This is a genomic window from Mycoplasma sp. E35C, from assembly GCF_019873825.1.
GTDB lineage: Bacteria > Bacillota_I > Bacilli_A > Mycoplasmatales > Mycoplasmoidaceae > Mycoplasmoides.
In genome coordinates, this window is the sequence record NZ_CP068418.1 from 634,387 (window position 1) to 749,729 (window position 115,343).

Sequence of the window (115,343 nt, forward strand, 5' to 3'; positions counted from 1 at the left end):
CTTTTTTAGAAACCTGTTTTTTATTACTTCCACCTAATGATATAGAAGCTGGTTCATTTTTAGAAGTTTTAGTTTTCGCACTAGCAGATTTAAGATCTACTTTTTTCTTTTCAGCCATATTTAAATATATTTAATTAATTATTATAGCTTGTGTATATACACGGCAAAAAACCGTGAAAACACAGTTCATATATATTTTATGATAAAAAACTTTAATTTTAATTTATTTTATTGGATTTTTCTTAGCATTTTTTCTTTTGTAACCTTCAACTAAGCGTTGCTTGACTTTTTGTTCAATTGCTTGACGTTTAGCTTTAGCTTTAACTTTGTTAATTTGACGCTTAACTTTTTTCTTATATCCAGGTTGAACTTTTTTAGGTGCTTTGATTAAGATTTTCTTAATTTCTTCTTGTAAGGCAACGTCTGCTGGTTTTTTAGTTTGTTTTTTAATTAGTTCATATCTGGTTAAGCTTAAATCACGATTAATTTTTAAGGGAATAAAAACAATTTTCTTTTGTTCTAGACGATGAATAATTGCATCATCATTGGGATCATATAATACGTAAGATTCACCCTGATAAATTGATCGTGATGTTCGTCCTGATCTGTGGATGTATCAAATGTCGTCTTTTGGTAAATTTCACGAAACAACATGAGAAACGCCATCAAAGTCCATTCCACGAGATGATAAATCTGAAACGATTGCGTATTTCACTTTTTGGTTTTTGATTAAAGTGTATTGTTGCTTACGTTCTCTTTTATCAAGTTTTCCATGTAATACTGCGAAAGGGATTGTATTGGTTTCAAATCAGTTTTTAATTTCAGCAATATCACTAATTCTGTTTACAAAAATCAAACAAAGGTATGGATCAATATTTTTAATAATTGCTTCTAGTGAATCTAATTTATTTAAGCTCTTGTTTTTAATCAGATAATGTTTGATATTTTCATGAACTCAAATTGATTCTGAAACATTAACAGGTTTGACATTTTTAATAATTCGTTTGATCTTGTTAACTAAATCATCATGTAAAGTTGCACTAAATGCTGAAATACATAATTTGTTATTAGCATTTGTTAAATAGGTTTGGGCATTAATTAAATCATCAATAAAACCTTGATCAATTAACATATCAATTTCATCATAAACAAGATAACTAGTTGATGTTAAGTTTCAATTAACTTTATGATTAATTGCTTCATTAAAACGTTTTGGTGTTGAAATCAAAATATGTGGTGGATTGTTTTTGATGCTTATTAATTGTTTTTCAAATTCCACACCACCAACAAAAGAACGAACTTTGATTTGCTTATTGTGCTTGATAAATTGATCTAAAACATTTTTAATTTGATTTCCCAATTCTCTGGTTGGCACGATAATTACTGCTTGAATTAAGTTCAAATCAGTTTTTAAATTTTGCAAAATTGGTAATAAAAAAGCTAATGTTTTACCTGTTCCTGTTGGAGCAACTCCAATAATATTTTTTTTATTAATTAACGGTAAAATCGCTTCTTTTTGAATTTTAGTAGGTTCATTAATTTTTAAATCTACTAAGGTCTTTTTAATGAAGTCTTGTCAATGATAAATTTTATTCATATCTTTATTTTAACGATAAAAAATAAGAAGTTTCAAACTTCTTATTTTTTGTGTTTATCAATTAGATTTTAAAACTATTTCTTTGATGATTTTTTAGCAGCTTTTTTAGCAGGAGCTTTTTTAGCTGGTGCTTTTGGAGTTGCTACTGGATTTAGGTTGTAGAAAGTTTTTTCACCTAAGTATTTAGCTTTTTTATCTAATTCGATTTCGATTGCTAATAATCTGTTGTATTTAGCAATTCTTTCAGATCTAGACATTGAACCAGTTTTGATTTGTCCAGTGCTTAATGCAGTAGCTAAATCAGAAATAAATGAGTCTTCAGTTTCACCAGATCTGTGAGAAACAACTGCTGTTCAGTTAGCTTTTTTAGCAATGTTAATTGTGCTGATTGTTTCAGTTAATGTTCCGATTTGGTTAAGTTTGATTAATACTGAGTTTGTAGCATTTAATGCAACACCCTTAGCAGCAATTTCAGGGTTTGTGCAGTATGTATCATCACCAACGATTTGAACTTTTTTACCAATTCTTTGAGTTAGTAATTTCATACCTTCTCAGTCATTTTCATCTAATCCGTCTTCGATTGAAATGATTGGGTATTTCTTAGTTAATTGTTCTAAGTAATTTACTAATTCAGCAGTTGTTTTAGTTCCTTCTTTTTCAGAAAGAATTCCAGCTTTAACAGCTTTTTTGAAAACATAAGCTTTCTTGTCAGCGTTGTAGAATTCACTAGCAGCACAGTCAAGAGCAAACGCAACATCTTTACCTAGTTTGTAACCAGCATCAGTTACAGCTTGACTCATTAAGTCTAATGCTTCTTCTGCTGATTTTAAGTTAGGTGCAAAACCACCTTCATCACCTTTGTTAGTGTTTAGTTTTTTAGATTTAAGAATTTTTTGTAATGAGTGGAAACATTCACTAGCAATTTGTAATGCTTTAGCCATTGTTTTAGCACCAACTGGCATAAACATAAATTCTTGGAAGTCAATTGTATTATCAGCGTGAGCACCACCGTTAATTACGTTTAACATTGGAACTGGTAAGATGTAATCAGCTGATTTAACCTTAGCAACTTTTTTAGCAATGTATTGGTATAATGGTTGTTTTAATGAAGCAGCAGCAGCTTTACATACAGCCATTGAAACAGCTAAAATTGCGTTAGCACCTAATTTAGATTTAGTTTTAGTTCCATCTAATTCAATCATGTGATTGTCGATGTCTTTTTGTAATGAAGCATCAACACCTAAGATTGATGGAGCAATTTTTTTGTTAATGTTATTAACAGCTTTCATTACGCCTTTTCCGAAGTATTTATCTCCGCCATCACGTAATTCTAAAGCTTCTTTTTCACCAGTTGAAGCACCAGATGGAACCATAGCCAATCCTTTAGATCCATCTTTAAGAGTTACTTCACAAGCAACAGTTGGAAATCCTCTTGAGTCAAAAACTTGGTAAGCAAAAACTTTGCTAATTTCTAAATTGTTTTTTGCCATTTTATTTTTCTTTTGTATTATATGAAATTTATTTGCTATTATTTTATAAAAATAAAGTAAAAAATAAAGTTAAAAAATTCAAAATGATTTTAAAAAGAAATAAATCTTACTGATTTAATTAACTTTTGATAAAAATCATTTTGCTTTAATAAAATTGGTTTTTGTCTCGAAATTTTTATTTTTAAAAATAAAAATAACGGTTTAGTTTTTGATAAAAATTTCATCTAATTCTCAATGAATAATTAGATGAAGATTTTAATGATTACTTTGCTCTTTTTTATCTAATAAAAACAAACTTAATTAGTTGTTTTCATTATCAGATTCATTATTATCTTTTGATTTAAATGGTGATTTAAATTTAAAGATATTCTTATAAATATCAGCAGGGTTTGAATTAACGTTAGTTGTTGGTTCTTGCTGTTGTTTTGTTAAATCTTCTGTTGGATTTTTTTGCTTATTAAAGCGTTTTAAAATATCTTTTAAATCATCATTTGCTTTAGTTGAATTTGATGAACTTTCTGTTTGTTGATTATTATTAGTTTCGCTATGTGATTGGGTTTGATTATTAACTTCTTGAGTTTGGTTGTTAACTTCTTTTGTTTTAGCTGACTTATTAATTTTTTCAAAAATTGTTTTTAATTCTTCTGATTGTTTATTTGCATCAACTTTTGGTTCATCATTCTTGGTTGGTTGTTCATTAACAGTTTGAGTTTGTTGATAGCTTTGTTGTTGATCTTGTTGGTTGTGTTGTTGTTTAGCTTGATGTGTATAATCAAATCCATCATCAGCTTTTTGTTTCATATCTTCTCTGATTAAATCTTCATCATACTTATAAGATTTTTGGTTATACATCTTTTTAAAGATTGAATCATAATTAACTTTGGTTTGGGTTGGTTCTGAATTATTGTTATTAGCTTGATTATTTTGATCTTGATTTAATGTTTGATCTTCTTTTTTATTTTTCTTAAATCATGATCGTTTTTGTTTTTTATCTGATGCTAATTCTTCTTCATTAAGATCATTATCTTTGTATAGTTTTTTTAGCATCTTAGTCATCTTATTAAATGAAGAAAACACACGGTATTCAAAACTAAATACAATAGATGCAAATAAACATCCAAATAATAAGAACGGCCCACTAACAAAGAATAATGATAGCAAGATGCTAAAAATCGTTTTTAGTTTAACCACACCAGAATTGTTGATGTATTTAGCAAACATTTGGCTAGCAGCATTTTTTTCATAATTAGCCATAATGTTGTCATACATAATTCAACCAACAATAATGAAAATAATTGTGATACTAGTTGCAATTAATGTAATTGTTGATAAGAAATTAAAATTACGTTTAACATTATTAGTTGGATCAGCAACTTTTTTATTAATCGTTATTAAAAACGGAATTAAAAGAATTGTCGTGATTATTAAAAACAACAAGGTTATGATGAAGAAGATTAAATTCATCAACCTTTCTCATGCAAAATAATCAATTATTGATTTAACATTATTAGCACTCTTTAATCTTGATAAATCAGCATACTGATTAAAGATCAATCAAGTGCTATATAAGCTGTTAATTGCTAATACTAATGCCAAGATAGCACTCAAACTAACAAAAATAACACTGCTAAAAAATAAAATCTTTTTGATTTTGATTAATTTGTAATGTTTTTCTATTCCGTCTTGTTTTACATACAAGCCGTATTTAGTTAAGGTATCAAATATTAGTTTTTTGCTATCATTAACCATATAATTAATATTATATTTATATTAATATTTGTTTATAAGAGAAAATTTAAAATATGAGACAAGCAGATTGTATTTTTTGTAAGATTGTCAACAAAGAAGTTGAAGCTAATATTATTGCAGAAAACGAACACGCACTAGCATTCTTAGATGCTTTTCCAGTTTCTAATGGCCACACATTAGTTATTCCCAAAGATCATCACCCAGATTTTTCAAGCACACCAGCCAACTTAATGCATTATGTTACTGATTTAGCTCAAGAAGTTGTTGGTATTTTAAACAAATCACGTCTAGATCCTTTTGGTTATAACTATGTATCAAATGAAAAATCAATTTCAGGTCAAGAGGTTTTTCACTTCCACTTACATGTAATTCCTAAATATGCAGCTAAGGAAGGTTTTGGTTTTAAAACCAATAAGGTTAATATCTTAGACTTAAAAGAAGTAATGGATAAGATTAAACATTAAAGTTCATTCATTCCACTCGAAGCCACTTGAGTTGGTTTTGGTGGATTAGTTTCAGAAGGTGGATTGCCACCTTCTTTTTTATTTTTCTTATTGTCGTTATGATCATCAAAATGAAGAATTACAGATTTATCATCACTATTAACAGGTTTATCACTAGCTTGGGTTTGGTTTTTTCTTAATTCTAGCGCTAATTCAATTTTAAAGCGAGCTAGTCGAATAATGGTCATCGACATGATACAAATGATCCCAACAACAGCCACAGAAGCATAAACAATGTTTTTTTGATAATTGTAATACTTAATTGCTTCATTAATTTTATCTGGTTGGTTATCAACTACATTTTGTCTTAATTCAACGATATTTTGCTTAAATAAAAAAGCTACTAAGATAAAAATAATACCAATTAATAAATTAAATAAGAAAATTGATAATCCAATTACATAAATCTTATTAAACTTCTTGTCATAATGGAATTTCTTGTAAGGAAAATCCTTTAAGAAATAACGAATATCAACATAAAGCATAATTGAACCTAAAACAATCCCAACGATTGCTGGTGCAAATAAGATTTCTGCTTGTGAATTATACGGATTGTTTTGCGTGTTTGGATTAATAAATCTTACTAAATAAGCATTAAAAGCAAAACCAATAAATACTAAAGCATTAGCAATAACTGTGATGTAATGATTTCTTCATTTTCTTAGTTTCATCTATAACACCTTATTTAAAACTGCTGTTACTAATTTAATTGCTTTATCATCACCATAGGATTCTAAAAGCTTGATTGCTTGTGATATTAATATTGGTTTATCAGTTTTATAATATTTAGCTTCTGTCAGGATTAAATGGAATAATGCCTTAACTAAATAATCAAGTCGTTGTCAACTTCACCCTTGTTTAATATGAGCTGATACTAATGACGGAATACTATTAATATAACCAGTTCAGTTTGTTAAAAATTCACGATCATTTTCATCATTTAATTTTGTTATCTGATCATTAATTTCTTCCAAACTAAAATCTAGTAATAAAGCTTGATAAATAAAACTAAGACGTTCATATCTTAGTTCTAATTGTGATTTTTTCTTTTGTTCTGTCATTAGAATCTTTGAATAAAGTTAATCGAAGTTAGACTTAAACTTAATTCGACATTAATATCATTAAGAATCGCATTAGAAATATTCTTAATGAAGTTATTATCATAACGCTTTTTATTTAGATATTTAACATACACATTGATTTGCGCATTAACATCATCATAAAAGTGATATAAATCCACATTAACTAGTTGGATGTATTTATTGTTATCAAGGTATTGGTTAATTTTAGCTTTAACATATTTCAAAAAGGCTTTATCAGTAATTCTGATGCTGCCATAATTGGTATATGTAATGCTTCTTGTGTTAGTTAGCTCTTGAGACATATTTACCATCAACAGTTGAAACAATTACTTTTTCTTTAGATTTAATAAATTGCGGAACTTCAATCACATAACCAGTTGTTAGTGTTGCTTTTTTTAATGCATTAGTAACACTATTACCTTGAACTGCGTCTTCTGCATATTCAATTTCAACCACAACTTGATCGGGTAATGTTACTCCTAGAATTTCATCTTCATAGCGCATGATTGAAACTTCAGTTCCTTCTGTAATAAAGTTCTTTTCGTATTCTAATAATTTATTAGGAACTTCGATTTGTTCATAAGTTTCGTTGTTCATGAATACAAAGTGATTTTGGTCTTGATAAACAAAAGACATCTTTTGTTTTTCAATTGTTGCTTGTTCTAGCTTTTGACCAGTTAATACTTCGGTCGTAATCGCACCTGTGCGTAGGTTTTTAACTTTACATTTAACAATACCTTCGCGCATTGCGGTTTTATTAAATGAGTTTTCGATTACTAAATAAATTTGGCCATTTAAAAAGATTGTATGACCACTTCTTAAGTCTTTTGCGTGAATAATTGATGCCATAATTTGCTTTATGAAATTTTAATATATTGAAATTAGAACAAAATTAATTTGTTTGGTATATAAATTTTTATGAAGGAGGAAAATAAGAAATCATGTTATTCAAAAATGAATGCGATTGTCAATGTGAAACAACTAACAAATGCACATGTGATAAATGTGAATGTGAAAATTGTTCATGTGCTTGCTAATTAAAAATCAACATCGCAAAACCAAACAATAATTAATTAAATAAAAAAAATAATTTTAAAAACCAAAGGATACTTACTAACAATGATCTTTAAAAATAAATGTGAATGTAATTGTGAATGCACTAGCGCAAAAGATTGCACTTGTTCAACTAACTGTGAATGCGCAAACTGCTCATGTGCTTGCTAAACAGCTTAATTATAATAAATATAAATTAATAAAACAACTACTTTTTTTATAAATAAATAACTAACTAATTAAGGATACATACTAACAATGATTTACTACAAAGACAACTGTGATTGTGAATGCACTAGCGCAAAAGATTGCACATGTTCAACTAACTGTGAATGTGATAACTGCGCTTGTGCTTGCTAATCAATAACCTACCTAAAATTTAAATTTCAATAATATATAAAAAAATAATTTTAAAAACCATAAAGGAAAACCAAAATGATCTTTAAAAATAAATGTGAATGTAACTGTGAATGCACTAGCCAAAAAGATTGCACATGTTCAACTAACTGTGAATGTAAAAACTGTGCTTGTTCTTGCTAGTCGTCTTAATTATAATAAATATAAATTAATTTAAGATAAGAAATTACAAAAAAAGTAGCCCGCAATGATGCGAGCTACTTTTTTATAATAGATTTTGTTATTTAATGGCGGAAGCAGTGGGATTCGAACCCACGCACCATTGCTGATCTAACACCTTAGCAGGGTGTCCTCTTAACCACTTGAGTATGCTCCCGTTAGTTTATCTTAGAAATTATAACATTTTTTAAGATAAACTGAAGGTAACTATAATAGCTATTAAGAATAAAATTCCATAAACTAAAAAACTGATGTAAAAAACTTTAAATGTTGCTTGGTTTTTATTCTTACTATAAGTTAGATAATCTTCATATGATTTAATATAGTTTTCAGCATTATCAGGATCATATAAAAAGTTACGTTTTTCTCGTAGTTTTCTCATCGATAACCACAATCATAACTTTCGCATTTTATATTTAAGCATCATGAAGATGCTTTGACGGTGCACAAAACCAATGAAGTGATAAAAAAACCCGATTCCAGTTGAAATATCAACTGCATCTAGAATTTGGGTTTTTTTAGTAATAATATTTGGTCTTTGGATGAAAATTCCAAGAAACAAAGCAATGATCACAATGATTAAACAAAAACAAAAATTAATTCAACCTTTTGAATATTTCAATTCTTGTTGATTAATTTTGTTAATGTTTTTATCATCAGTTAAATCATTCTTATTAAGTTTATCTAGATAACTTTTTGAGTAATGATTATAACCAGTTTTTAGTGGGTTTGATTTAGCCATAAATCAAATTGTTCTTTGGTGCAAAATACTTCGTGGTTATCTGAAATTTTAAAGAATGAAGGTTTATTGATTACTGAATAATCTTGATCATAATTAAACCCTTCATCAAATGAAGCTAAATCTAAATGAATGTTTGAAAGTTTTGGTGAAGCTTTCATTAATGATTTAGTGTATGGATGGATTGGATTGTTGAAAATCTTATCAACACTACCACGTTCTAAGATTTTGCCACGGTGCATGATGATTACGTTGTTACATGCATAATTTACCATTGATAAGTCGTGAGCAATAAATAAGAAAGTTACACCTTTTTTATCAACCAATTCTTTCATGATGTTTACAATCTGAGCTTGGATTGATACGTCAAGTGCTGAAATTGGTTCATCAGCAATTACGATCTTAGGTTCAGTAATTAATGCTCTGGCAATAACAATTCTTTGGCGTTGACCACCTGAGAATTCGTGTGGATATCTGTATGCGTGTTCTGGTTTTAAACCAACTTGTGTTAATGCGTCAAATACCTTGTCACGAATTAAGATTGAACGTAATGGGAATAAGTAAATTCAACTTAATCAAGGTGGTAATTTGATGAATAGATTTTGATAAACATTTTTATCACTTAATGTGATTTTGTATTCAAAATCATTGATTGCCATTGATTTTAGACGTAATTTTGTTGCACTTCATAACAACTTAGCATCTTTATTAGTTCATGAGTATTGGTTTGATAGTGCAGCAATTTTATCTTTTAATACATGAACAAAACGATTTTTTAACTTCTTGTATTCTTGGTGTAATTTGTTAATTTCTTCAGTTAAAACAGCTTGTTTAGCATAGATTTGTGGCAATGTTTGTTCGTATTCAAAAATTGTTTTGTCACGTTTTTGGCGTTTTTGTTCAGTGACATTAATTGCTTCTTGTAAGTTTTTTTCTAAAGCAGTTTTATCACTTAATAAATGAACTTCGTATGCTTTTTGAATTTCTTGATTTAGATTGTAGATTTCTTTTTTAGCACGATAAACTTCGATGTTGTGTTCGTTGTAAATCTTTTGTGATTCTTCGATGTGGTTTTTGATCTCGTTACGAATGAAATCATATTGTTGTTGAATTGTATTTTTTCAACCATCATAGTCTTGTTCTAAGTATTGGTTTTGTTTGACAAAACTATAAGCATAAGCATCAGATTCTAATTCAGCAAAGAAGAATCTTAATCTTTCATCAGTTAGTTCATGTTTGAATGCTAAATATAATTTTTTAGCCAATCTTAAATATGAATCTGCTTGTTGATTGAATTCAGAAGTAAATAAAATATTATCTTTTAATCGTGCTGATAAATTAATAACAATTGTTACGATTGGCTCAAAAATTAAATTGAATGCATGATTGATTTTTTCAATCAAAGCATCTAAACGTTCTTTTTCAAAATAACGGTCTTTTTTAATAATTTTAATAACAGATAGTAATGCTTTTTTTCATCAATAATTAATGCCAGCATAACTATAATCTAATGGTTTATTTGAAAAACGCATTTTTTGTTTGAAGCTTTTAGCTTCAGATTCAATTGTCGTTTTTCAACTTAATAATTCTGAGTAGTTTCTGAATAAATAAATGTCGCTAAACTCTTTTTTGATATTAGCTAATTCTTCTTGTTTTTTAGCTTTATCTGATTTTAGATCAATTACTGCTTGCGAATATTTTAATTGTTTAGCACGTTTTTGTTGTTCTAATTTAGCTTGATCAAATTCTAAATCAACGATGTCATATTGCTTATTGTCATAAGCTTTCATGAAATCAGTCAGAATATTCTTATAATCAACCAAGTATGTTTTGGTTAATTGAATACGTTCTTGAACTCTTTCTGAAATATCATCAAGAACAAATAAGAATTCTTTATAACCTGTATTGTAATCAGAACTTGATGGTTTTAGTGCATCAATTGCTTTAATTGCATCTAGATAATCTTGGTTTAATGTTTTGAAATAATTTGATTGGTATTTGTAATTTAAATCAAATTCTTTAGCCTTAAATGAATATCTAAAATACGGTCTGATGTAAGTTAATTTTTTATAAAATTCTCTGGCTTGTTTATGAACAGTTTTACTGATCATAATTGGTTCAGATACCAATTTTAAAACCGTTTTGATTGGGTTTAATGAACTCATTGGATCTTGGAAGATCATCTGAGCATTTTGGTGTAACCACGCCTTGTCACTTCTTGATATATATTTGTTACCAATCAAACGACCATCAAGATTAATTAAACCACCACTTGGTTTATTTAAACGAACTAAGGTCTTACCGATTGTTGATTTACCAGAACCAGATTCACCAATAATCCCGAAGAAATCACCCTTATTAACCTTAAATGAAACGTTATCAACAGCACTAAAATATGATCCTCGTGCGTTGAAAACAACAGATAAATCAGCAACTTCTAATAAAGTGTTTTGTTCTTTAGTTTGATTCTTATGACTCATCGTTTTTTATCTTTCTTGTATCAAATACATTAAAATCTTGGACAGTTGATTGACTAGTTGGTTCTGATTGAATTTTTTCTAATGATTTTTTGTAAATCTCAATCTTTTGTCTGACTAAATCTGGAACTTCAATTTTTGGTGCTGATGGGTGTAATAATCAAGTTGCAGCCTTATGTGTTCTTGTGATTTCAAACAATGGCGGTTGAGCGTTGAAATCCAATTTAATTGCATATTCATTTCTTGGAGCAAACGCATCACCCTTAGGTGGTGAAATTAAGTTTGGTGCAGATCCTGGAATTGATTTTAATTTACCTTCAATTCCTTCATCAGGAATTGAAGAAATCAACGCTCATGTATATGGATGGCGTGGATCTAAAAAGATGTCATCAATTGTTCCTTGTTCAACAATTTTTCCAGCATACATTACATAGATATATTCACAGAAATTAGCTACTAATGCAATGTTGTGCGAAATGAAAATAACTGTAACTTTATAGACTTGATTAATCTTTTTAATCAAGTCTAATACCTTAGCTTGGATTGTTACGTCAAGTGCAGTGGTTGGTTCGTCAGCAATAATTAATTTAGGACGTGAAGCAATGGCAATCCCGATAACAATTCTTTGACGCATCCCACCTGAGAATTCATGCGGGTAAGCATTAACTTTTTGTTTGATGTTATTAATGCCGATGAATTCTAGAATGTTATAGATTTTTTCTTTGATTGCTTTGTGTGAACTTTCAGCTTTGTAATGATTTTTAGCAATTGATTTTTTCTTATTATACTCAGCAGTTAGTTGTTGTAGTTGATTGCTAGCATCATTATATTCTTGATCATTAGAAGGATTTTTTAAAATTGCTTTTAATTTCTTAGCATTTTGTTGGTATCCTTCTTTTAGTTCTTGAATTGTTTCACGATATTTTCTTTTTTCAGCAATAACTAGTGCTTCTTTAATTTGAGCACCAATTTTTTTAGTTGGATTTAGTGATAATAACGGATCTTGGGGAATATAAGTAACATATTCACCTCTTAATGAAGATCAGTCATTTTTCTTAATTTTTAAAAGATCAATATCAGCTAAATTTAAGTTTTGAGCAACCGTTTTTGAACCGTCATTAAAATCAATTAATGATTTTACACACACTGATTTACCAGAACCAGATTCACCAATAATCCCGATGATTTGTCCTTGTCTGGCTGAGATATTAACACCTCTAACAGCTTGTAACATCCCATCTTTGGTCTTGAATGAAACATTTAAGTCCCTGATGTCAAGCACAAAGTTTTCTTTCAGTTTTTTAGTTTCTTCGGTAACTAAATAACGTTTTTTTAAATTCATTATTTTCTACCTACAATTCTCGGGTCAACTGCGTCATTAATTGCATTCGCAATGATTTGTAATGAAATCGTGAATAGTGAGAATACAATGATTGGTGGTAATGAAATATGCAGTTGGCTCGCTGTAATATTTTGATAAGTTGTTGATAAGATTGTTCCTAATGATAAATCTAATGAAGATTTTAATCCTAAGAATACTAGTGAAGAATCGATAAAGATCGCAGCTGGAATAAAGTGCACGAACATCACGGCTAATCTTCCTGAAATGTTTGGTATCAAGTGCGAGAAGATAATACGTCACTGACTACCACCTAATGTTCTTACGGCTTGAACGTATTCTGCGTCTTTTGATTTAACAATATAAATCCGTGTTGTTGTCGCTGGTCCTGTTCAGTATAAAGCAATTAGTGCAAAGTTTAATGCTGTGATGTTAATACCGTTTGATGGTGAAAAGATTGTTGCTAAAACAATAATTAATACGATTGTTGGTAATCCACCAATGATTTCAACAAAACGCATCATTACAGTATCAATTCATTTTCCAGCAAAACTTCCAGCAATCGCACCATAAATCACCCCGATTAAGGTTGCAAAAATTGATACTAATAACGCTGAACCTAATGAAGTTCTAATCGCACCTCATAAGTTAGTTCAAACATCCACACCAGAGTTAGTTGTTCCTAGAATTGGATAAATGTTTTTTAGTTCAGGGATCATGTATGGGTGATAATCTAGTTTGTATAAAAAACCACCTACTTGTTCTTTGCTAACAATCACTCCCTCCATTTCATATGAAGATAATTCATATGTCGGAATTACGGTTGAACTAATTGGGTTTGATCCAAAAATTCGTGGAGGTAAGTTGAAATAAATCGGTAATGAATCAATTGGATCAGCACTTGGATAAGGAGATACAGCAGGTGCAATTAGTGCTAATAAAATTAATAAAATTAAAAAAACACTAAATCCAGCTGCTCATGGGTTTTTGAAAAACCGTTTAATAATATCAACAATGTAATTGGTAGGTTTACCAATTACTTGAGCTTGTTTGTTAAGTTGATCAGTACCAACTCGTTCAAACATACTTTGATCAAATTGAAATTGTGAGCTGATTTCTTCGATTTTCATAACTTATTAATTGACACCTCCTTTCTTGTTATTAATTCTGTAGATTTTTTGATTGATGACTAGATATTCAATGTTATCTGGCAGTTTGTATTGATCTTCAATTGTGATGTGTGATTTTGTTAAATCGTTGTTGTCTTTAATTGAATCTAATAGCAATTTATCAGTTTCAAAGTTTAATACATAAGCATTGTTGGTATTGATCATTGCTCATGTTTTTTTGTTTTTATGACGTTCATAAGCATTTTCAATTCATTTGATAAAGATCAACGAATTACCTTCGGCCAAGCGAATTCTTGGATCGATTAAAGTATAGATTACATCTAATAAGATCTGTAATAAGAATGCTAATGATGAGAAGAATAAAACTTGGAATGCTAATAAGTTTACTTCGTTTTTCTGAATCGCTTCAACTAAGATCTTCGCAGTCCCTGGAACATTAAAGAAGGTTTCAACCACAATTGATGATGAAATCAGACCTAATAATGAAGGAACGATGATTGATAACACAGGAATACTTGCATTTCTAAATGCGTGTTTAAAGATAATTTGTGTATTGGTTAAACCTTTTGATTTGGCTGTTTTAATGTAATCTTGTTGTAAGACTTCAACCATTTCATTACGCATATAATAAGTCATGCTTGAAAACCCACCAAGCGTTAATGATAAGATTGGTAAGATTAATGAAGCAAAGAACTCAGCATAATGCGTTCCGTCTTTGGTTACTGGTGCAATAAATTGCGTTGGCACATCGGTGTTTTTAAAGATAATTAGCAAGATGATTGCAATCACAAAACTTGGCACCGAAATAAAGATGACAGCAATTACGTTTAAAATCGCATCAGGGAATTTTCCACGATATACGGCTGAAATGATCCCAAAACTAATTCCTAAAACGATTGATATTACAAAAGCAATTGCTGAAATCAATAAGGTATATGGCACAAAACTAAAGAAGTATTGTCCAATATCATTCCCAGGGTTTTGGTAATATGTTCCTAATGAATGGTTAAGGAATAATCCTTTTAAATACTCACCATATCTAACAATAATTGGTTTGTCTAAACCTAATGATTTTAGTTGTTCAGCAAACTGCTCTGGTGACTGACGTGGTGTTGGTTGGATTGGTAAAAACGGTAACAACCCCATTAATAAATAGGTGAATGTCAATAATAAAAATACCGCTAGTATTGCAAATCCAATTCTTTTTAAGATGTAAATTAACATTTTTATTAAATTATCACAATTAAAGTGTATTTAAGCCCTTTTTAGCTTGGTTTGATTTTAAGAAATCAATATAAGAAATTATAACAAACTGCTTTTATTAAATATTGTCTAATAACAATCGCTTATTAGATTAAGAAGCACCATCACTAATAGGACTAAAGTCTTGGTATGGTCTTCTTAATACCCCGCTGTATCCATTAACTTTGAATGCTTCTGGGAATTCATTGTCTCTGGCAGCAATTAAAATTTCGTTGAATGGTTGATTTTTAAATAATTTTTTTGAAGTGAATGATTGGTAAGGCACTGAGGTCATTTGCATTGTGCCATTTGGTGATAACACCCTGAATAATCTTCTTCAATTAATAAGGTTTACAATTCCTGCACGAACAATTCTTGAATCATCACTATTTCATTCATCAAATAGTTTTCTAGTAACTTTATCTTGGTATTTTAATTTTTCAATATTCTCAGGATCAGCCCCTCATGCAATATATGAAGTTTGTGATACTGGATCAGTTACTGGTTGGTTTCAGAAGAATTGTGAGTATTCTCTTAATGAGTCTACTAATTTTGATCGTGGCACAGCTAGTGTTGTTGGTGTTTCATCATCGTCTTTAAAAACAGTGAAGATAACATCGTTTGGACGACCATTAAAGAAGGTTTTTAATTCTTGGACTGGTTCTTTGTTTTTGTAATAATCATCACTAAAAGCGTTTTTGTATGCTTGTGAATAATTTAGTTTGAAATACTTAGGCGTAAAGTCACTTACATAATAAGAACCAGAATATAAGGTATATCTCGTGTTTGATATATCGGTTTTGGTTTCATCCATGAAACCAAAGATTTCATTAAATTTAGTTTTAGAACGATCAATGATTGGTTTTTTAGCTTCTGGTTTGGTTGGATCTTTTTTATCATCATTGATAATGCTTGCAACAACACCATCAACAGGAGTGATGTTAGTTGAACCATCTTTGCTGGCTAGTGTTTTGTATTTTTCACTAATCGTATTAACTGCACTATCCTTTTTTTGGAAGTCAAATTTGATGTTTCTAACACTATCTTTTCAGTGTGGTATTGGTGAATTAAAACTGTGACCGAATAATTCTAATGCGAATTGGTATGGAGCTTTTAGATAAACTCGATATACATCATCACTGTTTGTAAAATTACCAACATCATATTCTGGATCACTAATGCTAGTAGTTCCTGGTGTAACAGTTACTTTTCCGTGTTCATCTGGTTTAGTCTCAATTGAGTTAACAGTTTTTTGTAAATCAATACCTAATTGATCAGTTAAATAACCATTCGGGTTATAACTTCCAGCACTAGCTAATCAGAAGCCTTCAAGTCCTCTTTCAAAGTCTCTTGCTGATAAATCAGCAACCGCTCTTCCAGTTTCATCAACCCATTTGATGTTGCTATCAATCAATCAGTCATATCTAACTGCTTGTTGAACTAAAACTGCTAATTCAGGGTTTTTAGAAATATCAACAACACCATCGTCTCAGATTTTAACTTCAGAGTTTTCTTTTAGTGCTTCTTGATGCATTGAACTAATCCAACTAGATGCTTCACTTCCTGTTATTGGGCGTAAGATGACTGCTAATAATTTATCATCTTTATCATATAATTTAACACCCTTAGCACCTTCTAATTTATATGTAGCATCATACGAAATTTCACGAAGTTTTTTCTCATCATCATAAGTTGGATCGCCTGTGGTTTCAGATGATATTAAATGCACATAAGTTCCAGGGAAGAACGTGCCACTACCACCAGCTGATGCAAATGAAGATTGTAATGGTAATTCGTTAGACTGAAATGGACTGTCTTGACGCTCAACAACATAAGGACGGTTTTGCGGACCGTTAGCGTCTCTTAATAAAAGTTCTTGGGATTTTCAGTTATTACGAATAACTCATTGTTTGTCTTTAAGTAAGATTTGCGTTTGGGTTTGGTCATCTCTTTCAGCATTAGGAATCCAACTAAATTGGTCATCAATGAAAGAAATTAAATATAAAACATGTTCTTGATCAATTGCTGCTCATTCACCTAGATTTTTGGCTAAATTGTTGCGATAAGTATCACGCATGTCACCTTCGTTTGGCACCAACTTTTCATAGTCCATACCTTTGAACATGCTTAGATAAGTCATATCATCAACTTTTTGATTATCAGTTGCTGGATCTTTTAAGATTGTTATTTTTGATTTAACAAGCGCCTTAGCCAATGAAGCACTTAGATCAACGTATTTTTTAGTATATTCTTTAGCATACGCTTCAGGGTTAGCTGCAACATTAGCTAATCTTAAAAGAATTCATTGGTGGTTTTTAGCAGTTTTTTGACCTGTAAATCATGATTCAATAAAAGTTCCTACTGAAGCATAGTCCTTACCTCAGAAATACGTTCCAGCCACAGCGTCAGTTGAACCAAACCAATCAGTTACAGAAGGTGTAGCAGCACCACGGATCACTAAATTATAGTCAATTAATCCATCGCTTAAATAACTCAAAATATTACCTTTAGTTTTAATAAAAGCATTTTGGTCTTCAGTTGGACTGCTAATTTCTAATGATTTTTCAACGAACTTTCAAGGTTTTTGCTTGGTTGCACCTAGATTAATTAATGCTTGTTTAAAAGTTTGTTTATTAACTGTAATATCTCTTAAACCATCAGCCGCTTTAATCGTGATGCTGTCATTAAAAATATACCTTTTTGTTGAATCAGGAATGGCTGTTGAACATGAAGCAACAAAACTAGTCACCAATACTCCCAAAGATAATGATGAACCTAATTTGATTAGTCTTTTTTTATGATGTTTGAGCATTCTTACTTAATTCTTATTCTTGATGTAGAATAAATTTCTATCAAATTTCGTTATTAAATTAAAAGTAGTGATTGCTTTTTTTAAGCAATCACTACGTAAGATTAAAATTAATCAATATTTATTTTTAAGGGTGATTGCTTTTTTCTTGCTATTCTTTCAAGGTTAAGCAATCTTTTTTATACTCTATTTAAGTTTAAAACTACTCAACCACTAAAAGCTTTTTATTGCGCATAATTACATTATTAAATGTATCTAAGAAATTGATATGCTTAGATCTAAAATTATTAATGTCCTTAATGCAAAATACTGCTTGAGATTGATAAGCTTTTAACATAATAACATTAGCATTATACCATAAGATATTTTTTTCTTATGTCCTTATTTTTGTAGATATAAAGCTCTATTTGTTATTTATAAATTCCCTGTTTTCATTCATCTAGCTCTTTTTTAGTAGCTAGAATAAAGTGGTTGTCATTAATTTTATGTCACTCTGGTTGGTTGTTTTGATCATAACCATGGATGGCTGGATCATACTTATAACCAATCAAACTACCCTTCTTATTTTCAATTGAAGGCACAGCATCTAATAATGATTTTGTATAAGGGTGTAATGATTTTTTCATGATTTCTTCGGTTAATCCGATTTCTAACAATCTTCCTTTGTTCATTACAGCAATACGGTCTGAAATATATTCAACCATTCGTAAGTCGTGAGCAATAAATAAGATTGTTAGATTGAATTTTTCTTTAAGATCATTAAAGATATTAACCACCTGAGCTTGGATTGATACGTCAAGTGCTGAGATCGGTTCATCAGCAATCAATAACTTTGGACGTAAAACCACAGCGCGTGAAATTCCAATCCGTTGTTGTTGTCCACCTGAGAATTCTAGTGGGTAGCGTTTTAATACGGATTCATCTAAACCAACAGAAGCTAAAATGTTTCTTACTAAAATTCTTTTAGCATCAGTTTCACTTAATTTAGCATAAGCATCACGATCATTTTTTTGTTCGTTAAGATAAATGATTGCTTTATACAGTTCAACGTATTTATTTAATTTGTTATAAAAGTCAGTATAAATTGCTTGATAAGATTGTTTAGAATTAATGCTGATTTTTTGTTCTAATTCAACTTGGAATTTTCCATAAAAATCTTCGTTAATTTTTTCGTTATTTTGATCAAGATAATTTTCATAAACATATTTGATTACTTCTTGATCAACGTTGTATAAGAAAATTTCTTTAGCATTTTTTAGGTTAGTTAAACCTTCTGAAACAACAGTTTCAACATTAACATGCGGGTTAAGTGAGTTGGCTGGATCTTGGAAGATCATTTGAACTTTATTCACCATGAAATTTTCAATGGCTAAATAATTTTTAAGCGCTTTACCAACCTTAAAACCACGTTGCATTTTCTTGGGAACTAATTGGTTTAAGATCTTAATTTGACCAAAGCTATGAGGCACTAAACCAATGATGGCACGCCCGATTGTTGATTTTCCAGATCCTGATTCACCAACTAGACCTAAAACTTCACCTTTATAAATGTTCAGGTTCATATCAATAACAGCTTTAAATGCTTTTGAACCAACACCATAAGTGATATCAACATTTCTTAAACTGGCTAAAATTTCTTTATCCTTCGGAACATTTAGCATTGCTTCAACACCAGGGGTGTTAAAGCGCACATAACGGCGTTTAAAGAATAAAAATTTTCTTTTGGTTTCAATATATGGTTTCTGATTTTTCTTATCGATTCGTCTCATCTTCATCTAAGCCTTGAATTTATTTCATAAATTAAGAATATGTTCAGGTGGTGTGTATTTTTCTGCCCGTTCGTCTAATAGTGCTGATTTAACCCTGTGAGTGTCTGAAAGATAATAAAATTTTGGTTCTTCAACAAAATCAATACCTAAAGCATAATCATTACGCACAGCAAAAGCATCGCCAACAATATTATTTAAGTTTGATGGCACTGAACCTCTGATTGTCGCTAGTCGTTGTCCCTTATTGACATCTGGCATACTTAAAATTAACCCTCACGTGTATGGGTGTTGTGGGTATTGCAAGATTTCTTTGGCAGTTCCTTCTTCAATAATTTGACCAGCATACATGATTGAAATATAGTCACTAATTGAAGCAACAACTCCTAAGTCGTGGGTAATAAAAACAATTGATAAATTTAGTTTTTCTTGTAATTCTTTAATAATATCTAACACCAACGCTTGAACGGTAGGATCAAGCGCGGTTGTTGGTTCATCCATTACTAAAATTTTTGGTTCTAATGAAACAATCGCAGCAATCACCACCCGTTGGATCATTCCACCACTCATCTCATGTGGGTATAATTTCATCACAGCTTCTGGGTCAGAAATTTTGGTTAATTTTAAGAATTCAACAGCTCTTTTATAAGCTTCTTTTTTATTCTTAACAACCTTATTAACCAACATTCCTTCCATGATTTGTGCACCAACTTTCATCGTTGGGTTTAAGGTTGACATCGGGTTTTGAAAAACTGCTGATACCACTCGACCACGGTAGTGTGATTTTTCTCAATCACGAAAACTGAAGTTTTGAACGTTGTTATTATAAAGTTTAACTTCACCTTTATCTATAACAGCATTATCACCCGTTAAACCATAAAGTAATGAAGTAATCACGGATTTTCCAGAACCTGATTCACCAATAATCGCATGCACTTTTCCTTCATAAATTTCAATCGAAGGACCACGTAAAACAATGTTTTTTTCACCTGGTCGTGATGGGTTTAGGAATGATAATTGAATATCTTTAATTTCAGCCACAACCTTAACTTTTTCATTGTTAGCTAAAGTTTTATATCTGACATTTTTTTCAAATTCTTGTCAATTAAAGACAAAGTGACGGTTTTTAATAAAACTAAATTTATCACTAAAATAACGTTTAATTTTATAACCAATTCCTTGTTTTGTTGATTTGTTCATAATAAGTTATTATCTTTGTCTTCTTAATGAATCTTGCACTGATGCACCAATCAATTGCACGCTGGTTGTAATCAAAATTAAGAATGCAGAAGGAACGAATACATATCTTAAATATGCAGGGAAAATCTTTTGTCCATCTGAGATGATGTTACCTAGTGTTGGAATATCAGTGATTGCTAAACCAATGAATGCTAATGATGTTTCAGACAACACCACACCAGGGATGGTGAATACTAATTGCGTAATTAAGATTGGTAAAATTACAGGCACATAGTTTTTTAGTATCTTTCAGGTTGGTGTTCCTAGAATTTTTGAAGCCATCACTCATTCTGAGTGTTTAGCCCGTTTTACTTGAGCTCTGATTTGGTTGGCCATTCCAGTTCATGAAGTGAGTGATAATGCAAACACAATTACCCAAAAACTTGGTGAAATAATAATTGTTAATAAGATCAAAATAATGATGGTTGGCACGATTGAAATTACTTTGATAATAAAAGTCATAATCTTATCAAACATTTCAAACTGACCCATCATAATTCCGATTGTTAATCCAATCATAACTTCGATTACAGTAACAGCAAATGCTAATGCAATCGAATATCTTAACCCCCATCACAATCGCGCTCAATAATCTCGCCCTAAATCATCAGTTCCAAAGAAGTGATAAACACCATTACTATCAGTTGAATTGAATGTTAAATTACGATCTTCAATATTAGTCTCATTGGGATTTAAAGTGCCAAACGGAATAAAGATCGCTAAGATAATTAACAACAATAAACTCACCATTCCAAACACACCAGCAAAAGATCGTGAATAACGGTTCACGAATTCTTTGAACGGTTTAGAAACTGAATGCATATGCATATCAGTTTGGTAATTCATAATCTTACCAACGATTTTTCATGATTGGTAATTGAATGGTTGAGTGATCGGGTTTGGTATTGTTTTTTTATTAATATAAGGATCATCAACGGCTTGGTTATTAGTTCTTATTGAATTAGCAAGACGACTAAAAAATCCTTTGATTTTTAATCCAACAATACTTGTCTTATCACGCTGTTGATCTTCTTTAAATTTACTCATTATTAATTTACTTTGTAATATCTTTTATCCCTGTATTTTATTTATTAACTAGTTCTTCTTCTAATCCGTGGATCAATTAGTTCATATAAAATGTCCCTAAATGCATACGATAGCACGGTTAATAAAGCAAACATGACAATTAAGAATAAGATTACGTTGTAATCTTTAGTTTGGATTGCTTGCAATAATGTATCACCAGAACCTGGAATTAAGAAGATTTGTTCAATGAAAATACTACCAATAAATGAACCAAAGATTACGGCTGGAAAGAATGTCGCAATCGGGAACAATGAAGGTTTAAGTGCATGCTTTCATACAAACCGATTTTTTGACACCCCTTTTAGATAAGCAAACTTGGCATGAACTGAATTTAGTTCGCGGTTTAGTTCGGTGCGAATGTATTTAATATAAACAATAATACTGCTTAATGACAAAGCTAGTCCTGGTAATATGTATGTGGCAAAATTATTCTGATCAAAAACATAAGGAATTTTGGCTGCACGTCCTAAGAATACCAAGATTAGTGCGAAGATAATTGAAGGAATTGATGAGAAAATACTAACTAAAACAGTAGAAATATTATCAACTCATCCACCAGGATTTTTCCCAACTCAGATTCCTAATGGGATACCGATTAAAACCGTTAAAGCAACTGAGAAAATCCCAACCAAGAATGATTTATAAAATCGATCCCAGATAAAACTATCAATGCTTTGTTCAGGGAATAATGCTAATGAAATTCCAAAGTCACCCGAAAACAAACCTTTTAGATATCTTATGTATCGTTCAAACAACGGTAGATCTAAACCATAACGTTGTTCTACAGCCCGTCTTGATGCTTCGTCTAACCCTTGGGTTAGCGGGTTTTCACCAGGCACTGAATTGATTAAGAAAAAAGTAATCGAAATTACAATTAAACCAATTACAAAAAACTCCAAAATGATCTTAAAAAACTTCCATGAAGTTTTTAGAATTGGTGAATCGATTGCTAATAATCTTTGTAATAACGTTAATTCTTCATTCCGTTTTTTTCTAAAGATAACAGCATTATCATCAACATAATAAGTTTTGTTATCTTCTAATATGATCTTTTCCAAAATTACACCTCTCTAGTTCTTGGTAAACCTTCTCTTGGGGGTCTTGTGTAGTCATAAGCATATTGCAACGCAAAACGGTATAAACTATCAACCCCTCCAACTTTTGTTACTTCTCAGTTGGTATCAACTTCCATTAATGGCACGATGATCCCTGCATCACGAATGATTTTTTCTAACGATGCTATGAATTGATATACCAAAGTTGTTTCTCAATTTTCTTTTAGTTCTTGATCATTAAAATTACCACTAAAGAATGATGATAATCGTGATGAATAATCCAATGAACTTTCTTCGTATTTTGGTAATGCTAATTCAATAAACTTCTTTCAGAAGTTTGGTGGGGTTCTTGTATCAACATCATCACCCCGTTTAAAGATATTATCTTGATTAATGTCTAAGCGTTCTTGGGTGTCGTTGGTTAGGTTTGCAATCTGATCAACGCTTAATAAACTTGGTAATAATAAATTGAACGCTGTATGTAATCTTGAAGTTTTGATGTTTTCAATGCGCTGGCTATCACTATTGTTTTTTCATTGGTTGATGATGAAATAATCAACTAATGCATTTAAATATTTAATTGAATATCTAACGTTTTTATATTCTGGTTTGATTCCTTCAAGTTTTTGTTGAATACTACTTAAATGATTGCTGGTAAATCTATTTAAATCCTGTGCAGTTTTTTGATTAACAGCTTTTTGATAATCATCAGCATAACTAGGATCACTATTAATAATTGATTCAACCAATTTAATATCTGGATCTAATAAACTTTCACGAGAAGTTGAAGCATTTTGTTTTTTAAGAGCTTCAATAATTAAGTTAGCTAAATATTCAGTGTATGTATATGATCCAACTGGATTTTCTTTAAAACCAATATTCTTTTGAATAAAGGTATCAACACCATCTTGCTTAAAGAAAGTTAAAACACTATCTTGGGGTTGGCCACCACTAAAACGGTCATAGTTTTGATAAATAATGTCATACTGACCTTTTTCAATAAAGCTAGCAAAAATATTTTCAGGCAATGATTTTATTTCAATATTAATATATCCATTAAATGCTTTATTTAGTGCTTCTTTTAAATATGTTCCTGCTTTTTGTTGCTCATCAGTGCTGTTATTTAAGAAGTTTAAAGTAACACCTGATAAATTTTTATGATTATTCTTAAAGCGTTCTAAATAAAATTGTGCAGTATCAACATCATAAGTTAAATCATGACGTTGGGTTTTTTCAAAATTAAATCCTTTTGATAAATGCACAACGAATTCATAGTTTTGTAGCGGGAAGGTTTTATTATTCTTAGCTTTTGATTCTTGGCTTTCAAAATATAATTCTAAGTTCTTGCCATCGTATGCTTTATGTTGTCCGTATGCTGTTCAAGTATTAACAGGAAAACTAAAATCTCAACCAACAAACTTTAATGCTTCATCACGATTTAGGGCGTAATAAATTGCATTTCTTAAATCTTGATCTTGCAGATAGCTATTAGCATTAGTTTCAAGATCTAAATTAAAACCAAAAGCAATTGTTCCATAACCTTGGTTTTTGTTTAAGTATTTTTTAATCTCAGGATCAGCTCAGTATTGGTTAATACGGTTGGCTGGAATGTAGGTTTGAGAAATATAACCGTCTTCAAAAAATAATGCATTAGTATTACGGTTTTGTGAAAATAAGATTTTAATTTTATTAGAAATCGTATTTTCAGCATCAAAATAATCACGGTTTTTTTCTAAACTAATATAACCGTTTGGTCCTAATAAAATACCATTATTTTTTGGAATAATAAACGGTCCATTCGTTAAGAACTTGCTAGGTTCTGAACCATACTTATCAATCCCACCACCTTCTGTTTCAACATACCTACGATTAATTGGATATAAGCTTTGTAAGATCGTTGCAACTAAATAACTTAATGAAGGTGTTAAGTTCTCATCAAAGATTAGTGTAAATGAATTTTCATCCTTAGATAATGTTTGAATATCACCCTTTAAATCATCATTAAGTCGATTAAATTTTTGATAAGGATTAACATAAGGATTTTTAACCAATTTTACGGTAATTTCTTCTTTTTGTTCGTTCATGATCTTAAAATCTTGAACTTCTTTTTCTAGATCAAATTGCGGATTTCTTTCTAGATTATCTGCAATTAGTTTGTTACTAAAATCTAAGAACAATTGACCAGTATAAAAACCTAGTTCTGATGCTGCTTTTTTAATTGCTTCAACTTCTTTGATGTCTTCGTTATTATTTTGTGATTGATAAACTTGTTGATCTGGATCTTGAATATACATCTGCAATTGTTCGTTGTAGATGTATCTTCTTCTACCAAACGGGTTTTTGTATGTTGTATTAAATTTTGCCAAATACTCACGTTGGGCGTCAATAAATTTATCAGCAGCTCTTATGCCATATCTTCTGATTGAGTCTAATTTTTGTGATCCTGTGTTTAGATCTAGAATGTATTCTAAATAATCACGAATATCTTGTGCTGTGCTGAAATCACCATTTGACCAACGGTTTTTCTTAACATTAGTATAACCCGTGATTGCCATATAGTTATTAACATTTCTTGGGTTTCTGAATGCATAGATTGTTGAACGTTTGGTTAAATCTGAACTACTCCCAGAATCATCAGCTAACCCACCGACAATGTTGAAATTATCAATCGAATAAAATGATGAACCAATACTACCAGTTCCTTGGTTGGTTTCTAATGTCGGAAGGTTGCTAGCAATATATTTATCAAAATTTGAGGTTTCTTCATTACCTTTTATTACATTTAATAAAGCAAAATTATAGCTCTTTTTAGCACTTAATACCCGTTTTAAAGCATCATTTGGTCCTGCTTTAAGAAATGAATCTACCAACGATGGCACGATCTTATCTAATGAACTATATTTAATATAGTTCAAAGTATTAATCGGTTCAGTAACTAGTCCTAGATCATAATCAACCGGAATCGCTTTTTTATTATGAAGATCATCATGATGGCTTGATGCTTGGTGTGCACTACATGAACTCAGGATTGTTGATAACGGAAGACTACTTAATAATATTAGTTTAGTAATTTGTTTATATTTGCGACTCATTCTTTATTAATTATCCTTAAAAATCACTTAGTTATTAACGTTGAATTGATAATCGATAGTAATAATCGTTTTCTTAGTTTTTTCACCATCTGGTGTGGTTTCATTTTTATTTTCAATCTTCACAGGAGATTGCTCTGCTGCTTTAGCATTTTCAGAAATTGATTTCAGATCACCTAAATCTAATGATGCTAAGAATTGGTGGTTTTCATCAACAAAATCAATTGTGTAAGTATGTTGAGGTTTTAGTAGTGCATCACGATATTTACCCATGATTGCATAGTCAGTTAATCATGAAGTATAACCATAATCTTCAATTGATTTTTTGCTGCTTGCATCACCTTGTTTTTGTAATCAGAATAAGTTGTTAGTTCTTGCAATATTAACTTTTAAATATTTAGTTTCACCATTATGAATATCAGTAAAGCGTAAGTATTTAACGTTTTTAGCTAATTCAGTATCAATATAACCATACATTGCTAATGCATCAAGGTTTTTATTTCTAAACAATCCTGAAACATTGCGGCGTGATACGCCGTAGTTGTATAGTTGTGAAATAAAGAACGCTTCTGGACGACTGTTGATCTTATTGCCCTTAAAGTCTTTGGTGCGAATATTTTCATCAATAATCGGATTACGTTGATCATCATATAATTCAATGCCAATCTTTTGTTTTTCCCAACGATCTTTGAAATATCCATTGTTATTAGATATAAACTTACCAAAATAACTTGATGTGCGTAATTCATTAGTCATCAAGAAGTTTTTTCGGGTAATTTCATCAAAGTATTTACCAAGTGCTTTGTTGTTATATACTGCTCTTTTAGTTAATAACGCACCACGAGCATCAACGATGTCATTAACTTCTTTTTGGATTTTTTCAACTTCTTCTGAGAACTTATCGTTTTTATTTCTTTTTATTGCTTCATCTAATCTTTTTCTTACTTGATTTTCTTTTTCTTCAAGATCTTTAATATCTTGATCATACTTTTGCATTAAAACAACGATTTCTTCGTTCATTTTTGTAAAATGACTACCCAAAAGAATTCTGTTTATTGCATTAGCCATCTTAGCTTGATCAATTTTAAGGTTGTTAAGATTACTAATAATTGTTCCATCAACAATATAATCTAATCCTGTGATTGCTTCTGAAATACCATTTAGATATTCTGGACTATTTGAGAATTGTTGAGTATTAGGAGCATAAGTTATTTGGACATAGTCACGAGTTAGTGTTTCAGCAATGTTATAAACATAGTCCGTGAATTTATCGTTTAATAATGGTTCAACACGAGTATCGTTGTAATTAATTACATCATCAGAAGCAATTCCTGGTGAGAATTTACCAAACTCAACTGAACCATAAGTTATTAGTGTTCTACCGTTGGCAGTATAGTATGCGATGTTTCCAGTTAAAAGCAATAAATCATGTAAGCTGATTTTGTCTTTATAATCTTCTAATTTAAATGTAGTTACAAAACGATTAATTAAATGTTGTAAGCTGTTAATGTCAAAATAAGCATTATCTTTGTTATCAATTTTAGATAAATCTTCACGATAGAAATTGCTAAAATTTTCATCAACCATGGTAATACCATAGTCTTTTGAAAAGATGGCACGGTTTTTAACCAAGTCAGTTGCAGGTGAAAAATCTTTAACCGAAATAAACAGGTTAGAGTGTCTGAATAAGCTCATTGTATAGTTAGCAATTGCTTGATCTTTTTTAGATTTATCACTACCTGCTGATGTAATTGCTTCTCTTAATTTTTCAGTTCTTTTTAGTTTATCTAAATTTTGTGAAAGTAAGTTTTCAACACCTTCAAAATCAAATTTAGATTTAACGTATTCAACATCTCAGTTGTATGTTGAAGTTTTTTGATCATAAGTTGCTTTTGAATAATCAATTGAACCAAACTCTAATAATTCCGCAATATTTTTAGCTTTATATGTTTGACGATTTTTTCCAGTTTGGCTATTATTTACCCGTCCTCTTTTATCTTTTTTAACAACGCTAAGCAATACTGCATCAGATGCTTTTAAAGATGTTGAAAACGGATTGATGAAGACTCTTACTGAATTATCCAGTTCTTCGGTAGTTTTATGTTTGTTATTAATTAAATCATCAATTTCAGCAATCGTTACAATTTTAGCTGTATCTTTTTCATTTATTCTTTCTTCTAAACCATAAGCAAAAATCGGTTTTAATAAATTGTTTTCTTCTGTAGCTGTTGCACTAAAGAATCCAATAGTAAAGTTTTGAGTAAATGGACCACGATAAAAACCTAAATTGTTATGAGCTGCAAAACTTCTAATTGCATCTCATCTACCATCTTTAACGTTCATTATTGAACCTAAAAAGACATTGTCATTTACATAAGGAAAGACATAACGAGTGGTGTTTTCAAACTTGTGATCGTTATCAGATTTTAAGAACGCTAAAATTTTATTAACATCAGATTTGTTTAGAATATCAGTTGATGCATCACGGTTTCCTTCAAACTTAAATTTAATAAATTCGTAATAAAACTGATACAAACTTGACATCTCACCAGTCAGATTTGGTTTTAGTGATAAATAACTAAAACCAGTTCTTTTGGTTGAGTTCCATGCGTTTTCATTTGGATCTAATTCATTAGGATTATTTCGGCTTTTAATTTTTTTAACAAGATCATTAAAATCAATAGCACGAGCAATATTATTTAGTGATACTGAAACTTCACCAGGTAAAACACTTGATGTTTTATTTCAACCATTATCAGCTAAATTTTCACGAATTGTCGCTTTAATTGAATCAGCAATTACATTCGCTTTTTGAGTTACGTATGCTAATTCTTCATCAGATAAGCTAACATTTAATGGCACCTGAATAACAGGTGAACCATCTTTGTTAAACATATTGATTTTGGTAATTTTTTTCTTATCATTAGGATCTGTTTCATAGATCTTGAATGATAAGTTACCAGCAGCATCAACGAATACTGATTTATCCAATAACGGATTACCAGCACCATCGCTTAGTTGGCTAATAATTGATTTAGGTGTAACTTCAACCCATTTATATTCTGGGTTTTTCATCTGACTTTGAACTTTGGCAAAGACTTTAGCAATTCCTGAAATACTTGGGTTTAATGTTCCTGAGTCTGCGTCAAATGAGTTGGCAAAAAATATGTCACCTAATGCAACTTTTCTTTGTTTAGCTGCTTCAACAATCCCAGCAAAATCTTGTAAGAATCGGCGTTTTTTGTTCTTTAATACATTAGCTAATGCATCGCTTGAACGATTAGTTCCTCAGATGTCTTCAATCTTTTCAGTTTCATATTTAATAACTTTGTTATTCTCGTCTAAAATTCCGAATCTGAAACGAATGAATTTACCTGTTGGCGTTGGTTGGTTGTTCGCATTTACACGCACAATTTCTAAGTTTGTGCGTGCTTCTAGATAATTAATTAATGCTTGGTAAGAATAGAACGAAGCATCGCTCGCTCCTCCTCTTGTTGATAATCCACCCACAACAACAGGGTTGTTATTATCAATTCAAGCTTGACCTTGGTCTAGGGTGTAGTGGTGTCCGTATTCATGGGTTGCTACATACTTTAAAAAGTCAGTTGGCAAACCATCAAACCCTGGCACTAATGCTGCTAAAATTATAGGTAAACCAATACGATCATTAGGTGAAAATCCTTTGTATGCACCATCTTTTAGTTCGTATTTAAATACCCCTTTTTCATTAACACTTCTTTCAATATGTGGTCCGTTAAGACTTCTTAATAAGTGTGGATATTTCTTGGTTACTTTTTTAATTAAACCACTATAAACTTCACTATAAATTTGATAGTTTCTACTATCAAGTCCTTTTAAAACATTACCATCAAGGTCTTTTAAAGAATTATCTTCTTGGGTATAGAATAATGTGATCGGATTAATCGCACCAGCATAACCAATCGCTTGTGTGAATTCATCAAATCCTTCTGGTGAATAATCGTTTGCTTTGTTGGCCACAAATGACAACGACGTAGTTTTTGAAGAATCAGATGGATCAGTTAATTTAACTTCTAAGGTGTATTGTTGTTCATCATTATTTGCAGTAACGATGAAATCGTTAATCTTGTATTTTTTAACTAGCTGTTTTTGTTCTTCGTATTTTTTAAGCTTTAATTCTTTATTGTTATTGATTGCTTCAACAAATAGTTTATAAAAGTGATTTTGTTTGTTGTCATCTTCGTATCAATAAAACTCACGATTCTTATAATCATCAATGTCATAAAAATCTAAAAAGCTTCTGATGGTATTTTTAGTTGCTTCTAATAAGGTTTTGTATGAAACGAATTTTCTAGTTGTTAATTTGGTTAGATCATAAGTAGCAATTAATGTGTTTTTACTATCAGTAGCAGATTTATCTGGTTCTTTGAAATAAACATCCAACTCAGCTCCTCTGTAAGTATTTTTTTCATTAATCTTAACCTTAGTTACTTCATAAGTTTTTAGATTCTTATAATCAACATTGTCAAAATCATTAGGATACTTAGCTTTAATCGCTTCAAATTGAGCGTCAGTAATATCATCAGCTAAGAACAAACGATCATAAAAATTTTTATCACCTAAATCGACTTTAAACCTCTTATTAATTAATGCTTCTGGTCGAACAATTTCTTCATATGTTTCAACTGCTTCTTTATTTTTTAATGAAGTGGCTGTTTCTAATTGATTTAAGTATTCATCAATAATTGGCTTGGTTACTTCACCATTAAAAGTGCTATAAGTTAGTGAGTCAGTCGCATTTCCTCGACCGCCTAAACTTGAAAAGATTGGCAATGATCCAAAGAACGCATCAGGGAAGAATTTAATTTCACTTACTTCTTTATGTAATGTTGAGTGTGAACCTAATGTAATCGCATTCCCGTTTTGTTCTACCCCTGGAACTAATCTAAATGAATCTAAGGTTAATAAATCAGGACCTCATGCTACATTTGTAATAAACCAGTTACTGAATTCTAAAAATTGTTTTGGTCTTACTGCTAAAACATATTCATCAAAGAAACTAAATGATCCATACTTGATTTCTAAAACAAATGCTTCAGCATATTTTTCAAAATACTTATTAAAGAAAGTATCAAAATCATACTTAGTATCAGGATCATCTAAGAAATAAAACTCAGTAGCATCATCTGAAATCTTAGCTGTTTCAGTTGCTTTGGTTCCATTTAAGATTGCTAATTTTGGTGTTAAATTATTATTAGCATCATAAATCTTAGAATAATCATTATCAAATAAGTCCTTATTGGCTTTTGAGAGCGGACCTAGTTTTTCGTCAGAGTTTTCAGCATACCCAACGATAGCTCCAATCAAAGCACCTGATCCGATAGCTAAAACACCAAGCGCTAATAACGTCTTGAATGTTAACGACCTTGATTTAAGTGATCATTTTCTTGACATGGATGTATTTGTTTCCTTTTATTTTGCAGTTTTGTAATTGATGATAAAAAAATAGTGATTGCTTTTTAAGCAATCACTACTATCTTATTTTTATTAACGAATTCATGGTTGCTTACTTTAATTTATGTATTGTTTTTTAATAACTAAGCAACCTTATAACTTTATCTATTAGTTTGTTATTTTCTTCAATTGCCTAGCAGTTTTCTTATCGGGATCCATAGTATTATCAATAGAAAATCTAGAAGAATCATTATTGTTCTTCTTATTTAATCTATCAATAATCTTGGCACTAGCTTTGTGCAATTGAATGTTGTTTAACATAATTACGCCTTTATTATATCACAAACTATAAAAAATCTTAATGTTGTGTTGCTGGGGTGTAAATATAGCCATAATCACGCAATGGAATCACTAAACTACCATCACGTTCACCCTTAGAAATACTTTCATATCATTCAGTGCCTTTGTAATTAAAAACACCATAAGGAGCCACTGAATAATAGAAATTTGCAGCTGGTTGGATTAATCTGGTTAGTCTTCTTCAATTAATAAAACCAATTAATCCAGCCCTGAAAATTCTGGCATTGTCACTGTCAAAATCACTCAAGAATCGTGCAGCCACATCACCAATATGAGATTGCACCATATGATTAACATACGGCACACCAGATCAAACACTATGATTAATCACCTTAGCCTTACCCACCTTAAAGTTTTTTACATAATGCTTAATACTTGGATCATCTAAGGCTTGAATATTTAAACCATTAACATCTAAGAATGTTAATCCACTAACAGAAGTAAATTGTTGGACTTGAGCAGCTAGATCACTTCTTCCGTATTGTTGGACAATTCTTTTAGCCCGTTTTTTATTAATTAAAACAGGTTCTAAAAGTTCAAAGTATTGATCATTACGATTAAAAATAATCGTATTTGGTGTAATCGAATTAAGATAATAAGGACCTAAGAAATAAGTATTAGCTAATACTGCTTGATTAGGATTAGTCTTACGGTTACTATACCCACCAAAAATATTGGTTATATCTGTTCTTGTAATATCGACCTTGTTGTTATTATTTAATACGATCTTACCTTGGGTTTGGTTATTGCCATCTTTTTGGGTTGATAATCTTAAATTTTTAATACTATTAGCTAAATGTGGTTTTGGTCTAAACGCACCATTGTTAGATATAAAAATTAACAGGTTGAAATATGGATGTTTTAAATAAAGATTCAGTTTAGCATCATCTTTTTGTCTAAAATCACCAATATCATAATTCGGGTTATTGATTTCTTGATGATCAATACCAACGGTTTTATCAAGATCGATGTTAGCTTGAACTAAATATGTGCTGTTGGGATTGATGCCAATTCTACTTGATAAATCATAGATTTCAATACCGCGTTCTCAGTCTTTTGAAGATAAGTTTCATAATCCTTCACCATTAGCATTCTTTCATTTAAAGTTGGTGTCGATATCAAATTCATATCTAGTGGCATTAAAAACAGCATAATTTAATTTTGGTTCAGATATATCAATATTTTCATAAGGATATAGCACTTGCTTTTCTTGTTCGCTCAATGCATTAACATCTTGGTCTTTTCTTAATAAAACACTTAATAGTTTGTTATCTTTATCATACAAACTAATCTTTTTAGCCAACTCTAAGGTGATAACTTGTTCAGAGTTTGATGTTGTAGTTTCTTGACCTTTATATTGAATTGTTGTCAATCCAGATAGGGTGGTATCAAACCCAAATTCATTAACCGTAAATAGTTGTTCGTTTAGTGGTGCTCATCGCCCTTCACTAACAAAAGGATTGAACGTAATTGAAGTTGTTAGGGTTGATTCATTATCTGGAGCAATCATGTCTCTGAATTGTAATGAAGGCACATAACCCCAATTATCTTTTAATAAAAAACGGTTGGTTTCTTCTCTTCCAATTGAATAGGTTGGTAAGATCATCATTCTTGAATCTAAGAAATCAATAATAAATTTAGAACGTTCTTCTGATGGAATTTGATCTGTTGATAAGAACTGTCAATTAGTAAGCATCAATCCAAAGTTGTTATTATTAAAATCAAAAATATCTTTATTATCTTGCTTAGCATTAACAAAATCACCATCAAAGTTTTTAAAAACTTTTTGATCTAATAAAAACTGAATTAAATCATTGGCAACATCAACAAAATATTGACCTTTAGCTTGAATGTATTGTTCTTGGTTTTTATGAATTAAAGTTAAGAAATCATATAATGGTTTGATCGAATTATTAAAATATTGCGTTCAAAAATATACTTCTAAATAAGGAGCAATATGTTGATAAGTAGTAGCTCAGCGCAATGATCCTAATGTTGAATTGCCATCTGGGTTTCAGTCCGTATTTGAAATATTGGCTGATGTGGGATTGTTAAAACTAAATCTAATTTTGTTTTGTGACAAGCTTTTTAGCGCTAATGCTAGATTGTTTCAATAATCATTTTGCGAAGTCACATATGAAGCATCAATTGATTTATAGTTGGCAATAAACGGATGATCAGCACTAGCACCAAATGAATCTAATGCTTGCATCCAAGTATCATAATTAACAGTTAAATCTTTTAATCCTGATGCGTCTTTGATATTAAAGCTTTTTGTTATATCAACGAACGGAGAAACCACACCTTTATCATTAACTCCACAGGATGAAGCCACCACACCCCCGATTATGGAAAATAATGAAAAAAATTTAATTGATTTTTTTAACAGTTTCTTATTCGACATTCTTATATATAAAATACTATGGTTATAATTTTAACCAAAAAGTTATACTTTTTGTTAATTTAAGCATGTTTAAAGCTAAAAATCAATAATTTTAAATACAAATAAAAAACCTGCATTGTATTAATGCAGGTTATTATAACCATGTTTTGAATATTTTAATTAGCTTTGAACTTGTTGTTTTCTGATTGCTTCTTTGTGATCAGAAATACGTTTTTTGATTGTTTTAAGCATTGCATCTTTTGATTGAGTTCCCAATATTGGTCTTGCTATTGAAAAGATGCTAGAGTTTATTGCTGATATTAATCTTGATGTGAATTCATCTTCATAATAGAAAGTGATTGAATTTTTCTTATTATCTTTCTTGAATTCTTTTTTGTAATTCAATCAGTCATCTAATGTTGCTAGCGCACCTTTATTTAAGTATAGTTGTGATCATTCTGGACTATTAACACCTTCTCAGAATTTCTTTTGTGTAATAATATCTTTATTAACTTTATCTTCTTGTTCTTTAATTCTCTTATCTAGTTCATCTCTCTTCTTATCTGTTAGTGCGTCTTTGGTTGTTAAAGTATAAGAAGAAATGCTGTTTAAGATTTCTAATGGTGTTTTGTTATTATAAGGACTGTTTGGAAGATTGATTTTAGTTTTGCCATCTAATAATCATTCTAAGAACTTAATAGTTTGTTTATCACGAGCTTCATCAGTTTTAATAGCCACTAATGAAGATCCACCAATCAAGAAAGTGTTGTTATCTTTTTGTGTTTTATCAAATTTTGTTAATTGGTTTTTTCAAAGAACTTGATCAGCAAAAGCAAAATTTTGACTAGCTTCTTCTACGTCTTTTTGAGTCAATTTAGATTTTGGATTTTTTCTAAATGTTTTTAATACGAACGGAGAAATCACTGATTGGTTTCAACCAACGTGCGGTCCAAATCCGAATGCTGTATCAAACGTTCTAATATCTCATGATGTTCAGTCAGTAGTTCCACCGTTAGCAACATATCATGAATATAGTTTAGGTGATATTTTTTTACCTTTGATTTCTTTGTCATAAATTTTGAAAGTTCCAAAATTATTCTTAAAGACATCATAAGCATCACCAATCTTTTTGATCGTATCTTCTTTTTTAATGTTGCTGTAATCTGGTTTGAACTTATCAGCTTTATCATTATTTGTTCATAATCAACTAGAATCGGTGTTTCCTAACTTACTTCATAAATATTTATTAATAATGTTAAGCCCGTCAGTCATGAAGATTTTTAAGTCTCTTGTAGGGATTGAAGTTGATGGATTTGCTTTTAATTTTAACGAAGAAATCATCTTTTTAGAAAACTCTAAAACTGATTCTAGATTTGAAAATGTTTCATCATTTACAACGTATTTATCAAATGCTTTTGGATTTTTTAATTCCAGATCATGTCACTTTTTAGTTGCAGGAATTTTCTTCATAAAATCATCAATTTTCAATTCCTTATAAATCTGAGAATCTTTATTAACTGTACCACCACCTTTTTCAACAAAATCAAATAATAAATTCATTACTGGTTTGTTGAATACAAAACTATCAAGAGTGGTTAAATCAAATGGAATTGCTAAGATCTTATCTTTATCAGCACCTGATCCACCTTTGGTGTAATATTTGATAATTTCTTCATCAAAATTATCTTTATTAAGAATTTTGCTTTGTCCAAAATCTAATAATCTGTTTAGTTTATCTATTTGATATCCTGAATTTAAATTAGCAAGAATAATGTTTGGAATATCAGGATTGTTTTCTTGGATAGCTTTAGTAACATTTCTTGTTAATGTTGTTTCAGAACGAGCTTTTGATTGGTCTGATTTTTGTAAGATTACTTCAAAATAACCTTTTTCATCTTTGTGTTCTTTATTGTATTCGTCAACCAATACTGACATCGCATGCATTAATGGATAAAAGTCATTCTGTGATGTTTGAAAAATAACTTTGTTGTCATATTTTGATGGTTGTTTAGGTTGTGGTGGTTCAGCTTGCGGAGGCGGAGCATCGTTTTGATCATCTTTAGTTTTACTTAAATTCGGATCTTGTTGCACTTCACTACCTGGATTTGGTTGTTGACTAGTTTCACCAGTTCCTGGTGATTGTGGAGTGGTTGGACTTGGTTGATTTGGATTATTTGAACCTTTTCCGCTATCACTACCTCCTGTTGTCGAAGATGGCGTACATGAAGCAGAAATCAAACCAGCCACGGTTAATCCTAACATTGTACTAATAAACTTCTTTTTTAATTTGATGCTCATTTTAAGCTTTATTTACCTTAGTTATATTTAATAAATTTTCTGTATTCTTATAGAGATTGTTTCTAGAATAAAACAACTTATTTATAGAACAATAAATTAATAGTTAATTTAAGTAGTCAAAAAAACAATATTACTAGTTACAACCAGTTTTAATCAAAACTAAAGTAAAAAACAACAATAATAAAAAAATAGGATTATTATTAGCTCTATAAATTCATTTGAACTAAGAAATAAAACAAAAGCACCAACCAATAGTGGTTGATGCTTTTTTTAATTTAAAAAAGTGCTTATTTAGCTGCTTCTTCTGGTTTAGCTTCAGTTGCTGGTTTTGCTTCTTTAGCTTTTTCTTCTTCAGTCTTTGGACGTTTAAAACCTGAACGATCACGATTAACAACTGTTCTTGTTTCTTTTTTAACAAGTTGTGGAATGTCAATTTCTTCGTCTGGTTTGTAAGCAAACTTAGCAGGTTGACCATTAGCAATCGCAATTGCGTCACCTAATAAGTTTAATAATAATGTAACAGATCTGATATTGTAGTTGTTAGCTGGAATTGCTAAGTTAATTAAGTTTGGATCTGAGTTAGTGTTACATAAAGCAATAACTGGAATTCTTAATTTTCTTGCTTCTGTTACAGCATTTTTTTCTTTAACTGGATCATCAATTACTAAAACATGAGGTAATCCTTGCATATCTTTAATACCACCAAAGAATTTCTCAAGTTTAGCTAATTTCTTCATGATTTTGATTTGTTCTTTTTTAGTGTATTTAGTTAAATCATTATCACGAGTATCAATTAATTTCTTTAATTGCTTAATTGAGTTACTAATTGTTTTGAAGTTAGTTAAAGTTCCACCTAATCATCTTTGGTTGATGAAGTAAGTGTTAGTTCTTTGAGCAATTGATTGAATTAATTCTTGAACAGCTTTAGATTTAGTTCCTACAAATAAGATGTTCTTTTTAGCCTTAGCAGCTTCTGTTAAGTAATTGAACGCTTCATGTAATCTTTGATTTAAAATATCTGAATTAATTAAATCAAATTGAGCGTTGAATTGCGCCATATTTCTAGGAATAATATAAGGCTTCATTTTAGGGTTTCATTTACGTTTTGCCACCCCGTTAAAAGCACCTACATCTAAAAGCTTAGTGTGAGTTACTAAAGCTTTTTCAGTTGAATTTGCAGGCACAGCTTCTTCAGTTGAAACTTGTGCAGGTGATTCTTCTGCTTTTACAGCACTTGCTGATTCAACGTTAATATCTTCAAATAAAAACATTTAAAAAAATGTTCACCTTTCTATACTATTTATTAAATAAATCTATGGTTAATAGACCTTATATTTTATAACACATTAAATCTTTAACTTAAAAAGATTTTGCTTTTTCTTGAATTAATTTTAAATTAGGTTCAACAATTGATTGTGGATCTTTGTTTAAGTATTCAACTTTAATCCCACCAACCTTGATGCAATCAACCTTAGCACCAATGAATTCAAAAGCACCTTTAAGCATTACCGAAACATCACCAAATGGATATCAACCATCAGGAGCTCCTTGGGTGTTGATGATCATTACTTTTAAATGATCCATTAAACCAACTGATCCACCTTTTTTAGAATACTTGTAACTAAATGTTTTATTGGCCACAAAAACCTTATCAATTCAGTTTTTTAATGTTGCTGGGTATGAGAAGTTTGTCATCGGAGCTAATACAACTAACTTATCAACGTTTTTAATTTGTTGAATTAATGGATCAACATTTTCATCCTTAAAGTGTTCACTAAAATTCTTAGAAGTTAAAGTAACACTAGCTTGTGGCATTTCATTTAAATCAATTCATTCGATTGAATCGTTTGAATTTATTTTTAAATATTCAGCTTCAAAAGCCTTAGCTAATTGGTAAGAAAATGATGCTTCATTTTTAACAGGAGAAGCATTAATAAAAAGAACTTTGCTCATTGTTTTATCTATTTATATTATTTGTGAATGATTAGATTATACGATTGATTGAATTATTATTAATTTATTTGCTTCATATATTAAACCAACAAATGATTAAATTATTATTAAATAATTAATCAAAAGATCATATATTGGTTTAATTATCAAATTAGATCTTATCGTTTTTGATTAAAAATAATCACTAAAAGTTATATTATTCACTAGTTCAAGTTAGTGCTAGTTCTGGAATTGTTGTTGAATTGCTTATCGATCTTTTCTTAACAACTAATTCATACCAACCATCATCTTCAACTTGATATTTAATGAATTGATGGTTAGTATTTAAATCTGAAATTTTTATAACATCACCGTTTTGTTTTTTAAATATAAATCAAAATTATCAATAATAGGATTTTTTAATAAAGGATCTAGTTCATCATAACTTAATCATTTGGTTTTATCTCTTATTGCTGTTATATCTTTAAAATCAATGGCATTAAATTCTCATGCTAAACTAGCTCTTAAAAGATCGTTTTTTTTCAATTTAAAACTAGCTACTAATAATTCATTATTATTAATGTTTCTAAGATTGTTATTTATATAACCATGATCTGAATTATTTCATGAAATATATCTTAAATTGTTAAAAGCATTGCTAAGTTTTAGATAATCTAATACACCTGCACCATAATTTGCATTTAATCCAATTTGTTGGTTTGATTGATTGTCATTAGTAATATTTTTAGTAGCAGCTGCTAAAACTGTTTTAGCAATAATGTTGTTTTTACCTAAACTATATCGATCTTTATATCTTAATAATGTATTTGCTAAAACTCCTGATATTATCGAAGCAGAATAACCTGTTGAATAACCATTATCAGATTTAAATGCATAATTCTCACCATTAGCTAACAACAATGGACCAGAAGAAATAGAATTTGATCCATAAGAAGAGAAATTGCTAACATTTAAATTAGCATCATTAGATCCAACAAAAATGTTGTTTAGTGATAAATTGATGTCATTTAATTTTTTGTGTTCTTTGTTTTTTGCATTACCATCATTACCAACAGCAAAAACAAATATTAATTCAGGGTTTTCTTTTGAAATTCTATCTAAATAATAAGATTCTATATTGTAGTTTGTATTACCTAAACCCTCTGGTGAACCTCATGAAGAACTGATTACTTTAATATCATTTCTTGCTAGTGCGTATTTAAGAATTCTGTCAAAATTTATGAAATCTTTTCCGTTTTTTTTACCAGTGCCACCCCTGATTGCATATAACTTATGATAAGGATTTATTCCGTTTTTTCCAGCAATAACAGAGGCAAGTTGAGTGGTATGCTTGCCAAATCTAGGTTCAAATTCACGATAATAAACTTTTTTGTAATCATTAATAATGAAATGCGTATTTTGATTATTAGTATCAAAATAAAAATCGTCCGTATTATCAATAAGATAATCAGATTGACCATTCATTTGATCAGACCCAACCCCAGTCATTAAAATCCCGATCCTTTCATTGAAATTATCAAGATATTTTTTGGCATTTTCTATTTCTTCATTTCTAATAACGCTTTTGTAGTTATTTGTGTCAAAATTCTTTTGATAGCTACTATTAAAATAGTTTTTAAAACTAGTATCGTTATCAGATGTTGAGTTTTTTAATTTTTGATTAAAAAACATTTTTTCATCAGCTTTTAGTTCATCAACATTTTCAGAGTTTGTATCAAAATATAAAAAGTATTTTGATACCATTTGGTTTTTATCTAAAAAGTTACTAAATGTTTTTATTGATTGACCGTTTTCAACGTTAAAATTAACAAAATGCAAGTCATCTAAAATTTCACTTTTATTAACATGCAAAACATTTTTTTGTTTGGCTAATAAATTATTAAACGATCTACTATCATCAGCATTTAAATTAGTTTTAGTTTCTATTAAAAATGTCGCTGTTTTTGACTTAATTAAAGCTTCGTTTTTGTTCGCAAAATCATCTAATTTATTGTTTTGAAATTTGCTCTCTATTCTTTGATTATTTTCTAAAAATACTGTTGTTAAAGAACTAATAACAAACAAAGAACTTGCGCTTAATAATAATGATCTTTTTATTGTTTTGTTAAACATATTTTGTTTTTGTTATATTTTTTGATTTTTCATAAATTCATTTAAGTTTTTAAATACTTAAAGATAACAATTTGATCCATTTCTTTTATAAGCAACTAATGAATAAAACGGAATAAATGCTTTGTGTTTTTCATATCTAAAAAGTGGTAATGTTAAATATGTTAGATAAATAACAGCAACAATAAAAAACCAAACTACATTTAAAGAATCTAATTCTGAATTTTCTTTATAAAACTGATAATTTAAGTCTGTGAAATTATATTTTCCTTTTATTGATGATTCATTGTTTCACATTGATAATTGTCGATAATTATTTATATTACCAATACTTAAAGCTTTAAAAAGCGAATGGAATAAAATAACGACAATAAAGAAAATAAGAAATGCTTTAGTCACTTCCATAAAAACTAAAAGCTTATATTTATATCTAATGTTTTTTATTTCGTTTTTTGGTTTAAATAAAACCAAATAACCAATAAATAACAAAATAAAAATAACAGCAAAACCAATTAATCAATAAATATGAAAGCTTCTTTTATCTTGGATGTTAATTACTTCATATCAATAAACATAAAGCCCTAAATTTGTTGTTAATGCCAACAAAATATAAAAGATAATAAAGATGATAACTTTATTATTAATTAGATTTTTGAATCACTGGTTTGTTTGAAGATTTTGTAATTTCATTTTTAATAAATTAATTTAATGAGAAATTATAAGGAATGATTGTTTTATGTTTATAAAACGGAACAGTCCAATGAAATAAATAACAAACCAATAAACTAAGCAATCAATTGAAGTTTCACAAAATATAAGCGTAGTTATTAAAGAATAAGAATTCTGTTACAGGATGCATTATTATTTTTTCTTTTATTTCATATTCTATTGGGTCAATAACATTTTCACTTCTTGTATTTAAGGACATTGAATTACTTATATCATTCATTGTTTTTGGTTCATCATCCCGATGTCAAGGAATGTAAATTATTTCTTTTTCTTTCTCCACTTTTTCATAAATAACCATTTCATTTAAAATAGCAAACACAAAAGCTAATGTGATTATGGTTAGAATGATTAAGATTAAAAAAATTTTTAAGAATTCCAAAAGTAAAAGTCTTAAATAAATGTTTTTCTTTTTTTCTGAAAAACTAATTCAATATTGAAAAGGTTTATTATCCTTGACATAAACAAGAATAAACAACAAACTCAAAGCAACCCCAACAACTAATACCATTGTTGAAATCAATAAAAACATTTTGTTTTTTCCCAAAATATCTTCTGATTCTTGAATTATAAAAATTGATAACGAACCAATTATGCTTATCAATGCATAAATGAAAAGTATTGATCAAGTTCTTTTGTTAGAGAATTTTTTAAAAATATATCTTAGTTTTAAATGCATCTTAGAATCCCAATAAATTAATTTAATGAACCGTTAGAATAAACAACTTTTTTGCGTTTATAAAACGGAACAGTTCAATGAAATAAATAACAAACTAATAAACTAAGCAATCAATTGAAGTTTCACAAAATATAAGCGTAGTTATTAAAGAATAGAAACTCTGTTACAGGATGCATTATTGTTTTTTCTTTTATTTCGTATTCTATTGAGTCATCAATAAAACTTAATAAGTTTGTTTGATTCACTTGAAAATTAACATCATCATAAGGAACCTTTGGGATAACGGGTCCTGTAAAAAATTTTTCTGGTTTTTCTATTTTTTCATAAATGATAAGTTCATTAAAAACAGCAAACACAAAACTTAAAGCGATTATGGCCGCAATCATTAAGATTAAACAAATTTTCAAGAATTCTAAAGCTAAAAATCTTATATAAATATTTTTGTTTTTCTTACTAAACCCAACTCAATAATCAAACGGTTTTTTATCCTTAACATAAACAGGAATAAACAACAAACTCAAAACAATCCCAACAACTAATACCATTGTTGAAATCAATAAAAACATCTTGTTTTTTCTTAAAATGTCTTCTGATTCTTGAATTATAAAAATCCCCAAAGAACCACTTATGCTCATCAATGCATAAATAAATAATATCGATCAAACTCTTTTATTGGAGAATTTTTTAAAAAAATATTTTAGCTTTAAATACATTTGAAGATTTAATTAAAATTAATGCTAATTCATCTTTAAAAGATGAATTAGAAACATTCATTTTAAACAATCAATTCTTATCTTTAATATCTTATTTATTAAGAACTTTTTATATTTTTATATCCAAATGAATTCTTAATAAGTAGGCTTATTATATATGAAATTTGATAGCAATAAATTAAATCGATTGCTTTTTTATAATTTTATGAACAACCAGTTTATTTATTAACTATCAATTCTTATTTTTAAGAATAAAAAAATTGATTGATTTAATAACAACGATCATTAAATCAATCAACTAATAAATACTTAATGTTTGTATTAATTATTAACAAAGATCATGCTTAGATAAATGGTCTTTTAATTCATTTGATTTATCTAAATTAAAGTTATCTAAATGTTGGTTTAATCATTGAATAATAGCAAACAATCTACCATATCTACAATACGGTGTGCCGTTTCTTGATAAGCCGTGAGAATTGTTTTTAAACACGCATAATTTTGTAGTGACATTTTGTTTTAATAATGCAGTATATAACCCATAAGCTTGATCAATTGGACAACGATAATCATTTGTTGAATGAATAATTAATGTTGGTGTTTTAGCATTCTTAATATAAGTGCTTGGACTTTGTTTTTTAATTAATTGTTCATCATATTTATCTTTACAAATCTGATCGCTTGGAAAATCTAGTGCAATATCAGAGTTATAAAACATTGTTTGTCAATCAAAGATACTTCTTTGTGTGATTGCTGCTTTAAATTGGTTGGTATGAGTAATTATCCAATTCGTCATAAATCCACCATAACTTCCGCCCATCACTGCCATATTATTAACATCAATATAATTGTGATAACGTTTTTTAAACTCATCAACAAACTTCATAAGATCACTATAATCAATCGTGCCATACTTAGCTCTGATGTCACTAAAAACTTCACCATAACCATCAGAACCCCTTGGGTTCATAAAGATTACAAAAGCATTTAATGAAGCTAATACACGCATTTCATGATGAAATGATTTTGAATAAGTAGTTTTAGGTCCACCATGGATTTGTAGAACAACTGGATATTTCTTATTAACATTAAACCCTTCAGGATAAATGACATAACCTTTGTGTTTAATACCATCATTACTAAACTCAAACTCTTCAACAGGTTTTAATAAAGCATATTGATCATTAATAAGCTTATTGTGTTTTGTTAAAGCATTTAAGCTATGATCTTTAATGTTATATAGATATAATTCATTAATCTTATTAGCATCAATGTAGTTAATAATAAACTGATTATCATCCAGCTTAACAAAACTTAAAATATCACCGTCTAAATTAGATATTTTAGTTATCTGTTCATGATTAATCATGAACAGTTCTTGTTTGTTTTGATAGGTAGATAATTTATAAACAACATCATCAACGTGACTAGTTTGTTTTTTACCAAAAGTATGATCAACATTAACTGAAGTTCAGAATGAAATATCGTATTTATTATCAATCTTATTTAGTTCTGATTTTGTATTCAGATTGTATCAATCCCCGTTTTGGTTCATACCAATTCTTGAATAATCATTAATGCTAACAATTAAACGATTAGAATTAGTTAAATAAAAATCATAAATTGTTTTTTGATCGTCAATTTTAATCAAATTATGACGATTATCAGAATTAATGCTTACTGTTTTTAGACCACTATAAACTGGATTAATTACATCTTTATCATATTGTTGATAACTGTAATGGATTGTTGCATTAGAAGCATAAAAATTAGTCACTAATTCATCATCATTAGAAATATATTCGTATGATTTTTTAGTCAGATCATATTTGATTAAACTAATTTTTTGATTATGGTTAAAATCAGGCGATCCATCACTATAAAATGGCACTCTTCTAATTACTTCATATTTATCATTAACATTGTGTTTGATTAATAAAAGATAATTATTTTTATTTAAATGAACAGCTTTACTGATTGTTGTGTTTTTTTCTTTAAAAAATACTGATAACTTATCAGTTTTAACATCGTATTGATAATAAGTATCCTTTTTTTGAACTAACAAAACATCATCATTTAGTTTATTAATTAGACTATATCGTTCTAATTTTTTGTTTTGTTTTGTTTTGTTAGTTCTTAAATCTAGTTGATAAACTTTTGATTGGTAGTAATCTTTAACAAGATTAAGTTTGTGGATTTGATAAAATAAAGTATTATGTTTCTTCAATAAAATTTCATTATTGATAAAAGCATATTTTGATAGATCGTTTATTTTTACTTTCATATTCATATTATAGAGACCATAACCTTAATTGTTAATCAGTATAATATATGCTAAATTTCTTTAATAAAGTAGTTAGAAGAATTGTTTATTTATTCGGTTTATTATTCGTTTTAGTTATTACTGGCTTGGGAGCTGTTGGAGTTGTTTTTCATAAACAAATTATTAATTATTATGAACAATACCAACGTGAAAGTAGAAGTTTTTTAGGTAGTGTAAATGAGTCAATTGCGGATATTCAAACTATTCTTGATAATGAAGATATCCAAGATGTGCCAAGTAATATTAAACAAACAATTTCTTCAGCTCAAAAAAGCGTTGATGGTGTAAATGATATTATTACCAAAACTGAAGATAATGTTAAAAATCTAAGTGATCCAATTGCTAACGTTGAACGATTGTTGCATGATAACAAGGTATATTTCCAAATAGTTCAAAAACAAAACGACTGACAAACAGCCGTTGATACAGTAAATAGCGTTAAAGGGATAATTAACGAATTAAATACAGATATTATTCCTAACTCTAAAAAAACATTAGATGAAATTCGTCAAAATATTGATAGTGCTAAAAACCTGACAACAAATATCGATATTCAAGGAATAATGAGACGTGCTAACAGAACTATTGGGCCAGTTCGTCAAGTTTTAAATACGATTAACAACATTAATGATCGATTGAGTTCAAATGATAAAGAAACTGTTTCGCAATATTTAAGTTTAATATCAAATATCTTGCTAGGTGTTGGTGGTTCATTATTAGCTTTAACTGTCTTTATTTTAATTCTTAGATTCCTTCTATATAAATCAGTTAAAGGGTTTATTGTTAAAAGAAGTAAAGCAAATCAACAATTGGCAGAATTCATCAAACACGTTTATGAGAATTATCCTGAAGTTGTAGATGAATTAAGAAAATCAAATTAACGAATTTAATTTATAAAAAACATAATCACAAAAGACCATATTAATTGGTCTTTTTTTATTGCTAATTTTTATAAATATATTTAACTAAAAAAATTAAAAAACAACGGTAAAAATAGCATTTTTTAATGTTTTTTTGTTTAAATTAATCATTAAAAAAACAATATAAAAAAATCAATAAAATGCTAATTAATTCAATTAAATTTTTTCGTATATTTTAACTAGTTATTTATTGAAATATAAGCTAATAAAAAATTAAAATTCTATAAATAATTAAATGTCTTTTTAACAAGAAAAAAGATACCTAAATTTTTATGGATCTTTTTTATGAATAAATATCTAGATAACGATTCAATTAGCTCATATAAATACAATCCAAGAGGGTTAAAAACAATCGCTTTTATTGGCGTAATTAGTTCATTAATTTCTATTGGATTTTTAGTTATTGGTGGTGAGTTTTCTCCTGGATTTAAAACATTTATGAACTTTATTTGATACCCTTTTGTTGGTTTAGGGTATTGTGTTTCAGGAATCGCTTTAGGATTTAATTACTATAACAATAAACATCAAAGTTTTAAATCGTGAGTTTATGGACATAGAAGATTTTTCTTTTATTTCTATATTATTGCTTTCTTTGTAATAATTACTTTTCTAATATCATTAGCCATATTACAAAAGAATAATCACAATTTAGTTAAACTAGGTATTTTAATTAATACAAAACATCCTGATTTAGGTTGAACTAATAATCCTAATAATTGATATGGATTTATTTTCTTATATACATTAATACCTTTACAAAACTTTAATATAATTGGAACAACTTTTATTGTTAGCTTATTTTGATTCAATATATTTGGATTTTTGTTAGTTAATTTTTTAAATAAATACGGATTTAAATGGAATACTTTATTATTAGTTATTCTAGTTATGTATTGTTTTTTCACTCATATAAGTGATGAAATTGCTAAACATAATGCATGAATAAAAACCAATCAACCATGAATGAGTGAAATTAAGAGATTTAGCGCTTTTATTAATACCGTTACATTATTTTATTTTGGATTATATATGCGTAAATATATGCGTATTTGAAAATTCAAATATAGTGTATCTTTATTAACAATCATTACTATTACTTTCATTATTGTTCAAACAATACTGGATTTTGTTTGATATAAAAAGTTCAATTTAAATTTTGTTTTAGCTAGTGGAATTGCTTCTCCTGGAACTATCTTATTATCATGACTATGAGTTAATAGTTGTGTTGGATTTAATTTAACTAACAATAAAACGCAAAATAGGTTTATCAATTTCTCTAATAACTTTATAAATCATGTATCGGCATTTAGCTATCCTTTCTGGTTTCAAATGGCAGGAATATCTGGAAGATTTATTTATGGATATTTAATTATCAACTTACTTGTTGGTATTCCAGTTAAAGAAGCATGATACCCAAGAATTTTATTAGTATTTGAAACTAAACCTTATCAAAACGATTACATATTTTCTTTCTTAATAATTTTCATGATGATAATTGTTCCTTTTATCTATTATTGATTAGCTAAATATCTAAATATTTTAATGTTAAAAATAGATAATTTAGTTGCCAGAAAAACAAATTCAAAAACTGTTTAAAAATTAATAAAAAAATTAAAAATATACGGTAAAAATACTATTTTTTAAATTATTTTAATTAATTAGCTCAATCAATAAATAAGCTATATTTATTCAATAGTTTTAATTATTAATAAACATGAAATTAGAGCTATAAAATATTTGTTATTTTTGTTAATAGAAATTACTAAAAATAAGTAATTTGTCAAATTAATTTTGTCTTATTTATTATTTAAATTTAATTACAAATATTTCTTTTAAAAGAATATTTATTTTGATAACTTAAAACAACTATCATCAGACAAAAAAATGTTATTTAAAGTCAATAGAAAATATTTTCTAAGTGATTATATTTTTAAAAATTTATTAAATTTATTAATGAAAAATTACAATTATTAACTCTAATAATAATTGGAAAAATATTAAATTTTTTAATGAAAAATTAAAAATACACGGTAAAAATGATGTTTTTTAATAATTAATAAATTATTTCTTTCTTCATTTTTTTCAATGTTCAATTATGAATTTTTCATTAAAATTATGGTCTTGTTTTAAATAATAATTTTTAGATCTTAATTCTTTTGGCAGATAATCTTGATCTATCCAATGGTTATCGTAATTATGTGGATTTTTATAACCTTTAATTCCTAGCTTAACTGCTGATGCGTAATGATTATCTTTTATATAGTTAGGCATTTCATAAATTTCACCGCTATGAATATCGCTTAAAGCAGATGATATAGATGAATAGGCGCTGCTAGATTTTTCGGATAGTGCCATTTCAATTACAATACTACTTAAAATTTGATTAGCTTCTGGAAATCCAACTTCTCTTGCTGCTTGTGTTGCTAAATAAACTCTTGAACATAATTCTGGATTTGCTAGTCCTATATCTTCATATACACAAGCAATTAATCTTCTACATATTGTTGGTAAATCACCACTTGTGATTAATTGAGCCAAATAATAAACAGCAGCATCAGGATCTGATCCTCTAATTGATTTTTGCAATGCTGATTTTAGATTGTGAAAGTGATCTCCATATGATGATACAGAAACGTTTTTGTCAATTACATTTTCTAAAATTTCTTCGGTAATTTCGATATTTTTGTAATATATATCCAATAATTCAATAATGTTAATTCCTTTTCTTAAATCACCATTAACTAAGAAAGAAATCTTATACAAAATATCATCGCTGATATTGGTTATTTGTTTTTTTTCTAAGATTTTTTTATAACCATCAAATAACTCGTAACTAGTTGGATTTTTTAAAAAAATCGTATGAGTTCTAGAACGAATGGCTGGATTGATACTAAAATAAGGATTTTCTGTGGTAATCCCAAATAAATAAAATGACTTAGCATCCAATCCTTTAATTAACAAATCTTGTTTATCTCGATGTAGGCGATGAATTTCATCAATTAAAATAACACATTTATCAAACTGACTTGATTTTTCAATATACCCTTTAAGATCTGTTGATGTGTCACTTGCAGAATTATATTTATAACTAGGTAGCTCTAATTCTTTAATCAACAAATCACATAAAGTAGTTTTGCCAACGCCTGGTTCACCAATTATTAATAATGAATAAGGTTGCTTAGCATTAAGCATTCTTGTTAACAAACCAAATTCATGAAATAAATGGCTTTGTCCAATTAAATCATGAATTGATTCTGGGTTATAAAAAGGTTTTTTATCTTTTTTTGATGCAAACAGCATATAAATCCGAAGTTTTTAAGTTATATTTATCAGCTAAATATTTACAAGCATCTTTTGGACGCATTTTGTATTCAATTAATTTATTAAGTTCATCAATGATTTCTGATGAAATAGCATTATCTTGTTTTATATCAGCTGGTTTATTAATCAAGATAACAAATTCACCCTTATACTCAATTTTATTGATAATATCTTGGATATTACCAAAATAAAGTGTTTCAAACTTTTTGGTTAATTCTCGTGCCACACAGATTTGCAAGTCACTAAACGATTCATTTAATACTTCTAATGTATTCTTAATCCGATGCACTGATTCATAATATATTAATGTCGTTTGATATTTCAGTTTTTCATTAATTTCATTAATAATCTCTTGTTTTTTATAACCCAAAAAACCACCGTAATAAAAAGTTGAACTACCAAACCCACTACTAGCTAAAGCACACAAAGCAGCATTTGATCCATTAACACACACGATGTCATTTAAATTGTTGCTTCTAAGATATTCAACTAATTTTTGACCAGGATCATTAATGCAAGGATAGCCAGCATCGCTAACCAACCCAACATCAGTTGAACTTAAATAATCAACAATCTCATTAAAACGACTGGTTTCATTGAATTTATGATAACTAATAATCTTCTTATCTTTATAATTAATCTTTAATAAATTAAGCAATTGTTTAAAGTTATCTGTATGCTCGCAATAAATCACTTTAAGATTTCTTAAAGTGATTATTGCACGCTGATTAATTTCATTTATATTACCAATCGGCAAACCAACTAAATATAATGTCATAATTTAATTTTAATTATTAAAAATAAATTGATAAAATCCATTATGTAAAAATAGGATGTTAATGAAAAAATATTTAGATAACGATAGCATAACTAATTACAAATTTAACCCAAGAGGTTTGAACGCCATTGTTTTTATTGGTGTAATTGGTTCATTGATCTCAATTGGGTTTTTAGTAATCAACGGTGATGTCTCACCAGGATTTAAGATGTTTATGAACATCATCTGATATCCACTAGTTGGGGTTGGTTATTGTATTTCAGCTTTTGGTATCGGATTTAGTTTTTATAGTAATAAAAAACAAAGATTTAAGCAGTATGTTTATAACAATAAAAGGTTCTTTTTTTATTTTTATACTTGTGCTGTTATTGTTATCATTATCTTTTTAATCACACTTGGTATTTTGCAAAAAAATAACGATAACTTAATTCAATTAGGTATTTTAGCCAACAAAATTGATCCCAAGCATGGTTGGACTGATAATCCTAATAATTGGTATGGTTTTATTTTCTTATACATCTTAATACCAACCCAAAACTATAACATATTAGGCACAGCCTTTATTGTTTCGTTATTCTGATTTAGTTTATTTGGTTATTTAATTAATAACTTCTTAAATAAATACGGTTTTGCTATCAACACAACAATAATCGTAATTTTATTAGCTTTTGTATTCTTTAATCATATTAGTTTTGAAATAGCTAATAGTAATCCAGAATTGGCTAATAAAAATACATGATTAAGAAATGTATTTTTATATAGCCAATTCCCTAATACGATTATCTTGTTTTATATTGGCATGTATATTAGAAGATATGTCAGAATCTGGAAATTTAAACCGAGTGTAATTTGATTAAGTATTCTGACAATTGCTGGTATTGTTGGTCAAATCTTAATGGATTATTTGTATTACAAACAATTTAGTTTATATAACTTTAATTTAGCCAACGGTGTTGCTTCGCCATTAATTGTTGTTTTATCTTGGCTATGACTTAATGCGTTTTTAAGTTACAACTTAGATGATAAACAAACCAATAATAAGTTTATTCATTGTTGTAATAAACTAAATGACCATCTAATCATGGCATATTCATTCTGATTTATCTTAGTTGGTTGATCAGCTCGATTTATTTATGGTTATTTATTCGTGCATATTTTTGCCAACGTTCCTGTTAATGTTGCGTGATACCCAAGAAGTATGCTAACATTTAAAACCACAGCACAACAAAATGATTACATCTTTAGTTTTTTAATTATCTTTGTTGTCATCGTTGTTCCATTAGTATATTATTGACCAGCCAAATACTTATCAATCCTTCTAGATAAAATTGATCGTTGAAGAATTAATAAAAAGCAAGCAAAAGTTAATGTTTAATTTTTAACACCAACAGTTTTGTTGGTGTTTTTTTATCTTTATGGCACAAAAAAACTACCAGTCGTTCATGGTAGTCTTTTTGAAAAAGGGATGTTATGAAATGTTAAAAAAATAACAATGAATATTACTATTATCTTTTTTGATATATCTACTATTTATCAATAACCTATTTAAATTAATAAATATTCCTCACAATTATCATTAAACAATAGACAGTAATATTCTAATTACTATAAATAACGTTTTTATCTTTTATCACACCCTTAGGTTTGATTTTGTGCAACTAATTATTGATTAGATTAATGTAATATTTATTAATAAAAAATATTTTATTTTATATAGCAAGAATTTTTATTTAACAACAAATAAAAAACACCTATTTCATAAGATGATGAAATAGGTGTTTGAACTATAATCTTTAATTTAATAATGGTATTGGTCAATTAATTTTGTTTAACGATAAAGAAAAAAATAAAAAAAATAACAAACTAATTAATTAACCAAAATTAATTATTGATTGATTAAAGAGAGCTGAATGTGTCTTCGAAAATAATACGACCAGATAGTGAGTTGTATACTGGACAAGTTTTGTGAGCGTATTTAACGATTTCTTTGAATTCTTCTAGTGACTTGTTAGATTTAACTTTTCAGTGAATTTGGATCTTTCTAGCACCATAGTATTCATCAGCTGGTTCAGAATCTCTTCATGCTTTAACTTCCATTTCTAATTCTTGAAGTTCTAAACCATACATTTTAGGTCCGAAATAGTTAATGATACTCATTTCACAACCACATAAGCTGTTTAGAGTAGCTGCTAAAGGACTCATTCCTTTAACAGTTGAAGCATCAAGAACAAATGAGTGTTGTCCGCTTGAAGCTGTAATTGTTTTGTCAGCATTTAATTTTGCTTTAATTTCGTAATTTTTAATTGCCATAACAATTTAAATATAGCACTAATAATTAAAAAAGTGCTGATAATACATAACAGCACTTTATTATTAATAATTAATTATTAATAAACCTTTTATTAATTAAGCTAAAAGGTCTAATTTTCTTAATGTTCTGATCGTTCTAGCTGAAACTTTAACAGTTCGCGCACCACGATCAGTTTTTACTTTAACTTTTTGTAAGTTTAAGTTTCAACGACGCTTGGTAATGTTTAGGGCGTGAGAACGATTATTTCCCGCTAAAGGACCAAGCCCGGTTAGATCATCTCTACGAGCCATACTTATTTTTTAATACTTATCTATTTTAACATAATAACTAATGTTTTATTTAGATAATTTAAAATATAGCCATGCTTAAAATTTTACCAATCAACAAAATTAACTATTGAACTTATAGAAAGATTATTAATTTAATCTTAGTAAAATTTGAAATCAATAAAAATATTATCCCTTTTCTTTTAAAAAGAAAAGTTGAAAAAATGTTTGCAAACTGAGCTTTAATGAAAGCTACTAGTGTTGTTATTGATATTGATGAAAATAACATTATTAAGAGTTGTTTGATTTATTCAGATAACAAAGAGCAAATTAATAAGAAGTATATGCAAAACTATATGGATTTAATGAATGCTTTTGATTTCTTTAATGATGATGAAAAAGCGATTCCATATGTTGCAATCAGTAATCGCTATAAAGCATTATTATCTAAATATGAATCTTTAATGTTAAATCAAGAAGTATTAAATGACATTAAAGATATGAACCAAATTTTATTGTTAATAGATAACTCTAATGATTTCTTACAAAAAGCTATTGAACAATTAAACATTAAAGATAAACCTTTATTTGGTTTTAGTGCTAGCCACCTTAATTACAAAGATTATGATGCTAATAAAATGTATCAGATCATCAAAACACCGTTAATGGTAAACAACACACCAATTAAAGATAGTCAATCTAATGATATTGAAATCTTGTTGTATTCAACAAAACAAGCTGTTGATGAAAGTGCTGAATAATTAGTTAAATTAATTGATATGAAAAAAAGCTTTTAGGGTTGTCTAAAAGCTTTTTTATTTTGTTTTTAATTATTTAGTTTCAATTTACTACAAAACCTGGTGGCACTCTTTTTCTTCAATCTTCGTTTGTTGTTCTTGTTGGTGCGCTATTTTCAGGTGTTGATGATGTAGTATTTGTTTCATCTACTCTAGTGTTTTCAATTTCAGTCGGATCTTTGATTGTTGGTGTTGGTTTTTCTTCTTGGTTATCTTCTTGTCCAACTTCAGCACTTCCAGCAGCTCCTAAACCCAGATTGATCCCTTTTAGTTCATATTTAAGTAATAAACCATCAATTTGAGCAAGGTGTTCAAATCTTGCAAAACCTTGACTAACTTGATTTACATCACCCGGGTGAGCTAAGATAATATGTTTAATTGTTTCGTATTCAGCAATGTTTGGATTAATGTTATTTTGGAAACGATAAAGATTTCAATCAATAATTGGTCTTCCGTCTTCTCCCGTTCCACTAGTTGGAGTAAAGTCGTAATTCAATAAGATAAAGTGGTGTTTATCAACTAATAAATAATAAGTTAAAAATGCATCACTCACTTCAACAGGAATTCTGGCATCTTCTAAGAATTTTTTATTAAAATGAACATCACTTTTTAATTCAGTTTGTTTGTTGTCATTAAATCTTTGCTTTTTATCTTTATAACTTTGAGATAAAGCAAATCGAGAACTTAAATTTGGACTATGAAAAATCTCATCTTCAACTTTTGAATATCCCCAAGTTAAAGCACTAATGTTTGATAAGAAGTAATATCACTTCTCACGCATCATATTTTTAATTTTAGTTCTATTACGTCCGAAGTCTTTTAATAATCCTTTAAATTCATTTAATCATTCATTGGTTGGTTGTTGTCTGACTTTTCAGTCACTAATAAAAACACTGTCTTTGGTAGCAAAAATTTTAGGCAGTATTAGATCAATTGGATTTTGATTAACTTCAGTTTGTGAATTTAAAGTTATAGCTTTATTCTCTCTTGGAATATGACGATCCACACCACAAGAAGATATAGCTAAACTACTTAATGAAAGTAAGCTAAAAAGACTAAATGATCTTTTGATTATTTTTTTCTTCATATTCTTTAATCTTATTGATATATAAAGTTTCCATATCTTGATTATTAGTGCTACCTGAGTAAATTAATTTACTCTTTTCAATAATTGTAACTGAATCAGCATACTTAGTAACCTCAGATAAATTATGTGTGCTGATAAAAATGGTTTTACCTTTTTTTACTAAGTTAGATAAGGTTTCTAACAATTCTTTTCTGGCTAATGGGTCTAGGTTAGTTGTTGGTTCGTCCATGATGATGATTTCTGAATCATCGATCAAACATTGAGCTAACATAACCTTCTTTTTTTGACCACTTGATAGGTTATTAGGATTCTTTTTTAATAAATCTTTAATGTTTAATTCTTCAACAATTTTATCACGTTTAGCAATGGTTTGTTTTTTGCTAAATCCTGATAATAATCCAAAAGCATATAAAAACTTTTCTACATTAAAATTTACGGGAAAATTAGATGTTTCTGGAATATAACCAATTAATTTTTTAGCTTGAATTGAACTATTTTTATGCCCACCAATTAAGATCTCACCATCAAAGAATAAACTGGCATTAATAATAGCTTTAATTGTTGTTGTTTTACCTGAACCGTTTGATCCAATAAAACAATGAAACTGACCTTTATAAACATTAAACGAAATGTTATTAACAGCCAAAAAGCCATCATTATATCTTCTTGAAAAATTCTTTATTTCAATAATCGGATTATTCATATTATTTAAATTCTCTTCTTGTGTAAATGAAATAAACACTAATTAATAAAACCGTGTCAATGACCAATCAGAATAATACTAAACCATAAGTTGGAGCAGCATCATAAACACGTTTAACTGAATAAAAATTCTTAATGTTGGTAAATAAATTCTTATCAATTGCTGTGTCTAATTCTAATCTTGATACTTCTTGAACTGCACCATTATCTGTTGGTGAACTAGGACCAGGTTCTGGGTTATTAATTCTTCTTAATACTGGACGATAATCTGAATAACCACCAATGTGATAAATTTCATTATTCATCAACTTAACATCGATTTGTTTGTTATTTAATTTAGGTAAGGCATCTTTAAATAAAGTTGAATTTGGATTACCTAAAAAGAATAGCTGATACAAGAATAATGTGTATAAATAAATTTGTTTTTCTTGGTCGTTAAGTTTGTTGAATTTAACATTCAAACCAAACTTATAAACATTTAAAAATTCTTGTAAATTTTCATGAATAAATTCGATAAATTCTTCATAAGTATTGTTTTGATGATCTTTGATGATGCTAGCAAAAAATTGTTTTGCTTCTTGATTTCTTAGACTTTCTTCAACAATATCTCATTTAATTCTGCCAGCATAAGTATCTACTACTGAAAAACCAAAACTGTCTTGCGGAATTATTTTTTCGGTATTAGCTTTATCTCAGGCATAAATAATTTCATTATTGCTTGTTAAAGGTAAGTTAGGGAATAAATAACTCATTTCAGGCTGGTTTGTTGTGTTGTTAGCTGAGTTAGTTGGATTTGGAGTTGTCAGACTTGGATTTGTAACTGTTGAAGTTGAATCAGGATTTGAATTAGTTACATCAGGATTTGGCGATGTGTTGTTAGCTGTAGTTGAATTAATTAAATCAGATGGTGTTTCAACCAATGTATTTAATCCTTGATTTTCAAACAATCTATAACTATATCTTAAATCGTCATTATTTGAATAATTTAGCGTATTTTTTAACAAACTAGAACTATAAATTGATCTTGTATTTAAGAAATCTGCACCATTTTCACTAAAGCCTAAACCAAATTGTAACGGCACATTTAATCAAGTCATAAATCTAAAGATAATTGAGTTGTCTTTAGCTTTTTGATAATTGGTTTTATTAATAAAATCTTTTTCTGTATCACTAAATTCTTTCTTATTGTTTTTAGGAATAAAAAGAATTTCATCATTGTTATTAATAGTTGATGTATTATAGAAAGAAACTAGATTCTGACTATTATACATATTAGTAGAAAACGAATTGATTGCTGTATCACTAAAATAACCACTCATATTACCAATTAAGAATAATGGTAAGAATAAGCTTGGCATTAAGAAATAAGCAATACGACGGTTTAATTTAATTGAAATTAATGCAGTAATTAATCCAAATGTTAAGAAGCAAAAAAAGCTAACAAAAAATGAACTAGCAATTAAAGAATAATAAAAATATGACGGTAAAAGTGATGTTTTTGATGATCCTGCTAATCCAGAATTGAAAGCAATAAAACTTACTATTGCACTTAATAATGCAATGATAAATAAGTAACCAATTTTAGATAAAATATTAGCTTTACGAGAAACTGGTTTTGATGAAATTAATAGTTCTGCACCTTCTGATTCCATCGATTTAAAAATTACAATTGCACTATTCGTACTATAAAAAACATTAAACAATAAAGTTGCTAAAACAGGTGCAATCAATACTGTTTTAAATAATGCTGCATCATCAACAACACGAAGCACCAATCCAGCCACCAAAATAATGATGAAACCAAGGATTGGAATTATATACATTGATTTTTTGGATCAAATAAATAAGTTTAAAAAACGATAAACAATTTTATATTGGTTGGTCATAAATTAATTAATGTAATTGATTAAATAAGGAACAGCATTACCATATTCAGCTTCATAATATGATGTTTTATTTAGATATTTATTAGTAATTGCTTCAGTGTCAAAATCTGGCTTATATACACTTTTAGCGTATTCATCAATATTAAAGTCAGCTATTTTTTTAGTTTGGATCTTTTCCAAACTAAATATACGATTATTTAATTCAACTGTTGTTTCATCAGAATGTGTTACTGAGATTTCAACAACTGTGTCATTATCCATCTTTAGATAAAATATTGATTTGTAATATGGATAATTCTCATAACGATAAACGCCGTTTTCATCTTTTGTAGCTTTTGGTAGTTTTGATAATTCACCACGATCTTCACTTTTATAACTTGGTAATATAGAAAGAGCGAAATCTTTAATTTTATTAGTTTCAGCTTGTAATGTTCAGCTTAAATTAGCTGAGTGTCTTAGTTGAAATTGTGATGCTCCGTTATTAATCCCACTAGTACTTGATGTACCTAGAAAACTGAATTTTTGATAGTTATATAAAAAGAATAACCAATTGTCTGATAATAAGCTATTAAATTTTGTTCTATTTGCCGTTAATTCTGCTGGTTTTTTAGTGAAATAACCAGGTCAGTTTTCAGATATGCTGATCGTGTAATATGATAATGTTTCTTTGAAGTCATTATAAATTTGATCATGCTTATCTACTAGTTGTTCTTTAACATAGTTATCAATTAAAGTTTTATTTTTATTAAATGCTTCTTCTAATAAACTTTGAATTGCTTTTTGTTTAAGGAATTCGTCTTTATTTAAGATAACAACCTTTTGTTCTTTTTCTAAATTTTGTTTTTTGATTTCTGCATAATCTTCTTTATTTAAATGAACGCATGAACTAGAAATCAACCCAACAAAAGCAAAAGAACTAAATAATTTAATTAACCGCCCTAAGCGCATAGCTAATAGTTACTCCGTACTTTTTATTTCATTCATCAATCTTTTCAGGTGTTGCATTAAACATATAATCATGAAACTCTTTTAAATCCACATCGACATTGTTTTTATCTTTATCCTTAATCAAATAAGCCATAGGAATTATGAAAACATCCTTATCAACATCTTTAAACATAATGATTGAATTATCAGCGAATTTAAAGAAATGATAAATACCAATCTTTTCATAAGCTTTTAGTTGGTTTGTTTTTGGTTGATATATTATGTCATAACCTTGCTTTTTGTAGGTATCTAGAAAATTCATTTCATTTCATTCAAAACCAGGAACTTTAGCATTAAACTTATCTGAGTTATGTAAAAAACCAATAAAAGATAAGCGGTTATAATTAATTAAATAAGTTAAAAAGTTCTTTCTAAGAAATCTTAATACTTGAATTTGAGCAATTCTTAAATCAGGACTAGTTGATTTAATTGTATCGACTTTTTCGATCTCTTTTTGGTACATCTTTTGGATAATGACATAACCATTGTATTGGTTAGAATATATCTTTAAGGATTTGATAAATTCATCATTAACACTTGATTGAGCAGAAACATAATCATCAACTGTTTTTTGATCTGAAAAAACATTTAATAAGAATTTATTAAGAATTGGATCGATCTTAGTTTGTTTATCTTGGTGACTAATTGTCGGGTTGTTATGAAGATCTCGCATTGGTGGAACTAAATACGAACATGAACTTAGAGGGATCGTTAAAACAAATGCTGATAATAACAGTTTCTTATTCATAAAATTTATAAAATAATACTAACATATTTATAATTTTTTTAAATAAAAATTTAAGGTTATTTGTAATCTTTATAAATGAGTAAGGAGATAAATATAAATTAATAAGGGGTTAAAGGTGCTTAAAATCAATAAAAAAATCAACCTGATGGTTGATTTTTAAATGCTTTTTGCTGTTTTTTTATCTTCTTGGTCCCATTGGAGGTTGACCCATGACTCTTTGGTTAGCACCTGGACCCATTGGGCGAGGTTGTTGAGCAACTGTTACTACTCTTACAACTTGTTGAACAGGTTGTTGATTTGGTCTTACACCATTTACTGGTTGAACTACTCTAACACCAGGAGTATTTGGATTAATGCGAGCATTAGGTTGGTTAATTGGCATTGGGCCTCTAACATTCGGATTAACAGGTTGAACTCTGCCTGGTTGAGCTGGCATTACGGTTACGCCTGGACGTTGTTGAACAACAACTTGAACTGGTTGAGCAGGTTGAACTTGAATAGCTTGTGGTCTAATTACTTGGTTTTGAACCACAGTTCTAACACCAGCAGGGGTAGTGATCACTCTTTGTACTGGTTGTGCTGGTTGTACAACACGATTAATAACTTGTACTTGTTGAGGGTTAATCGCAGGTTGAGGTTTTAAAACAACAACTTGCATTGGTGAAGGGTTAGCTACAACTTGTTGAACTGGTTGAACAGCTTGAACTTGTTGAACAACTGGTTGGATTCTTGGTTCTTCAACAACTTGATTAATTCCAGGTCTAGGAGCAATACCAGGTAGTGGAGCTACTTCTTCAACTTGCATTGTTGGAGCATCACCAAATTGACTAGCCACTGCTCTTGTTGATAATTCTTCAGTTGGAATATTACCAGTTGGCACTAATTGAGTTTCAGCAGATGTTAATGCTCTTGTTGTTAATTGTTCAGGAGCTTCAACTTCGGTAGTTGTTTCTTCTGTTAAATTTTCTCTTGATGCTTCTCTGCGGAACTCAGCACGTTCTCTAGCATATTCGTATTGTGAAGTCGCTTGGGTAACATTTAATCTATATCTAGCGTATAAGAAACCGCCAGCAATCAGACAAATTAAACCAATTGACAAACCTAGGATCATTCCAACGAATTGAAGTCATCCATAAGCGTTAAATTGAGCTACATTATCACTACCAAAAACTAATGAAATTGGAGGACCAGATACTGGTGGAGTATTAGCATTATTAGCTCCTTCTTCAGCTGGTAATTCAACTGGAATTACCATGAAAGCCGTCATAATAATACCAATAATTAATGCAATTGCACCAATCACCAACAGTATTATTGAGGTGTTTTTTTGTTTTTTAAATTCTTGATCCATGTTATTACAGCAAATATTTCTGTATTTTCTTCAATTTTAAATGATTAAAAAAAATTATTGCTGTTTTTCTTTAAAAATTAAAGAATATTAATTTTATATAGATAAATTAATATTATTTTTTAGTTTTAGCTTCAATCACTTTTTCAGTAACTGATTTTGGAGCTTCAGCGTAGTGAGAGAACTGCATAATGTAGTTTCCACGACCTTGAGTGAATGATCTTAGATCAGTTGCATAACCAAACATTTCACTTAAAGGAACTTTAGCTTTAATTACTTGAATGTTATCACGTGATTCAGTTCCTTCGATCATACCACGACGTGAAGAAATATCACCCATAGTATCACCAAAGTATTGTTCAGGAACTGTTACTTCAATTGCCATGATTGGTTCTAATAAAGCAGGGTTACAACGTTTACCAGCTTCTTTAAGCGCCATTGATGCAGCAATCTTATAAGCCATTTCGTTTGAGTCGACATCATGGTATGAACCATCAAATAGACTAGCTTTAATGTCGATCATTGGATAACCAGCTAATGGACCGTTGTTCATAGCAGCTTCTAAACCAGCTTTAACTGATTTAATGTATTCTTTTGGAATCTTACCACCAACAATCTTGTCTTCAAACTCAAAACCTTTATCATGGTTAGGTTCAAAAGTAATTACAACGTGACCGTATTGACCACGACCACCAGATTGTTTAATGTATTTACCTTCAACATCAGCTTTTGATTTTAATGTTTCACGGTAACTTACTTGTGGAGCACCAACGTTTACATCAACTTTGAATTCTCTTCTTAAACGGTCTACTAAGATGTCTAAGTGTAATTCACCCATCCCAGCAATAATTGTTTGACCGGTTTCTTCATCAGTGAATGTTCTGAATGTTGGGTCTTCTTCTGCTAACTTAGATAATGATAATCCCATTTTTTCTTGGTCAGCTTTTGTTTTAGGTTCAACAGCTAATGAGATTACAGGTTCAGCAAATGACATTGATTCTAATGTCACTTCTTGGTTTTCAGAAGCAATAGTATCACCAGTTGTTGTATCTTTTAATCCAACGATCGCACAGATATCACCAGCTCTGATTTCTTCAATTTCATTACGTTGTTGAGCGTGCATTTTCACAATTCTTGATACACGTTCTTTTTTGTCTTTAGTTGTATTAACAACATAAGAACCAGAAGATAGAACACCTGAATAAACACGAACGAAAGTTAATCTACCTACAAACGGGTCAGTTGCAACTTTGAATGCTAAACCAACAAACGGAGCATCATCGCTTGTTTGAATTTGGATTTCATCATCACCCTTATAACCCTTAGCAGGAGGAACATCGATTGGTGAAGGTAAGTAATCAACTACTGCATCTAATAAAGGTTTAACCCCTTTGTTTTTAAATGCTGTTCCACATAATACTGGGAATAATGAAGATGAAATTACACCTTTACGGATACAAGATTTGATTTCAGCTTTAGAAATTTCTTGACCTTCTAAGTATTTTTCCATTACAGCTTCATCAAATGTTACGATTTCATCTAACATGTGAGCGTGAGCTGCTTTAGCTGCATCTAACATATCAGCTGGAATGTCTTCGATTTTGAAGTTTTCGTTTTCTCCACCATCAAAGAAGTAAGCTTTCATTTCAACTAAGTCAATAAGACCATTGAAATCACTTTCAGCACCGATTGGTAATTGAATTGGAACAGCTTTAACCCCTAATCTTGAGTGAATTGAAGCAACTGATTTTTCAAAGTTAGCACCAGTTTTGTCCATCTTATTAACGAACACAATTCTAGGTACTTCATATCTACTTGCTTGACGTCAAACTGTTTCAGTTTGAGGTTCAACCCCCATTTGGGCATCTAATACTGCAACAGCACCATCTAATACTCTTAATGAACGTTCAACTTCTACTGTGAAGTCAACGTGTCCTGGGGTATCAATTAGGTTTAATTGGCAATCTTTTCAAGTAACTGAAGTTGCAGCAGAAGTAATGGTAATTCCACGTTCTTTTTCTTGTGCCATTCAGTCCATAACCGAAGCACCATCGTGGGTTTCACCAATCTTGTGAGTTTTTCCTGAGTGGAATAAAATTCTTTCAGAAGTTGTCGTCTTACCAGCGTCAATGTGCGCCATAATCCCGAAGTTTCTGAATTTTTCTAAAGGATATTGTCTAGCCATATTCTCTTTGTTATTGAATTAAATCAAAAATTACATTCTCATGTGAGCAAACGCTTTGTTAGCTTCTGCCATTTTGTGAGTATCTTCACGTTTTTTAACTGACGCACCAACGTTGTTTGAAGCATCAATAATTTCGTTAGCAATTTTTTCTAACATTGTTTTTTCATGACGTTTTCTTGAGAAAGTAACTAATCATCTTAATGCTAATGTTACTTTTCTTTCAGGACTTACATCAGTTGGAACTTGGTAGTTAGCACCAGCAATACGTCTAACTTTAAGTTCAAGTCTTGGCATAATGTTTTCAACAGCTTTGTTGAAAACTTCTAATGGATCTTTTTGAGTCTTTTCAGCAATTACATCAAATGAACCGTATAAGATTTTTTGTGCAATCCCTTTTTTACCATCTAGCATGATGGTGTTGATAGCTCTTGTAACCAGTACTGAGTTATAAACTGGGTCTGGTAGTACTTTTCTTTTTTCTGCTTGATTTTTACGCATAACTTAGTCCTATTTTTTCTTATCTGCCTTTGGACGTTTTGCACCATATGCAGAACGTTGTTGTCTTCTTTTATCTACACCAGTTGTATCTAGTGTTCCACGAACGATATGATATCTTACCCCTGGTAAGTCTTTTACACGACCACCTCTGATTAATACTACAGAGTGTTCTTGTAAGTTATGACCTTCACCTGGAATATAAGCTAACACTTCCATACCATTAGTTAATTTAACCTTAGCATACTTACGTAACGCTGAGTTAGGTTTTTTAGGAGTCATTGTCCCCACACGAGTACATACACCTCTTTTGAATGGAGATGATTTGTCAGTGATTTTCTTTTCTAATGTGTTTAAGTTAACTTGTAGTGCAGGAGACTTAGATTTTTTAACTTTACTTTTACGAGGTTTTCTAATTAATTGTGCAATTGTTGCCATACTTATCTTTTATCTCCCTAACTATTTAACTAAACGTTTGTAGTACTCAACAACGTAAGTTTCATTAATTTCAGCAGGTAATTCGTTACGTTCTGGGTATCTTACGTAAGTTCCTGAGAAAGTTTTCTTATTAACTTCTACAAAAGCAGCTGTTGCTTTTGATTCACTAGCTTGTTTTACTAATGGTAAATTTTGTGCTCTTGTTTTTAGTTCGATTACTGAACCTAATGGAATTAAAGCACTTGCAATATCAACAGTTTTACCATTAACTAACACATGGCCGTGGTTTACTAATTGTCTAGCCCCTCTTCTTGTTGGAGCAAAACCCATTCTGAACACTAAGTTATCTAAACGAGATTCTAATGTTCTGAATAAGTTCATAGTTAAAATCCCGCTCATTTTCTTAGCAACAGCGAATAGTCTTCTGAACTGACGGTCATTTAAACCATACATGAATTGCATTTTTTGCTTTTCTTGTAATTGTTCACCGTAGTTTGATAATTTAGGACGAATTAATGATCCGTGTTGTCCTGGGATCTTAACACCCTTTTTTGATTTATTATTCGTAAATTCTTTACCAGATTCAAGAATTGAAAAATTCAATCTTCTGGCTTTACGATAAATGCTGCCTGTATAACGTGACATTTATAAATAATCCTTGTTTATGTGAATTGTTACACGCAAACAAACAAGATATATAAAACTAATTCTTAAATAATAAAGAGATGTTAAACGTGTTCGGTATAATCAGCCTACCTAGTTACGACCGCAATGAAATTAACCATCACGCATCCCTTGTTTTAGTCTAATATTAGTTTGCTGAACGTGCTCCTATATTATATATTAAAAAGTTAATTTTTTAGGGTTTATTTCTTATTGTGTTCAATCAGAAATTATCAGTTCAATTGTTTTTAGACAATCAAGCAAATAAGATAGTTATTGTTTTTAATTAATAAGATGCTTTAAGCATATATTTATTAATAAATGCTTATATTGAGCTAATGTTTATTTATTCTTATTAATCATTGTTGATAATTCTGTTTAATTTATTGTCAGTTTTTAATACAACCCAAAAGTAGTTAGTTTACATAATGTTCAAAACATTATAGCTCTAACAAACTATATTTAGTTGTCATATCTTTATGATTGATTATTTTTAAGCTAAACACCATACTTATTATCATTACTTAAAAGTTTTGATAATAACTTTTTATGACATTAAAAACTTACTGATTTTTAATCAAAATCATATCAATATTTAACATTGTCAAATTGTTACAAAATTATCAGTATTCTCGTAGTTTTTAATTAATTAGATAAGTTTAAACTAATCAAATAGCATGGTTTAATTTAAACCATTATAACTATTTAATAGTTTAGCTTTGTCAAGCTTATATTAATTATGATTACGAACGAGCCAATATATTGATTGTTAATTATTGTGATTAATTAACAACATTTTATAAGTTATGCTTCGTGCTAATAATTACTAAATTCATTTAAGAATTTAGCTTAATTAAGTTAATAGCAAATGTTCATAATTAACTTTTTAAGTTTTTATGACCTTAAAAAGTTAAATAAGTCTTTAACTTATGTTTATATTATTAGCAAAGTTTAACCATCAACATGTTTTAGATCTATTTAAAGTAACTTTGAATTAATCAAAGTTCATTAAATTAGTTTTACTCATGTTTAAAGTTAGAGTTGCCACTAACTTATGAAGTTGGCTAAACAATTGGTTTGGACACAAAATTATTTTATGGTTTTTGTTTGCTTTCACTTAAAGTTTTATATCACTTTAAGATAAGATTTTATTGTTATATTCTTAGTTTTAAAATTTCTAAATTTACGCTAAATTTATCGTTTTTTTAACCATTAAAGTTAATAGTTAAATTAACTAAATTTATCATTTTTTATGATTGAAAATAGTTACTTCTTTTTAACGCTCATAGTAATTAAACTAAGAACTTTCTTTTCATTCCTTAATAGTCAGATTAAGCTTTATTTTTAAATAAGAGCTTAACTAACCATAGCAATTAACAAAAGTTAATGCTAGCTAATTTAATCAAAGATTGATTAAATTTATTCGATTAGAGTGTTTGAGTAAGAAACAAATTTATCGTTTCCAGTATCTTTACCTAATACAGCTAAAACTGCTTGGCTATCAGATGTAACTGATCTTACCATGTGGTTTAAGTAGAAACCTGAATCCTTAGCACCAGATACTCCACCAGCTCACATATTTTTTGTTTGAGAGATTAATGTTTTAAGTTGAGTTTTAACTGTTTCAAGAGCTTTTTTGCTTTCTTCAGATGCATCTTGTTTAGCAGATAAAGCATTAACTTTATCATCATTTAAATCATTTAATGAGTTAGTGTTTAAGAAAATACCAACAGCACCTCTTCATGTGCTACCAGTTAATTTGTAGAAATCAATAAAGTCGTTGATGTTAGCATAACCATCTTTTCCAACTTTAGATTCAGCATTTTTAAATGCAGTTTCTAAATCAGTTAGTGATTTGTAAATTCCATCTTTTGTTAATGCATTTTGAGCTTTAGCATCACCATAGAAAGCAGCATTAACTTTGTTTAATAAAGTATCACCTGTTACAGCTTCCATAGCTAATTCAAAGCTTGATTTCTTGTTACCATCTTTTTTGAAGATTTCGTTAGAACTTCATTGATCAGATAATTTTTTAAAATTAGCAATTGCAGTTTTAGCAACACTAAGTCTAGATACGATGTCTGAGTTAGAACTAATGTTTTCAAATACTTTATCTTGAACTGCTTCTGATTTGTTTTCAGGTGTAGTTAAAGCAACAGCATTGATTGCACCATCAATTGTTCTTTGTTCACGGTCTAAGATTAAAGCCATGATTCCACCGAATAATCTGAATGCGTCTTCTTCTTTAACGTTGTTAGTAAATTGGTTACCTAAACCACCATTAACTGCTTCAAAGAATCTAGCTAAGTCATTGTATGAATTTTTTGTTGGTTTAGCAAATTCATATACTGATTTAGAGTTTGCTTTAAATAGATTCATTAAGTCGGTAATGTTTGCTGATTTAACTAACTCGCTTAATGGTTTAGTTGTGTCAAAAGTTACTTTAGTTTCTAATAATTTAGCTAATGTATTGAATTCTTCAAATAAAGCTTTTCATTTAGTTTCAAAACTTGCTTTTGCTGTTTTTAATTCTTCTAAACTAGCAGTTCCTTTGATTAATTTTTCTTGATTATCACCACCAAAAGCAACTAATTCTTTTAATTTAGTTGAAAAGTTTTTGGCAAATTCTAATAGTCCAAGTCTAGTTTTTTCTCTTATGTTATCACGTCCATCTTTTTTATCATTTTCTTTTTCAAATTTATCAGCAATTGACAGAACGTGTTTTCAGAAACCTTTATTTTCTTGTTCTTTTGGCGGGGTTTCTTTATTGTCTTTTTGTTCTTCTGTTTGTGGTTTAGTTGTTTGTTCTTCCCCTTCTTTCTTACTACCATTTTCTTGTTGAGTAGCAGCAGGAGCAGCATCATCTAATAAAGTAACACTAGAACTTTGAGTAGTTTTATCTTTTGAACCAGATTCACCTTCTTTACCAGCTGTTTCTTTACCAGCCGCTTCATCTTTAGATTTAACTTCTGGTTTTTTAGATTTATCAGTTTCTTCTTTTTTAGGAGCTTGATCCACTGTTAATTGTAAAGATTGACTAATTACATTATTAACTTGTTGGATTGTATTAATGTTTCCAAAAGCAGCAGCTCTAAATTCAGCATCCGCACTAAATTCGTAAGGTTTTGATGATTTAGCAGGCATTTGACTACATGAGCTTAAAATCATACCACCTACAACAGGTAATACTCCACCTAAACTAAATAAAATTCTTTTAGTTCTTTTCATAGTTTATAAAATTTCTTTTTCGATTATTTTTGTATTGTCGTTATTAATTGAATAACACTATAGTTAGGAGACTATTTTGTTAATAATTAATAAAGTAGATTTTTGTTATTTGTTATTTAAAAACTCTTTTGTTTAACTGCTCAAATTAGGATAATGAACAAAAAAACAAAAGGGTTTCAATTATTATATTCATAAAATTACGAAAATTTCAACAAATAAACTCATAGGTTTATATTTCTATAGAAATAAAACCTAGTTAAGTATAAGATTTTAGTTATCTAACTTCACTAGGTTTTATTAATGCTTATTTATTAAGGGTTTTAGTTAATTATGATTAGAAAATTTCTGGGAATAAGTAAGAACCTTTACCTTGTAATTTGTCATACTCAATGTGTTTTAAATACTCTTTTAAAGCATGACGATATGAATTAGTTTGGTTTGGGTATTTATTCTTATTTGTGCCATCAATCAAGTTGTAAGGTTCAACGTGGATTGTGAATTTTTTAGTTTGGTTGTTTTCTTTAATTTGGATGTCAAAATTTAATTCTTTATCCTGAGCTAAATAATCAAACAATCCTGTTTGTTGTTGGTTTGTGAATGAATTGTATTTATCAGAAGTATATCCACCTCAATAAATTCCGATTGGTAAACCATATTTAGAATAAACCACACTACCACTAGAACCTTTTTGTAATGATGAACGTTCGATCTCTTGAACAACACCATATTGGTGGTAAAACCTTCTGTGGAATAATTGGTATAAGCCATTATAGTTTTGCATTTGTAAAACTCTGGCATTTGGAATATTGTTTTGTAATGGTCTTGTGGTATCTAGACTTAAATTGTTTTGAACCCATCTAAATCTGGTGGTTTCTTTAACAATTTTATTAGTATCGTTTCTAACACCTGGATAACCAGCAATAAAGCCACGGTCTAAGGTTTTGATATTAAACTTATCAGCTTGATTTCTTCTAGCAGAAGGATAATCAATATCTACAAAAGGTAGGTTGTGGTTTGAAACGTTTGGTTGGATTGGGTTTTTGGCAATTTCTGATGATGCTTTAAGTTCATCAATTGCATCTAGAATGTATTTAGAAATCATTCTAGCACCAATTTCTTCTCTTGAATTACCTCTAATTTTTGAGGTGTCAGTATCAACTAAGAAGCTGATAACTGCAAAGTCTTTATAAATACCAATCCCTTTATTCTTAAAGTTATTAGCATCAACACTGCGATCAACAATGCCCTGGTTACGATCAGATAGTTCTAATAATTCGTCTTTTTTCAACTTACCATCAATGTAATTTTGATAGAAATTAGTTTCTCAATAATCTTTAAACTCACTTGCAGTTTTTTTATCATTAACAAAATCAGTAGCTGCAAAAATTGTTTGCGGTCTACCTAATCTTGAAGTGCGGAAGATATTATTTAAGAAATAATGGCTTTCATTGTTTGGAATAGAATCATAGAAATAACCATGATCTGGTTCTAAATAAGTAACGTATTGAGCTTCTTTATTTGCAGCCGTATTATTTTTTGCATTAAACGTTACATCTGGTGATTTACCAATTGAAAAACCAATTGTTTGTGGATAGTTATCACCCTTAATTGGAGTGATGTAATCACGATCTGATTTAAATGCTTGAGCAACATGAAGGTTAGTTGCTAAAAACACACGGTATATTCCTGGTTTTTTTGGATAAGTTAAATAATCTAATAATCAACCTGTCCCATTGTTTACTTCGTATTGATTAACTCGGGCTTTAGTATTTTTATCTTGATATGAATAACGTGAATAGAATTCTAATGCAAAACTGCGCTTTCATATCTTTTTATAAATATCTTGATCACTATAAACCTTAGCTGTTGTTGGTGGATTTTTAACTTCTGATTTTGGGGGTTGATTATCCATTATTTCAACATCATTACCCTTATCACTTTGAGTTTCTTCTGGCTTTTTAATATCTTCTTCTTTTCTTGTTGGGGTGTTTGTTAATTCTTCTTTCTTAAATCCCTCAAGTTCGATATTAAAATCCTTAGTTAAGGTTGAACCTTCATTGGTAATATAAAATTCCAGAGTGAATGATAATTCACCCCTTGTATCATCTTGAATTAGATTTCTAATCCGATGGTTGATTTGATTATCACTACCAATTGAATGTATATAGTCTTTATTAATTGAAACCTTAAAGTATTTTTCATAATTTAATGATGATACATTAGTAGCTAATACATCAGATAAATCCTGGTTAGCTTGGATTGATAAATCATCCTTTGATAGCTTATGAAATAACTCTAAAGCAGTCATTTTGTTGATTTTTAAAAATTCCAAATTAACGCAAGACGAGCTTACGATTGCAGTTACAGTTAATCCACAAAACAACTTAAAAATACTTCTTAGTTTTTTCAATGTTAATAAAGAATACTTGTTCTTATTATTTTATTATTAAATAAATAAAAAAACAGAGTAAATAGCACTTATTGACAAAAAAAGAACACTTAGTTTTTACACTAAATGTTCTTTTTTACTTTTAATTATTTTTTAAAGTGCTAATGTGTAGTTTGAATGTCTATTTGCTTTCAGGAGCTTCACCGCCACCGTATTTCTTAGACATATCATCACGTCATTTCTTGAAGCCGTCGATTTGGTTTTTCAGTTCATCTCATTTTTCAGCTTTAAGAGCACTGTTAATACCTTCAACGATCTTAGTAAGACTTGTTTTTTCTTCAGGTGGTAAAGCTTCAGCTTCTTTAGAACCAAGGATTTCGTTAATTGTATTAACAATACCTTCACCTTCATAACGCATTTCAATTCGTTGTTTAACGATAGCATCACGTTCTTTGTTCGCTTCAGCGTCACGGATCATTCTTTGGATTTCGTTTTCATCCAATTCTGAAGAGTTAGAAATAGTAATACTATTTTCTTTACCAGTTGTTAAGTCCTTAGCTTTAACGTTTAAGATACCGTTAGCGTCAATGTTGAATGTAATTTCAATTTGTGGCTTACCTTTAGGAGCTGGTTGAATTCCCCCTAGTGAGAAAGTACCTAATGATTTGTTTTCTCTTGCCATTGGACGTTCACCTTGGTAGATTGAAACGTCTACTGATTCTTGGTTATCTTGTGCAGTTGAGAAAATTTGAGATTTAGAAACTGGAATTGTTGTGTTTCTTTTAATAATTGGAGTCGCAACACCACCTAGAGTTTCGATTGCTAATGTTAAAGGAGTAACGTCTAATAATAAGATGTCTTTAACGTCCCCTCTTAACACCCCACCTTGTACAGCAGCACCTAGAGCAACTACTTCGTCTGGGTTAATTGTACGGTTAGGAGATTTACCAGGAATCATTGATTCAACTAGTTTTTGAACAGCTGGCATTCTTGTAGAACCACCAACTAATAGAATTTCATCGATTTGGCTTGGTTCAACTTTTGCTTCTTTTAATACGTCAGCAATTGGGTTTCTTGTTCTTTCAAGTAAATCTTTTGTAAATTCTTCGAATTTAGATCTTGATAAAGTTAATTCAGCGTTTACTGGACCTTCTGGAGTAACTGCGATGAATGGTAATGAGATTAATGCTTCTAATTGAGCTGATAATTCAATCTTAGCTCTTTCAGCAGCTTCTTTTAATCTTTGCATAGCCATCTTATCAGACTTAAGGTCTAATGATGGGTGATCTTTTTTGATTTCTTCAATAATTCAGTCAATGATCTTGTTATCTCAGTCATCACCACCAAGTCTGTTGTCCCCAGCAGTAGCCATAACTTCGAATGTACCATCAGCGATATCTAGTAATGAAACGTCGAATGTACCACCCCCAAGGTCATACACAAGAACCTTCATTTCACGGTTACCTTTATCAATACCGTAAGCTAAAGCAGCAGCTGTAGGTTCGTTAATAATTCTTTCTACGTTTAAACCAGCAATTTTACCAGCTGTTTTTGTAGCTTGACGTTCTGCGTCGTTGAAGTAAGCAGGAACTGTAATTACAGCTCTTGTAATTTTTTGACCAGTTTTCTTTTCAGCGAAATCTTTAAGGTAACTTAAAATACTAGCAGAAACTTCTTCAGGAGTTAATTCTTTTTCAACACCTTTGTCGTTAATTTTTACTTTTTTGCTAGTTCCCATTAAACGTTTAATAGAAACGATTGTGTTTGGGTTAGTTAACATTTGACGCTTAGCAGCATCACCTACAATAATTTCACCGTTTTTGTATGAAACTACTGATGGAGTTGTTCTTTTACCTTCTGGGTTTTCAATAACTGTTTTTTGTGTTCCTTCCATTACAGATACACATGAGTTAGTTGTCCCAAGGTCAATCCCAATAATTAATCCGTTATCAGACATTTTATTATTAATCCTTTCGATTAGTATGCGATTCCAATTTGGTTTTTGATTGTATGTATAAGATTATAATAAAAAATTAGCACTTTATCAATATGATTGCTAATTTATTTTATTTTTTCACTTGTTTTTTAATAAAAAATTGTTTCAATTATATAATAATTGACATTAAGAAATGGCTAATACAAAAATTGATCGTTCTAAGTTAAATATTAAAAGAATTAGCATCACAATTGTGGGTGTTGTTGTGTTGTTGATCGCCGTATTGACTGTCATTTTCTTGAAAAACACCAACTTTGCTAAGATTTTCAAAATTCTTGAAAGTCCAACTAATAAAATTCAATTATTGTTCGTCGCATTAATCTTTACTTGCATGGTTTATGGGTTCTTGTGACAATTCTTAACATTATTTATTATTGCTAGAAACTACAAAATCAAAGCTAAATGGTATGAATGAATTATTTATGCCTTAGTTAGCACATTAATAAATAACGTCACTCCCTTTGCGACAGGTGCTGAACCATATAAGGTTTATTGACTTGTTAAAAATAAAGTTAAATTAAGTGACGCCATTACTATTGTTGGTGCTACTGCTATTTATTGGTCAATTGTTCAGATCACAGTAACCTGACCTAGCTTTATTTATATATCTACTAAGTACGATTTATTATCACAATCAGAAAACGGATTAATTGCTTATTGATTTACTTTCTGTGGAATGATTGTTGATTTTGGTATCTTTTCATTTTTTGCAACAGCTGTATTTAGTGAAAAGTTTCACTTATTAGTTTTTAAAGTTGTTAATAAATTAAGAAAATTATTAAAACTAAAACCCTTGCAAGAAACTGATCGTTTAGATTATGTAAATCAAAAACAGATGTTTATTAAAGAATTTAAACGAGTTGGTATTGTTATCTTTATGTTTTTATTTACAGCTAGTTTAGTGTTGTTTCAATATTCTTCAATTTACATGTCATTAAAGATTTTGAACTCTGAATTAGCTAATGCTTATCATTTTGTTGAAGTATTTAACTTTACTAATATTTCAGTTACAGCAAATAACTTTATTCCAATCCCAGGAGCTGAGGGGACAATCCAATTTACATTAGAACTTTATTTCAAATCATTAATTGATAAAAACTCATTAACACCAGAACTAGTTAAATACTTTAATAGTAAAACGATGCAAAACGATATTAATGACACAATCTTTTTATGAAGATTTATCTTGTTCTACTTACCAACAATGATTGGAATAATTCCTGGAATTGCTGAAATCGTTCAATACATTAAATCAATAAGAACTCCAACAATTCCTCCAACAAACTCAGTAGAAAATAATTCATTAAATACTGCAGTTAATAATCAATAAAAATTTACTTAGAAAATGATTTCTTTGCGAAGTCATTTTTTTATTTTATTTGTTTAAAAAAAATCAAAAATTAACGGTAAAAATGATATTTTTTAAATATTGGTTTTTTTATTTTAGTTATGAAAATTATTGTGTAATTTAATGTTCTAAACTAATAGATAAATTTAATTTTTTAACTGATAAAAAAGTAAAAATATTAATTACTTAAATCAGTTAAAAAGATCTGAAAATTTTAAACTTTTAAGAGAACAAAATTTAAGTAAAGATTAGTAAATATTATTTATTAATTCTATGAAGAAACTGTTTGGTTAGCTTCTTGAACTTCTTGTAATGCTAATTCGAATTCTTTGCTTAATTTATTGCGTTTTAACATCTCAACATAAGCTAATAATTCTGATTTAAAACTAGTTTTTTTAACTTCTGCTTTGATTCTTAATTTAGCAATTTCTGATTTTTCAATTGATCCGTATTTTTTAATCATTTTTTTATCTTCAATAACAATTGGAAGAAACATGATTAATAAATAAAGCACCAACACAATCACTAACATAATGCGTGATATATAAACTTTTTCAGTTTCTTTACTATAAGGAATTTTGTATAGCAATATCAGATCGCCAATTGGTTGTAAGAATGTTAAAGCTACTGCGACAATCATCACAACAACAGCACAAATTGCGCTTGGAATAAAATACTTAAATTTATCTACTTTTACCGTGTTTTTCTTACGATTTATTAATCCACCAATGATTGCTATTACGATATAACTAAAAGCAATTACCGATGTCCAATTTCCCATTAAATCTGAGAAACTATAAATCTTACCAACACCTGTTCCATATTTTGAATCTAAATAGTTACTATCAATATAACCTAGCCCACCTATCAATGAAGCAATGATGATAACTGGAATTGCAATTACTAAATTATATTTAAGTCCAACGATTGCTTTATCTTCACGAATTTGGTTAATAAACTTCATACTAAAAGGTAATTCGTTTAATTTAACTAAATCTTCCATGAAACGATTAGCCCATAAACTTAAACCATTAACAATTCCTAAAACTCCAATTCCAATCGCAATCTGGAATGCAGCATAAACTGGGATTAAATTGTGATCTTTTAAGAATTTTTCTAAACCTGATGGTGAACCATCTGTTGAACCTAATGACATTGCTACAGCCATAATTAAATAAACAACTGTAACAAATGACAATCCAACTAAAATTGCTAATGGAGTTTTTTTAGGTTGCTTCATTTCAGATTGAATGCCAGCTGCGTAATAAAAACCGTCATAAGCAAAATAAATAGCTCCAATTGAAATGAACATTCCAAAACCAGGTGATAGGTTGGTAAAACTGAATTTTTTAGCAATATCAATATCTTCTGGAAGTTTAAACTCAAAATTATTAATATTTGGATTTGTTGGTTTTGATCCGTTGTTATAAAAAACAACAAAACCAATAATGATTGCAAATACTAAAGGAATAAATTTAACAAAAGAAATAATTAAATTTTGAATGTTGCCAATTCTTACACTCACACCAGCAATCACAATGAAATAAACTGAAATAACCAATGATAAAACCATCATGATCATTCAATCAACTTGCGTGCCTAAACCGTTATATCCTTCATAAAAAGAACTCACACCATCTTGGATTGATAAGATTGAATATAATGGCATGAAGAAGTAAGTTAATGGCACATAAATATATGCCATGAAATTCTTACAGGATTTATAAACATATCGACCATTGAATGTTTGACATCATCCAATAATTGATAAATTATCATTTCGACCACTTGAGATTTCAATTAAAGCTAACGCCATTGCGATCACAGAAAAAGCAGCAAAAATTCAACAAAATATCGCAAAAATCATTGAATTTTGTGAATTTTCTAAAACTGATTGTGCTCTGAAAAAGATCCCTGCTCCAATCGATGAACCGATTGCAATGGTTACTCCTGAAAAGAAGCTAATTTTTTTAGATTTAGTGGCATTTGCTAATGAATTATTTTGCTGATTACTGATTGAATTTGACATAATTTATTTTGCAAAAAAACAGTTGAATTATTAATTAAAAAATAATCTAAACTTTAATAAAAATAAGTAAAAAATAAGTTAAAACTTCTCAATAAAATTTAATTGTTTTATTCGTTGAAGATTAGTTTTATATAAATAAAACTAATAATTCATTGCATTAAATTTTATTAATGATGAATTTATTACTTACTAATCCTTGAATTTATTTGTTCAGATAAGCTAATTGCGTAATCGCCGCAAACCAATGAAAGGTTGTTGCCAGATCACATAATCCCTTTAATCTTGAATTCTTTTTTAATTTGATCTGGATTGATTTTATTTTTATCAACCACACTTATCTTAATCATATTAAGTGTAGCTTCAGAACTTTGTAGGTTGTCTCATGAACCTAAGGCGCGAACAAAATTATCAAGATTAAAAGGAAGCTTATTTGATATCTTTAATTCTTGATTAACTTGACTTGACATCCGCTTGGCTTTTTTATTAGCCACTATTCTAATAATTCCGAGCGTAATAATATTTAAAAAAACTCAAGTTGCTTTGTTCATTAACTGTTTTAAATCGATCTTAAGCTAATATTTTTTAATAAAAATATTAAGTTAAATATTAACTTCAATTTTTTTAAATTATATCAATTTTAAGCTGATATAGCTTAATAAATGAAAGTTTTTTGTAATCTTTCAATAAAACTAGCTAAATCATTAGCAAAAACAAATTGTGATTTAGATTTAATTGCATCAACTTCAATGCAGGTAGAACTTAGCCCTTTTTTAATTACAGCACCATCGCAAATAATTCTTGGACAAGCTTCACCAGCACAGTAGTTTTCTTTAATTTCAATTCTGATCTTCGTATCAATTGGCAAAATAATTGGTGATTGGATTGTTACAAAACTTGAGTGCAACAATGGGTTCATCTCAACAATTTCAATAGCATTTAATCCAGGGAATAAGATTGCACCATGAGCTGATTTAGTAATCCCTGTTGATCCTGTTCTTGTTGATATCAACAAGCCAGTTCCTCTGAATTTTTCATAAAACAGATCATTGAAATAAATATCATACCCATAAGCAGTCGTTGAATTAATGTTGAATTCATTGATTGCATAAAAGGTTTGATCTTCAACTTTTAACTTAATGAAATCTAAATTGTTGTAAGGTAATTTATCCAAACAATCAACAATCTGATCAATATTTTCTTCATTAAATGAAGTATAAAAACCTAAAGTGCCGCCATTGATCCCGATGATTTTTAAACCTTCACGATCATGTTGCACTGCTTGCTTAATAAAAGTTCCATCACCACCATTAATAAATAAATAATCAGCTTGTTTTGGATCACTTACTTCTTGTAATGATTGATTTAAAACCTTCTTAATTCTTGGTTCTAATTCAATTGCCTTAGCAGCAGGAGATGAAATTAAATGGTATTTTTTATTCATGTTTTTTGTCATTTAATGAACTTTGTTCATCAAATCAATATTCATCACTATAATATGCTTTAACATCAGCAATATCTCTTAAAAAGACCCTAATATCAGTTGAGTTATACCCAATCATTAAACGCTTGGGATTGCCTGATTTATCATATTGTAAAATGATTGGTCTTTTTAGAATGCTTGGATGTTGATGAACTAAATTAATTAGTTCACTAATGGTTAGTTCGTCGATATTTACTTTGTTATTTTGTAAATATTTTGAACGGGTCGAGATAATATCAAATACACCTTTTTCGGTTAAACTTAAAATATCTTTAAAATATTTTTCATCAATCGGGCTCTTATAGAAATTTACTTCTTTATGAGCTAATTTGTTTTCTCTAAAAAATCGTCTTACTCTTGTACACCCAATACAAGAAGCTGTTATGAATAAAACAATGTTGTCGATTTGATTATTTGTAATATCTGCCATTTCTACTACTATAGTTATTCACTCTGTTAAATCCAGAATAAATTATTAATATATATGGTTATAATATAACTTATTATTATATTTGTAATAATGAATAAGATAATCTCAGGAATTCAATCAACCGGTTTTTTACATTTAGGTAACTATCTAGGATCAATTTCACAAAATCTTAGCTTGCAAGATAAGTATCAACTTAATTTATTTGTAGCTAACTTACATACAATTACAGTTGATTTTGATCCCAAAACAGCTCAACAAAACATTATTGATTTAGTTAAGATTTATTTAGCAGCTGGACTAGATATTGAAAAAAATAATATTTTTTTACAATCTGAAATCAACGAACACCCTGCATTAGGACATGTGTTGTTATGTCATACCACTATGGGTGAATTAGAACGAATGACACAATATAAAGATAAAAAACAAAAGTTCGTTCAACATAACCAAACAGTTAAAATCCCGACAGGGTTATTAACTTATCCAACATTAATGGCGGCTGATATTTTAATTTATAATGCTGATTATGTTTGTGTTGGTGCTGATCAAAAACAACACATTGAATTAACCAGAAACATCGCCATTAGAATGAATAATAAGTATGGTGAATTGTTTAAGATCCCTGAACCTATTATTGCATCGGTTGGTGCTAGAATTATGGATTTAAATGATCCAAGTAAGAAGATGTCAAAATCTTCTTTATCTAAAAAAGGTGTAATTAGTCTTGATGATAGTAAAGAAGAAGTTTTAGCAAAAATCAAATCAGCTAAAACTGATGCTTTAAATAAGATTAATTATGATTATTCAACTCAACCAGAAGTAAGTAATTTGGTTGGTATTTATTACGCATCAATTAACGATCACCTTAATCAAGAATTAAGACAAAAGTTATTCAACAAGGTGACAAAAATTAGTGTAGAGGATATAATAAATAAATTTAACAATAAATCTTATAAAGATTTTAAAGAAGAACTATTCGAAGTTGTCTGAAACATTTTAGCAATTATTCAAGCTAATAAAGCAAAAATTAGTGATGAGTATGTAAGACAAGTGCTAGATATGGGTAAGAAAAATCTATTGCCAATTGCTAAACAGACTTTATTGAATGTTTATAAAAAATTGGGAATGGTAGTGTAATGGTTAATTACAAAAAATTATTAATTATCTCAGATCTTGATGGCACCTTATTAAATAGTGAAGGTAAATTAAGTTCACAAACAATTCGGGTTGTTGATAAGATCAATAAACTTGGTCATCATTTTTGTATTGCAACAGGAAGACCTTCACGTGCTTCGATTGATATTTACAATCAATTAAAACTAAAAACTGTAATGGCTAACTTAAATGGTTCATTTATTTGAAACCCATCAGATAAGGGTTTTAAAGAAATCAATTTAAGTTTTTCTAAACATTTAGTTACCAACTTATTAAGCAATAGCTCAATCATTAAACTAGTTGATAATATCATTGTTGAAAACGACGAAGGAACTTACATTATGAAAAAACCATCAAGTTCTAATGAACATGATGAGTTTTTAGATTGTTTCCATATTGATGGTAAGGATAATTGTTCTTTTGGTAAGGACAAATTAATGAATTTAAAAAATGATCCTAATACGATCTTATTGCAAATTAAAGATCCTAAGAAAATTGATGAAGTTGTTTTCCAACTAAAAGAACGATTTAGCACTTTCATCGTAAGAAGATGATCATTGCCAATCTCTGGTGATATTATTGAAGTTAATACTGTGTATGCTAACAAAGGTAATGCATTAGATTATCTAAGTAGTTATTATGGTGTTCCTAAAGAATTAATTGTGGCATTTGGTGATGGTGAAAATGATATTGAAATGTTACAAAAAGCTAGATTTGGTTACGCAATGAAAAATGGAATTTCAAGCGCTAAATTATTAGCTAGATACATCACTAAAATGGATAACAATAACCACGGTGTAGCATTTGAACTTTATCACAAAATTGTTAAGAAAGCATTACAAAATAAATCAAAAATATGCGGTAAAAACACATAAAAACAACTAATTTAAATTTTTAATAACAGATTGGAGTTTAGTTAAATTCCAATCTGTTTTTTATTTGTTTTTGATGATAATAACATTAAAAAACTCAAGCAATTTTTGCTTGAGTTTTGTTTTTTAATTCAATTATTTTATTTGGAATTATTAATCAATTAAACTGATTGTTTGATCGATAATTTCACTAAATTGATTGCTTCTTTTTGATGAAGCGATGTATGTTGAAATTTGCTTTAATTTTTCATTAGCTTTTTTCATAGCAAACTTGTATTTAGCAATTTCAAACATCGGATAGTCATTTAATGAATCACCAACAACAGCTGTGTGTTCTAGATCAATATTTTCTAATTTGCAAATATATTCAAGAGCGTGTGCTTTATTCACGTTTTTAGCTGTTACTTCGCTGAATGTTGAATAAATATTAGCTAATTCTAATTCATTACCATAATGATCATATAAGTATTGTTTTAATTTAGATAATGCTTTTTTAGAAAACGCTAATAAATTAATCTTATGGTATTCGTTATCAACAAAAAGATCAGAGCAAAAGCTGTGTTTTTTATTAAATAAGTTAATTGTTGTGCCTATGATTGTATTATTGCTAATCACAATGTTTTTTTCATTGTTGCAATTAGCTAAATATCCTTGAAAACAAATCTTATTCTTTAAACAGTATTCAAAAATCACCCTAGCATTTTTAGAAGGGATATTTAATTCATAAAGTTTTTGGTATTCTTCGTTTTTAACAGAATAAACAACAGAACCATTCGAAGAACAAAGATAATTAACATCAACTCCTGAATTATTCAAAGTTTTAATAATTCTTTGAGCACTGCGTGAAAATCTGCCAGTAATAATTGCAATTACTAATTCTGGTGATTTTTGACGTAATTTTAATAAAGCATTAATAACTTTGGTAGTTACTTTTTTTCTTCTTGATAGCAAAGTTCCATCAAGATCAATACCAATTAGTTTTAATTGGTTTTTGTTTTCAATATCCATAAATATTTAACTACCTAGTTATCTTAAAAAGGAAGGATTTTAAATTTCTTATCTTTTTTAGCTAAGAATGTATTAATAATCAGTTTGGCAATAATAAAGATTAAACCAATAATTAAAATGTAGATTAAAAAGATAATCATATTTCTTTTATTAGTTCTGCTCTTGATTTGCGACATATCAAGATCATTAATTGGCATTCTGCCATAGAAAGTTTCAATTTCTCTAGCGCGAATTGAGCTTGTAATCAATAAATAAATTTGAATGATTAAAGTTCCAATTCCAACCCCACCTGTGGTGATGATTGTATATAATGGTCAGTAATCTAATGTAACTTTATCTTCTTTAAGAACTGATAATTGACCAAATTCTTTAACTTTTTGTGGATCAACACTAGTATTTCATCCCCAAGCCACAACTAGTGCAACTAGTGAAACTAAACCAACAGCAATATAAATTCCTGCTGCTAATCAATTGATATTAATCGGAACTAATTTCAAACTTTTATACGATCGCAAGATATTGACCGCAATCTGATGCCGATTAAAGGCCTCTGGATTTTTCAAACCGCTTTTTATATTGACATAATTACTAATCGTCTTATATCCGATAATTAACGTAATCAATCCTAATGGAATTGTTGCTCACATTATGTGTCATGATTGGTTCTTATCATAAATATTTAGAGCAATTAATAACATTGCAATCCCAAATAACAGAATAACAATAATCCCAAAAATTAAATCAATTGTGCTAAAGAACAACTCTTTTTTATAAAAAGTTGGCATTTTGGTTTCTTTAGTTTCAACTAATTCAGGTTGGATCTCTTCTTGATTAATGGTAACGACATTAGAACTGTTATAAAAACTGTTGCTAATCTGATTTAACATCACTGCTTTTGATCTAGCAAACTCAGCGTATTTGTCGTTATCTGATTCGATTCCTAAATCTAATGTTTGTGTTTTGTCATTCATGGGATTTATGATTTTAGTTTATATATTTTAAATAATTAATTTTAATATTCAGGATCAAAATCAATATCAAAAGTGCTGTTAAAATCTAAATCACTTAAAGAATCACTACTATCTAATGCTGGTAATCTTAATGTTTGAGCTCCATATAATGAGTCAATTTCATCAAAACTATTAGTTAATTCAAAATCATTAATTCTGAAGTTTTCATCCAGATAAGTATTACGGTTTGAATAAATTAAATCATTTGAATTAAAGATGTCGTTATCAATACTTTCTAAATCGTCAAAGAAATCTCTTGGTTGGTGATTTGCGAAGTATTCATACTTAGAACGGCTATCAATTAACGGATCATATTGTCTAAAGTTGCCATAATTGTTGTTATGGTTAGAACTTAATTGACTTCTGTATAGTTCTTCGTAATTGCGCTTAACGTTTGGAACATCAAAACGGTTATCAAATACTGGACGATTTACTTCATTGTAGTTGTTACGTTTTTGTTTGTTGTTTGCCAATTCATTAACTCTGTTGTAATCAGATTTAATCTTTCTGATTTGTTGTGAGTAAATTGTTTTTAGATCATTAATCTTCTTGTTGTAGAAGCTAATTGCTCTAGCTTTATTAGAATGTTCAGCACGTAATTCGTTGATGTTTTCTTGTGCGTATGAATATTCTTCACGACTTAATTTGTTGTATCTTAAATCTTGTTGTAATCTAGAAATTTGGTTGCTAATTAAAGGTAAATCTTTTTGTAATAAACTGATTTCGTTCTTTAATGTAGATAAGATGTAGTTGTAGTTCTTAGTAGCTTCTTTTTCAGAATTTTTAAGCACTAATTTAACTTCAGCAACACTTTGTTTAATCTTGTCTTGGTATTCTTCTGACTTAAATAAGTTCTTAGATGTTAATTTAACATCTTCACAATTAATAATACGGTCTAATAAATCGTATAAATCGTAGTTATTTTCATTAATTAATGATAATGAACTATCAAAGTCAAATTCGCTTGTTGAAGCTGTGAATTCGTTAACAAGTTTTTGCTTACGAGTAACTTTTGGTTTAGAAGGATAAATTTCTTCAGTGATTTCAGAAGTTATTGCAATTTGGTTAGCTTTAACTTCATCTCTAATTTCATTCATTTCTGAACGAAGTTCTTCTCTGATGTTATTGAATGATTCTAATTGACGTTGTGATAATTCTTCAAACTTAGCAAAGTATTGTTTGAATAATTCTTCTGAACGTTTTTCTAAGAATTGTTTCAATTCTGTAATGTCCTTCTTGTATTCTTCGTTAGTTAATGCAATTTGACTAGTTGGTTGTTGAACTGGGGTTTCAACTTGTTGTGAAACTTTAACTTCAGGAGCTTTAACTTCTGGTTTAGCTTTAATTTCAACTTTAACTTCTTCAACAACTTTAGTTCTTGGTTGTGCATCAGATTTAACGATTAAATCATCAAATTCATTACCATCATCAAGTTGAATGAAGTCAGAGTTATCAGTTCTTAAAACAACTTCTTCTTGAGCATCAGCTAATGGTTTAATTACATCTTCAACTTCTTCAATTTCATCAATTGAATGGATCTTAGTTGATGGTTCAAAATCAGATTTTAATTCTTGGATTGCTCCATCAATTAATTCATCTAATGAATCTTTTGTTTCAGGTAGTTTTGAATCCTTAGTTAATTCTAATTCTTCTCTAATTTTGTTAAAGATGTCTTCTTGTTGGATTGGTTCTAGAATTGCTTCTTCTTGTTTAGCTGGCGCTTTAACTTCTGGTAGGCTAGCAAACTTAAAGTTTAATTCTTCTAATGGTTTTTCAGAATCAAATGAAGGTGTGTAACTGTCTAGAATTGAAGGCGCTTTTTCAACCTTAGGTTGAGTTTTAGCTTCAAGTCTTAATTGAGCTCTTGGTTCAACTGTTTGTTGTTCAATTGGCTTGATAACATCAGTTTTTTCTTCTTTAACTTCTTCAACTCTAACAATTTCTTGTTGTTGCATTGGTTGAATCACATCTTCATGTTTAACTAATTCAACAACATCTTGTTTTGCTTCAAGTTTTGGCTGAACTTCAACGATAGCATTTAGATCTAGTTTTTGTAAGTAACTTAATTCTTTGTCCTTGAAAGCTTCTTCTTTGCGTTCAAATCCAGATAAAACATAGATATCAGTCTTCTTATTAACTGATGCTTTATCTAAATTAATTACATCTAAATCATTAATGTTTTTGAAGTTATCAATTTCTTCTTTTTCAGCTTTGAATTTGTTAAATTCTTCTCTTAATTTAGTTAAGTCTAAATCAGATTTTTCTGATTTATAAACAGCAATTAAGTTTTCAACTTCTCTAGCTGGGTTTAATAATTGAACTGTATCTTGAATTGGTTGTTCAAGTTTTTCAACAACGATTTCTTGATCAACTCTGTCTTCTGCTTTTTTAACTTCTTTGTGAGTTTCTTCTTTTTGTTTAGCAGTTTCTAGAAGTTTTTGTTGAGTTTGAGCTAATTGTCTTTCTAACTCTAAAATACGTTGTTTTTGTAATTCTTCTTCGATTAATTTATCTGATTTAGAGATAGAAGCTTTGTCTGAAATGAAGTTTTGTTTATCATCAAAGTATCCAGTTCATACTCAAACTTTCTTATCGTTGTAATAACCATAAGCTTCATTACCAATAAATTTGTTAAAGAATGGTTCTGGTTGTTTTTCTTCGATTTGTTTAACTTCTTGTTTAACAATTTCAGCTTTCTTAGTAACTTCTTTTTTATTAATTTCTTCAATTAATAAATCAACTTTATCAGTTTTTGTTTCTTTGTCTGAAATGAAGTTTTGATTTTCATCAAAGTATCCAGCTCATACTCAAACATTGTTTTTGTTATAGAAACCATAAGCTTCATTACCAATAAATTTGTTAAAGAATGGCTCTTCAATAGTTTGAGGTTGTTCTTCAACTTTGATAATTTCATCAGTTTTTTCAACAAGAGCTTTAGTTTCAGGTTGTGGTTGAACTTTTGGTTCAATAAATTCTTGTGGAATTACTTCTAATGCTGTTGATGGTTTATTTTCTTCATAAACTGGACTAACAGCTTTGAATGGTTCATCTAAAACATTAACATGAACACCTAAAACTGGTTTAGATACTTCATCAATTTTTACAGCTGGTTTTAGAATGTTGTTAATGTCAAATTCACTTGTTTCGTTAATTACTGGATTAATGTTAATAACTTTTTCTTTGATCGCTAAATCATCATTTACATTAACATTAATTTTTTGTTGTTCATCAAAGTAAGTTTGATTTTGTTTTAAAACTGCTAAATCATCATTTTTTACGAAGTTTTCAGCAACTTTAACGTTTAAATCAGGAACAATATTTTGTTCTACAACTGGTTGAACAATTTCTTGTGCAATTGGTTGAACGATTTGATCATTAATAGGTTGAACAACTTCAACTTTTTTAAATAAATCAAATTTAGATTCACTACCAATTTCACTTGAAACATTGATTTGAATTGGTTGATCTTGAGTTTCAGCTGAAACTACATCAACTTTAGTTGAAACTTCTTCAGTTAAATGAGTTATCTTATCAAACTTAGCAACTGGTTCAACTTGTGGTTGGATCACTTCTTGTTGAACAACTTGAGGTTGGATAACTTGTGGTTGAATTACTTCAGCTTGAATTACTTGAGGTTGAACAACTTGTGGTTGAACATTAACAACTGGAGTTTCTAATTGTGATTTATCAAAGCTAATGTTATTGCTAATTTGAATTTGTTCATTAATTTTTGGTTCATCAAATTCAATAGCTTGAACTTTTTTATTAGCTTCAAAGATGTTTTTAGCTGATTCTGGAACAAATCCATTAGTATCAACATTGATTTGATCATCAGTTGATTCAAATTCTGCTACTTCTGGATTTCAAGGAACTAATTCGTTAGATTTTGGAGCTTCTTCTAAGTAGTTAGGTAATGTTGCTTGAGGCTTAATATCAACTTGAATTGCATCGTTATTTAATAATACTTCATCAGCTTGAACTTTGATTGGTGTATTAATATCAACTTTTGGTAAATCAAAACTTTCTTCCTTGAATGAAGGAACGATTTTAATTTCATCAGTTTTGATTGTTGGTAATGTTGCTTGTTCTGCTACTTTTGTAGGTTCTAATAAAGCAGAAATTCTTGCAGCACCAGTTTCAGATCCATCTTCTAATTCTGAAGGCTTAACATCTTGAACAATTTCTTCAACAATTGCTTCTAAATCAGTAACTACTAATGAAGCTTTTGGAAGTTCTTCAGATACTTCTGTTGGTTTTGTTTCAAAAATATTTTGTGATTGTTCTGGTTGTTTTTGTAATTCAGATTTATGAACTAAATTACCGTCAAAATCAAAGAAGTTACCTTCTTGATCGAAGTGTCCAGTTCAAATTCATTCACCAGTTTCATCAAAGTAACCAAAATCAATGTTACCAATAAATGATTCTGGATTGAATGTAGTTTGAGTTTGTTGAGTGATTACATCAGTTTTAACTGTTTGAACTGTTTGTGTTGCTAATGCGATTGTGTCATCAACAATTGGTTTTTCGCTAACAACTGGTTGAACAATTTCTTCTTGTGTTTGTTGTTCTTCAACTTTTGGTTCAACAGTTTCTGTAGCTTTGGTTTCTTCTTGTTCAGTAACAAGACGAACATCATCAGTTGCAGTTGTTTGAACAGCAACTTCTTCAGCAACAACTTGTTGGTCTTCGACAACTGTTTTGTCTTCTTCAACTGGTTGTTCAACTTGAGTTTCAACAGTTGTTTTGTCTTCTTCAACAGCTTCTGGTTGTTGTTCTGGCTGAGCTTCAATTGCTTGTTGTTCTTCAGCAACTGTTTTCTCTTCTTCAACTGGTTGTTCAGTTTGTTCAACTTGAGCTTCAACTGTTGTTTTGTCTTCTTCAACAACTTCTGGTTGTTGTTCTGATCCAACTTCAACAACTTGTTGTTCTTCAACAACTGTTTTGTCTTCTTCAGCTGGTTGTTCAACTTGAGTTTCAACAGTTGTTTTGTCTTCTTCAACAACTTCTGGTTGTTGTTCTGGTTGAGCTTCAATTGCTTGTTGTTCTTCAACAGTTGTTTTGTCTTCTTCAACAACTTCTGGTTGAGCATCTTGCTCTTGTGCTGAAACTCGTTCTTCAGAAGCAACTGGTTGTTCTTGATCTGATAAACCTTTTTCTAGTGATTCAAGGTCACCATCTTGTGGGATGAATTCATTATTTTCATCAAAGAATCCAGTTCAAATTCATTGTTGATTTTCGTCGTAGTATCCATAACCTTCGACACCAACATATTGTTCTCAAACAGGTCTTCCGCCTTCGCTTTGATATGGAATAAATTGTTGATTTTCATCAAAGTGTCCATCTCAAATTCAGTTATTATTTTCGTCGTAGTGACCATAACCTTCAACACCGATGTATTGTTCTCAGTTAAATTCAGTTTGAGCAATAGCATTTTGTTCAGAAGCAACTGGTTGTTCTTCTTGTGCTTGAGCTTCTTCTGGTTGAGTTGGTTGTTCAGATTCAACTTCTTGTTCAGATTGAGCTTGAACTTCTTCTGGTTGTGAAACTTCTTGTTGTTCTTCTTCAACAATTTCATCAGCTTGTTGTTCTGCTTCAGCTTCAACTTCTTCAGCTTGTTCTTGTTCAAGTTCAACTTCTTGTTGTTCTTCTTGAACTTCTTCAACAATTTCTTCTGGTTGTTCTTCTACAACTTCTTGTTCAACTTCTTCTTGTGCAGCTTGTTCTTCAACTTGTTCTACATCATCGTTAAGGATGAAGTTGTTTTCTTCGTCAAAGTAACCAGCTCAAACTCATTCACCAGCTTCGTCGTAGTATCCGTATCCTTCAACACCGACATATTGTTCTCATGAGCCAGCTTCTTGTTCTTCATAAAGAACGAATTGGTTATTGTCATCAAAGTAACCTGCTCAAACTCATTCTTCATTTTCATCGTAGTATCCATAACCTTCAACTCCGATGTAATCTTCTCAATTGATCGCTTCAACTTGAGCTTCTTCTTGAACTTCTTCAACAGCTTCTTGTTGTTCTGCTTGTAATTCTTCTTCTGGTTGAACTTCTTCTTCAACAATTTCTTGTTCTTCTTGTTGTTCAACTTCTTCTGGTTGAGCTGAAACTTCTTCAACAACTTCTTCTACTTGTTCTTGTTCAACTTCTTCTGGTTGTTCTTGTTCAACAGCAGCTTCTTGTTCAACTTGTGGCTCTTGTTGTTCAGAAATAGTTTCTTCTTGTTCTGCTTCTACTTGGATTTCTTCTTCTTGAGGTTGTTCTTCGTATTGTTCTTCTTCTACAACCTCTGCTTCATTAGGAATGAATTCGTTATTATCATCAAAATAACCAGCCCAAACTCATTCTTCGTTTTCATCGTAGTATCCATAACCTTCAACCCCGATGAATTGTTCTCAATATTCACCTTCTTCTTCTGGTTGTTCTACTTCTTCTTGTTCTACGAAATAATTAGCAAAGAAATCAAAAGGATTACCTTCTGCATCATAAAGGTTAGCTGCATCTAATTCGTAGTTTTCATAAGGCTCAATGAAGATCTCATTTTCTGGATCGTATGCAATGTAGTAAGCATTATTATCAGCATCAAAAGCTACTTGAATTGAACCATCTTCTGGCAATTGTCCACTTTCATATGCTAATGCTGCAGGAACTACATCTTCAGCGCCATCATAAAGATTTCCGAAGATGGCTTCTGATTCTTCTTCGTTAATCTCTTCTTCTTCTACAAAGGCCTTTGCTGCTTTTTTATTTTTCTTATTGTCTTTTTTAGCCACTTTATATTCCTAACTGTGTAAGCAAAACATTTTATATTATTATAATTTACTTTAAAAAATCCATATTCTTAATTTTCACCATTAAATTAACCTTTAAATATGTATTTAAAGGCGTTTGATTTGAAAAATGGGTTTGATCTTGTATTCATTATCGATATAACTATTAAAAAAGTATAGGATTAACCCAATTACAAGCAGAGCTATTAATATATAAGAAATCACTGTATTAGAACGAATAAAACTTAATTGGATATTATTTTTAATGAATCCTGTGAAGAAATTACCAGATGTAATTGAGATTGAAGCTGTGGTTTGATAAACCCCTAAAGGGGTAATTTTATTGGTTTTAAAGCCGTAGGATAAGGCGTGAGCAATCAATAAGTTATATAAAACCCCGTATCCAAAACCAGATAATCCTTGGATCGCTAAATAAACATACCCCTTAGCATTTTGTTCTAATTGGTCTGAATTAAGCAATAAGATCATTGATCCGTTGTATAAGATAAAGAAAATGCCACCTAATAGTGCAACTAATCATTTATCAAAGTATTTGACACCAACTAATCCCATTAAAACTCCACCTAGTAGTTGGGTGACACTAAATATGACAGATAAATACCCTTCATAAGGAGCGCTAACTTCTTTACCTACAAGTTGTTGTAATGTTAGTTGAGCTACTCCATCTGAAATGGCAAATCTAGTGAAGCTAATTAATCCACCAAATAAGATAACTATTACAAATGCATAAATCATCTTAAAAGATTTGTTAATTATTTGTTTTGGATTTTCTTTTTTTAAACCAACAAATGCTGGATTTTCCCGTAAAAATCATCAAAAAATTAAATTGATTAAGATAAAAAATAAACCAACAACCCACAAGTATTTTGTGATGTTTACATCCACTGTTTTTTCTGGTGTAATTGACAGCGAACGAATGAATGATTGCATTGGTGAAGCAATGAAGTCAGCTAGCAATGGTGGAATTGATAGTATTGAAATTGCCAAAAACGGTTTTTCTTTAGCATGTTGTTCATTAAATCATAAAGAAAATGAGCCAATACACGATGCGCCAATACCTACACCGATTACTTGAACTAAATTTGTCTCAAAACTTGGTTTGATAATAACTGGAATAAACGTTATTAATTGCAATAAAATTGCTAATAAAACAACTTTCTTTCTTGACTTGAATTTTATACCTAAATAATCGAATAAAATTCTTGCAAAGATTCCGACAAAACCATACAAACTTAACGGTAAAAACAGCAATTTTGGATCAGCCATTAAGTCATTATGTAGCGATCCACGATAGCTTCTAACAAGGAAGATTGGAATTCAAAAAAGTGTGTAAAAAATGAAGAGTTTTTTATAGCCTTTATTTTCAAACTTTACTTTTCAAAAGAAAATGATGCTAATAACAATACACACTGCTAACAGTGATCCGTTAATAATTAGCGAATTTAAGGTTTTATTCATCATCTTGTAATAATTTTGAGAATGTTTCTTGTGGAATCTGAACAGAACCAATAGCTTTAAGGCGTTTTTTACCTTCTTTTTGTTGTTCTAATAATTTCTTCTTACGAGAAACGTCACCACCATAACATTTTGCTAATACGTTTTTACGCATTGCTTTAATCGTTTCACGTGAAATAATTTTTGAACCAACAGCAGCTTGAATTGGAATTTCAAATAAGTGTCTTGGTATTAAAGTTTTTAGTTTTTCTACGATTTTTTTCGCTTTTTGATAAACAAATTGCGTATGACTAATGAATGATAAAGCATCAACTTTTTGTGCGTTTAATAAGATGTCAACTTTAACTAATGATGACTCACGATAACCAATTAATTCATAGTCTAATGAAGCATAACCTTTGGTTACTGATTTCAATTTATCAAAGAATGAATAAATGATTTCAGCTAACGGAATTTCATATACCAAGATTTTTCTTGAAATATCAACTTCTCTTAATTCTTGGTATTCACCTCTGAAGTTTTGACATAACTCCATAATTGAACCAATAAATTCATCAGGAGTTGAAATCGTTAATTTAACATAAGGTTCTAACATCGCCTTGATCTTATTACGTTCAGGCATTTTAGCAGGGTTATCTACCTTAATAACTTCACCATTAGTTAAATGACATTCATACATTACTGATGGAGCTAATAAAATTAATGGAATATTATATTCTCTAACAATCCGTTCTCTTATTACATCCATATGTAATAAACCTAAAAATCCACAACGAATACCAAAACCTAAGGCATTTGATGTTTCGTATTCATATTCTAATGCTGCATCGGTTAAAACGATTTTTTCCATTGCAACTTTTAGGTTTTGATAATCAGAAGTATCTACTGGATATAATCCAGCATATACCATCGGCATAATCTTGCGATAACCAGGTAAAGGTGTATCACAAGGATTATTTGCATTAGTAATGGTATCACCAACATGAATATCACGGATTGTTTTGATTGAAGCTGCTACATATCCTACTTCACCAGCTTCTAAAAAATCCTTTTTTTGCATGTTTGGATTTTTAATCCCAACTTCTGTAACAATGTATTTAACCTTGTTTGCCATAAACAAGATTTCATCACCAACTTTTAGTTGTCCATCAAAAACACGAATAAAACACACAACTCCTTTGTGTGGATCGTAATAACTATCAAATATCAATGCCTTTAATGGATCGTTGTTTTCTGCTTTTTTAGGAGCTGGAATCTTCTTAATAATGGCTTGAAGAACATCTTCAACATTTAATCCAGTTTTAGCAGAAATCAACGGAGCATCTGAACAATCAATACCGATTGTGGTTTCAATATCTTTTTTAACTTTATCAACATCAGCCGAAGGTAAATCAACTTTGTTGATAACAGGAATGATTTCTAGGTTGTTTTCTAAAGCTAAATAAACATTTGATAAAGTCTGAGCCTGAACCCCTTGGGTGGCATCAACAACTAATAAAGCACCTTCACATGCAGCCAAACTTCTAGATACTTCATAAGTAAAGTCAATATGTCCAGGAGTATCAATTAAATGGAAAGTGTAATCTTGGTTATTTCTTTGGAATTTTAATTGGACAGCATTCAATTTAATCGTAATTCCTCGTTCTCTCTCAAGTTCCATACTATCTAAAAGTTGATCTTTCATCTCTCTTTTAGAAACAGTATCAGTAATCTCGATCAATCTATCTGAAAGTGTAGATTTACCGTGATCAATATGAGCAATTATGCTGAAATTACGTATATTTTTCTTGTCCATGAATTAACTAACTAATTTTATTATTCTATAAGCTGGAATTCAACATTTTTATAAACTTTATATGTGTTATTTTTTATAAACTTTTTTGAATTAAAAAAATTACTAATTATTTAATCAATAAATTAATGCTTAATTTTTTAATGTTTTTGAAGCAAAATTAACTGCAAAAAAAGATTGTTATAGACATTAAAATTTATATTTAAAATTAACTATTACTACTTAAAAAAATGTTATTTTTACCGTGTTTTTTTAATTTTTTTAGAAATAAATAATTAAATAATTTCATTAAAAGATTCTATAAAAAGAATTTATAAATTAGCTTTAATTTCTTTTATTTATTTTGATTTATTAAATGTTTTTTTAAATAAATTAAAAACTAATTATTTTTTTAACAACTATTTATATCTAAGAGTAAATATTTGTTTTTTATTAAAAATTTAAATTTTAATCTTTTTAAATGAATTTATTTTGAAATAAAAACTCAAAAACAGCTAATCTAAATTTCCAAGTTATTTTTCAAATAAACTAATACAAAAATAGATTTAGTTAAATTACTAAATATACTTAGAAACTGGTTAAGAAAAATATTGAATTTAGTATTCAATAAATTTAACAAAATCTTTGTAGTAAAATGTTTAATTTAATTAAAAAAATGAACTATAAAAAATATTAAAATCAGTTATCAACAAAATAAAAAATATGCTATTTTTACCGTATATTTTTAATTTTTATCTAAATCAAAGCGAATAAATTTAATTGTATTTTTAGCTAATTTTTGATCTAAATATTTTAGATAATATTTTTGAGAAATCTTCTTAGCACTAAACCAAATTATGAAATAAGAAGAAGGTAAATAAACAAACAAATTAAAACTAAAAATTAGTCATGCAATTTGTGGATAGTCCTTAATATTTGTTGCTTGCTTATAAACTGAATACACTTGATTTTCATGAGTATTAAAAACAAACGGAATGCTTATTGAATAAATTGTATAAATGAAAGGATAAATGTATCCTGGAATTAAATAATCATGATATTTCTTTAAATTGATATTAGGTTCATATACGAACTTTATAAAACCACAAATAATAAATATTATTGGATTAAAGAAGTGAATGTATAAGTCTTTAAACATCTCGAAAGGAGTATCATTAACTTGATAACCTAATTTCATTGGACTTAATACAAAATTATAGCCAATAAAGGTGAATAAAATATAAACTGTTGTTGCTATTAAGAATTTGTCATTTTTCATAAAGCTATGTTTAGGAAAAAAGACAAAGAATATAGAAAATATAAAAAGCAAAACATTACTTTGGTTAGTAAACTTATCAAGTCTAGTAAAGGCTTGACCTTTTTCCATTAAAGATTTGATGATAGCATAAATTATTAAAGCAAAACCAATGGCGTTAATAATAAGAACATAAAAGAATATTCTTTGAGCCTTGGTTAGCTTATTTTTATATCAATTAATAAATCCTTGTTTGTTATTATTTACTAAACCCATAAATGAAAAATAATATTTCTAGTTAATCAAATGATAACTAAAAATATTATTTTTTTATGGTTTGTTCTTTTTTTAATTGTTATTAGGTAATTTAAAAACAATAAACTTAATTGTTTTCTTCTTTAAGCTAACTGGAGTGTTTTTTAGTATGTATTTAGCTGAAATCTTTTTAGCACCAAATCAAATTAAGAAATAAGTTAATGGGAAGTAGATTGATAACATTAAGATAATAATTGGTCATGCAATCTTTGGATTAGTCTTAGTATTAGTTGCTGATCCATAAACTGAATATGGCATTCCATCTTGGTTATGATAAACAAAAGGGATTGATGCTAAATAAATTGCATAAATGATTGGATAAATCATTCCAGGGATTAAGAAACTGTGAAACTTCTTAATGTTAGGGTTTGGATCTAATACGAACTTAACAAACGCACTGATAATAAACAACACTGGATTAAAGAAATGCACATAGATGTCTTTAAATAAATGGAAGTTAGTTTTAGTAGCATAACCATCACCCATGAAGTTAAGAATAAAGTTATATCCAACAAATGTGAATAAGATATATGTTGTTGTTGCAATTAAAAACTTATCATTCTTAATAAAACTATGTTTTGGCATAAAAACATAGAATGTTGAAAAAATTAATAACAACACATTGCTTTGGTTGGTAAATTTATCAATATTTAAATAAGCTTCACCATTTTTTAATAAGGAATTAATAATCCCATCAACAACTAAAACAAAACCTAATAAGTTAATTCAAAATACGTAGAAAAATAACTTTTGTGATTTTTTAAGTTTATTGTATCAGTCAGTTAAACTAAACTTTTTTGAGCTAGATAAATTCATAACATTCCTATCCTTAAATATATTAAAAGCAAACGTTTATCTTTTATTTGCTTTATTAAAAACATATCAACAACTTCATTTGTTGATATGTTTATTTGATTCATCTAATAAATTAAATTGTTTTTAGTGCTTCTTGTTTTTTAATTACTGATCATGAAATCTTTTTAGCACCATATCATGCTAAAAAGAATGTGATCGGAAAGTAAATAAAGATCATACCAAGTGAGATTGGTCAAGCAACTTTAGGATTGTTTACTACATCTGTTGCAAATCCATAAACTGAATATCCCGCCATTTGTCCATTGATCTTATAAACATAAGGGATGGTTACAGCATACACTAAATAAAGAATTGGATAAATCATTCCAGGTATTAGATAACTATGGAATTTTTTAATTTCTTTTAATGGTTCAAAAAGGTATTTTAAGAATCCGCAAACAATAAATACCAATGGATTAATTAAGTGTAAAACAACACTAGTAATTAGTCTTGGTAGGGTGTTGATTGGATTGGTAAATCCTCTACCTGTGAAGTTAAGAATAAAGTTATATCCAAAGAAGGTAAAGAAGATATAAACAATTGTTGATATTAAAAACTTATCGTTTTTAAGAACGCTGTTTTTTGGAAAGAAAACAAAGAAGATTGAAAAAACAAGCAATAAGATATTACTTTGGTTGGTAAATTTATCAGCCTCAGTAAATCCATTCTTAAAACTATATTGTTTTAATGCTTCAATACCATCCCCATCTTTACCAATAACATTGATAGTTAAACTATCAATGAAACTATAAACAACAAACCCGAAAGCAATTACGTTCATCAAGAACACAAAAAAGAACATTTTTTGAGCTCTTGAAAGATTTTTGTATCAATTTTTGATACAAAAATGTTTTTTATTAGATAAATCCATATTTATAAACCCGATCTATTTATTAAACAACCTATCTTTAGTCCCTTTTCTTACTAAAGCTAGTGCCTAATGAGTTGTATACTCTAACATCATTAACAACAAATCTGTTGTTATCAGATAGTTGTTTGATGGCTTCGTTTTGAACTGTAGCATTATTAGCTGACATTGCAATTACAGTTAATAATTCAGAAGTAGTTAGACCAAGTGATTGTTCTGGTTTATTTAATCAGCCTTCACCACCCAGTTTATTAACATCATCGTAATTAATTTGTTTTACGTATGTTGCAATTCTTCTTAAACTATTCTTAACGAATAAAGTATTGTTTAGTTTGTATTCGTTTTCTTTTTGAGTTCCAATGTATCCAGTGAATTTTTTAAATGCACTTTCTGGAATTTTATTAATCATCTTAGTGATTTCTTCAACTTTTGAAGTGTATGATAATGATTTTTTATTATCGTCTAGTTTGAAGTAATCGTTGTTAGAAACTCTTGTTGTTTCTGTGATTTCACGAGCTAGATTATCTAATTCACGTTCAGATTGAAGTTCATTTACATAAGCAATTAGACTGTCTTTACTACCATAACCATAGAACACACCTTGATCGCCAGAAGTATTGTAGTTAGTAAATAAAGCGTTCTTAGTTTCTTCGTTAATTGGAGCGTTTGAGTTTTTGAACACTAAACCAGCAAAACCAAATTGTGGAGTTTTCGGAGTTTGTTTATTATCTTCTTCTGAAGTTGAAACTTTGTAAGTTAATGAACTGTTATTTCAGTAATTAGCTTCGTCAATTTTCTTAGAATCTTCTTGATTTCAATTCTTCCAGTTAGAAGTTTTACTTCCTAAAATACCATCAGGGTTTTTATCAAATGTAATTAATGGATTTGTTTGTTTGGTAGGATCTAATGGTAATGTTCAAGTTGCAAAACCAACTTCACCTTTTTTGATGTTGCTCTTAGCAATTTCTTTAAAGTTAGCTAAGTTGTTGTCTAATAATCATCTGAATGTGTATAAGAATTTATAGTAATTAAATGTTAAGTCAGATGAAGAATTGTTATCTAAGTCTTGAGCGTCTCAAACTTTATCAATAATTGCATTTAATGATTTAAAGTCGTTATAAACACCTTTTGAAGTTTTATCGCTTAATGAATTAAATGTTGAGAATTTATAAACATTTCTAATGACATCTTCTAAAGTTTTTTGTTGAATGCCAAACGCTTCTTTAACTTTGTGAGATTTAATATCGTAAAAGTCTGAGAATTCTTTAGAACTCTTAATTAATTCAATCTTGAATTGATTGTTAAATCCAGCACCAGTAATATAGCTATTGATTGCCATATTTAGTGCTAAATCAACATCATCTTTTTCAGGAGATTCTAATTTAGAAGCAGTTAAGAAAGTAGCTTGTGAATCATTATCAACTAACTTAGTTTGAATACCTAAACTTTCAACAAAATCAGCTATTTCTTTATTTCTAGCTTCTAATTTAGTTTTCTTATTTTGTTCAATAGTTTCAACAGTTCCTTTGCTTTCTTCTGTGTGTTTTAAACCATTGATATCTAAATAGAATTGTTCTAAACCATTATATGAACCATCAGATGAACGAACATAAGGGAGTTTTGAAGCAATACCATTATTTATTGCTAAGTGGCTCTTTTCATTGTCTTCAAAACCCTTAGCACGTTCATAGATTTTAGCTCTAACGTTGTTAGTTTGAGTTTCTAAACTTAAAGCTTGTTGATATTCACTTTCAGCTTTAACTAACTTATTAATACGGTCATAAAGCTTCTTGAATGATGCTTTAAAATCTTCAAGTCCTTCTTGATTAAAGATGTTATCTTGTTTATTATCTTCAACAAGAGATTGTTCATACATTTGACTTAGAGCTAAGTAAGTGTATAGGTTCTTGTTTTTTTCAAAATAAGATTTAATTTGAGAATCAATATTAAATTCGTAATTTTGATTTTCAGGTAGATTTACTGAAGATTTTAATAATGAACGGTAAAGTAAGAATTGTTTTTGTTTTTCAATATCTCTTGGTGATTCATCTGGACCATGAGTGCCTTTTAGATAATAATCACCACCATCGATAGCAATTACATGGATACCATCTTTACCACGAGCGAAGATGAATTTTTCAGCTGATTTATTTTTATCTTTATCGCCATTAGATTGGCCATTTCATTTAAAAATTTCGTAAATAGAATTTTTTCCAGAAGCTAAATCCTTATAGGCATTATAATATTCATTTGAAGTTCTGCTTTCATCATTCTCTTTTAGTAATGCTTCTTTATTGTTAAATTGTTCTTGATAACCTGGTGTCCCATTTCTAATGAAGTTGTTCATTAAATTGATTTTATCAATCGTGGTTTGTGCAGGACCAACATTATCAAGATGAACTGTGTGTGTTTGTTCTAAATATTGTTGAACATAAGCTGCTGAGAATGATACGTCATAACTATTAAACATATCACTAGCAGTCATTAACAACTTACCACCAGAATCAGATGAGAAATTATTAGGAATATCAATTCCTTTAGTTGTTGTATTTACATACGCATCCAACCCATCACGGATAAATTGGTTGTATGCTCTCATACCTTTGTTTTCATCAAATGGTTGATCACTTGGAGCTTTGAATGCTTGAAAATTATAACCAGCTGTTAAAGCAGAAGCACCGATTTGTCTTTCATTAAAGATAGAGTTTAATCCATCTTTTGGTGTATCGTTAGTAAAGACAATTCTTGATACTAAGTTAGGGTTTTCGTTCTTAACTCATTGATCAAATACGTATTCTTGGATTTTAGCCATGAATTCGTTATTGTTTTTATTTTGATCATCCTTAGAAAAACCACCATCAGTAAACTTAATGTTTTTTCAGTTTTCTGGGTTATCTAAGATTGTTCTAGATGGAGTTTTAGTTAAATTAGTATAAGTTGTATAACCATCTTGGTTTTTATTACTATTTGCTGCGTAAGTTAAGTATGATGTTTCAAAAATAGTGTTGCTAAAGTCACCTAAAACTTTTTGAGCAATTTGGTTCTTTTTGTAACTATCTTCAGTTCCACCATTAACATCTAAGCTTTGAGTTTGTAAAACTTTCTTTCAGTTATTACCATAAACATTTTGGTTATCTTTTTTTAAGGTGTCTAATTGATTATCAACATCTTCTTTGAAGTTTTCATATTTATTAGTAATTACTTCAGACTTAGAATGCTTATAATACTCAGTTAACACTTCTCCTAATGAAGTGCTTAATAAAGCTTGGAAAGCATCAGAATTTTTTAGTGCACTAGTTAAAATTGTGCTTGCTTGTTGTTCGCGACCACCAAAGATTGAATCATTTTCAATAAAGCCTTGGTTTTGGGTTCCGCCAACAAAGCCAGTTTTAAATTCAGGGCCAGTTGGTTGTGCTGCGCTTGTGCAAGCACTAGCAATAATTCCGACTGCTGAAACTACTGATAATAATGATAGTTGTTTGAAAATATTACGCTTTTTATTTTTAGGTTGAAACATCAGGTTATTAACTCCAATTATCTAATTTTACTACTTTTTAATTATTTGCTTTTTCTACCCACTTGCTGGTTAGGGCATCATATAATCGCTTGTCATTTACTTTGATTAATGATTGATCATTAATCAGTTTTAATTCAGCTAAATTTTGTGATGAGCTTTCAAAAGCATATGTTGCAATAATTGATAGCAATTCATTTATTGATAAACCTAAACGGTTTTCTTTATTTGTTAATCATGATTCACCACCAAGTTTCGCCACATCATTAAAGTTAATTTGTTTAGTGTATGTAATTCAGTTGGTTAATGATTGTTTTGATTGATATGGTTTGAAATCACCAGGTTGTTTAGTCATATCATTTGAAGCAACTTTGTTTTGACCAACATATCCTTCAAATTTAGTGAAGGCTGTTTGTTTAACAATTTGTTCATTATTTAACAACTCAGTTAGTTTTTTCTTTCTTGCTTCAAAATCTAAACTCTTACCACTTTCATCATGATCAAACAAGGTTACATTAACATTGTTTCTTCTTAACAATTCAACAAAAGCATCTAATTCACGATCACTTGTTAAACCTTCAATGTGTTTCATGATTTCATCTTTATTGCTTCCGAACGCATAGAAGATTCCTTCTTGGTCTTGGTTGTCATATAAAGCAGCTTTAACTTCATCATTAAGGTTAGATGTTGAGTTTGTAAAACTTAAACCGTTGAATCCATAAACTATTTTATTATCATCACTAACAGTTGAGTAATTTAAGTTTTTAGACTTCGCATTTTCACTACTTGATGAAGCATTAGCTAAATTTAAGAAGTTGAACTCACTGCCTTGTAAGTAATCTGGGTTAGATGTGAATTTAGTGAAATCAACTGGATCTTGTTTGTCTGCAATATTACCATTACTATCTAACTTAGTTCCAGTTGTTAATGTTCATGAAACATTAGCACTTACACCAGAAGTAATTTGGTTAGATAATATTGTTTTGAATTCAGCTAAATTATCTTTAATTAAATATCTAAATGCATTTAAGTATCTTAGATAGTTTAATGAAGAATTATCATTAACATCAGTTGTTGTTACTAAACTATTAAAGTAATTAGTTAATGTTTGTTGATATTCTTCTTGATTTGATCAAGAACCATATTTTAGTTTCTTAGCTTCTGAAGTTCATAAGCTTTGAATGTAATAGAACTTAATAACGTTTTCAAATTGATTAACTTTTAATCCAGCATAATCATTAAACTTATTCTTGCTAGCATCGTAGAATTCTTTAAATTCTGCGTTATCTAAATAGAATTGACGTTTGTAATTATTAGTTGAAGTTGGTAAGTTAATTGCTGCTTGAATTGCTGAGTTAATCGCTAAACTATAACGATCATTAAATTTTGATTTCACAAAAACGTTTTGTGAATATTGATAGCTTGAAACACCTTCTAACAATAAAAGTTCGGTTGCTTCTTTAACGCTTGTTTCAAATTTATCGTGAGCATCTTTAACAACCTTATTAAAGACATCAGTTAATCCGTTATTATCTTTAGTAGTAGCAAATTTAGTATCCAACAACCCATTAGCTATCAACAATTGTTTGTAATAACCTTCAAGTCCAATGTATGAACCATCTTTACTTGCAATGTGAGGTAATTTACCTGCAATTCCGATTTTTTCAGCTTTATTATCTTTAATTAAATCGTCATAAGTTTTAGCTCTTTCATAAATCTTATCACGAACATTTAAAGCATCGTTTCTAATTCTTTTAGCTAAATCATAGTTAGCTTTTTTATTAAATAAATCTTTAACTACTTCTTTGATTTGTCTTAAAGATTCTAATAATGAAGCATAATAACTTCCACCTTTGTGTAAGAATGAATCTTCATTATCAACTGCATTTAATAAGAATTCTAAAATCAGATTAACGTTATTATCACTAAAGAATTTTTTAACAGTATCAGTTAATTTAAATTCATAACTCTTATCAGAATAAAAACGACCAAAGTCAGGGTTTTTAACTAGTGCATCTCTAAATAATAAGAATTCTTTTTGTTTTTCAATATTTCTAGTGTTATTTACTAAGTAGTAATTAGCACCATCGATTGCCATTACATGGATACCATCTTTACCTCTTGATAAGATGAATTGGTTGGCAAGATCTTTACTATCCTTAGTTAATGTTTTAGGACGGATGTATTCGTGAAGACTTGCATTCCCTTGAGCATACTCTGAATAAGGTTTGTAATACTCATTCAATTTATTATTGCTTTTAGATTGCGCAGATCCTTCTTCACCCTCTGTATCAGTTTCGAACAATCTGATTGCTGATGCAATTTTAACTGCATCTTTTTTAAGTCCTTCTGATTTTGAACTTAAATCTAACTTAGTTGAATATGCAGCATTATTATTTTGTCCATTATCAGCAAAGATAAAATTCTCCATGATGTTGTCAGGTTTTAATTCAACTGACGCAACACCATTATCTTTATCAGCATCATTAACTAAATCTTGGTATTGTTGAACATAAGCAGAGCTAAATGCGACATCGTATGTATTAAACATATCACTTGATGTCATTAACAACTTACCACCACTATCTGATGAGAATTGGTTTAAGAAATCAACGGTTTTATTACTGTCATTATAATAGTTAGCCAAACCATTGTTTGCCACTAATTGTTTGAATCCTGTTGATAGTTTTGGTGATAGTGGATCTAATACATTCTTAGGATCAGTGAATGCTTGGAAGTTGTAACTAGCTTTCAGATCATCTTTAACAACTTTCTTATTAAATATTTGATCCAATCCACCTCTAACATCTTCATTAGTAAATACTAAACGAGATACAAGGTTAGGGTTTTCTTGTCTAACTCATTTATCAAATACGAATGATTGGAAATCAGCAAACATTTGATCATCGTTGTCTGTTGATTTATCAGTTGTATAACCCTTGCTGTAAAACTTTAAGTTTTTTCAATTTTCTGGTTTATTTAAATCTTCAATTAACGGGTTATTTATTTTCTTATTATTTTCATCAAAATAACCTAAATAATCTTTATTAAAGACTTTACTTGAGAAATCATTAAAAAGATTAGTTAAGATCTGAGTTTGTTTATAGCTTTCAGCACTTCCACCGTTAGCATCTAGTAGATCGGTTTGTTTTCTAATTTCAAAGTTTCTTCTAAACTGGTTTCTTAATGAAGTGGTTTCTGATTCTAATTTACTATCAGCCTCACTAATCCAGTTATTATATTGTTTAACAACATCTTCTGATGCGTTGTTTTTATATCAATCTTCTAGTGAAGATGCCACTAGAAATCTAGCAAAATTATTAAACCCTTGATCATTTAATAAAGCATTATGGAAAACTTCATTAAAGCTTCCCACAGATGAATCACTAAAGTTTTGAGGGGCTGGCCCTGGTTTAAATAAGTCAGCATCACCACCAACTACTCCACAGCTACTAGCGATCATTCCGACCACAGAACCTAGACCTAATATAAAAGAACTAAAAAGTATTTTTCGTTTTCTGTTTTTTAACATTGAAATTAGATAAGTGTATATGAACAAATAGGAAGAAACGCAACGATTCTTCCGTCTATATCGTTTTAGATTATACTATATCGTTATTTTTTAGATCTATCAACGCAAACGAGACAAATTAAAGAAGTTTTGTAGATGTGGTTCTGAGATCTTGATTAAGCTTATTACAGAAATAATCAGGATTGGTAAGCGTAGGGTTTCTTTAATAATTCTAGGTATCAGATATGCTGTTAAGATGTAATCTTTATCCTTTGGTTTTTGGTGATTTACATTAATTAAAAACTCATTAATTGAGATTGTTCCCATCACGATTGAATAAAGAATTGATAAACTAATCATCATTGTAGAAACATATAAAAATAACTTGATTGAGTTTTTTGTTTTTTTATTTTTTAAATAAAGTGTTCAGCTAATAATTTCAGCAAAAACAAAAAACACTGCCATTAAAACTAAGCTAACGATTGTTCCAAATGATGTTTCTTTTAATAAGAAAGAATTGGTGCTTTCAGATCCGTTGTATAGACCTAAAAAAACAAAACCTAAAATACTAAAACCAATAATCATGATTTGTTGGAAAACAAAATCATAAAAATTGTTTTTTGTTTCTTTTCTAATTCGATAGATTGAACCAAATAATGAAGCTGTAAAAACAATTAATGGTTCTTGAATGGCAAACATTCAATACCACACCCCACCTTGTCCTAATAAAAAAGATAGTGTGTCTGTTAAAAATCCAATTGGAACAGCCACAACAGGTCCAAAAATTCAACCAATTAAAGCTAAACCAACTCAAGATATTCCTAAACTAATTGTTGGTCCTAGTTTAATAACAAAAAAGCCCAAAGCAACCTTTAAAGCTATAAATAAAGAAAGGTATGAAATCAAATAGATGTTATACCTTAGCTTTAATGGTCAAAATGGTAAAAAAAACTTAATGATTGCTTGTTTATTAACTTTCTTTTTTTTAGCAATCACTAGGTTTTCTTCAATTGTTATTTTTTGCAAATTCTAAAAAGCTCCTGAACTAGATTTGTCTGGGAATTGACCAAAAAAAGCACCCATTGCTTCTTTTGCTGTTTTCTTAATTTCGTCAGTGTATTGATCAATTGTTGCATCTAATCGTTCATGATCAACTGTTGGTTTAAAGAATCATGAAATAAAGATTAAAACTAAGAATGAAATTGGATAAGCTAACAATAAGATTCAAAGGCCAGTAGAAATATTACGAGCAATTGCAATATCTAAGCTACCTTCTGGAAAACTAATCTTTGAATCAACTGTATTCATCTCTTTAACTAAATCTAAGTATGAACCACCACCAGCTCCAACTGGAATAAAACTAAAGATGATTGTAATGACCAACATGATAAATAATAATTGGAATTTAAAGCTAAATCTTAAATTATCATTGATATTTGGAGCATCAACATCTCTGTTGGTATAAGCTTTTATTGTATTTAATGCGTTGTTTAAAATCTTTTGAGGGGTTTTTCCCATCAAATTCATGACATAACGATATCCAATGAATACGGATACAAAAATTAACATTGCATGAATTAGATACAAACCAGGATTAACAATTTTAACTGGATTTGCAGTGCCCTGAATTATGTAATTTATATCTGGTATTTGTTGGTTAGAATTAAGTGTTAGATATCAGAAAATAATAATTAAATTTAATAAAGCAAATAAAAAACAACTAATTGCTGCTAAATAATTTAATACCAGCATTCCTTTGTGTTTTTGTTTAAACAAGAAGTAATTACCAATATCAGCTTCAAGTTTAACAACTGATGCTGCCATTGAACGGTAATTTTGTTCAGCTGCTTGCTCAAAAATGTCCTTCATGTTTGAAGGATTAAAAGCAGCTCTACTACCAGCAAAGCTTGATTCTAAGTCTTTTTCATCAACATCTGTTACTGTTGGTTCATTAAAGTTTTTCTTAATATCTGAATTATCAGCTTCATTTATTGAGCTTTTATCTAATTTGTCATCAACCTTAGAATCGACTGGGTTATTTTTATTAATTATTTCATCAATAGATTTATTAAAGGTGTTTAAAATGAAGATGTCTAAATAGTTAGCATCATCAATTGCATCATCTAGATCTTTATAATCTTTTAAATCTTCTGATTTAGTTTTTATTGATTGATATTGATTTAGTTTTTCTAATAAAAAATCAACGGTTTCTAAATTTGTTGAAGCATTCTCTGCTTTATTAGCCACAAACTTATAAATCGCTATTTGTTTTAATACAACACCCCTAAATGCTTCATTTTTCTTAAGTTCTTCAGAAAATTCTGGAGTATTAAAAATCGCATTAAGTTTAAATTTGATTTTATCTAGTAATTGGTTTAGTTCCATTTTTATTAGTTGACACCTTTTATTATGAAATATTTTAGTGATTGATAAGAATCAACTAAACTTCTTTTATTATTAATATCTAATTTTAACAAATTAGCAATAAATTCTTTTATTAGACTACTAGATTTTATTTGAATATCTCGGTATGTGTATTTGACTCAATAAAGATTAACACTCATTTTTTTAGCAATCTCTTCATCGCTTAGTTTCATTTTCTTACCCAAAAGCATGAAGTAAATTTTAGAAAACATCGTTATTAAGGTTGAAATAATCTCGCTTGGTTGACGTTTGTCCATAATTAAATCTTCATAGATCATTAAAGTTTCTTCTGTGTTTTTGTTAATAATGACTTTGGTTAAGTTGTAGATTTGTCTATCAGAATGATCAATTAAAACTTTTTCAACTACTTCACTATCATTTAAATCTTCATCATCTAATCAAATTAATTTTTGAATTTCATTAATAATTAATCTTGATTCAAAATTAGTTTTTTTATCAATTGAATAAGCTAGTCATTCAGGGTATTTTTTAAAATTTTTACTTAACTCTTTTTTAATGAATTCAATCTTAGAATTATTTTTATCTTCTAATGATTTTATGTCAATTTTACCGTTGATTTTTAAAAATTTTTCTTTTTTTGTATCGTATTTAGAATTAACAATTAAATAAATTTTCTTATCACTATTATTAAGATTATTAATGATAATTTGAGCTTCTTCATTTTTAAAATCTTTGTATAAAAATAAAGGATTAATAATCACTAAAGTTTTATCTGAATTCGTATCAAACAAACCCTTATTTAAATAAGGATTTAAATTTGTTTTTTCATCATAATTAATAAAAGTTAATTTTTCATCTTTTAACTTATCAATTAAATTATTCTTTGCTAAATAAAAATCGTCACAAACCACTAGATAATTCATTATTAAATTAACCTTTTGATTCACATAGAGCTAATAAACAAATAATAAATTATTAAATAGTAAAAAGGTATTCAATTAACTAAATTAGTTAATTTTATGATTAATAAATTGATTTGAAGCTTATCAATAACAATAAAGAACCCCTTATGAATTAAACCTAAAAAGCTTCATGCAATACTAAAAGGGAATAAAAATAGATTAATAAAGTAAATTCCAATTATTATTGGACTTAGAATGATTGATCAGAAAATTGTTAAAATGTTAATCTTACCAAACGCATTAACAATCAATCCACCAACAATAAAATTAATCAAAACACTAGCTATCAGTGTTTTCATAAAATTATTGAGTTTATTAATCTTAAATACCATACTGATAACAATCACACTAAGATAACTTAATATGTATGAATAATTCTTAAAACTATAAGGATTAAGTAATAACAATAACATTCCTGATATTGATAAACTTAATAATTTAACATCACCCTTTTTAATGAATTTTTCAAGAATTAAATTTAGCAAAATTCCTATTAAAACTCTTAGCACTCCATAACTGAAACTTAGTAAAAAAGAATAGAAGAATAAAATTGAAAAAGATGCAAAATTACCGATGATTTTGTGTTTTTTGAATATTTTTAAAATCACTAAATTTATTAATGATAAATGCAATCCACTGATCACTAATAAATGTGCAATTGATAAATTTAAAATCTGCTGATAAATTAATTTATTATCATTGTTTTTTACATTAAATAATGTTAGTAACAAAAACCCTCTTGATTGTTTATTGGTATTAGTATTTAAATAATCAATAATGATTTTTCTTAAATCATATTCTTGCGGTATCTTATCTAATAAATCTTTAATCACAATTCCTTTAATTTGAAATTTGTAATAAACAAAATAATAGATTGAAAATAATACCAATAAACTAACAATCAAGATTGCTATTGAATAATGAAATAAAAAGAATGCTACAACAATAAACACAACCACCAAGATACCAATCAGCACTCAGGATTGTTGATTAAAGTTATAGCCTAAAATTCATAATGATATTAAACAAAACAATAACGCTAGTGGATAGTTTTGTTTAATATTAGTTTTGATTTTTATTTCCATATACAAGATATGGAAAAAATCCTTATTTTAAAGAATTTAATTTATCTTTTTTTAATTTTAGTTCTTCTTGATAGTTATGTAGTTTATTAAGTTCTAGTTCGTATTTTTCTTTTGGAGCTTTGTTTTTAAAGTTCTCATTATTAACAATATTTAAACTACGTTCCACTTCTTTTTCTAATTTATTGATTTCTAATTGTAATTTATCAATAATCTTAGATTTATCATTTTCATAAACCACATAGAACTCATTATCATCAGATGCAATTAAGAATAAACCATCAAGTTTATGATTATCAATCTTGATTAAATTGATGTTTTCAACTTTTAAGTATTTAGCTAAATCATCAAAGTAAGCAACATCGTTTTTATATAAAACATTTAATTCTGTTTTTGGTTTTAAATCAAAACTTTGCTTAAAGTTTCTAAACTTAATAATAATACTTAATATCTTATCAAACTCTGAACTATTAGTTTGATCAGTTTTAATTAAAGCTGGTCATTGTTCTAAGATGATTGATGGTTGATTGTTATTATCATCAAATAAGTTATATAGTTGTTCTGTAATAAATGGCACAGAAGGATGAAGCATGATTAATAAGTTCTTAAACATCTGATTAACTAGTTGATACTTAGCTTTTGATCATTTGTTTTTCTTATTAAATTCAACATAAATGTTGGCAAAATCATCCCAAATAAAATCACTTAATTGTTTGTTAGATAATGCAAAACGGTATTCTTTTAATTTATCCTTAACACCTGCATTAACATGGTTAAATTTATTGATAATCCATTGATCTAAACTATCAAGCGGTTGGTCAGTTAAACTATTAACATCAATTAATTTTAAGTATTTCGCTAAGTTTCATAGTTTGTTTAAAAATGAAGCAGCTGCATTCATTTTTTCAGTATTATATGAAACATCTTCACCTGGAGAAGTGTTTGATGTTAAGAACAATCTTAAAGCATCAGCACCATAATCATTAATTACTTGAATTGGATCAATTCCATTGTTTAATGATTTTGACATCTTACGGTTTTGATCATCCAAGATCAAACCATGAAGTAATAAATCATTAAATGGAATTGATTTTTTTAATAACCATGACATCATAATCATTCTTAATACTCAAAAGAATACAATATCATAAGCTGTTACTAATAATGAGTTGGGAAAATTGTTTTCAAACTCATTTTGATCAATACCATCATTAAAACAAATTAATGGTCATAATGATGATGAAAATCAAGTATCAAGCACATCTGGATCTTGGTAATAATCATTACTTGGAGCAGTTAAACTAACTTTAATATCATCAGGATTGTCTTTGTGATACCACGCAGGTATTTGATGACCTCATACTAATTGACGTGATATACATCAATCTTGGTTAGAATCCAATCAGTTATTAATCGTATCCAAGAAGCGTTTAGGATAAATCTTGATATTATCTTGATTATTAACTAATGCTTTAATTTCATGAACAAACTTAGTTGTTAAGATAAATCATTGCTTAGATAATAATGGTTGAACAATTGTGTTAGAACGATCAGAATAACCGATGTTACTAATGATTTCTTCATACTTAACATACTTGTTTTCTTTTTGAAGTTTAGAAACAATTAATTCTCTGGCTTCATAAACATCCATCCCATTAAATTCAAGTGCTAGTTCATTTAAAGTGCCATCATAATTAATACAGTTTAGTTCTGCTAAATTGTGTTTTTTACCAAGCGCATAGTCATTATGGTCATGTCCTGGTGTGCATTTCATCACAGCACTACCAAACTCAATGTCAATATAATCATCAACTAAGATTGGTAATAATTGATTATTAAGAGGGTTGATAACTTTCTTATTATGATATTTTAAGTATCTTTGATCGTTGGGATTAACAAACACAGCACTATCTGCATAGATCGTTTCTGGTCTTGTGGTGGCAATTTCTAAATACTCATCACTGTTTTCAATGAAGTATTTAATGTAATGTAATTTTTGTTTGGTTTCTTTATTAATTACTTCAATGTTAGAAATTGCAGTATTAAGTTTGGTATCCCAATTAACTAAAGTGTATTTTTTAGCAATATATCCTTGGTTATATAACTTAATAAATACATCTAAAACATACTTATTAGATTGTTGAGATAAGGTAAATTTTTCTTTTTTTCAGTTTAATGCTAAACCTAATGATTTAGCTTGATTCTTAATTGTTTTAGATGAATCTTCAGCTCATTTATAAATATTATTAAAGTGTGTTTGACGATCATCTTTTTTATAATCAACACCATTAGCACGTTGAATTGATTCAAATTTAGTTTGGGTTGCAATCCCAGCATGATCAGTACCTGGAATCCATTCAACATAACCCATATTTAGTTTTTGATAACGAACGATTAAATCTTGAATTGATAAGTTTCAAGCATGCCCAATATGTAATTTCCCTGTTAAATTAGGTGGTGGCATGATGACACTAAACGCTTTAGTGTTGGGAACATAAAATGAAGATTTTTGATTAGCATAATCATTATCTAATCAAAAATCTACAACACCTTCACTGATATGTTTATGATCGTATTTTTGGTTTAAATCAATTTTATTTAATCGTTTCATAGTTATCAATTCTTTAAGAAATAAGATCGGTGATTTTAAGCATTAAATTGTTAAGGTTTTTTTGTTGTTTAGCACTGATTAATAAAATTCTATCTTCTGAAACTTTTAGATAATCCAAGATCTTTTTCTTGTTATTATCATAGGTTGATTTGGGATATTTATCAATCTTGTTAAAAACAATGTAGTATTCAATACCCAAGGATGCTAGTAATCTTGTGATGTCTAGATCTTGGTCAGTAATTACACCAAGATCTAGAACTTGGAAAATCGCAGCCAAATTTTGACGATGGTTTAGATAATCTGATAAGAAGTTAGTAATCGTTTCTTTTTGAACTTTATTAACCTTAGCATAACCATATCCAGGTAAATCAACAATGCGACGGTTATTAATTTCATAAAAATTAATGGTAATTGTTCGTCCTGGAGTTTTTGAAGTATGCGCGATTTTAGATCTGGCTAAGCCATTGATAATTGTTGATTTACCAACATTTGATCGTCCAATCAAACATACTTCTTTTTTGGCATCATTAATGCAATCTGATAAACTGGCAGCGCTTTTAATAAAGCGATTCATTTTAATTACTTAGCTTCCTTAGTATAAGCACGCATCATTTGTTTTACTTGTGCTTCTGAAGGTTTACGACCCATTTGTGCGTATAAACTACGAATTTGCGCTTCGGTGATTGGTGGGTTTTTCTTGATTTGGCGTTTGAATACTTTGATCGCAATAATATAACCAATAATCGCTCCAGCAATCAAACAAAGTGGAATACTTAATCCTAATGCTAATGCTAAATTCTCCATATACTACTCCTTATGACTTTCTTTATTAGTTTGATTTTGATAATCATTACTTCGTTTAAGAATATCACCTTCTTTGATTGGTTTGATATCCAATTCTTCATTTAATAAATGTTGTTCTTGAGTTGAAGTTGAATGATAAAAATCAGTTTGTGTGTCAGTTTCTTCTTGGGTATTATTGTTTAGTTGTGATCCTGACAATGCTTTAATTTTATTATTTTTATAAGCATTATTTTTTTGTGATCGTCTAGTTTTCTTATATTCAACCGTAAATTCAGGAATTTCATCAACTGAAACTAACTCTAATGGGTTTTTAGATAAAACACTACCCCAAGCTACTTCTTCCATTCTGCCCATGAAATAACTTGGAAAATTATTTAACAACATTGATTTAGAGACAGCATCCATTTCATCAAAGTGTTTGGTGCTGATTACTGAAATAATTCTTGGCACAATTGAGTTTTGCATCAACTGATCTCTGAATGATAATGCCTTAATTAAATCACTTCCACCAGTTACGATATTAACAGAAGCATAACTATTATTAATTAGTTCATACCCACCTAGATTAATACGTTCAGCATTGGCGTTTACTAAGTCATTAGCATGAGGTAATACTAAGAAATTATTTGCTTTATTTTCACGATAAAAATGCGAAATACAGTATTTTAATTCATCGTATGTTCCTGGTTGTAATACCAATGAATCTTCAATGTTATATAAGGTGTGATAAACCAGATTTAAGAAGTTTTTAGTAAACCCTTTAGGAGTGTTGATTAGATACAAACAAGGACTGTGTAAGATCTTATACAATAGTGATTTAATTGCAATTGTATAAATTAAATCAATGTCAGTATTAATGATTGGTAAATGAACTTTTTGTTCAGTAATTGCAAAAGCAATAATCTGAGCTAATTCAATTCAGTTACCTAATAAAACAACACGATCATTATTTAAAGCATCGACTTCTTGTTCTAAATAATAATCATTATCACTCGCATGTAATAAGATTGTATTTGGTTGAGTTCTTAGCATTACTGCTTTTAGTTGAGAAAAACTTAAATCATCAGCAATCTGATTAGCATCAATCTTTCAATCAACAAATGATGTTAAATGATCTGGTAGTTTAATTCCAGATTGCTTCATCATTGTGATCTGATCATTAATCAAGCGTTTTAATTTTTGATTACGTTCTTTTTGAACAGGCAAAATATCATTCGTTGTTTGAATTAATACCTTAAATTCTTCACCGTTGTATTCAAAACGTTTGATTAAGTCATCTAATTCAGATTGATCAAGGTTTTTATTAAGTGCTTCGTGCGTTCCTGCTGTTTTATAACCATGACCAACAATCGTGTTGATTTCAACAAAAGCGGGTTTTTTAGCATTAACTGCTTTGTTAAAAGCAACATCGATTTTATCCAGATTATTACCATTAACAACGTTAATGTATTTATAACCAAGATCTTTAACGATCGTTGAAAAATCAGTAACTAAATAGTCACTATTAGCCCCACGATCTTCATATCTGTTATTATCATAGATAATAACAAGATTATCTAAATTTTGATTAACCGCAGTTTTTAGTGCTGCTAGTGCATAATTCGAATTTAAATCTGCAGCAGTAACAATACAATAAATCTTATTAGTTCTGGTGTTATGCGATTCTTTTTGAGATAACTTCGCATCAATCGCCAAACCAACAGCATAAGCTAAACTATACCCAGATTTGTATTTTGAAAAATCATAAAGATTTCTAATCTTTTTATCATATGAAAAATGGATCAGATCATCTAATTGAATATCTGGGTGCTCTAGTATGTAATAACAAGTGCGAATGATTGATCCACCAATTTGTTTGGATACTACTAGTTTGTCGTTATATTCAGCATCGATGTCTTCAATGTCCATAACTAGGTAGTTACGAAATAAAACATATAGATAACTGGCTGAGCCAAATCCATATGCTGCTTTACCTATTGAACTATGATTGACAGTATCAAAAATTAAAAACCTAAAGTTATTAACGATTGTTGTAGCATCTTTAGGAAAAGGTTTGTTTTGATAAATCGATTTAATAACCATGATTAATAACTATCGGAATAATCGTTTGTTTTCGGCGCTCTTCAACTTTTCTCTAAAGTTATTAGGAACTTTAAAGATATAATTTGATGGTAAATAATAAGATTTCAACAAACCAATAATTTCGGATTCGAATATCTCTTTACAGCTAGGAGCTGTGCTACGATATTGAATACGCACTTGGTCTATTATATTGGTAATTATACTAGATTTAAAATCCTTTAATCTGTCTTTAATTACTGTGTAATTGCTAAACCATTTAATCATGTCAGGGAAGTTAGCAAAGATATAACGATATTTAGCAATCAATAACTTGATCCTGCTTTCGTCATAGTATCTTTCATTTTCAATGTAATTTATTGTTGGTTTTCAAACAACCCTGAAGAAATCAGCATTTGCCAATAAATCATATTTTAAATATGAATCTGGAATATGAGCGTTTTTAGCAAACTTCATGTCTAGTGCTTCAAAGAAGTTTTTTCTTATCAACATTCCTTGAGTAGTAAATGAATTATTAAATATATAGTCAATAGAATTGCGATCTGACGCTCTTTTATCGTTGGTTGGAATATCATAAGTCCCCTTCATTGGATTTGAAGTGGTGGTTATCATATTGCGCCCTAGAATGATTTCTGTAAACTGTTCGTTTACTGAAACCATGTTTTTAATAGCATCTTGGTTAAGCGTGTTCGGTGTTTCTAAAAATAAAAAGAAATGTCCTGTAGCATATTTAACTAATTGATCATAAACAACACCTAGACCCTTACGAACAGGGTTTTTGTAAATACGAACATTTTGTTCAACTGTTTCAAAAATCTTTAAGGTTTGAAACGAATCGTCAGTTGAACAATCATCAATACAAATGATTTCAATATTCTTATAACTTTGAAATAACGCAGAGCTTATTGTTCTTTCTAAATACTTCGAATTATTATATACAGGAATAAGAATAGAAATTAAAGGGTTTTTTACATAATAAAACTCGGATGATCGTGAATTAGTTTCATTCATAACATGCTTAGTTGCTATTTTAATTTAATTATAGATGCTATTTTATTGTTTAATTAACACATTTTAAATATTTTTTCTAATAATTTAATATTTATATAAATTATTGTTTTTGATGAGTAAAAAAGTAATTTTTCATATCGATTTTGATGCTTTTTTTGCTTCTGTTGAAGAAAAATCTAATCCAGAGTATGTCAATAAACCTTTGATTGTAGCTTCAAAATCTAATGGTTCTGTTGTTTCTAGTGCTAATTATTTGGCAAGAAAATACGGTATTCATTCAGCAATGCCGATCAGTCAAGCCAAAAAGCTTTGTGCTCATCTAATTATTAGTGAAGTTAATTTTTATAAATATGAAGCAATTTCAGCATATGTTTTTTCTTATCTTAAAGAATACATAAGCAAAAAGATTGAAGTAGCTTCAATTGATGAATGTTATTTAGATGTAACTAACATCTTAGACAAAAATAAAGAACTAACGCCTTTTGATTTGGCTAAAAAAATTCAAAAGCAAATTTATGAAATGACAGATTTAACTGTTTCAATTGGAATTAGCAATAATTTATTTTTAGCAAAAATGGCAACTGATCAAAATAAGCCAAATGGTGTTTATGAAATTTGACCAGAAGAAATCAAAGAAAAATTGTGACCAATTGATATTAAAAAAATGTATTTAATCGGATCAACAAAAATTCCAATGCTAAATTCATTAAATATTAAAAACATCGGTAATTTTGCACAATTTGAAGATAAAAATAAACTAATAAAAATATTTAAAAATACTTTTTGAACTCACTATAATCACGCTAATGGAATTGGTAGTGATTTTGTTGATTATGAAAAGAGTTCTAGAAGAAGTGTTTCTGTTTCTAAAAACCTTAGACATAAAATTAGCACTTATGAAAATTTAGTTAATTTATTTGATGAATTATTTGAAGAAGCTTTTGATCGATTAAAAACACAAAATTTTTTAGCAAAAGGTATTAGCGTTTCATTAAAAACAACAAAAACTCACTCATTATCTTTTAGTTTTGATGATTTTATTGATAAAAAATCGTTGTTTTATAACAAGTCAATTGAACTATTAGAAAGACTACATAATGATGAGTTAGTTTCAAATATTAGTGTTGGTTTTTTTAACATTAAAAATAAATATAAAATGACAACTAACATTAATATGTTTAATGAGTTGTCATACGAAGAAAAAAATAACTTAATTTTAAAAAGAATTGTTAATTCTGTTAATAAAGAATTAAATCAAGAATTGTTAAATATTGCCGCTGATTTTGAATATTTTAAGTTTCAGAAATAAGTTTTTTTATCAATAATAAATCCATTTTAAATAAGTTTAAATAACGGTATAAACTTTTGTTATTACAATAAGGAATTTTAAGTTTTTCGCAAAGTTCTAAACGGAGTTTTTTTGTGTTTAAATTTAATGATAAATAATCTTCTCAACTTAAGGTTTGGGTTTCATTGTTTTTATCAACACTTATTAAATTTTTAAATGCTTCTAAAATCAGTTGATTGTCAGCTTCTGCAACGCCTTTTTTCTTAGAATGCTTTAAATCTTTAATATCAATAAAAACTTCTTTAAAAACTGTTAATTCTTTGATTAATCGATCTCTTATTTTTTTACCCTGATAGTCAGGATCTAAAAAAAGAATAACCCCTTTAGTTAAGCTAGCTTGCTTAATTAGGTTAATCTTTTCAAGTGAAATTTCTGATCCATTAGTTTCGATTGTTTCGCAATTAAAAATGGATTTTAATTTAACGGTATCGGTTTTACCTTCAACGATAATAATTTCGTTGATTAAAGGTTTTCTAAAATCTTTTTTAGATCTGGTGATTTCGCTCATTCTTGATATGCACTATAAATATCACTGATAGAACCACCTTCCATATATGTTTTTAATACCAAGCTATAAAAGTGGTCTAGTTTAACTACTTTAAAATATGAAGTATCTAAATCACGGTGTGACTGATCAATAGTATCAGTTATGTAAATTTCATCAATTTCTTTATTTTTATGACATTCATCAAATAATTGAATAGCATTTTTATTCAATAACCCATGAGTAGCCATTACTAAAACTTTTTTAGCACCATGTTTGTGTAAAAGTTTAGCAGCAGACATAATTGTTCCACCAGTATCAATCATGTCATCCACTAAAATACAGCACTTGTTATCAACTTCACCTAAAATATTGATTGATTCAGCAACATTTGGTTTTGGTCTTCTTTTATCAATGATTGCTAATGGAACATTGATAGATTCTGCAATTTTTCTAGCTCTTTTAACACCACCATAGTCAGGTGATACAACAACTAAATCATCAATTTTGTTATTTACTAAAACATTACATAATAAAACAAATGATGCTTTTAGCGTATCTACTGGAATATCAAAAAAACCTTGAGTTTGATCGCTGTGAATATCAGTCAACGTTACACGATCAGCACCAGCCTTAGTAATTAAATCGGCTACAAGTTTAGAACTAATAGGTTCTCTCCCTGCTGATTTACGATCTTGTCTAGCGTAACCATAGTAAGGGATCATAGCTGTAATTGATTTAGCTGATGCTCTTTTAGCTGAATCAATAGCAATTAAAAGTTCCATTAAATTGTCATTAACAGGGTTGCATGTTGATTGAATGAAAATAACATCTTTATTTCTTAGTGTGCAATCAGGGCGAACAAAAATTTCACCATCAGCAAATTTTTGAATTGCTATTTCACCAGGTTTAACATTCAATTTTTTGCAAATAGATTCTGTTAATTTTTTAGAGGCAGATAAGCCGAAAATAATGTGATTAGATTTAATATGCATTTTTAACTAGTTAATACAACAATTTTAAAATATTAAACCACTTTATTTTTGGCAAATTTTAAAGTTTTTTAATCTAATTAAAAAGATTAAAATTAGTTTTTTTCACATTTAGTTTAAAGTTAAAAACTGTTAAATATCTAGTTTGAATTATTTATTTTTATACATAAAAATTTGGTTAAATAATTGTTAAATTTAACGCAAAATAATTAACTAAATTTTTAATAAAAAATTAAAAAACTACGGTAAATTTAACATTTTTTATTAAATTACTACCAATTATTAAATTGTTTTTAAATTCAGTTTTTGATCTTTGATATTTAATTCATAATCATACAGTTTTCGATCAATTGAATCTAAATGATGAGTGAT

The 115,343-nt window shown here is 28.9% G+C and carries 82 protein-coding genes and 1 tRNA gene (2 of these 83 only partly in view); 9 read left to right on the forward strand and 74 right to left on the reverse strand.

What is annotated here, in order from left to right:
- The 4 genes from JJE79_RS02660 to JJE79_RS02675 form a co-directional block, all read right to left on the reverse strand.
- On the reverse strand, positions 1-118 hold the 5' end (the start) of the coding sequence (locus JJE79_RS02660) for an EAGR box-containing protein (RefSeq protein ID WP_222926085.1). 6,563 nt of this gene lie to the left of the window's left edge; only the first 118 of its 6,681 coding nucleotides appear in the window; the start codon lies at positions 116-118; its stop codon lies off the left edge, out of view.
- A 105-nt stretch (positions 119-223) separates the two neighbouring features.
- Positions 224-1,597 (reverse strand): DEAD/DEAH box helicase, encoded by a 1,374-nt coding sequence (locus JJE79_RS02665; protein WP_222926086.1) that lies wholly within the window; start codon positions 1,595-1,597, stop codon positions 224-226.
- 74 nt (positions 1,598-1,671) lie between these two features.
- Positions 1,672-3,087 (reverse strand): phosphopyruvate hydratase, encoded by a 1,416-nt coding sequence (gene eno / locus JJE79_RS02670; protein ID WP_222926087.1) that lies wholly within the window; start codon positions 3,085-3,087, stop codon positions 1,672-1,674.
- 300 nt (positions 3,088-3,387) lie between these two features.
- Positions 3,388-4,836, reverse strand: coding sequence for a DUF4887 domain-containing protein (locus tag JJE79_RS02675; RefSeq protein WP_222926088.1), 1,449 nt, complete (start codon positions 4,834-4,836; stop codon positions 3,388-3,390).
- Between the two features lie 53 nt (positions 4,837-4,889).
- On the opposite strand from JJE79_RS02675, the gene JJE79_RS02680 reads away from it, so the two are divergent.
- Positions 4,890-5,300 carry an HIT family protein gene (locus JJE79_RS02680; protein WP_222926089.1) on the forward strand — a complete coding sequence of 137 codons (411 nt, stop codon included), beginning with the start codon at positions 4,890-4,892 and terminating at the stop codon, positions 5,298-5,300.
- On the opposite strand, the gene JJE79_RS02685 is transcribed toward JJE79_RS02680, so the two are convergent.
- The 27 genes from JJE79_RS02685 to JJE79_RS02815 all read right to left on the reverse strand — a co-directional run bounded on the left by JJE79_RS02685 (position 5,297) and on the right by JJE79_RS02815 (position 44,959).
- Positions 5,297-6,010, reverse strand: coding sequence for a DUF5453 family protein (locus tag JJE79_RS02685; RefSeq protein ID WP_222926090.1), 714 nt, complete (start codon positions 6,008-6,010; stop codon positions 5,297-5,299). The two genes, JJE79_RS02680 and JJE79_RS02685, sit on opposite strands and share 4 nt — an antisense overlap.
- Positions 6,011-6,400 (reverse strand): DUF1948 domain-containing protein, encoded by a 390-nt coding sequence (locus tag JJE79_RS02690; protein WP_222926091.1) that lies wholly within the window; start codon positions 6,398-6,400, stop codon positions 6,011-6,013.
- Complete coding sequence (locus JJE79_RS02695; RefSeq protein WP_255565823.1) at positions 6,400-6,723, reverse strand: hypothetical protein; 324 nt, start codon at positions 6,721-6,723, stop codon at positions 6,400-6,402. Before JJE79_RS02695 ends, JJE79_RS02690 begins: the two co-directional genes overlap by 1 nt.
- The gene (gene efp, locus JJE79_RS02700) at positions 6,704-7,270 is read right to left on the reverse strand and encodes an elongation factor P (protein WP_222926092.1); all 567 of its coding nucleotides are present in this window, start codon (positions 7,268-7,270) and stop codon (positions 6,704-6,706) included. The genes JJE79_RS02695 and efp overlap by 20 nt, the downstream gene beginning before the upstream one ends.
- A gap of 849 nt (positions 7,271-8,119) precedes the next feature.
- Positions 8,120-8,207: transfer RNA gene (locus tag JJE79_RS02705), tRNA-Ser, on the reverse strand.
- A 30-nt stretch (positions 8,208-8,237) separates the two neighbouring features.
- A complete protein-coding gene (locus JJE79_RS02710; RefSeq protein ID WP_222926093.1) occupies positions 8,238-8,792 on the reverse strand; it encodes a hypothetical protein in 555 nt (184 codons plus the stop codon).
- On the reverse strand, positions 8,771-11,269 hold the full coding sequence (locus tag JJE79_RS03850) for an ATP-binding cassette domain-containing protein (protein WP_222926094.1): 2,499 nt from the start codon (positions 11,267-11,269) through the stop codon (positions 8,771-8,773). The genes JJE79_RS02710 and JJE79_RS03850 overlap by 22 nt, the downstream gene beginning before the upstream one ends.
- The gene (locus JJE79_RS02720; RefSeq protein ID WP_222926095.1) at positions 11,259-12,608 is read right to left on the reverse strand and encodes an ABC transporter ATP-binding protein; all 1,350 of its coding nucleotides are present in this window, start codon (positions 12,606-12,608) and stop codon (positions 11,259-11,261) included. Before JJE79_RS02720 ends, JJE79_RS03850 begins: the two co-directional genes overlap by 11 nt.
- Positions 12,608-13,735, reverse strand: coding sequence for an ABC transporter permease (locus JJE79_RS02725; RefSeq protein WP_222926096.1), 1,128 nt, complete (start codon positions 13,733-13,735; stop codon positions 12,608-12,610). Before JJE79_RS02725 ends, JJE79_RS02720 begins: the two co-directional genes overlap by 1 nt.
- A gap of 6 nt (positions 13,736-13,741) precedes the next feature.
- Positions 13,742-14,959 carry an ABC transporter permease gene (locus JJE79_RS02730; protein WP_222926097.1) on the reverse strand — a complete coding sequence of 406 codons (1,218 nt, stop codon included), beginning with the start codon at positions 14,957-14,959 and terminating at the stop codon, positions 13,742-13,744.
- A gap of 130 nt (positions 14,960-15,089) precedes the next feature.
- The gene (locus tag JJE79_RS02735) at positions 15,090-17,789 is read right to left on the reverse strand and encodes an MG321/MPN456 family lipoprotein (RefSeq protein WP_222926098.1); all 2,700 of its coding nucleotides are present in this window, start codon (positions 17,787-17,789) and stop codon (positions 15,090-15,092) included.
- Between the two features lie 407 nt (positions 17,790-18,196).
- Positions 18,197-19,447 carry an ABC transporter ATP-binding protein gene (locus tag JJE79_RS02740; RefSeq protein ID WP_370630559.1) on the reverse strand — a complete coding sequence of 417 codons (1,251 nt, stop codon included), beginning with the start codon at positions 19,445-19,447 and terminating at the stop codon, positions 18,197-18,199.
- A gap of 114 nt (positions 19,448-19,561) precedes the next feature.
- Positions 19,562-20,752 (reverse strand): ABC transporter ATP-binding protein, encoded by a 1,191-nt coding sequence (locus JJE79_RS02745; protein WP_222926100.1) that lies wholly within the window; start codon positions 20,750-20,752, stop codon positions 19,562-19,564.
- Positions 20,753-20,761: 9 nt separating this feature from the next.
- Positions 20,762-21,838 carry an ABC transporter permease gene (locus tag JJE79_RS02750; protein WP_222926101.1) on the reverse strand — a complete coding sequence of 359 codons (1,077 nt, stop codon included), beginning with the start codon at positions 21,836-21,838 and terminating at the stop codon, positions 20,762-20,764.
- A 44-nt stretch (positions 21,839-21,882) separates the two neighbouring features.
- Positions 21,883-22,935 (reverse strand): ABC transporter permease, encoded by a 1,053-nt coding sequence (locus JJE79_RS02755; protein ID WP_370630550.1) that lies wholly within the window; start codon positions 22,933-22,935, stop codon positions 21,883-21,885.
- 2 nt (positions 22,936-22,937) lie between these two features.
- Positions 22,938-26,024: an ABC transporter substrate-binding protein gene (locus JJE79_RS02760; RefSeq protein WP_222926102.1), complete on the reverse strand. Its 3,087-nt coding sequence runs from the start codon at positions 26,022-26,024 to the stop codon at positions 22,938-22,940.
- Positions 26,025-26,051: 27 nt separating this feature from the next.
- A complete protein-coding gene (locus JJE79_RS02765) occupies positions 26,052-31,454 on the reverse strand; it encodes a PDxFFG protein (protein ID WP_222926103.1) in 5,403 nt (1,800 codons plus the stop codon).
- A gap of 168 nt (positions 31,455-31,622) precedes the next feature.
- The gene (locus JJE79_RS02770) at positions 31,623-31,775 is read right to left on the reverse strand and encodes a hypothetical protein (protein ID WP_222926104.1); all 153 of its coding nucleotides are present in this window, start codon (positions 31,773-31,775) and stop codon (positions 31,623-31,625) included.
- A gap of 37 nt (positions 31,776-31,812) precedes the next feature.
- On the reverse strand, positions 31,813-34,218 hold the full coding sequence (locus JJE79_RS02775; RefSeq protein ID WP_222926105.1) for an MG321/MPN456 family lipoprotein: 2,406 nt from the start codon (positions 34,216-34,218) through the stop codon (positions 31,813-31,815).
- Between the two features lie 159 nt (positions 34,219-34,377).
- Positions 34,378-36,495 (reverse strand): P68 family surface lipoprotein, encoded by a 2,118-nt coding sequence (locus JJE79_RS02780; RefSeq protein ID WP_222926106.1) that lies wholly within the window; start codon positions 36,493-36,495, stop codon positions 34,378-34,380.
- A gap of 287 nt (positions 36,496-36,782) precedes the next feature.
- Complete coding sequence (gene rpsB / locus JJE79_RS02785) at positions 36,783-37,766, reverse strand: 30S ribosomal protein S2 (RefSeq protein ID WP_222926107.1); 984 nt, start codon at positions 37,764-37,766, stop codon at positions 36,783-36,785.
- Between the two features lie 88 nt (positions 37,767-37,854).
- Entirely contained in the window at positions 37,855-38,448 is a 594-nt protein-coding gene (locus JJE79_RS02790; protein WP_222926108.1) for an FMN-dependent NADH-azoreductase, read from the reverse strand.
- Positions 38,449-38,787: 339 nt separating this feature from the next.
- Complete coding sequence (locus tag JJE79_RS02795) at positions 38,788-40,560, reverse strand: S8 family serine peptidase (RefSeq protein ID WP_222926109.1); 1,773 nt, start codon at positions 40,558-40,560, stop codon at positions 38,788-38,790.
- A 57-nt stretch (positions 40,561-40,617) separates the two neighbouring features.
- Positions 40,618-41,247 carry a hypothetical protein gene (locus tag JJE79_RS02800; protein ID WP_222926110.1) on the reverse strand — a complete coding sequence of 210 codons (630 nt, stop codon included), beginning with the start codon at positions 41,245-41,247 and terminating at the stop codon, positions 40,618-40,620.
- Between the two features lie 10 nt (positions 41,248-41,257).
- Positions 41,258-41,962, reverse strand: coding sequence for a hypothetical protein (locus JJE79_RS02805; protein WP_222926111.1), 705 nt, complete (start codon positions 41,960-41,962; stop codon positions 41,258-41,260).
- 17 nt (positions 41,963-41,979) lie between these two features.
- Positions 41,980-42,597, reverse strand: coding sequence for a hypothetical protein (locus JJE79_RS02810; RefSeq protein ID WP_222926112.1), 618 nt, complete (start codon positions 42,595-42,597; stop codon positions 41,980-41,982).
- Between the two features lie 406 nt (positions 42,598-43,003).
- Entirely contained in the window at positions 43,004-44,959 is a 1,956-nt protein-coding gene (locus JJE79_RS02815; RefSeq protein WP_222926113.1) for a S9 family peptidase, read from the reverse strand.
- 47 nt (positions 44,960-45,006) lie between these two features.
- Here JJE79_RS02815 and JJE79_RS02820 point away from each other — a divergent pair, with 47 nt between their 5' ends.
- Together JJE79_RS02820 and JJE79_RS02825 are read left to right on the forward strand one after the other, a co-directional pair.
- Positions 45,007-45,879, forward strand: a complete 873-nt coding sequence (locus JJE79_RS02820) for an MG_279/MG_280 family protein (RefSeq protein ID WP_222926114.1) — start codon at positions 45,007-45,009, stop codon at positions 45,877-45,879.
- Positions 45,880-46,203: 324 nt separating this feature from the next.
- Positions 46,204-47,514 carry a hypothetical protein gene (locus tag JJE79_RS02825; RefSeq protein ID WP_222926115.1) on the forward strand — a complete coding sequence of 437 codons (1,311 nt, stop codon included), beginning with the start codon at positions 46,204-46,206 and terminating at the stop codon, positions 47,512-47,514.
- A 465-nt stretch (positions 47,515-47,979) separates the two neighbouring features.
- Here JJE79_RS02825 and JJE79_RS02830 read toward each other — a convergent pair whose 3' ends face one another.
- Both JJE79_RS02830 and rsmI read right to left on the reverse strand, forming a co-directional pair.
- Positions 47,980-49,218 carry an AAA family ATPase gene (locus tag JJE79_RS02830; protein ID WP_222926116.1) on the reverse strand — a complete coding sequence of 413 codons (1,239 nt, stop codon included), beginning with the start codon at positions 49,216-49,218 and terminating at the stop codon, positions 47,980-47,982.
- On the reverse strand, positions 49,193-50,017 hold the full coding sequence (rsmI, locus tag JJE79_RS02835; protein WP_255565824.1) for a 16S rRNA (cytidine(1402)-2'-O)-methyltransferase: 825 nt from the start codon (positions 50,015-50,017) through the stop codon (positions 49,193-49,195). The genes JJE79_RS02830 and rsmI overlap by 26 nt, the downstream gene beginning before the upstream one ends.
- 61 nt (positions 50,018-50,078) lie before the next feature.
- Here rsmI and JJE79_RS02840 point away from each other — a divergent pair, with 61 nt between their 5' ends.
- Positions 50,079-51,392 (forward strand): hypothetical protein, encoded by a 1,314-nt coding sequence (locus JJE79_RS02840; RefSeq protein WP_222926117.1) that lies wholly within the window; start codon positions 50,079-50,081, stop codon positions 51,390-51,392.
- A 521-nt stretch (positions 51,393-51,913) separates the two neighbouring features.
- Here JJE79_RS02840 and JJE79_RS02845 read toward each other — a convergent pair.
- Both JJE79_RS02845 and rpmB read right to left on the reverse strand, forming a co-directional pair.
- Complete coding sequence (locus tag JJE79_RS02845) at positions 51,914-52,327, reverse strand: OsmC family protein (RefSeq protein WP_222926118.1); 414 nt, start codon at positions 52,325-52,327, stop codon at positions 51,914-51,916.
- Between the two features lie 96 nt (positions 52,328-52,423).
- Positions 52,424-52,618: a 50S ribosomal protein L28 gene (gene rpmB, locus JJE79_RS02850; RefSeq protein WP_222926119.1), complete on the reverse strand. Its 195-nt coding sequence runs from the start codon at positions 52,616-52,618 to the stop codon at positions 52,424-52,426.
- 71 nt (positions 52,619-52,689) lie between these two features.
- Between rpmB and JJE79_RS02855 the strand changes: the two genes are divergently transcribed.
- Positions 52,690-53,355, forward strand: a complete 666-nt coding sequence (locus JJE79_RS02855; RefSeq protein ID WP_222926120.1) for a hypothetical protein — start codon at positions 52,690-52,692, stop codon at positions 53,353-53,355.
- 73 nt (positions 53,356-53,428) lie between these two features.
- Here the strand turns inward: JJE79_RS02855 and JJE79_RS02860 are convergent, their stop codons facing one another.
- The 13 genes from JJE79_RS02860 to dnaK form a co-directional block, all read right to left on the reverse strand.
- On the reverse strand, positions 53,429-54,478 hold the full coding sequence (locus tag JJE79_RS02860) for a hypothetical protein (RefSeq protein WP_222926121.1): 1,050 nt from the start codon (positions 54,476-54,478) through the stop codon (positions 53,429-53,431).
- Entirely contained in the window at positions 54,447-55,181 is a 735-nt protein-coding gene (locus JJE79_RS02865; RefSeq protein WP_222926122.1) for an ABC transporter ATP-binding protein, read from the reverse strand. Before JJE79_RS02865 ends, JJE79_RS02860 begins: the two co-directional genes overlap by 32 nt.
- Position 55,182: 1 nt before the next feature.
- Positions 55,183-57,003 carry an ABC transporter permease gene (locus JJE79_RS02870; RefSeq protein WP_222926123.1) on the reverse strand — a complete coding sequence of 607 codons (1,821 nt, stop codon included), beginning with the start codon at positions 57,001-57,003 and terminating at the stop codon, positions 55,183-55,185.
- 66 nt (positions 57,004-57,069) lie between these two features.
- Positions 57,070-58,014 carry an aromatic motif membrane protein gene (locus tag JJE79_RS02875; RefSeq protein WP_222926124.1) on the reverse strand — a complete coding sequence of 315 codons (945 nt, stop codon included), beginning with the start codon at positions 58,012-58,014 and terminating at the stop codon, positions 57,070-57,072.
- A complete protein-coding gene (locus tag JJE79_RS02880; RefSeq protein WP_222926125.1) occupies positions 57,992-58,801 on the reverse strand; it encodes a hypothetical protein in 810 nt (269 codons plus the stop codon). The genes JJE79_RS02875 and JJE79_RS02880 overlap by 23 nt, the downstream gene beginning before the upstream one ends.
- A gap of 178 nt (positions 58,802-58,979) precedes the next feature.
- Positions 58,980-60,152, reverse strand: a complete 1,173-nt coding sequence (locus JJE79_RS02885; RefSeq protein ID WP_222926126.1) for a hypothetical protein — start codon at positions 60,150-60,152, stop codon at positions 58,980-58,982.
- Between the two features lie 112 nt (positions 60,153-60,264).
- On the reverse strand, positions 60,265-62,334 hold the full coding sequence (gene fusA / locus JJE79_RS02890; protein WP_222926127.1) for an elongation factor G: 2,070 nt from the start codon (positions 62,332-62,334) through the stop codon (positions 60,265-60,267).
- A gap of 30 nt (positions 62,335-62,364) precedes the next feature.
- Positions 62,365-62,832: a 30S ribosomal protein S7 gene (rpsG, locus tag JJE79_RS02895; RefSeq protein ID WP_222926128.1), complete on the reverse strand. Its 468-nt coding sequence runs from the start codon at positions 62,830-62,832 to the stop codon at positions 62,365-62,367.
- A 9-nt stretch (positions 62,833-62,841) separates the two neighbouring features.
- Complete coding sequence (gene rpsL, locus JJE79_RS02900) at positions 62,842-63,267, reverse strand: 30S ribosomal protein S12 (RefSeq protein WP_222926129.1); 426 nt, start codon at positions 63,265-63,267, stop codon at positions 62,842-62,844.
- 21 nt (positions 63,268-63,288) lie between these two features.
- The gene (gene rpsD, locus JJE79_RS02905; RefSeq protein ID WP_222926130.1) at positions 63,289-63,912 is read right to left on the reverse strand and encodes a 30S ribosomal protein S4; all 624 of its coding nucleotides are present in this window, start codon (positions 63,910-63,912) and stop codon (positions 63,289-63,291) included.
- A gap of 1,437 nt (positions 63,913-65,349) precedes the next feature.
- On the reverse strand, positions 65,350-67,158 hold the full coding sequence (locus tag JJE79_RS02910; RefSeq protein WP_222926131.1) for a hypothetical protein: 1,809 nt from the start codon (positions 67,156-67,158) through the stop codon (positions 65,350-65,352).
- Between the two features lie 334 nt (positions 67,159-67,492).
- Positions 67,493-69,568 carry an MIP family Ig-specific serine endopeptidase gene (locus JJE79_RS02915; RefSeq protein WP_222926132.1) on the reverse strand — a complete coding sequence of 692 codons (2,076 nt, stop codon included), beginning with the start codon at positions 69,566-69,568 and terminating at the stop codon, positions 67,493-67,495.
- Between the two features lie 160 nt (positions 69,569-69,728).
- Positions 69,729-71,504, reverse strand: a complete 1,776-nt coding sequence (gene dnaK, locus JJE79_RS02920; protein ID WP_222926133.1) for a molecular chaperone DnaK — start codon at positions 71,502-71,504, stop codon at positions 69,729-69,731.
- A 172-nt stretch (positions 71,505-71,676) separates the two neighbouring features.
- Between dnaK and JJE79_RS02925 the strand changes: the two genes are divergently transcribed.
- Positions 71,677-72,873, forward strand: coding sequence for a lysylphosphatidylglycerol synthase transmembrane domain-containing protein (locus JJE79_RS02925; protein ID WP_255565825.1), 1,197 nt, complete (start codon positions 71,677-71,679; stop codon positions 72,871-72,873).
- Positions 72,874-73,162: 289 nt separating this feature from the next.
- On the opposite strand, the gene JJE79_RS02930 is transcribed toward JJE79_RS02925, so the two are convergent.
- The 4 genes from JJE79_RS02930 to JJE79_RS02945 form a co-directional block, all read right to left on the reverse strand.
- A complete protein-coding gene (locus JJE79_RS02930) occupies positions 73,163-74,920 on the reverse strand; it encodes an APC family permease (protein ID WP_222926134.1) in 1,758 nt (585 codons plus the stop codon).
- 182 nt (positions 74,921-75,102) lie between these two features.
- On the reverse strand, positions 75,103-75,468 hold the full coding sequence (locus JJE79_RS02935) for a PTS sugar transporter subunit IIA (protein ID WP_255565826.1): 366 nt from the start codon (positions 75,466-75,468) through the stop codon (positions 75,103-75,105).
- Between the two features lie 104 nt (positions 75,469-75,572).
- Positions 75,573-76,361, reverse strand: coding sequence for an NAD(+) kinase (locus JJE79_RS02940; protein ID WP_222926135.1), 789 nt, complete (start codon positions 76,359-76,361; stop codon positions 75,573-75,575).
- Positions 76,354-76,830 (reverse strand): Spx/MgsR family RNA polymerase-binding regulatory protein, encoded by a 477-nt coding sequence (locus JJE79_RS02945; protein ID WP_222926136.1) that lies wholly within the window; start codon positions 76,828-76,830, stop codon positions 76,354-76,356. Before JJE79_RS02945 ends, JJE79_RS02940 begins: the two co-directional genes overlap by 8 nt.
- Before the next feature lie 90 nt (positions 76,831-76,920).
- Here JJE79_RS02945 and trpS point away from each other — a divergent pair, with 90 nt between their 5' ends.
- Positions 76,921-77,967, forward strand: a complete 1,047-nt coding sequence (gene trpS / locus JJE79_RS02950) for a tryptophan--tRNA ligase (RefSeq protein ID WP_222926137.1) — start codon at positions 76,921-76,923, stop codon at positions 77,965-77,967.
- Entirely contained in the window at positions 77,967-78,860 is an 894-nt protein-coding gene (locus tag JJE79_RS02955; protein ID WP_222926138.1) for a Cof-type HAD-IIB family hydrolase, read from the forward strand. Before trpS ends, JJE79_RS02955 begins: the two co-directional genes overlap by 1 nt.
- Positions 78,861-79,010: 150 nt before the next feature.
- Here the strand turns inward: JJE79_RS02955 and JJE79_RS02960 are convergent, their stop codons facing one another.
- The 19 genes from JJE79_RS02960 to JJE79_RS03050 all read right to left on the reverse strand — a co-directional run bounded on the left by JJE79_RS02960 (position 79,011) and on the right by JJE79_RS03050 (position 112,147).
- Positions 79,011-79,865, reverse strand: a complete 855-nt coding sequence (locus JJE79_RS02960) for a Cof-type HAD-IIB family hydrolase (RefSeq protein WP_222926139.1) — start codon at positions 79,863-79,865, stop codon at positions 79,011-79,013.
- A 23-nt stretch (positions 79,866-79,888) separates the two neighbouring features.
- Positions 79,889-80,836, reverse strand: a complete 948-nt coding sequence (locus JJE79_RS02965) for an MSC_0882 family membrane protein (protein WP_222926140.1) — start codon at positions 80,834-80,836, stop codon at positions 79,889-79,891.
- A gap of 41 nt (positions 80,837-80,877) precedes the next feature.
- On the reverse strand, positions 80,878-87,651 hold the full coding sequence (locus JJE79_RS02970) for an EAGR box-containing protein (RefSeq protein WP_222926141.1): 6,774 nt from the start codon (positions 87,649-87,651) through the stop codon (positions 80,878-80,880).
- 105 nt (positions 87,652-87,756) lie between these two features.
- On the reverse strand, positions 87,757-89,127 hold the full coding sequence (locus JJE79_RS02975) for an MFS transporter (RefSeq protein WP_255565827.1): 1,371 nt from the start codon (positions 89,125-89,127) through the stop codon (positions 87,757-87,759).
- The gene (gene lepA / locus JJE79_RS02980) at positions 89,120-90,919 is read right to left on the reverse strand and encodes a translation elongation factor 4 (protein ID WP_222926142.1); all 1,800 of its coding nucleotides are present in this window, start codon (positions 90,917-90,919) and stop codon (positions 89,120-89,122) included. The genes JJE79_RS02975 and lepA overlap by 8 nt, the downstream gene beginning before the upstream one ends.
- Positions 90,920-91,640: 721 nt before the next feature.
- A complete protein-coding gene (locus JJE79_RS02985) occupies positions 91,641-92,426 on the reverse strand; it encodes a DUF1600 domain-containing protein (protein ID WP_222926143.1) in 786 nt (261 codons plus the stop codon).
- A gap of 72 nt (positions 92,427-92,498) precedes the next feature.
- On the reverse strand, positions 92,499-93,281 hold the full coding sequence (locus JJE79_RS02990) for a DUF1600 domain-containing protein (RefSeq protein WP_222926144.1): 783 nt from the start codon (positions 93,279-93,281) through the stop codon (positions 92,499-92,501).
- Positions 93,282-93,393: 112 nt separating this feature from the next.
- The gene (locus JJE79_RS02995) at positions 93,394-94,191 is read right to left on the reverse strand and encodes a DUF1600 domain-containing protein (RefSeq protein ID WP_222926145.1); all 798 of its coding nucleotides are present in this window, start codon (positions 94,189-94,191) and stop codon (positions 93,394-93,396) included.
- Positions 94,192-94,228: 37 nt separating this feature from the next.
- Positions 94,229-97,705, reverse strand: coding sequence for a DUF3713 domain-containing protein (locus JJE79_RS03000; RefSeq protein WP_222926146.1), 3,477 nt, complete (start codon positions 97,703-97,705; stop codon positions 94,229-94,231).
- Positions 97,706-97,742: 37 nt separating this feature from the next.
- The gene (locus tag JJE79_RS03005; protein WP_255565828.1) at positions 97,743-101,165 is read right to left on the reverse strand and encodes a DUF3713 domain-containing protein; all 3,423 of its coding nucleotides are present in this window, start codon (positions 101,163-101,165) and stop codon (positions 97,743-97,745) included.
- 165 nt (positions 101,166-101,330) lie between these two features.
- Positions 101,331-102,239: an ECF transporter S component gene (locus tag JJE79_RS03010; protein WP_222926148.1), complete on the reverse strand. Its 909-nt coding sequence runs from the start codon at positions 102,237-102,239 to the stop codon at positions 101,331-101,333.
- A gap of 3 nt (positions 102,240-102,242) precedes the next feature.
- On the reverse strand, positions 102,243-103,598 hold the full coding sequence (locus JJE79_RS03015) for an MPN449 family protein (RefSeq protein ID WP_222926149.1): 1,356 nt from the start codon (positions 103,596-103,598) through the stop codon (positions 102,243-102,245).
- 5 nt (positions 103,599-103,603) lie between these two features.
- Positions 103,604-104,521 carry a DNA polymerase III subunit delta gene (gene holA, locus JJE79_RS03020; protein ID WP_222926150.1) on the reverse strand — a complete coding sequence of 306 codons (918 nt, stop codon included), beginning with the start codon at positions 104,519-104,521 and terminating at the stop codon, positions 103,604-103,606.
- A gap of 2 nt (positions 104,522-104,523) precedes the next feature.
- Positions 104,524-105,645: a ComEC/Rec2 family competence protein gene (locus JJE79_RS03025; protein WP_222926151.1), complete on the reverse strand. Its 1,122-nt coding sequence runs from the start codon at positions 105,643-105,645 to the stop codon at positions 104,524-104,526.
- A gap of 22 nt (positions 105,646-105,667) precedes the next feature.
- Positions 105,668-108,253, reverse strand: a complete 2,586-nt coding sequence (valS, locus tag JJE79_RS03030; RefSeq protein WP_222926152.1) for a valine--tRNA ligase — start codon at positions 108,251-108,253, stop codon at positions 105,668-105,670.
- Positions 108,254-108,266: 13 nt separating this feature from the next.
- A complete protein-coding gene (gene yihA / locus JJE79_RS03035; protein ID WP_222926153.1) occupies positions 108,267-108,827 on the reverse strand; it encodes a ribosome biogenesis GTP-binding protein YihA/YsxC in 561 nt (186 codons plus the stop codon).
- Between the two features lie 5 nt (positions 108,828-108,832).
- Positions 108,833-109,057 (reverse strand): YneF family protein, encoded by a 225-nt coding sequence (locus tag JJE79_RS03040; protein ID WP_222926154.1) that lies wholly within the window; start codon positions 109,055-109,057, stop codon positions 108,833-108,835.
- Positions 109,058-109,060: 3 nt separating this feature from the next.
- Positions 109,061-111,139, reverse strand: a complete 2,079-nt coding sequence (locus JJE79_RS03045) for a thiamine pyrophosphate-dependent enzyme (protein WP_222926155.1) — start codon at positions 111,137-111,139, stop codon at positions 109,061-109,063.
- 9 nt (positions 111,140-111,148) lie between these two features.
- A complete protein-coding gene (locus tag JJE79_RS03050) occupies positions 111,149-112,147 on the reverse strand; it encodes a glycosyltransferase family 2 protein (protein ID WP_222926156.1) in 999 nt (332 codons plus the stop codon).
- 112 nt (positions 112,148-112,259) lie between these two features.
- Between JJE79_RS03050 and JJE79_RS03055 the strand changes: the two genes are divergently transcribed.
- Positions 112,260-113,456 (forward strand): DNA polymerase IV, encoded by a 1,197-nt coding sequence (locus JJE79_RS03055; protein ID WP_255565829.1) that lies wholly within the window; start codon positions 112,260-112,262, stop codon positions 113,454-113,456.
- Here JJE79_RS03055 and rnmV read toward each other — a convergent pair.
- The 3 genes from rnmV to JJE79_RS03070 all read right to left on the reverse strand — a co-directional run.
- The gene (gene rnmV, locus JJE79_RS03060) at positions 113,440-114,003 is read right to left on the reverse strand and encodes a ribonuclease M5 (protein WP_222926158.1); all 564 of its coding nucleotides are present in this window, start codon (positions 114,001-114,003) and stop codon (positions 113,440-113,442) included. The genes JJE79_RS03055 and rnmV overlap by 17 nt on opposite strands.
- Positions 113,958-114,974, reverse strand: coding sequence for a ribose-phosphate diphosphokinase (locus JJE79_RS03065; protein ID WP_222926159.1), 1,017 nt, complete (start codon positions 114,972-114,974; stop codon positions 113,958-113,960). The genes rnmV and JJE79_RS03065 overlap by 46 nt, the downstream gene beginning before the upstream one ends.
- Positions 114,975-115,253: 279 nt before the next feature.
- Positions 115,254-115,343 carry the 3' end of an ABC transporter ATP-binding protein gene (locus JJE79_RS03070; protein ID WP_222926160.1) on the reverse strand. 1,524 nt of this gene lie beyond the right edge of the window, so only the last 90 of its 1,614 coding nucleotides appear in the window; its start codon lies off the right edge, out of view; the stop codon is at positions 115,254-115,256.